Here is an 86,053-nt window from a genome sequence, read left to right on the forward strand (position 1 = left end):
CTGGGGCGTCAAAGGTGCGTTAGCGTGAGTCATGGAGGCCTCCGGTACAGATGTGAACGTGCACACCCACATCATGCCGGAGGCCTCCTCCTCACCCCCGACGTTCACAACCTCCCGAGGAAGTACACCTAGTCGTCCTTCCTCGGGAGGTTGTAAGCAGGGTGGGTGGTGGGTGAGGGCCTGCGGTGGGGTGAGGGCTGATCGTGGGCTGCGCCGCGGTTGGACCTCACTTCGCGACAAAGGCGACATTTCGCGAAAAGAGCGACACCTACAGGTGTCGTCCAAGTCGCGAAGTATCGTTCAAGTCGCGAAGTGTCGCCTCACGTGCAGCCCCACCGCCCTCCAGGCGCACTCCACTGGCCTCTGCCCCGCGCGGGGCACCACCGCCGGCCCATGACCCTCCCGGCGGAGCGCGCACCGGCTTACCGCGCTCGACGAGGGGAGTCTCCCGACCACACCCACACCGACAGCCCCGCCCACAGGACATGAGAGGCGATTGGGCGCGCCCCCGGGCCGCCGCCCAGCAACCCAGGACAGCGACCCAGGGCAGGGGGCCGGGCCGGCGACCTGAGGGTCTGGCGCGCCGGGAAGGCATGGACGGCCCTCCAAGCACAGTGGCGGCTAAGGACGCCTCTCCGCATTCCCCTGGGCGACTGCGGGCGGGAGAAGACGCCTGCTCACATGGTCACGACTGCGTCGACCCGGTGGGGCGGCAACAGCGTGCTGCCGTCCATGGGGCTCTGATCCGGCGCTGAACACTGTCACAGATGCGTCAAGGCTCTATCACAGATGCATCAAGGCTGCCACACTGACTTTGTGCTTGACCTGAGAACGGCAGGGCCTGAGCGCGGAGGCCAGGGCGGGCTCCTGCCTGTTGAGTAAGAACCTCTTTCGGCCTCCACGAGTGAAAGGCCACCCATGAATCCCGTATCCCGACACATATCCCGACCCATGCCCCGGCACATATCCCGACGCGCCGCCCTCGCCGGTGCCGGTATCGGGGCGGCGGGGCTGCTGGTTCCGACGCACGCCATGGCGGACGGCGTCGCCCATCGGCTCGTGCGCACGATCAACCCGGGCGAGACGATCGAGGAGACCATCGAGGACTGCCTGGCCGACCAGAGCGCCGACGCCTCGTGGCTCTACGACTACACCCAGGCGCCTGGCGCCCTGTACATCTCCACGGCGGTCCGCCAGGAGGGCAGGACCTGCTACCGGGCCCTGGTGCACAACGAGAGGGAGAGGATCCGCCTGCGCCTGGAGCGCTGCGAGCCCGCGGGCACCACGGTCATCGCCGAGGGTCCCTCCGTGCCGGTGTCCTCCTATCCGGGTGCGCAGGTCTGGATCCTGCGCACCACTATCACGGGGAGCACCTTCGAGGCGGTGCTCGCCGGCGTGCCCGGCATGCACCTGTCCGTCACTGACAGCGCCATCACCCAGGGCTCGCGGGTGACCCAGACCTTCTACCTCTCCAGGAAGGCGGCATCCCCCACCGCTGTGATCGACACCGATCTGGAGGTGACCTCGAGCGCCCCGGCGGGGACGGACACCTTCTCCATGCTCCTGTACGAGGACAGCTTCGATGCGGGCACCGACTTCGATACGAGGTACTGGGGCGAGCACTACCCGGATTGGAACCCCGGGTATGTCCAGTACGACTGGGGCGTCATCACCCATGACACCCACGACGTCAGGGATGGCGTGGGCCGGATCCTGTGGCGCAAGCGCGAGGTGCCGATCACCAAGTGGCCGAACAAGCACGACAAGGAGGCCGGCCGGAGCACTGTGCGCGACGTGGACACCGCCAGCATCGTCACCCGCGGCAAGCTGGACTTCACCTATGGCCGGGTGGAGGTCAGGGCGCGCTTCCCCCAGTCGCATGAGGGACTGTGGGCAGGGATCTGGATGCGGCCCGTCGGTGGTGGTGATGGGGAGATCGATATCGCCGAGTCCTGGGGCGGTGGCGCGAGCACCGGCAAGGTTAGTGCGGACGTGCACTACACCTATGACAGGAATGTGCCGAACCGGCACCGGCCCGTCGTCGTGGAGCCCAGGCCCGACCTCACCGAGCTCCATGTCTTCGCCATGGAGAAGACCCCGGAGCGCATCTCCTTCTTCTTCGACGGCCGCATGTACCACGAGGTCAGGAGCGATGAGCGCCCCGAGCTGTGGGCCAAGGCCTTCGGGCCGGACAAGCCCTACTACCTGCGGCTGTGCTCGCAGGCCGGGGACACCCCGGAGACCAGGATCGATACGACGACGTTCACGGAGGCCGCCATGGAGATCGACTACATCGGCGTGTGGCAGATGGACTCCTAGCGGCGCCGCCCGGTCCGGGTGCGCGGGCACTGCAGGTGCTGTGCCGGGTTTGCCCCCTGTGAACCCGCATGTCGGGCGCGGCGGCGTGGGACAGTGGAGCCTGCACCGCCGTGCTGAGATGTGCCTGGAGGTGGCTCTCGTGCCCAGTACTGTTCTGATCCACTTCGATGCGCCCTCGCCGGTGGAGGCCACTCCTCGACGGCTCCATGCCGCGTGGGGCAGGGTCTTCGACCTGCCCGAGGGGGTCTCGCCGGAGCGGGCGGCCGGGGTTCCGGCGCTGGCGGGGCGCCCGCCGCATGAGCTCGCCGGCACCAAGCCGTACTGCTTGGGGGCGATGACGGCGCGGCCCGGCTATTTCGGCGTGGAGCTGCGGTTCCTCGATGATCGGCTGCTGGATACCCTGGACGGGTGGCTGGCCTGGGGCGGGGTGCTGGCGGTCGGCGATGGCGGGGGTGGGCAGCCCCCGCTCATCCCGGTGGAGGCCCAGGTCCTGGAGCAGGCCTCGTGGGAGGAACTGTTGGATGACGACGGCGCGTGCGCCTGGGAGGTGCGCCTGCTCTCCCCCACGGTGTTCACCTCCCGGGGGCGTCACCTGGATTCGATCTCCCCCGCCTCCTTGGCCACGAGCCTGGGAGCCCGATGGAGGCAGTGGGATGCGGCGACGGCGCCGCGGCTGCCCGGGAGGGAGGAGCTGCGTCAGGTGCTGGCCGTTGAGGATCGCACCTACGCGGTGAGGACGGGCCTGGGCATGCCGCGGGCCGATAGCCGCGGCCGGTTGTCCTCGCGGCGCATCACTGCGCGCGAGGGCGATTTGCGGATCACCGCTGTGGCGGGCAGGCGTGCGACCCGTGTGTTCTCCCAGCTCATGTCCCTGGCGCGCTTCACCAATGTCGGCTCCCACACCTCCTTCGGGATGGGGGTGCTGGATGTTGAGGCGGTGGAGGGTCGGGACTGGTGAGGGGGTGGGGCCTGGAGGCCGTGGGCGCTGGGCCGCCCCGGCCCTTGGCCTACTCCTTCTTCTGGGTCGGTGGCTCCTGGGGGTCGTCCTCGTGCGGGGTCGCCTGGGGCGGGGGCGGGATGCGCTTGGGCTCGGCCCTGGAGGGCATCTCGGGTTCTTTGGCGGGGCTCAGGCCTCGTGGGGGCCGGCCGATCCTGACGTGGAAGAACTTGGCGAGGCCGAGCCCGATGCCCACAGCTCCGACAATCACCCCGTTAAGGGACAACCACCACAACCAGTGGCGGCCCCATAGCCCCGTGCCGGGATCCCAGTTGATCCAGATCTCCAGGAGGACGGACAGGGGGATGCCGATGAACGCCAGGACTCCCAGCGCCCACTCCATCATCCGCGAGGATTCCTGCTGCTCACGCTCGATGGCCTGGCGCTGACGCTCGATATCTTGGCGCTCCAGGTCCACGCGGTGCTCTTCGCGCTCGATGAGCGTCTGGATGCTCTCGCGCAGAAGGCGTGCCTGCTCGACGACCTGAGCGACTGCCTCATCCAGCTTTGTCACATCATGCATCCACGTAAGAATGCGATCTGCGCGAGTATGACCGGAGACATCCGTCCACCATTCCGAGACGAGGAAGGTCACAGCGTCACTATCGAGCCGAACGGATGTATCAATGAGGCCATCGAGATCGTCGAGAAGTACCCTAGTTCCACCGTGACGGCCAATGTGCGCCGAGACTTCTTTAGCGGTCTCGGCAATCTTCTTCGACAGCGCGCGTATCCGCAGGCGGTCCAGGACGACCAAGAAGTACACGTCCAGGTCAGTGGATAAGGATCTCAGCATACCCTCACACAGAAAATCGTCGTTCTGGCGTGCCATATAGGCGACTCCGGTCTCCCCTACGGTGATCGCCTGGCTCTGGGAGAGAAGATGAGTGCGTCTGATAGCCTCCGCGTAGGCCTCTTCACCGAGTTCCAGCCCTGTTGGGGAGGGGAGTTCGCTCCACTGCCACCCCGAGACCGCCGCTAATGATTGACTGACCCTGCAATCATGGCAATCATGATCGTCTGGAGTTGCAATGCTATGGGGGCAGGACAGTAGGACGTTCGCCACTTCCATGGATATTGGAGCGCCTTGCCGTTCCACCAGAGAAGTGACGTCCTTTTCATCTTCGGGCAGCCACGAGGTTGTAAACGAAAGCGGGACCCATGTGACGGTGAACAGTGGTGGAGCGATCCAACGCTCTCTCCCCTGTCGATCGGAGGCCAGGATGACAGGATGATCTGCACAAACCTTGGGATCTGCGAGCATCCGAGTAAGAAAATCACCGAGACGTTCCAATGACCGGAGTTTCACTGCGGCCTCATAGTAGCGCTCGTAAATTACATTGGGGACGGCGGCATGCGTTGCAAGGATCACCGTGCAGGAGTTATCTTCCTCAGCCACCCGAAGAACCTCAAGTGCTCCGATCTCCAGCACAGCCCCATAGCCATCCTCAGCATCATATGTGAACAGCCTCTTAAGGGCGAGAGATCGCCGATTCCCCGCATCGAGGATGCGCTGCGAAACTTCAGGATGAAAGTATCCTGCTCGCCAGCGGTGCCATGCGGTGATCATGTGCCCGCGACGACCTCGGGCCCGGAGGTTGACTGCACCTTCCTTCCAGCAGGTGTCCTGCCCGAAAGTAGCTTCCCAGCCGTCTGGAACCTCCGCCTCCCATAGGAAGGTGACGCGCATCTGACCACTATCGCGAAGATGGATGAATCCGGTTCCCAGCTCCTCATCATTAGTCTTTCTGAAAGAAATTCTCATCACCCTCTACTTCTCCGCTACTAACCCAAGCGTCCACTCCATCCTGCAAGGATTTAAATCTACTCATCCAATCGGAGTCAATTAAAACGGGAGTGTCAGAGGAGCAATCTTGTGTCTGCAAATCTTGCGCGTCCATTTTGATGCGATCGATGACCTTTCGAAGAAGATCTGGGTAGGACATGTCTTCGCGCTCCACTTGCGCATCATCGAAGCCCCTGTCCATGGACTTGTCAATCGTACCGCTGCCGTGAAGGATGACTAGGTTATTGCGGATCATGTAGAGTAACCGCTGGAGATCGCTGAGAGTGAGATTGTCCACCGCGCACCGCGAATCTGCTTCCCGACGTTTGCGGATCTCCTTATCCTCGAGGATGGTCGCCGATTTTGCAAGCAGGCTAATTGTTTTTCTGTCGCTTTTTTTCTTGCATCTGGTGATTTCCGCGGCTGCCACCATGAGCCTGATGCGTGTCTCCCAGTCGTCCTGTGCGTCCGTCCATAGATCGACGATGGTCTCGAGCACTCCGAGCACGACGCCAGCATGCTTATCGAGATTATCCGCTGTGACGGCATTGGCGTACTCCTGGCGCAACGTGTCGCAGCCTTGCGCGAGAACGGTCATCTTATAATCGCCGGCACTGAGAACCCTAACAGCACTGAGGAGATTGAGACTGCGTAGACTTGCTGCTGCTGCGTTTCTGAGAGCTTTCTCGATACCTGTGTGCATGGCGATCCGGTGAAACTGAGAGGTGGAGTCATCCACGTCATTATCCGAGTCGATAAAGGTCTGCAGGAACAATGGAGCGGCGTGTATAGCGCACCATTGTTGGGCTTCTTGAAGAGCCCCGAGGACGACACCCTTCGAGCCCGTCCCAACGATGACCACAGCGGAGGGCTGCAGTTGGGCGAGGACGAGTGCCGTCTCAGTCCGGGCTGCCTGGAGGATCGCAGCCTGTCCCGCATCCTCCCCTCCAGCGGGTCGGTACTCCACTGCTTGAATTGCCGGCCTGTCGCCCTCGAAAAGCCTCCATCGTTTGTCACGCACCGCATTTATGGCAATGTCCCTCTCTCGTCGAGCACCGTTGCGGGAGTCCGGATGGCTGGAGTGGAGCAAGCGCAGGACGATGGGCAGAGGCGGTTCATCGGTGAGCATGCCAGCGGGCACGGCCTGGAGCAGTTCCTGCTGGGGAGGCTGCAAGAGGACGCGTTCGGCGATGGGCTTTTTTTTACTATGTCCACCCAGGCCGCAGGCGTAGAGGTAGAGGATGGGGCGCTCCGCAGGCCAGGACATCCAGGGTGGAGCACCGGCGGCCAGTTCGGGAATGGAGCGGGCTTCTTCAAGAGCTGCCAGGGTGGGCACTGCTGCGTCATGGACGGCTGAGTTTCCGATGGTGTTGAGTGCGGCCCGTGTGAGAAGCCAGGATCCTGCAGAGGAGGTCGGCGAGCCGTCCTTGATCTGCTGCTCGATTTTCCCGATTGCTTCACCGAGTGTCGGAGTTCTGCCGTTACTGCTGGGCATGAACACTGAGGACCAGGGCTCGGCTCGGCTCCTGTTCTCCTGTTCGAGGAGCATCTCGTAGTGTGCCTGCACCCAGGCGCGCACGGCGAGCCCAGCACTGTTGTCGGCACGCATGAGCCATAGGCAAGCAAGTTTCCTCAGAGAGCCTTCGTCAATTGCATCACTGAGCCTTTCTGCTATACCAGCATAGTCTCGGATCTCCTCAGTGACGAGTTCATCTTTTCCCTTCCCTTCAGCCCAGACGGTGGCATCGTGGAGGAGTCCGAGGGAGCAGAGCCACTTGAACTCCGCATTATCAGAAAGCTGATGCTGCTTCACTTGCGTCGCAGTCGACTTACCCCGTTCGGGAGTAAGCATGAGCCTCCATGGGAGACCGGATTGATCAGCTGCCCCGAGCGCAGCGACCATCATGGTGGTGGATCCTGACATTGCATTGACGATAACACCATCAGTCAGTCCCTTCTCTTTTTCTTTCGCCAGAATCCCAGAGAACTTGTCGAGCATATCACGCTCATTCAGGCCACCGTTCATCATATCAGTATTGACGACAATTTTATATCGATGCCTAATGGAAGAACGTACTGAGGGGCGGCTGAGGATCTCATGGAGGACCCGAGCCAGAGGCGCAGTCTGCATTTTCCCTTCCATACTCGCGAGGAGGAGGATGTGAACAGGCCTCTCTGCTTTCGGGCAAGTCGCTCCTGTTTCACTCTCCTCCTTAAGCGCTTCGCAAATCTGCGCCAATGGAGTGGTGGTGAAGCGATCGTTGGAATGCCCATCGCCATAATCCAGGCGAAAGAGCGCTTGGACCAGCAAATCGATCTTCGTCTCATCACCGTCGATTTGATCAAGCATCTTCTTCAGGGCTTCGGTCCGCTGTTCTCTGAGTTGATCCCTCTGCCCCTCATTGATATTTAAAATATTCAGACCGAGATCGGCATCTCCGACAGTGTGAATGAGAAGTGCCATGATATTCCTCTCCGATGGGATCGACAAGCAATGAAATAACTACCACGCTACAGGTCATAACTCAATAGAATCTAGAAACACTATAGTCAGAGGGTTATTCACAGAGGCAGAGTTTGCTTACGTTTGCCCAGTTCAGAGGCAACTTGCTTCGGCCCGTGAATAACCTTCTCAGTCTCCACAGCGGCTTAAAATACGTCATCAATCAAGAACTAACTGTCACCTTCTTCCGGCAACGAATCCTCATCAGGAGGCCAGCTGGTCAGTCCTTCCGGATCCCTACCGAGGAAGTTATCCTCCGAAAGATTGTTTCCCTGTTCGAACTTTGATCCACCAAAGAAAGCCCATCCATGAAAATAGGCGCCACGGAAATCGACCTCATTAAAGGTCACATCCTTGAACAACGCTTTCTCCTTGAAATGAACCTCCTCAAAGGTAAGGAAATGCTTGAATGTGGATCTCCTAAAAAGAACTTCTTTGAAGGTTACGTCCTTAAAAAGGGTACGCCCGTCGAAAATGACCCCTAAGAATGCCGCTTTCGCGACTTCAATATTCTCAAAATAGGCATCCAGGAAAGTGGTCTTGGACCCACTACTAAAGGTCAGTTCATTAACGTAGATATCCTTGAAGGTTGATTCCAGGAACTTAGTGTCATCAAAAGAAGTACGTGCTCCGAAGTCTACATCGCAGAATTCAGCTTCACGGAATATGGCGCCATGAAAATTGACATTTTCCCGGGAGTTCGAGCCTCCAAATTTAATAGATATGAATTTCAGCCTTCTGAACTCTCCGTTCGCAAAGTTAACGCCCTCCAGGAATTGAGATCCACTGAGATCGATGTCAGCAAACCTAGACCCATGAAAATCAACTTCTCCGTTGAAAACTGTCAAACGGAAGTCGACAGAACCACCAAAGCAGAGATTACTGAAATCAACTCGCTCAGTTATCACCGCCCCGCGAAGATTGATCGCACAGTCGCACCAGAGTTGCTCATCCTCAAGTTTCTGGATGACAGCATCACATCTATCGCTCTTCTCACGTTCCTTACGCATATGCCGGGAAATCACATTCAGGACGATATCCTCGAGTGCCGAATCGTTATTCACATACGACCCAGTATTAGCGTCCCAAGATCCTCGTTCTGTTCGCAGGTATCCGCACAGGAGATCGACTACACGCTGGCGATAGTTACCGCGGTGAGTATCAGCCACTTCAGTCAGTGCGTAGACTCCGGCAATTCTCACCTGAGGAGATTCGCTCCCTAGTTGCTGCACCGCACGAAGAATTTTTTCTTCGATTCGCTCCAGCTTGATATCCTCTTCAGAGGATTCAATACTATCTCTCTCCCTGTACTTGATGACAAGATAGACAGTTCCGCCTAATCCACCCACTGCAGTGAGAGATAACTTGACGCGATCCGCATGCTCCTGGCTCACACCTAAATGACGCCAGTTCGCCCACAACCTGCTCCATCCGCTACTCTCCGCTTCAGCCCATAAAGCGCCCAGAACAGTGAAGCAAACTAGCCCTATCGCTAATACAAGCAGAATATGCCGCAGGAGCGATTCTGTAGACCACCGAAATACACGACCAGAGGCGAGCTTAACCTCAGAAATAATATCACTTCTAAGTAGGCAAATTTTTTTAATATTTTTTAACATAAGGATCCCCTTTTCGATGATGAAGGATTATTCAAGGAACGAAACAAAGGTCGTCGACCTGGATAAATGCAAGCGATCATTATCATTATATCTGTAAACAACGCTCACTATAGAGGCGGGACAGTTGATGCTAAGTCAGCCAGTGAAGGTGACATTCAAAGGGACTTGATGCATGGCCAGTCCGCGGGCGCCGATGGGCCGTCCTTCCTCATCGCGGATGAGCTCGTGAGGCCAGGCGAGGTCACGACGCTCAGGGCAGTGCTCAGCCACCACGCGACTGGTCACGTAGAGAACACCCGGCTGAGGGTCAGGCAGCGGTGGGTCAAGACCGAGGAGTCGCTCACCATGGGCCACCGTCAACTCCACACCAGACTCCCCCGGCTCCCCGTCACTTGTCGCAAGGATGCGCGTCGTTTCGCCGCCACCCAGGATGAGCCGAGGCACCACCGCGGCCGGCGGGAGAACAACCCTGTCATCGCCCTCGCCCCACAGCACCACCTCGTGCGGACTGAGGTTGATCAACGTATGCATGTCGCGCTTCATGCCCGCTCCTATGTCAACGACGCCTGTAGTTGTTCTGACGGCAGCCATGGCCCCGGTCCTGCTGCGAGACACGGATACTGATAGGCCTCGGTTCATCCTCCATCAGCGGATGCGGTGAGACCCCGGCACCGTCTCGAGGATGTCCATCATGAGTCATGTTGTTCTCCTTGTTCTCCTCCAGCCACATGTGGCGGACGGGAACGGAGTCGGTATAGCCATAGGCGGCACGCTGCATGGCTTTCACCCAAGGGATCTTGTCCAGATAACTAACGACGCGCTCAGACAGGACGGGGAAAGCATCGGCGCTCGGCACAGCACCGAGGCATCCCTCGAGATCCTCATACTGCCGGGCGATCTCCTGGCCGGTCGTCGCTCTCACGCCGCCATCAGCGATCTCGACCTTGACCACGCCCAGGCCCAGGGGCTTGCCCAAGCCCATCCGCAGGTACCCGGCCTGCCCCGGCTCCCGATCGGCGGCCGGAACGAGATTCTCAGGGTTGAGCAGCCACAGGAGGGCGGCGAGCTCCTCCCCCAGAAGGTCCGTGAACTGCACGGTGCAGGACATGACGCTGCCTGTCATGATCCAACTCGCAGCCCGCAGCCTCACGGAGTCCTTCGGTTTGTCCACCCCTGAAGGGACATGAACGTCCGTCGCCTCCCCGGGGAAGCCAGGTCGATCCAGGAGCATGCGGTGCACCGGGTACGCGGCGGTACCCAGCAACTGCCTCCTGCTGTAGTAGGAGGACCTGGGAAGCGCCTGCCGATCAGGCCCAGTAGGCGTCGCGCCCCCGTGATCAGTGAGGAACCGCCTGGCGGAGGTAGTCTTCGGGCTCAGGAGCGGTGCGAGCAACTGCGGCTTCTCACTGACCTCCACACCACTGGTGTCCACGGGGCCGAAGGTGAGGCGGCCCCTGAGAGCGACATCCCCTCCAACGGCACCCTTCGGCGGATCAGGCACCACGTAGCCGAACAGTCGTTCAGCGGCGCTGGCCTGCTCCCGGGAAGCGGCAGGCAGGACCTTCTGCTCCTCAGCAAGATCGTAAGGGGAGACACTGTAGGCACGGCGGCCGATCATCGTCGGAACGACCTCGCACACGGTCGGCGTGTGCCGCAAGTGCACAATAGCGCCGTCCTCATAGTCACTATCCGCAAGCCTCGCGTAGGCCAGATCCCCAGGCTTGAGGCCGGGATGCCCGGCTTTCCCGCCCTCCTGTGCCACAACGGTCACCCGATTAGGCGTGCTCCGTTTTCCTCCACGCTTTTCCTCCTCCTTGCGCTGGTCCCTGTAGCCGTTGGCGATGACCCTATAGCCCTCCGCGACGTCACGCGGGATGACCACCGGGACCGGTGGATTGACGTCCACGCTGAAGAAGAAGCGCTCGTCATGCTTCTTGGGGAAGAGCCTGCGTGGATTCTCCTCGTCCCGAGCGGTCCGGTAGACATAACCGGTGACATCGCGATAGCGATCGAGAACAGTCACATCGGATTTGATTCTGAAAGCTTCTTCCAGTTGTCCGCCGGCAGGAGCGATGTGAGTGACCTGCCAGTAGGTGTAGCGCCTGCTCCGATGGAGGCAGAGCTCCAGGTCGCAGGTGAGCTTCTTTCCGTGGGCCGTCATGGCCCTGAGGCGCCGAACGCCTCCTTTAAGCTTCAGGTCTGCATGCCCCGAGTCTTCCGCCTGGAGCGCGGCTGCGCGCATGATCGGCAGTCTCCTCCCCTGCACATACCGATGCCATTCCTCCTCGCCGAGGAGGAGTTCCGCGTCGAGATCACCATCATCCCGTTCACCGGTGACCCGGATCGGCACCAGGCGCAGTGCCTCCGCTGCGTCCGCACGGTAGGTGAGGCGGTCTCCGTGGCCCTCGAAGACCCGGAAGCGGGAGGCCGTCAGCGTCTCGTAGGCACGAGAGAGCATGCCCTTGATCATGGTGGGAGGGACCACCACGCTCCCGTCCTCGCCACGGGGGAGGCTCACAGTCGATGGCTCATCTCGGCCGTTCTCAGGCTCTTTCTGCTCCCCGAAGACCAGAGGCGTCATCGCCGTCAGGCGCAGGTCGATACTGCCCGACCAGCGCTCGGGATGAAGGTGATCATGGCCGGCCCCTGAATGGTCGGTGAAGAGCGCTGCCGGCAGCCGACCTTGATCGGCGTCCCGGCCGGCACTTGTGCGCAGCACCGGGATACGGTTGACCGCGGAGTGGAACTCTGCCATCTCAACCCCACCTTCCTGTGAAGAGCTCGTCGGCGAAGACTGTGTTGCTGTAGGCGGGCTCCTCGATGAAGACCTCCAGGCAGGTCATCACCCCCGGGTCGCGCCCGCTCCTCTGGGACGACTGGTGCTGGAGGTACTCATTCCTGCGGTACCAGCAGGGCTCCGCCCCCTCCTCCATGGCGCTGCTCACCCGGGTCATCGCGCTGCCCGCCCCATTGAGCCACCGCAGCTCATGAGCGAGCACACCCCGCCCCCGGTGCCCCTCGGGCTGCCACAGCCGCAACTCGTAGACCGTGCTGCGATCCACTGGCCCGCCATCGGTCGAGAGGAGCTGGTCGGCCGTGGCCCGGCGCAGCGCGATGGAGCCCTGGGTGGTCTCGGCCAGCCCCACCCAGTGATCATCCGCAGCGAGCCGCCCCAGGGCCTCATCCAGGGTGTCGGCCTCCCAGTGCTCGCGGTGCCAGGAGCCCCGCTTCAGCAGCGGCAGGTCCTTGGCCAGGCTCTCCATGAGCCTGCCCGCGCGACCGTGGTCCTCCTGCGGGGGAGGAACGATTGAGTCTTCCTGTGTCATCAGCACTGCTCCTCGCCTTGTACGGCGTCCTGCGTCTCCTGGAGGTAGTCGGTCCAGGTGGCGCCCTCCTCCATGTCGTCATTGAGGCCCCTGAGACGGGCCAGCAGCTCCTGGGCGACCCTCCTGCCGGTCTCGGCATCTCCATCACGGCCGGGGGAGCCGAGGCGCCACGTGCCATGCAGCAGCCCGTCGTCGCCTTCGACTCTCATGGCGGTGACGCGCACCGCTCCCAGCCCTCGGGTTCCCCGGCTTCCCAGGGGCAGGGCGCCGGTGGAGAGCTCGGCCAGGGCCAGTCCCAGGAGGCACAGGGCCGCCCGACGCCGATTGGGCACCTGGCTGTTGTGGCGCTCCTTGGCTGCGCGGACACGGTCATCGTCCTCATCGCAGACCGGCTGGATGCGGCTGATCCTGTCGAGGTCGATCTCCAGGACCAGGTCATTCCAGCCGGCGTCGGGGATGAGCTCTTTGAACAGCGCGCCGTCCTTGACTCCGCCGGTCCAGCGGTCCCCGGCGTTGTGGGTGCGCTCCCTGAGCTCGGCCTGGCCCCGGGCGAGGGTCTCCAGGACGCGCACGGCGCCGCGCCGCTCGGTGCTGCCGAACAGGTACCTCACGAGGGCGGGGTCCTGGGCGAGCTGCTTGTGGACCTCTGTGGTGGACCAGTCGTGCGGTGTGCCCGGCGCGGGCTCCCCTGCCAGGAGGATGGTGCGGGCGATGCGGCTGGCCCTGCTGCGCAGCGCCCCGCGCACGCTGGAGCCGGGCAGGACGAGCGGGCTCGTCTCATCGGTCTGACAGCCCTTCTTCGAGCGCGTCCTCAGGGGCCGGGTGGGCACGGGCTGCTTGCCGCCCGGGTCATCGTCGCTTCCCCGCTCCTTCTCATCGCGCGGCTCGGCCACGAGGATGCCGGTGGGGCTGTCCCAGGTGATGGAGACCCTCAGGCGGGTATCGTCCGGAAGGTCAGTGGCGATAGGCACATTGATGGTGGTGGGCTTGGGGCTGAGCAGTTGCCGCAGCCCCTCCGGGCTGTCCAGGTGGTGGCGTACGACGGCGATCGTGCTGGTGCTCTGCGCCTCCTCCAGGACGACCCGGCCCCAACCGGCGTTGCCGCGACCGCCCAGACTCACCCTCCCGGCCTTGAGCAGGGCGACGATCTGGCCCAGGAGGGTTTCGAAGTCCTCCCGCGGGCCGTCTCCCTTGATGGAGCCGACCTGCCCGCTGAGATGCAGCGTCAGCTCCTGGCCCTCCGGCACGATCTCGTGGACGAACAGCGCGGTATCGCCAGCGCTGCCCCAGTAGCGGTCGACGGCGATGCCGGTGCGCTCGACCCTCGCCGCATCACTGAGGTCGATGGGGTGGGTGATGAGGGCGCTGGCCTGCTCCTGGCCGCCCCACAGGGCGCACATGGCATCTGCGGCATTGTGCCCGTAGGTCTGCCGCCTCTGTCCGTAGGCCCGCATCCATGCGGCGCGCAGGGCGCCCTTGATGGAGCGGCCGGGCAGGATGGGCCGGTTGGAGGCGTCGCGCACGAAGAGCCGGGGCTCGGCGTGGCGCTTCTCGCCGTCCTCATCACGTGGGCGCTCCCGTCGCTCGGCGGAGCGGTCCACCTGGTACTCGGCGCCGCCGCTGTGCAGCGGCGAGACGGTTCTCAGCGCCAGATTGAGCTCGTAGCGAGTCAGGCTCATCGTCCCTGCCCTTCCCCGATGAAGTCGTTGTGCCTGAGGGTCCGCGCAGTGAAGATCCCGTCGTTTCTCTTCTCCAGCAGGGGGTGGTCGACGACGATGCGCCCGTATCCCTGCTCGCGCAGCTGGCCCAGGCCGTCGCGGGCGAGTGCCGCCAGGTGCTTGCGCAGCTCCTGCGCCTGCCCGGGATTCTTGGGGCGGATGCGCAGGGTGGAGCCGGCCTGGATGGCGATGCGGCTGGCCCGCGGCTGCTGGCCGGCGGCGGACCAGCCGTCGACTCGCCGGTAGCGCAGACCGGCCGCGTACTGGACGTTGGTGTCCCCGCCGGCGTGGTCGGGCACGAGCCTGACCTCGATGCCGCCGCCCAGGGCTGCCAGGAGGGCGCCGACGCCGCCGGCGGGTCCCAGGCCCGGTGAGCGCAGGAGGAGGTCGGAGGTGCACCAGACTGTGACGGTTCCTGCGCCGTCATCGTCCTGGGCTCCTTCATTCGCCGGGGCAGTGGCCCCGGCCTCCGAGTCAGCCCCCAGGGCCTCCAGGTCGCCCAACTGGCAGGTGGTCTGCCCATAGGTGCCGGACAGTCGCCGCGAGCCCAGGCGGGCGGGGCCGCTGAGGATCTCGGGCAGCCGGTCGGCCACGATGTCGGCCAGCTCCTGGGACAGGCTCACCTCGGCCTGGAGCCGTATCCCGGCTGGCAGGGCGCGCACCATGAACAGCTGACCGTTGCTGGCGGCGCCGGTGGCGGTGCTGATCGCGGTGGACTGCCGGCCGATGAGTACCGGAGTGCCGATGCTGGCGGCGATCTGGTCCTGCATGGCGCCGTCGGTGGGGAAGATGTAGCCGGAGCGCAGGGGCGTGTGGACGACCCCGGGTTCAGCGGATATCAGCCGGTTCCATACCTCGATGACCCCCTCCCCCATGTCCTCCTTTGTCTTCACCTTGGGCTGGGAGAGCACCAGGGGCACGGGCAGTCCCCGCACGCCGCCCACGACGGGGGTGGCGTCGCTGACGCGCAGGTGCCCGTTGACGACGGCGTCGCGCACCGACTGGTCGCTGGGATAGGCGCGGCGCAGCTGGGCGTGGATCCAGGGCAGCAGGACGGTCCCGCGCAGGAAGTCCAGGGAGCGCACCTCGTTGGAGTAGGGGACCTCGTAGGACACCAGGGGCGCCTCCAGGTCGATGGTGAGGGTGGCCCGTCTGGCCATCTCGGGGGCCGTGGCGCTGCGGCGGGTCAGGGTGGCGGGCGCGGGGCGGGAGCGGGTGGGGATGCTGGGGTGGGTGCTGGGTGCCTCGAGCTGCTGGCGGCACCACTGCCGGTCCAGCTCCTGGTCGCCGTCGATAAGCACCGCCCGGCATTGGCCGTCCCCGCTGGTGCGGTCCGAGCCGACGGCGGTGACGAGCTGGGCGGCGATGGCCAGCAGGAGGCGGGCGTCATGGCGGGTCTTCTCGTTCCACACGGGCGTGGCGGGGTCCATGCCCTCATCGAGCAGGGTCACGGTGCTCTCGCCTTGGCCGCATCCCGCCCGCTCGAAAAGGCGCAGGAAGTCCTCCTTGGCGGCCCCGGTCTCCTCATCGATGCTCACCCCGATGACCGAGTGCGTGGGGGCGAGCGCCTCGCCGTCCTCGCCCGTGACCTGGGTGATGGTGATAGTGGCGTCGCTGAGGGCGATGAGTCGGGACTGGTCGACCGTACGCGGGCCTGCATCCCGTGGGGGCCTGGTGGGAGTGGGAGGCTTGGTGGATTGGGCCTCGTCAGTGGGGTGGTCAGGGCTGGTGAGGCGGTCGTGGCTGGTGGGGCGGGGCTGGTCGCCGGTGCCGAACAGTGCGAGGGCGAGTTGGCGCCAGTGGCCGTTGGGCTGGGCGCCGTCGAGTGCATGGGCGGCGTTGAGGGCCTGCTCGCGCAGGATCCCGGTGATGACGGTGCCGCGGATGATGGGACGGCCGCCACTCCGGGCCTCCCTCTCGATGACGGCGTCCACTCCCCCGGCGATGCCGGTGCCGGTCTCCACGCCCCAGTCGGAGGTCAGGGTGAGGCGGAGGGTGAGTGTTGGGCTCTGCGCAGGCATCACTGGTCCTCCTAGCTGGTGGCGGGGGCGCTCGCAGTAGCGACGCCGGTGGCGGGGGCGCTCGCGGCAGGGATGGAGGCGGCCTGCTCCAGGTAGGAGGTCGGCAGCAGGTCGGCGAGCTCGAGCAGGTCAAAGACGTAGCGGGGGTCTTCGATGGCATCAATGAGCCCGTCGCCCAGGACTCGGCGCGCATCCTCCCACTCGGTTTTGATGGTGGTCTCCAGTTCCTCCGCCTTACTCGTGTCACCCTGTGCTGCGGCCAGGGCCATGTCGGACAGGAGGCCGCGGATGCGGGCGGCGCGGGTGCGGGGGAAGGCGGGGGAATCCTCGCTGATGAGGCCCCGGAAGTGGCGTGTCAGGGCGCATATCTGAGCCCAGGTCTCGCCGTGCAGCGGGGGCTGTTGGGACTGCTGGTCGCCGTCCTCCGTCGATGGGGCGGACGTGGGAGCCTCGGGGACCTCGTTGAGGCGGTAGGGGCGGGCGGTGAAAGTCTCATAGTCCTTGATGAGCTCCTCCGCGTCGACGATGGTGGAGTCGAATAGGACGTGGTAGGTGAGGGTGGAGCACTCCCGGCCCTTTTTCTTGCCGATGCCCTTGGCCTTCTTGACGAGTTTCTCGGACAGGTCGTAGGCGAGGTGGAAGGGGAAGGGCCTCGGGACGATGGCGGCGCCGGCGGCGGCCGTCATGGGCCCGGTTGCAGCCTCGTCCTCGGGCTGCTCGGCGCCGTCCTGGCTGGCGCTGCTCGTATGGGGCCCCAGGTAGCGAAGGACGGGATCCTGGCTGGTGGCGCTCTCGTAGGCCCGCAGGTAGGTCTCCATGAAGGGCAGGGCACAACGGCCCTCGGTCAGGACGGTGAGGTCGTCCCCGCCCAGGAGAATGGGCACGACGGGGATGACTCGTCGTGATGCTCGGTGCTCGGTGCGCCAGATCTGGGCGACCGCGGCCCAAGCGGTGAAGAAGGAGTGCTTGACGGCGTGGTCGAGCCGGCTGTTGACGTCCAGGGTGAAGCGCCGCAGGGAGTCGGGGTCGTCCTTGTCGCAGCCGATCGTGTCCTTGAAGATCTCGTGCGGAATGAGGTCGGCGTGCTTCTGGAGCTCGCGCATGATGGCGCCGACACCGTTGCCGTCGATGTGGACGACGGCGATCTTGGACAGGTCTCCGATGGATGGTTGAAACTCGCCCTCGTGATCAGCGTCCTCAGGGTCCTCCATACCGGACTCTTCCGCGGCCTGTTCCCGGATCTTGTGCGCCAGCTCCTCCTCCTGGGTCTCGCGGTCGGCGTCGAAGGCGCGCTCAAGGGAGTAGAGGCTGTCGGCCAGAAGCTTGATGGCGTCGCCCCCCAGGGCTTGGCGCATGATCTCGTCGGATGCGGCCTGGGCGACGAGCTGCCTGCGCGCCCGCACCGCGCAGGCGCGCTTGACCTGGCTGGCCAGGGAGTAGCGGGTGTCGCCCGGAGGTGTGGTCCAAAGGATCCTGCGCGTGCGGGCGGCGGGAAGGACGGAGTCGTGGCCGCGCTGGAGGAAGGGCGCCTGGGGGAAGCGGGCCTCGGCCGGCGGGCGGCTGAGGGCGTAGCGGCCGGATACGACATGGATGCCGGAGAGGTCGGCCTCGGTGATGGCGGGAGGGCCGTCGACCTCGGTGCTGAGCTCGCTGAAGACCCCGGTGACGTCCATGCCGGGGGCCAGGGCCAGGACGCGGCGGGTGACCGCTCCGATGAGCCTCCTGGCCGAGTCCTCGTCGGGGACGGTGAGGATGATCTTGCCGGAGGAGACGGAGACCTCGGTGGCCTCGATGCCCTCCTGCTGGGCGAGGGCCAGCGTCCAGGGGGCCAGCATGGTGAGCAGGTAGGAGCCGCCGACGTTCTCCCGCTGCCGGGGCGAGGAGAAGACGTAGCGCTGGTTTCCGTTGGTCTCGAGCATGACCAGGTGCATGGGGTCTTGTCCTCTCCTTGCCTGAACCTGTGCGCATCCTGTCACGGAAGCAAGTTCCGCGTGACAGTTTGCCGGACCGGAAGTGTGCCGCACCTACGACCATGGGCCCCCATCGGCAGCCGCTCACGCTGTTACCCCACTCAATCCGCGAGATTCCGTCCCTAGCGCGAGGCCTGACATTTTACTGAAAATAACCTGAATGTTTGCGTAATTTCTGTCGATGGAGTTCGGAATTCCGGATGCGTTCCTTGCTGCGCCGGGAACGGGACCCGGTGCAGCACGTCATCGCCTCAGCTGGGTGCCAGCCCCTTGTTTGACAGGTCATTCTGCTCCGGTCGCTGCGGGAATGTCGTGACAAGGCGGAGCACCTGGAGGTCCGCCCTCGGCGGCCCGCGCGTCCTGTTGCACATCTTCAGCGGCCCTGGCCGGGCCGTCGGTCGGAAGATCCGCGGAATCATGCGGATCCTCCTGCCGACCCGCCCTTGAAGATGTGCAGCATCCGAGTCGATCGGAACTCTCGCCCCTTCCCGACTCCCGCACCACCCGCTACGCCCCCGAGCACCCTCGGACACGAGATGCCTTCTGACCATTTGCTCCGGCTTGAGCTTCTCTGGCGGGCTGTCTCAATGCACCTTATGGCGCGAGGTGCCTTCTGACCACGGAAGGACAAGCCAATGAGCAACCCCATCGATGGTCTCAATGCACCTTATGGCGCGAGGCGCCTTCTGACGACAACCTGGGGCTGACGTCCCAGGAATGGCAGAGTCTCAATGCACCTTATGGCGCGAGGTGCCTTCTGACTCGGGAGCTCATTGACGCTTGCGTCAATACCGCCCTGTCTCAATGCACCTTATGGCGCGAGGTGCCTTCTGACATCGAGCCATCGATGTGCACGAGCGAGGGGTACCCGTCTCAATGCACCTTATGGCGCGAGGTGCCTTCTGACCCACCCCTCGAACCACCCCCTGTGACCAGCAGTGATGCGAGGCGCAGCGCAGGCGACCCGTCGGCACCCTCCAGACCGCCCCGGCACAGACACCTTTGTACCACATCCGCGCAGGTCAGCGCCACAGCGCCAGCGACGCCCCTCCAGCGCCCCCGTCACCCGGAATCCAACGAGACCATGCGGAAAAGTCCCCCTCCCCCACCAACATCAGACATCCGATATCCAGGACTAAAGTCCCGTTCTGCATGTGTGGGTGCCTTCCCGGCGCCCGCCCCGCCGTCCTCGCACGCTCAGAACAGACCCCGGTACAGCCCTCCATCATCCTGACTCGGCGGTGTGCCGAGTACTTGGATGCGATCGTGGCAGGGACGGCACAAGCGGTAGATGTGCACAACGTCGTCGGTGCTCTCAATGATCTCCTCGATCTCTTCAATGAGACCCTCCAGCTCGGAGTGCTCCATACTGATCTGGAAGACGGACTCCTGGATCCTGTAGCCCCAGGCCTGGAGCGCCCCGGCGAGCCTGCTGCGGCGCGAGTTCGAGGCGATGTCGTAGGCCACGACAACACTCACCGCCATGATGTGCCCGTCCACTCGTAGTCGGGGTTGAACAGGGCACTGGCCAGGCGCTGGGCCTGATGGTGGATGTGCCGCCTCCATGTCCCGGAGAAGCCCGGCAGGGCCCCACCGGTGGTGCGCTGGAGGGCGGCCTCATACCCGTCGACCAGCACCTTGCGCCCCTCGGAGGTCAGCCACACCCCATCCGGGTGCTCCTGGGCGACGGTGTCGGGAGCCGGGCCGCCGTGCTCGGCGCGCAGCCGCTTGGTGCGCAGCAGTCCCAGGACGGCGCGGTCCACGAGCAGGGGCCGGAACTCCTCCATGAGGTCCAGGGCCAGGCTGGGCCGGCGGTCGGTGGAGGCATGCAGGATTCCAAGGGAGGGCTCCAGGCCCGCGGCGTAGAGCGCCGCCGTGCACTCCCCGAGCAGGAGGGCGTAGCCGTAGGACAGGGCCGCATTGGCCACATCCCGAGGAGGGCGCCGGGAGCGGCCGGGGAATGACACCTCCTGGGGCACCAGGCCTCCCAGAGCGGCGAAGTACGCCGCGGATGCGGCCCCTTCCAGGCCCATGAGCTCATCGAGGCTCTGGGCCCTGGGGACCTCCTGCAGGCCCTCCCGGATCGCGTCGAGGGTGTCGGTGAGGCTCTCCTCGTGGGCCCGCCGCGCGGTGCGCTGGAGCAGGCGCAGCTGGTTGCGCATCTTGGAGGCGACGATGATCCGGGCCAGCGGCATCCTCCTGGTCTCGTCCCTGGCCGCATCGCATTGGGCGATGAGGCGCTGGGCGGCCAGGTCGGACCTCTTGCCTGAGAGCTGCCCGAGGTAGGTGCCGCGCCGGGACAGGAGCACCACGTCGACGTCGTTGAACAGCGCCCAGGACCGGGCCCCGGCGGACAGGCCCACGGCTCCGGTCAGCACGATCCTGCGCACCGCGTTGCGCGGGATGGACAGGTACGGGATCGAGCGCTCCGAGTCCACCACCAGCCGATCCCGCGTCACGCTCACCCGGGCCCCGTCACGGCCGACGTAGACGACCCGATCGGGGTTGGCGTCGTGGTCGATGTCGTGGTGGGGGTCGTGCACCGGGTAGGTGGACCCGAGGTCCTCCCCCAGGTAGCAGAAGCCCTCGTCGAATCCTGTGAGCATGGTCTTGTCCTTGTTAAGTGTGAAGCCGTGGGCCGCCGCGTGGCTGGTGAGCAGGTCGCGTGCCTCCAGGAGCCTGGCCCGGGTGTCGGCGCAGACGACGATGTCGTCGGCGAAGCGCACGTACCCGATTCCTGTGCGCGTCATGGCCTCGTCGACGGCGGTGAAGGCGAGATTGGCGAGCATGGGCGACAGGGCCGAGCCCTGCGCGACCCCTCCGGGGCGGATCGTGCTCGCCCGCCAGGTGCGGCGCGGAACGACCAGGAGCGCGACGAGTGCGAGCAGTCGCCGGCTGGGGAGCAGATTCCCCAGGATGTTGAGCACGGAGTCGAGGCGCACGTGCGGGAAGAAGTCCTCCACGTCGGTGCGCAGGACGTGGACCATTCCCAGGTCGCGCAGGCCGGTGAGGTGGTCGATGGCGTCATCGACGCCCAGGCCGAGCCTGTAGCCGTAGGAGCAGGGGGACATGGCCTGGTCCACCCGGTGCCCCAGGGCATCGACCAGGGCCCGCTCCACAATGCGGTCCCGCACCGAGGGGATGTCCAGGGTGCGGTAATCGCCCTCCTCCTTCTTGGGCAGGCGCACCTGGGCCAGGGGCGCCGGCCGGAAGGTGCCGTCCCGCAGGGATCGGGAGAGCTCGGCCAGCACCTCATCGAGGTGACCCGCGATCTGCTCGGTCTGATGGCGCAGCTCGCCATCACGGGCATCGCGGGCCAGGACGACACGCCAGGACCTCTTCAGGCTCTCGATGGAGGTAGCGCTCATGAAGAGCTCGTCCTGCTCCGAGTGGCGCGGAACGGAGTCGACGACGCGGGACGCCTGGAACTCCGACAGGGACACACCGAGGTACTGGCCCGAGATCCGCAATTGCGGGCTGAGGGCTTCCTTGGCCAGGCTCTCGGCACTGTCGGAGCGCACCCGGCGCGAATGACGCCGACGTGGCGGCGACTTCATGACGATCTCTCCCTTCTTCGCAAGAGGCCGCAATGGGCACGACGCACTAGTTCCTGATCTCAATGACACGCTGAAGGAGGACGGCATTCGGCCCCCTCAATACGCCTGATGGCGCGGGGCGCCTTCTGACGGCAGAGAAGACGCGCGTGGAGGCACAGGCGCAAGCGTCTCAATGCACCTGATGGCGCGAGGTGCCTTCTGACAGGGGGCAGGAAGGAGCCGATCATGGCTCAGCAGGTGTCTCAATGCACCTTATGGCGCGAGGTGCCTTCTGACGGTGGTGTTCACCACGGCCACGCCGCGTCGGTGGTCTCAATGCACCTTATGGCGCAGGGCGCCTTCTGACCCAAGGAGAACGCCATCATCATGGAGCCCGGTGATGTCTCAATGCACCTTATGGCGCAGGGTGCCTTCTGACACTCCGGAGACTACACCGGCACCTTCGCCGGAGCCGTCTCAATACACCTTATGGCGCAGGGTGCCTTCTGACCTCCAGAAAGCTATTGAAACGAGATTGAGGTCAGAGTCTCAATGCACCTTATGGCGCAGGGTGCCTTCTGACCCGGGCGTTGTGAGGCACATGCTGCAGGCATTCTTGTCTCAATGCACCTTATGGCACAGGGTGCCTTCTGACCTTGCAATTGATCTGGGGGACATCACGTCCCTCGTTGTCTCAATGCACCTTATGGCGCAGGGTGCCTTCTGACTGGAAATTTCGAGGAGCTGCACGTTGCCGTGCAGTCTCAATGCACCTTATGGCGCAGGGTGCCTTCTGACCCACCCCTCGAACCACCCCCTGTGACCAGCAGTGATACGAGGCGCAGCGCAGGCGACCCGTCGGCACCCTCCAGACCGCCCCGGCACAAACCCCTTTGCACCACATCCACGCAGGTCAGCACCACAGCGCCAGCGACACCCCTCCAGAGCCCCCGTCACCCGGAATCCAACGAGACCATGCGGAAAAGTCCCCCTCCCCCACCAACATCAGACATCCGATATCCAGGACCATAGCCCCACTCCGCGCTCTTCTTCCCCGCCCGGCGCATCCAGTCCCGCGCCTCTACGCATCCGGCGCCCATCCCCCGCCGCAACGCCGTCGTTGCCCGGGACGACCGGTGCGCGAAGCCGGTCCGCCCGGGGTGGCCCAAGACTCGCTGGGCCAGCCGCATTCCGCTTGCTGACGCGCATCCCGCTGGGCCAGAACAGCGCCAGCGACCCAGCAGGATACGGGATACCCCGCAGAAGGCGGGTGACCGAGCGGAAGGCGGATGACCCAGCGAAACACCGGTCCCCGGCCCGCCCCGCTGCTCCTACCTGGGCAGTTCCTGGGATACTTCTCGTGTCGCCCACAGAGACCCACCACCCGCCGTTAGCATCGTCGTATGTACGTCCCCCGGCACCTAGAGCTCTCCGAGGCCTACACCACCACCCTGCTCAAAGAGGTGCGGGCGGGCAACCTCGTCACCTTCCACGCCCAGGGCCCCGCCGCCACCCTGGTGCCGTTCTACCTCGACGAGGAGCGGGGCGTGCTCGTCACCCGCCTCGTGCGCGACAACCCCCAGGTCACCGAGCACTCCATCGGGCCGGCCCTGGTCATCCTCGATGAGGCCGACGCCTACATCTCCCCCCAGTGGTACGTCACCAACGAGGTCGCCCCCTCCGTCCCCACCTGGGACTACATCACCGTCCACGTCCGCGGCGCCATGCGCATCGACACCAGCCTGGAGGGCGCCATCCGCGCCGTGCGCGAGCTGACCCTGCGCACCGAGCCCGCCGCCGTGCTCGACGCCGTGGACGAGCCCCGGCTCACCGCCATGGCCCGCACCATCGTGGCCGTCGAGATCTCCCTGGACCACGTCGAGGGCAAGGCCCAGATGAGCCAGGACCGCCACCCCGACGACGTGCGCAGCCTCATCTCCGCCCTGGAGGACCGGGGCGAGACCACCCTGGTCAAGTACCTTCGCGAGGTCAGCCTGCCCTACGCCGAGCAGAGGCTGGCCACCATCGCCCGCCTGCACGAGACCCGCAACGGCCGCGCCGAGGAGCAGGCCTACCGGGTGGCCCGGCTCCACTGAGGCCACTGGGCCCCCACTGGGGCCAGGCGCGTCCCGCCCACCGCCGGGGGCGGCACCGGGACCGCCACCCCGCCCTGCACCGGGGCCACCGGCGCCGCAGGTGCGACGAGGAGGGTGCGCCGCCCGGCCAGATCGCAGCGGCGGAGCACCACCGCGCACACCACCACCAGCGCGCCGCCGACCGCCGTGAGCACCGCACTGGCGGCCGTGGTCCCCACCAGCGCGCCCCGCACGCCGTCATCGTCCTCCCCCAGGGCCATGAGCGCGAAGCCGAGCAGCAGGAACGGCGGGATGCCGCAGACGCAGGAGGCCAGGAGCGCCAGCAGCCCGGGCCGGGGATCCGCCACCGCCACAGGATCATCGATCGCCGGGATCGCGCTGAGCCGCCCCAGCCCCACCGCCGCCAGGGCGATCGCCGCGAGCACCACCACCAGCACCGGCAGGGACAGGATCAGGGCCAGGAGGAGCAGGTCCGTGGCCGCAGCGCTCAGGCCCCCACCCGCATCCAGCCGGGAGGCCTGGGCCACCAGGCCGCAGGCCCCATGACCCGCCCCCACCGCCGAGCACCACAGGGAGCCCGCCAGGCACCTGGCGGTCGACCGGCGCCGATACCACCAGTAGTGCGGCACCGCCCACGGCGGCATGCCCACCGGGTGGGGGCAGGCCCCCGGGTAGCCGATCGCATGAGCGCCCTGCGCTCCCCAAGCCCCTTGGGCGTACCTGCTCATGGGCTGACAGTAGGCAGCAAGCCCCCTGGACGCGATCGGCACTCCTCCCCACCGGCCGCAGCCCTGCGCCGCCGCCCCCGCGCCGCAGGCCGCATCCCGCTGCGGCCTGCCCGGCAGCGGGGCCCCGGCGGCTACCGCAGCGTCTCCGCCAGGTCCCCGATCCTGCCCAGCAGGCCCCCCAGGTAGCGGGGGGACTCATCGGTGGACAGCATGCGGCTGAGCGTCATCGCCTCATCGACGGCCACCGGCGGGTCGATCTCATCGTTGTAGATGATCTCCCATGCGGCCGTGCGGGCGATCGCCCGATCCACCGCCGGCATGCGCCCCAGGGTCCAGCCCTGCCCGTAGGTCTCGATGGCCTCATCGACCTCCTCCAGGCGCTCGGCGAGGCCGGCGAGGATCTCGCGGGTGTAGGCGGGCGCCTGCGTGTGGTTCGCGGAGGTCACGGCACGCTCAGCGGCGAAATCCGCCAGGCGCTCCCCGCGCCCCGGGGCCCCGGGGCGGAGCATGCCGCGCTGGTCGGCCTCGAAGAGGATCTCGATGGCCCGGCGCCGGGCCTTGGTGCGGGCGGTGACGGGGTGCTTGTCACCGCGGCCGGGCGCAGCGCCGCCCTCCTCGGACTGGGCCTGCGCGCCCATCAGTCGGTGACGCGGGAGATGTAGGTGCCGGCGCGGGTGTCGACCTTGACCCGGTCGCCGGTGTTGAGGAACAGCGGCACCTGGATCTCCGCGCCGGTCTCCAGCGTGGCCGGCTTGGTGCCCGCCGAGGAGCGGTCGCCCTGGAGGCCCGGCTCGGTGTGGGAGACCGTCAGCACCACGGAGGCCGGCATCTCCACGAAGAGCACCGTGTCCTCGTGGAAGGCCACCACCACGTCCTGGCTCTCCAGCATGAAGGTGGCCGCATCGCCCACGGTGGCCGAGGGCACGTAGGTCTGCTCATAGGACTTCACGTCCATGAACACGAAGTCGTCGCCGTCCTTGTACAGGTACTGCATGTCGCGGCGGTCCACCGTGGCGGTCTCGACCTTGAGGCCGGCGTTGAAGGTCTTGTCCACGGTCTTGCCCGACAGGACGTTCTTCAGCTTGGTGCGCACGAAGGCTGGGCCCTTGCCCGGCTTGACGTGCTGGAACTCCACCACCTGCCACAACTGGCCCTCCAGGTTGAGAACCAGTCCATTCTTCAGATCATTGGTCGTCGCCACGTGCACAATCCTCACTGTCGCTGCCGTCTTAGAACAGGGACGATCCTACCGCGCCCCGCCAGGCGCTCCGCAGGCCCCCCATGTCACGCGGATCACTGGAGCACCGCCCCGGCCTGCCCCGCGGGCGCTCAGGCCGGCCGGGTCACGACGGCGCGCCCAGGTGCCCCAGCACGTGCCGGGCGGCCTCATCAGGGCTGGTGCTGCTGGTGTCGATAACCGCCTCGGCCAGGGCGCGGCAGGCCTCCTCGCGCCGGCGGAGCATGCCGATGAACTGGTGGTGGACGGGCCCCAGGGCCACCGAGCGCGGCGCGTTGAGGCCGTTGCGGGCCGCCAGCACCCGGCCCTGCGCGCCCAGGGCCACCACCCGTCCGCCCCGCGCGGCGAAGGTCTCCAGGGCGCGGCGGGCCTGCGGCTCATCCACCCAGCCCGATCCCAGCGCCAGCACGGCCCCACCACCAGGGGCGCCTCGGGCCCCCTCATCACCGGCCACGACAGCCCGCTCCAGCGCCTCGACCAGGGCCGCCGCCTCGGCGCGCCGGTAGGCCCGCTCCCCGACGGCGACCAGGGCGTGCTCGGCCCCCACCCGCAGGGAGGCGGCCGTCAGCGCCGCCAGGTCCACGACCGCGGCATCGACCACGGCGCCCACCGGCGCACCAGCCGCCTCATCAACTGCCTCATCGACTGCCCCGGCCGCGCCCTCGTCGCCCGCCTCGCGGGCCGGGGCCTGCCGCCCCCGCAGGCGCGCCACCGCGGCGGCCACGCTGCGGCACCCCGCCCCCGGCGGGCCGATGAGCGCCAGGGGCGCCGGGGCGGGCGGGCCCGGGACCGGCACCTCCGCCCCCACTACTGCCCGCCCTCCTCGGCGGTGACCGCCTGGTGGGCCTGCTCCAGCACCACCTCTGCGGGCGCCGCGGTGCGCACGGGCACGCCGACGCCGTCGAGCAGCACCAGGCGCAGTGCCCCGGCGCGCACCTTCTTGTCGCTGAGCATCACCGCGCGCATCTCCTCCCAGCGGCCCCGGGCCCGGGGGATGGCCACCGGCAGGCCGACGGCGCTGAGGGCGCGGCGGTGCAGGGCCACCGTCTCGGCGTCGATCCTGCCGCAGCGGTGGGCGACCTCGGCGGCGAAGACGCAGCCCACGGCCACCGCCTCCCCGTGGCGCCACTGGTAATCGGTGGTCCGCTCGATGGCGTGGGCGTAGGTGTGCCCGTAGTTGAGGATCTCCCGCAGGCCCGACTCGGTGAGGTCCTCGCCCACGACCTCGGCCTTGACCGCCACGGCGCGGGCCACCAGCTCGGCCAGCACCGGGCTGTCCCAGGCCGGGGGCCGGGAGTCCTCCCCGCGCTCCAGGACGAGGTCGAGGATGGCGGGGTCGGCGATGAAGCCGCACTTGATGACCTCGGCCAGGCCCGCGCGCAGCTCGCGGTCATCGAGCGTGGCCAGGCAGTCCAGGTCGGCCAGGACCGCAGCCGGGGGGTGGAAGGCCCCCACGAGGTTCTTGCCCGCCGCGGTGTTGATGCCGGTCTTGCCCCCCACGGCGGCATCGACCATGGCCAGCAGGGTCGTGGGCACCTGGATGATGGGGACCCCGCGCAGCCAGGTGGCGGCCGCGAAGCCCGCCAGATCGGTGCTCGCCCCTCCGCCCAGGCCCACCACCAGCCCGTCGCGCCCCAGGCGCATGGCGCCCAGCTCGCCCCACACGCGGTCGAGCACCCCGGTGGTCTTGGTGCGCTCCCCGCCGGGCACCTCGATGCGCCCGGTCCTCAGCCCGGCCCGGGCCAGCCGGGCCCCGTAGGCGGAGGCCAGCTCCCCCGCCCCCTCATCGCAGATGAGCGCGACCCCGCCCCGGCCCGCGCCGGGGGCACTGGCGATGGCCTCGACGAGCCGGTCCTCCAGGCCGTGGCCGATGAGCACCCGGTAGGGCCGCATGCCGCCCACGCCGATGCTCCGCGGTCCCACGGCCCCCTCCGGCCGGCCGACGGGGCGTGCCCCAGGATCCCGGTCGGCGGTGGCGCCCGCCTCCCGCCCCGCCGCCGGCGCCTGCGGCTCCGGGGCAGCGGCCGCCTGGGAGGGCAGGTCGAGGGCGGCCAGGGCCCGGGCGGTCTGCGGGGCCTCCACGCCCAGGGCCACGAGGATGAGCGCGGCCACCTGCTGGGGGCTCAGCCCATCGGTGGGCACGCTCATCGTGGCGACCTCGGCGTACAGGGGCGTGCGCCGGGCGTCCAGGGCCTCCATCCTGGCCAGGACGGCGTCGGCCCGGTAGGCGGCGCCCTCGCGGGCGGCGCGGGCCTCATCGGAGTCCGCGCCCGGGCCGATGAGGGGGCGCCCGCTGCCATCGCCCACATGCGCCGCGGCCGTGCGGGGGCTGGCCACCAGGTGGATGACCGTGCGCCCCTCCAGCATGCGGCGGTTGTCGGCCCGCAGCACCCCGCCCCCGCCCAGGGCGATGACGCCCTGGGCCGCCGCCGGGGAGTCGAGCACCGCGTGCAGCGCCCGGTGCTCCCGCTCCCGGAAGCCCTCCTCGCCCTCGGCGGCGAAGATCTCGGGGATCGTCATCCGGGCCCGACGGCGGATCTCCGCATCGGTGTCCGTCACCTGTACCCCCAGCGCCTGGGCCAGCAGCCGGGCCACCGTGGTCTTGCCCGCGCCGGGCAGGCCCACGAGCACCAGTGGCAGGCGGTCCTGGGGCAGGATGACCTGGGGGATGTGCGAATGGGTCATGATCAGTCTCCTCACCGCGCTTGAGTGGTCACCGGCATCGAGCAGCCGCTAGGCCCACCGGGTGCGCTCGGCGACCCGGTCCAGGTAGGCCCCGAGGTTGCGGCGGGCCTCGCCCACCGAGTCCCCGCCGGTCTTGTCCATGAGCGCCTCGGCCAGCACCAGGGCCACCATCGCCTGGGCGATGAGCGCGCCGGGCACCACGGCGCTGGTGTCGGAGCGCTGGTGCAGGGCCGTGGCGCCCTCCCCGGTGGCCAGGTCCACGGTGCGCAGGGCCCGCGGCACGGTGGAGATGGGCTTGAAGGCGGCCCTCACCCGCAGGGGCGCGCCGTTGGACATGCCCCCCTCGATCCCGCCGGCGCGGTTGGTGGCCCGCTGGGCGCGGCCCTCCTCCAGGGCCACGATCTCGTCATGGGCCCGGGAGCCGGGGCGGGCCGCCTCGGCGAAGCCGTCGCCGATCTCCACGCCCTTGACGGCCTGGATGCCCATGAGCGCGCCCGCCAGGCGGGCGTCCAGGCGGCGGTCGGCGGCCACATGCGTGCCCAGGCCCACCGGCACCCCCTCGGCGATGACCTCCACGACCCCGCCCAGGGTGTCGCCCGCCTTGCGCGTGGCATCGATGTGCTCGACCATGGCGGCGCTGGTGGCGGCATCGATGCAGCGCACCGGGTCGGCATCCAGCCGGGCGGTGTCCCGGGCCGAGGGCGGCGCGGCGCCCTCGGGCAGGGCCACCCCGCCGATGCGCACCACGTGGCTGACCAGGCGGATGCCGGCCACCTGGTCGAGCAGGGCCTGCGCCACCGCGCCCAGGGCCACGCGCGCCGCCGTCTCCCGGGCCGAGGCGCGCTCCAGCACCCCGCGGGCATCGGGCAGGTCGTACTTGAGCACGCCGGGCAGGTCGGCGTGACCGGGGCGGGGCCGGGTCAGGGGCCGGTTGCGCGCGATCTCCCGCTCGTCCCCGGTGCCCGCGTCGATGAGCAGGGCCTGCGGCGGCACGGGGTCGGGGCTCATGACGGTGGACCACTTGGGCCACTCCGAGTTGCCGATGAGCAGGCTGATGGGGCTGCCCAGGGTGCGCCCATGGCGGATGCCGCCCAGGATGCTCAGCTCATCGCGCTCGAAGGCCTGGCGGGCCCCCCGCCCGTGGCCCAGGCGGCGCTGGGCCAGCGCCGCCCCGATCTCCTCGCTCGTGATCTCCACTCCCGCGGGCACGCCGTCGATCATGGCGGTCAGCGCCTGGCCGTGGGACTCGCCGGCGGTCATCCATCGAAGCATGACGCCGATCATCCCATATGACGGGCGGATCTCCTGCTCAGCGCGCCTCCAGGGCCCGGGCCAGTGCCGCGCGCATCGGGGCCACCCGGGGCGCGCGGCCGGTCATGAGGCGGACCTGGGCCACCGCCTGGTGCAGCAGCATGAGCCAGCCCGGGGCCACCAGCCCACCGGCCGCCTGCCAGGCCGCCGCCAGCGCCGAGGGCCAGGGGTCGTAGGCCACGTCCAGGAGCACCGGGCCCCCGGCTCCCGGGGCGGCGCCCCCCTCGCCCCGGGCGGGGCTGAGCCGCGGGGCCAGGTGAGGGGCCAGGGTGTCGGCGGCCCCGGCGGGCAGGGTGGAGACCACGATCCGGGACTGCGCCGCCCGCCGGGCGATGGCGGCGTCGCTGGCCTCATCGCCGGGGGTCCAGGCCAGGGCCTCGATCTCGATGCCCATCCGGTGCGCGGCGCTCAGGGCCCGGCCCGGCCCCGCGTGGCGGCGCGCCGCCACGGCGATCGGCCCGGCGCCGAGCTCGGTGAGGGCCGCCAGCGCCGAGCAGGCCGTGGCCCCCGAGCCCAGCACCAGCGCGCCGCCACCAGCCGCCTGCGGACCTGCCTGAGGCAGGACCTCGAGCGCGCCCCGGGGCCCGCCCTCATGGAGGCCCGGGGGCACGGCGTCCCGCCGGGTCTCGCGAATGGCCTCGACGATGCCGGCCACATCGGTGTTGAAGCCCGCCAGCAGGGCCGGCCCCTCCCCCGCGCGCTGGGCGACGACGGTGTTGACCGCCCCCACGGTCCGGGCCAGCGGGTCGATCGCGTCCAGCAGGGCCAGCAGCGACTGCTTATGCGGCATGGTCACGCTCAGGCCCGCCCAGATCGCCCGGCCCGGGCCGGGGCCGACAGGGGCGGCGAGCTCATCGAGCAGGGCGGGCAGCCGGGGCGGGGCCACCTCGATCGCCTCATAGGACCAGTGCTCCAGGCCCAGGTCCGCGTAGGCGGCCCGGTGCAGCGCCGGGGACAGGGAGTGGGCCACCGGGGCCCCGATGACGGCGGCGCGCCATCCTCGCGGGCCCTGCGCGCGCGCGCCGCTCCCCGGCCCGGCGCCCGGCTCCCCGGCTGCGCCCGAGGACCTCACTGCGGCGGCCTGATGCATGGGCTCTGCTCCTGCGCTGTCATGCCATTCGGTGCTGCCGGGCGCGTCCTAGCCCTCCTGGGGCATCGGGGTGCCCTGGCAGACCTCCTTGTTCTTCTCGCAGTAGTCGCGCAGGCGGGCCGTGTTGGCCTCCTGCTCGGCATGCGTGGTGGCGAAGAGCGTCTCACCGGTGGACAGGTCCACGGTCACGAAGTAGAGCCAGTCGCCCTCCGGGGGCTTGATGACGGCCTTGATGACCTCCTCGCTGGGGCTGCCGATCGGGGTGGGGGGAAGCCCGGCGTGCTTGTAGGTGTTGTAGGCGTTGGAGTCGTCGGCGGTCTCCTCCGCGCTGGGGATGCCCCCCACCCGGCCCAGGCCGTACAGGACCGTGGAGTCCATCTGGAGCAGGCCCTGGGTCTCGCCGTCGGTGTCCTTCAGCCGGTTCTCGATGACCCGGGCCACCTGGCCGTAGTACTTGGGCAGGGAGACCTCGCGCTCGACGATGGAGGCCTTGATGAGGACCTGCTGGTAGTCCTTCTCCGCCACCCCCAGGGCCTTGAGGCGCGAGGTGGTCACGGAGACCATCCGGGCCACCACCTCGGTGGCGGTGGCGTCCTCGGCGATGTCGTAGGTGGAGGAGGCCAGCCAGCCCTCCACATTGCCCCCGGCCGCCTCGGGCAGGCCGATGGCGGCGGTGTCGGCGTAGGCGGCATCGACCTCCTCGGCGGTGAAGCCGCCCACGGTCATGAGCCGCTCCTTGACCTGGTTCTTGGTGAAGCCCTCGGGCACGGTCAGGGCGTGCTCGGACTTCGAGGTGGGGTCCAGCAGCGCGGCCACCGCATTGGCCGCGGACATGCGGGTCTTGAGCGTGTAGGTGCCCGCCTGGATGTTCCCGGAGTTCGCGTTGGCCTTGTAGGCCTCGACGAAGGCGCCGGCGGTGGCCACGACATCGGCGTCCTGGAGCAGCTCGCCGATGATCTGCCCGGAGGCGCCCTCGGGGATGGTCACCACCACCTCCTCCTCACCGGTGCCCTGGTAGTCCTGGACGCCGCTGGCGCTGGAGGAGGAGTCGCGCACATAGGTCACGGCCTTGTACCCCACGACGCCCACGGCGGCCAGCACGACGACGAGCACGATCGAGGTCAGCCAGTGGCGGCGGCGCTTGCGCCGGCGGCGCTCGACCTTCTCCAGTCGCCGCTGGCGGCGGCCCTTGACCCTGCCGCCGGCGTCCGCAGCGTCCTCGCGCTGGATGCCGAGCTCGGCGAAGAAATCGTCGTGGCTCACGCTCTGCCTCTCTTGCTCAGGTGGACGCGCTCCCCGGCAGGCGCACCGGTGCTGCGCTCGGCCGCAAGGGCCTGCTCCAGTATGACAACAGCAGCGGCCTGATCGACGACGCTGCGGAAGCTCCTCTCCCGCAGCCCCGCCTCATGCAGGCCCCTGTGGGCCGAGACCGTGCTCAGGCGCTCGTCGACCAGGCGCACCGGCACCGGTGCGATGATCCCGGCGAGATCCTGCGCCCAGCGCCGGGAGTCCCTCGTCGAGGAGGAGCTCCCGCCGCTCATGCTCCTGGGCAGGCCCACGATGACCTCCAGGGCCCCGTGCTGCGCCACAAGGTCTGCTGCCTCATCAAGGTCAGCACCATAGCGGTCCCTCCTGAGTGTCTCCACGGGAAACGCTAGGATCGCGTCCTGATCGCAACGTGCCACACCGATGCGCGCCTTGCCCACATCGAAGGCCAGGCGCACCCCCGGGCGCATCCCCCCGGCGCTCGCATCCATGGGGCGGCTCAGCCCCGCAGGCCCTCTGCCACGGCGCGCAGCGCCTCGGGAAGCGCCTCGGGGCTCTGCCCGCCGCCCTGGGCCATGTCGTCCTTGCCGCCACCGCCGCCGCCGAGCGCCTTGGCGGCCACCCGCACCAGGGCGCCGGCCTTGATGCCCGCCTCCCGGGCGGGGGCGTTGGTGGCGACGACGATGACGGGCCGGGCGCCGACGACGCCGCCCACCGCCACCACCACGGGCTCGGCCTGGCCCATGCGCTCGCGCACATCGGCCACCAGGGGCCGCAGGGCATCGGCCGAGGACAGCTCGCCCAGGGACAGGGCCGCCAGGCGGACATCGCCCACGAGGGTGGCGGCCTCGATGATCTCGGTGGCCCGGGCCGCCGTGGCCGCCTGCTCGGCGGCCTGGACCTTCTTCTCGGCCTCCTTCAGGCGCCCCAGGAGGGACTCGATGCGCTCGGGCAGCTCCTCGGGCCGGGCGCCCACGAGGGCGGAGAGCTGGGAGACCAGGGCGTGCTCGCGCGCCTGGAAGCCGTAGGCACCCTGGCCCACCAGGGCGTCGATGCGCCGCACGCCCGAGCCGATGGAGGACTCCCCCAGCACGGTGATGCGGCCGATGCGGCCGGTGGTGGGCACATGCGTGCCGGCGCACAGCTCCTTGGACCAGTCCCCGCCGATGGAGACCACCCGGACCTCCCTGCCGTACTTCTCCCCGAACAGCGCCATGGCGCCGGCGGCCCGCGCGGCGTCGATATCCATGACCTCGTCGGTGACCGGCAGGTCCTCGGCCAGGCGCGTGTTGACCTCCTCCTCGATGCCGGCCAGCTGGTCCGGGGCCAGGGCCGAGCCGTGGCGGAAGTCGAAGCGCAGGCGGGAGGGGGAGTTCTCGCTGCCCGCCTGGGTGGCGTTGGACGAGACGATCTCGTGCAGGGCCTGGTGGACCATGTGGGTGGAGGTGTGGGCCCGGGCGATGGCCAGGCGCCGCTCGGTGTCGATCCGGGCGAAGGCCCTCTCCCCCACGGTGACGCCGCCCTCGATGAGCCTGCCGCGGTGGACGGTCAGGCCCTTGAGGGGGGCCTGGACGTCGTCGACCTCGATGACCCCGCCGTCGGCCAGGCGGATGGTGCCCTGGTCGGCGAGCTGGCCGCCCATCTCGGCGTAGAAGGGGGTGCGGTCCAGGACCACCTCCACCTGGGCGGGGGCGGTGGCCGTGGGCCGGGGCGCGCCGTCGACCAGGACCGCCGCCACGGAGGCCTCGGCCGAGTCCTCCGTGTAGCCCAGGAAGAGCGAGCCGCCCTCCATCTGGCGCTGGAGGTCCTGGAAGACGCGCAGATCGGCGTGCCCGGTCTTCTTGGCGCGCGCATCGGCGCGGGCGCGCTCCCGCTGCTCGGCCATGAGCTCGCGGAAGGCGGCCTCATCGACGGCCACGCCCTGCTCGGAGGCCATCTCCAGGGTCAGGTCGATGGGGAAGCCGTAGGTGTCGTGCAGCTCGAAGGCGCTGCGCCCGGTGACCACCGGGGCGGCGCCGCCGGCCTCCTTCTTGGCCCTGGCCACGGCCGTGTCCAGGATGGTGGTGCCCGCGGCCAGGGTGCGGCGGAAGGCCTCCTCCTCGCCGAAGGCGACATCGGAGATCGTCGCCCAGTTCTCCTCCAGCTCGGGGTAGGAGGCCTTCATGGCGTCCTTGGAGGCGGTCATGAGGGTGGGCAGGGTGGCCTCGTCCACGCCCAGCAGGCGCATGGAGCGCACGGCGCGGCGGATGAGCCGGCGCAGCACGTAGCCGCGCCCGTCATTGCCGGGGCGCACGCCGTCGCCGATGAGCATGAGGGAGGAGCGCACGTGGTCGGCCACGATGCGCATGCGCACGTCGTCCATGTAGGCCTCCGAGCCGGGGCCCGCCTGCGCCCCCCGCCCGTAGGTCCTGCCCGACAGCTCCTGGGCGGCGCCGATGACGGGGAAGACCTCGTCGATCTCATACATGTTGGGCTTGTCCTGCATGAGGAAGGCCAGGCGCTCCAGCCCCGCGCCGGTGTCGATGGCGGTGGGCTCCAGCCGGCCGACGAGCTCGAAGTCGTGGCCCTGGCCCTCGCCGCGCAGGAACTCGTCGAAGACGAGGTTCCAGATCTCCAGGAAGCGGTCGCCCCGGGTGTCGGCCGCCGGCCCGCCCTCGGGGCCGTAGGCCGGGCCCCGGTCGTAGTGGATCTCGCAGCAGGCGCCGGCCGGGCCCGGCTGCCCGGTGGACCAGGAGATCTCGGCGAAGGGCAGCTGCTGGATGCGCTCGGCGGGCACGCCGATGACGCGGGTCCAGTAGTCCAGGGAGGCCTCGTCCTCCTCCCAGATCGTCATCCACAGCCGGTCGCCGTCGAGCCCGTAGCCGCCCTCCCGGGTGGGGGAGGTCAGCAGCTCCCAGGCCAGGGAGATGGCCCCCTCCTTGAAGTAGTCGCCGAAGGAGAAGTTGCCGTTCATCTGGAAGAACGTGCCGTGGCGCGTGGTGAAGCCGACATTGTCGATGTCATTGGTGCGGATGCACTTCTGCACCGAGGCCGCCCGGGGCCAGGGCGCCGGCTCGGTGCCCAGGATGTAGGGGATGAAGGGGACCATCCCGGCCACGGTGAACAGGATGGAGGGGTCCGGGGAGATCAGGGGCACCGAGGGCCGGATCTCGTGGTCCTTCCGGGCGAAGTAGTCCAGCCAGCGGCTGCGGATCTCAGAGGTGCGCATCGGGGTCCTCATCCTGGTTCGTGGGTGGCATGCCCGCGGCGGCGGGCGGTGGTGCTCAGCGGGCGGGCCCGGGTCGAGGACGCCCGGGACGGGGCGGCGCCGTCGGGCCGCGTCCGGGCCCCTGGTACCGGTGGTACCGCAGCGTACTGCGCGATACACCGGGCGCCCCGAACCGACGAGCGGTCCGGGGCGCCCCGGCGTGCACCGCGGGGGGTGGGGTCAGCGCGAGTAGTACTCGACGACCATCTGCACATCGCAGGTGACCGGGACCTCGTCGCGCTTGGGGCGGCGCACCAGGGTGGCCGAGAGCTTCTCGAGCTCGACGCCCAGGTAGTCCGGCACGGGGGGCAGCACGTCGCGGTGGGCGCCGGCAGCGGCGATCTGGAAGGGCACCATCACCTGGGAGCGGGGGCGGACCTGGATGGTCTGGCCGGGCTTGACGCGGAAGGAGGGGCGGTCCACGACCCTGCCGTCGACCATGATGTGGCGGTGGACGACGGCCTGGCGGGCCTGGGCGATGGTGCGGGCGAAGCCGGAGCGCAGGACCAGGGCGTCCAGGCGCATCTCCAGCAGCTCGACGAGGGACTCACCGGTCAGGCCCTTCTCGCGGCGGGCCTCCTCGAAGACGCGCTGCAGCTGGGCCTCGCGGATGCCGTACTGGGCGCGCAGGCGCTGCTTCTCCTTGAGTCGGACGGCGTAGTCGGACTCGGTGCGGCGGCGGGCCCGGCCGTGCTCGCCGGGGCCGTAGGGGCGGCGCTCGAAGTAGCGCACGGCCTTCGGCGTCAGCGGGATGCCCAGGGCGCGGGACAGGCGCACCTGGCGGCGGGAGCGGGAGGAGCTCATATGACTTCTTCCTGTCGGAGTGGTGATCGCGCGCCGCCGGCGGGTGCCTGCGGCGCGGGGTCAGCCGCTGCGGGCCATGACCCCAGGAGGCCCACCGGGCCCGAGGGGCGCGGGTGGGCAACTCCAGAACTTTAGCCCGACCCCGCTGCGGGCCGCACCTCCCATGCCCCGGCTGTGAGGCGATCCTCATCACGCCCCGGCCCCGGGGAGGGCCGGCCGCGCGGGGCCCTCAGGACCGTCGACGGCGCAGCACCGAGACCACGGCGACCAGGAGGAAGGCGGTGAACAGCCACCGCGCCGCCACCGGGCTCAGGCAGGCGGCCAGCATCGTCCCCACCGGAGAGGCCGCCGCCGAGGCCGCCCCCGCCAGCAGGCCGACGCGCAGGTCAGCGCTGCCCCGGCGCAGGTTGCCGGCCGTGCCGGACACGGCGGTGGGCACCATGGCCGCCAGGGAGGTGCCGCGCGCCAGCAGGTCGCCCGCGCCCAGGACCACCTCCAGCCCGGGGACGACCACCACTCCCCCGCCCACGCCCACCAGGCCCGCCAGCAGGCCGGCGACCAGGCCGATGCCCACCAGGGCGGCGCACCGGGGGGCGTCCAGGGCCAGCTCGCCGGCGCGCACCGGGGCCGAGAGCCTCTGGCCCACGATGACCAGGGCGACGAATCCCACGAAGATCCATCTCAGCGCCCGGGTGGGCAGCCGGTGCAGCAGGCGCACCCCGATCTGGGTGCCCGCCAGGGAGCCGGCCACGAGCAGGGCGGCGGCGCTGAGCGAGACCTCGCCGCGCAGCCCGTAGCTGATGGCGCCCACCAGCGCCGCCGGCATGATGGACACCAGGGAGGTGGCGGCGGCCCGGCGCTGATCCATCCCCAGGACCGCCACCAGCGCGGGGACCAGCAGGATGCCGCCGCCCACCCCGAACAGCCCGGAGAGCAGGCCCGCGCAGGCCCCGATGAGCAGGGGCGCCAGGGTCCGGCCGGGGCCCCGGGGGGCACCGCCGTGCGGTTCGTCGTCGTGCACGCCGGGAGCCTACCGCTGGGAGCGCAGGATGGTGCGCACGCTGGCCAGGCGCTGGGCCAGGCGGTCCTCGAAGCCGTTGGCGGTGGGGTGGTAGTACTCGGTGCCCTCCAGGTCCTGGGGCAGGTAGGCCTGGGCCACCACCGAGTGGGGGTGGTCGTGGGGGTAGAGGTAGCCCTGGCCGTGGCCCAGCGCCTCGGCGCCCCGGTAGTGGGCGTCGCGCAGATGGGCGGGCACGGCCCGGCCCTTGCCGGCCCTGACATCGGCCAGGGCGCGGTTGAGGGCGACGGTCACCGCATTGGACTTGGGCGCGGTGGCCACGGCCAGGGCCGCCTGGCCCAGGATGAGGCCGGACTCGGGCATGCCCACCATGGCCACCGCCTGCTGGGCGGCCACCGCCGTGGACAGGACGCTGGGATCGGCCAGTCCCACGTCCTCCGAGGCCTGGATGACGATGCGCCGGGCGATGAAGCGGGGGTCCTCCCCCGCGGCGATCATGCGGGCCAGGTAGTGCATGGTGGCATCGGGGTCCGAGCCGCGCATGGACTTGATGAAGGCGCTGATGACGTCGTAGTGCTGGTCGCCCTGGCGGTCGTAGCGCACAGCGGCCGTATCGACGGCCCGCTCCACCTCCTCCAGGCCGATGGTCGCATCGCCGTCGGCGCTGCCCGGGCCCCGGGCCCCGGCCAGGACGGCGCCGGCGGCCGCCTCCAGCACCGTCAGGGCCTTGCGCGCGTCGGAGCCGGCCATGCGCACCACCTGCTCGCGGGCCTCGTCGGTGATGGCCACCCTGCCCGCCAGGCCCCGCTCGTGGTTGAGGGCCCGGTCGACCAGGGCGGCGATGTCGTGCGCCTCCAGCGGGCGCAGGGTCAGCAGCAGGGAGCGCGACAGCAGCGGGGAGACCACCGAGAAGGAGGGGTTCTCCGTGGTGGCGGCGATGAGGGTGACCCACCGGTTCTCCACGCTGGGCAGCAGGGCGTCCTGCTGGGAGCGGGAGAAGCGGTGGACCTCATCGACGAACAGCACCGTCTCCCGGCCCGAGCCGGCCAGCTGGCGCCGCGCCTCCTGGACCACCGCCCGCACGTCCTTGACCCCGGCGGTGACCGCCGAGAGCTCGACGAAGCGTCGGCCCGAGCCCCGGGCCACCAGGTAGGCCAGGGTGGTCTTGCCCGTGCCCGGCGGCCCCCACAGGATCACCGAGGACACCCCCGCGCCGCCCATGGCCCCGGGCCCGGGCTCCACCAGGCGCCTCAGCGGGGAGCCCGGCCCCAGCAGGTGCTCCTGTCCGGCCAGCTCCTCCAGGGAGCGCGGCCGCATGCGCACGGCCAGGGGCGCGCGCGCATCCTCGGGCAGGCCGGCCTCATCGGTACCGGCAGACTCGAAAAGGTCCATGCCCGGACCCTATCGCCCCGCGGGCGGGGGCGGCCGCCGTCCGCGCACCGCGCCGACCGCCGCTCGCCACCGCGCCCCGGCCCGCGGGCATCCGCCCGTGGTGCACCGGCATCCGCCGGCCGGATGAGACAATCGCCCCATGCTCTCCTGGTTAGCCCACCGCGTGGTCAAGGACGCCTGGCTCGTCATCCTCACCTGGGGGCTGGTCGCGGTCGCGCTGGCGGCCGCGGCGCTGAGCGGCCTGGGCGGGCCGAGCCTCCTCAGCCGCCTGGAGGCCCCCTCCTCCAGCCTGCCGGGCACCCAGAGCGCCGTGGGCCAGGAGGTTCTGGACTCCCTAGCGGGCGACGCCGTGGCCGTCACCCTCCTGGTCTCCGACGTCGACCTGAGCAGCACGCAGCGCCAGGAGGCGATCGCCTCGGCCCTGGCGCCCGCCCACGCCGACCTGGCCCAGCTGGCGGGGGCCTCCAATGTCCTGGACCCCTTCGTGGTTCCCGGGATGCTCTCCTCCCCCGCCGCCCGCTCCCTGGCCTCCAAGGATCTCGACAGCTTCATCATCGTGGTCACCGTCAACCCCAATGGCACGAATGTGGCCGACCCCCAGGACCACGGCTACACCAGGGAGCTCAACGCCCTGGTGGACAGGGTCGCCTCCCGCCTGGAGCGGGTCCCCGGGGAGCTGGGCGAGGCGGGGCCCAAGGCCACCGGCATCGTCTCCCACCAGCGGCTCATCGACCGGGCCATCAGCGCTCAGGCGGGGCGCGACCTGCTCACCGCCGAGATGATCGTCCTGCCCCTGGCCCTGCTGGCCATGATCCTCATCCTGCGCAGCCTCATCGCGGCCCTGGCGCCCCTCCTGACGGCGCTGGCCTCCATCGCGGTCAGCCTCGGCGCCCTCCTCGGCCTGAGCCTGGTCATGGGGATCGAGCCCCTGGCCGTGGCCATCGCCGTCCTCATGGCCACGGCCCTGCCCCTGGCCCACGGCCTGATCCTGACGCTGCGCTACCGCGCGGAGCTGGGCCGCGCCGACGGGGAGCTCTCCCTGGAGGACAGCCGTGAGCGACGACGGCGCACGGGCCGGCGCGACCTGCTCGTCACCACCTGCATGACCACCGCGATGCGCACGGCGGGCCGCACCGTCATGCTCAGCACCCTGGCGGTGGGCATCGGCCTGGCTGGCCTGGCCCTCCTGGAGGGCGGGGTCCTGCAGGCCATCGCCCTGGCCTGCACCATCACCATCCTGGTGAGCGCCGCGGTCACCCTGACGCTGGTGCCCGCCCTCCTGGTGCTCCCGGGCCGCCGCCTGGCGGGGCCCTCGCCGCTGGCGCGCCTGCCCCTGCCGGGGCGGCGGGGCCGGGGCGCCGGGGCCCGGCGCCACCCATGGGCGGTGGTCGTGGGCTGCCTGCTCCTGCTCATGGCGCTGGCCCTGCCGCTGCGCCAGCTGCACGTGGTCACGCCCTCCGCCGAGCACCTTCCCTCCGGCTCGGCCCAGTACGACCACTGGCGGGTCCTCCAGGAGGACTACCCGGCCGCGGCGGGCCAGGACGCCACGCTTATCCTGGCGGGCACCGGCACGAGGGTCACCGACTTCATCAACAAGCAGGTGGCCGCGGTGCCGGGGGTCGAGGCCATCCTGAGCCCCTCGACGGCCGGGGACTACACCGTGGTCTACCTCGACCTCAGGGGCGAGCCCTCCTCCGCCTCGGCCGAGGCGGCGGTGGCGGGCATCCGCGCCCTGCCCGCCCCCGTGGACAACTGGGTGACGGGCCAGGCGGCCAGCCAGCTCGATGCGCGCGAGGCCATCATGGCCGGGCTTCCCCGGGCGCTGGGAGCCGTGGCCGTGTTCACCGTCATGCTGCTGCTCCTGCTCACCGGCTCCCTGCTCATGCCGCTGCGGGCCCTGCTGGTGTCCCTCCTGTCCCTGGCCTCGTCCTTCGGGCTGCTGGCCTGGCTCATCCAGCACGGCCACGCCTCGGCCCTGGTGGGGCTGCGGCCCGGCGGCGGCCTGGAGGCGGCGGTCGTGGCCGCTGCGGCCTGCCTGGGCCTGGGGCTGTCCTTGAGCAACGAGGTCATCGTGCTGACCCGCATCGGCGAGTACCGCGAGTCCGGCTTCGACCATGCGACATCCACGGAGCGGGGGCTGCGGCCCGCCAACCGCACCATCGCCCTCATCGCCGTGCCCATGGTGGTGGTCTTCGCGGGCCTGGAGGCCGGCGGCCTGCCGGCGCTCAAGGAGCTCGGGCTGGCGCTGACCATCGTCCTCGTCCTGGACGCCCTGGTCGTGCGCGCGCTGCTGGTGCCGGCGGTCATGGGGCTCCTGGGCAGCTGGAACTGGTGGTCGCCGGGCTGGCTGGAGTCCCTGCGCGGCCCCGCCCCGACCCGCCCGGCCCAGGAGTAGTCGCGCTCCCCCGGAGATCGCGGGCGCTGCGGGGAGCATCATGGGGCTAAAGCCCCGCGTCGCCCGGCGGGGAGGGCGTCACTCAGCGAGGTGGGCGGGACCCGCGGGTGGGGTGCTACAGCAGGGAGACGTCCCCCGCGCCCTCACGCAGCACCTCGGGCACGTCGTCGGTCAGGTCCACCACCGTGGTGGAGCGGGCCTGGCCCACCGGCCCCTCGATGACCACATCGAGCAGGTGGCCCAGGGAGTCCTGGATCTGCCAGCCATCGGTCTCCGGCTCGGTGCTGCCGGGGCGGATGAGGGTGGAGGACAGCAGCGGCTCGCCGAACTGGGCGACCAGGGCCTGGGTGATGGCGTGGTCGGGGATGCGCACGCCCAGGGTGTGCTTCTTGGGGTTGAGGGTCATGCGCGGCACCTCCTTGGTGCCCTTGAGGATGAAGGTCCACGGCCCCGGGGTCAGGCGCTTGATGAGCCGGAAGGCGTTGTTGCCCACGATGGCCAGGGGCCCGGCCTGGGCGAAGTCGGCGCAGATGAAGGTGAAGTTGTGCTTGGCGTCCAACTGGCGGATGGTGCGGATCCGGTCCAGGCCGTCCTTGTTGCCCGGGGCGCAGGCCAGGGCGTATCCCGAATCGGTCGGGTAGGCCACCAGGCCTCCGTCCTTGAGGGTGTCCACGACCTTGGCCACCAGGCGGGTCTGCGGGTTGTCGGGGTGCAGCTCGATGTAGCGCGACATGACTCCATGCTACATCCGGTGACCGCACTCACAATCGCTGGGGCCTGCGTCGCGGCGCGGGCATCGGCGCCGGCGGCGACGGGCGCCCGATCAGCCCCGACCGGCAGGCGGCTGAAGCGCCAGATCGAGCATCTCGTGGGCGTTGTCAGAGAAGACGGCGGTGGCGCCCCAGTTGAACAGCTCATTGGCCCGGCCCCGGGAGTTGACCGTCCACACGCCCACCCCGTAGCCGGCATCGCGCGCCGCCTGGACCATCTCGCGGGTCAGGCCCGCATCCTCCAGGTGGATGTGCGCCGCCCCGGTGAGCTCCATGGTCGAGCGCCAGTCCCCGTGGGGGCCCGGCCGGCCGTAGAGGCAGGCCACCGCCACCTGCGGGGCGCGCTGCTTGAACAGGTGGAGCAGGAGGTGGTTGAAGGAGGAGACCAGCACCCGGGCGCCTGGGCCCAGTCCCCCCAGTGCGGCGGCCACGCGGTCCACCAGCATCAGGCTGCGCCGCCCGCCCGCCTCATTGGACTTCAGCTCCAGGTTGAGGCCCAGGCCCGTCGCGGCCACCACCTCCAGGAGCTCGGGGAGCGTGGGCAAGGGCTCGCCGGCGAACTCCGGGGAGAACCAGAAACCGGCGTCGATCCCCGCCAGATCCGCGGCCACGAGATCGTCGTAGCGGCCGGAGCGGTTGGTGGTGCGGTCCAGGGTGGAGTCGTGCAGGACGATGACCGTGCCGTCCGACAGGACATCGACGTCGACCTCGACCCAGGCGACCCCGTGCTCCGCGGCTGATCGCACCGCCGCCAGGGTGTTCTCCGGCGCCAGGGCGCTCAGGCCCCGATGCGCGTAGACACGGCGCCGCTCCTCTGCTGCCTGCACTCTGCCTCCTGCTGTCATGGGACTGCCGCGGGCACCGCCCCGGCGCCATGGGGCGCCATGCCAGCCGGGGCCGTCGCATGGACGCGTCGGGATGCCGGGCGCCCACCCTACCGGGCGGCCGGCCCAGGAGGACACGACGCATCAAGGCGCTTGCATATCAAGGAGCGCTGATATAAGGTCGCTTTTATGCAAGAGGACGACAGGCCCATCACCGGGCCGTTGAACGACGACTCACCAGTCGTGCAGCTGTTCAAGGCCCTTGCGCATCCGATGAGGGCGAGCATCATCCACCGCCTGACCGAGTCCCCCGCTGACGTCTCCGAGCTCGTCGAGCTGCTCGGGGCCTCCCAGCCACTGGTCTCCCACCACCTGCGGGTGCTGCGCGAGGCCCACCTGGTGGAGGCCCTCAGGGACGGGCGCCGGAACAGCTACTCCCTCATCGACGACCACGTCGCGTCGATCTTCCTCGACGCGCTCGGACATATGAAGGAGCACGACCATGACTGCCACCACTGAGCACCGCCCCGCCGAGGCCCACAGCCACACCCACGGCCCCGACTGCGGCCACCTCGCCGTCATCCACGGCGACCACGTCGACTACATCCACGACGGCCACGCCCACCGCGAGGACAACGGCCACTACGACGAGTGCACCGCCTGCTCCTGCCCGGACTGCTCCGACGTCTGCGCCGTGTGCGACTGCGCCGACTGCTCCTGCCCCACCTGCAACCACAGCACCTGCTCCTGCGAGCACTGCGAGGACTCCTGCTCCTCCTGCTCCTGCGAGGACTGCTCCTGCCCCACCTGCACGCACGCGGCCTGAGCCCCGCCTCCGGCAGACCCATCTGATCGCCCGTCCCGCTGGCACCAGCGGGACGGGCGATCAGGGCATCAGGCGGGCTCGGCGTCGACGCCGGCCTCCTTGCGCTGCTCGGGCGTGATGGGGGCCGGGGCGTCGGTCAGCGGGTCGAAGCCGCCGCCGGACTTGGGGAAGGCGATGACGTCGCGGATGGAGTCGGCCCCGGTCAGCAGGGAGACGATGCGGTCCCAGCCGAAGGCGATGCCGCCGTGCGGCGGGGCCCCGAAGGTGAAGGCCTCCAGCAGGAAGCCGAACTTCTCCTGCGCCTCGGCCCGGCTGATGCCCATGACCTTGAAGACCCGCTCCTGGACGTCGGCGCGGTGGATGCGGATCGAGCCGCCACCGATCTCGTTGCCGTTGCACACGATGTCGTAGGCGTAGGCCAGGGCGCTGCCCGGATCGGTGTCGAAGGTCTCCAGGCACTCGGGCTTGGGCGAGGTGAAGGCGTGGTGCACCGCCGTCCAGGCCGAGGCGCCCAGGGCCACATCACCCTCGGCCCTGGCCTCGGCCGAGGCCTTGAACAGGGGGGCGTCCACCACCCACACGAAGGACCACTGGTCCTCATCGATGAGCCCGCAGCGCCTGCCGATCTCCAGGCGGGCGGCCCCCAGCAGGGCGCGGGCGGCCTCCACGCCTCCGGCGGCGAAGAAGATGCAGTCCCCCGGCTGGGCGCCCGCGGCCCGGGCCAGGCCCGCGCGCTCGGCCTCGGAGATGTTCTTGGCCACCGGCCCGCCCAGCTCGCCGTCCTCGCCGACGGTCACGTAGGCCAGGCCCTTGGCACCGCGCTGCTTGGCCCACTCCTGCCAGGCGTCGAAGGTGCGCCGCGACTGCGAGGCGCCCCCGGGCATGACCACAGCACCCACATGGGGGTTCTGGAAGACCCGGAAGGAGGTGCCCGCGAAGTAGTCGGTGAGGTCGACCAGCTCCAGGCCGAAGCGCAGGTCGGGCTTATCCGTGCCGTACTTCTCCATGGCCTCGGCGTAGGTCATCCGCGGGATCGGGGTGGGCAGCTCGTAGTCGATGAGCGCCCAGACCTCGCGCAGCACGTCCTCGGCCACAGCGATGACGTCGTCCTGCTCGACAAAGCTCATCTCCACGTCCAGCTGGGTGAACTCCGGCTGGCGGTCGGCCCGGAAGTCCTCATCGCGGTAGCAGCGGGCGATCTGGTAGTAGCGCTCCATCCCCGCCACCATGAGCAGCTGCTTGAACAGCTGGGGGCTCTGGGGAAGGGCGTACCAGGAGCCGGGGGCCAGGCGCGCGGGCACCAGGAAGTCGCGGGCGCCCTCCGGGGTGGAGCGGGTCAGGGTGGGGGTCTCGATCTCCACGAAGTCGTGGGACTCCAGGACTCGGCGCGCCGCCGCGGAGACCTGGGAGCGCAGGCGGATGGCCCGCTGCATGGGCGAACGGCGCAGGTCCAGGTAGCGGTGCTTGAGGCGGGCCTCCTCCCCCACCTGGCCGGCGTCCTCGGCGTGGTCGGAGACCTGGAAGGGAAGCGGGGCGGCCGGGTTGAGGATCTCCACCTCATCGGCCACGACCTCGATCTCCCCGGTGGGCAGGCCGGGATTGGCGTTGCCCTCCGGGCGGGCAGTGACCTGGCCGGTGACCCTCAGGACGTACTCGGCGCGCAGGTCGTGGGCGACCTCCTCGCGGATGACCACCTGGGCGATGCCCGAGGCGTCCCGCAGATCGATGAAGGCCACGCCCCCGTGATCGCGGCGCCGGTCCACCCATCCCGTCAGGGTGACGGTGGTGCCGATGTCCTGTGAGCGCAGGGAGCCTGCTGTGCGGGTTCGCAGCACGGTGCTGGATTCCTTCCGTGTGGGGCACTGTCCCGGTGCCCGTCGGGGCGCACCGCGAGACGGGCGGGCGCCGCCGGCAGTCTAGCCCGGGCCCTGCGGCGCCCCGCTCAGGCGTGCAGCCCGCGCTGCGGCAGCGCGCCCTGGCTGCGCCTGAGCTGGGCCAGGCGGCGGCGGTTGATCACCACGACGACGGACAGCAGCACCAGCAGCGCGCTGAGCGCCAGGATGGAGCGGCCGATGGCGGGGAAGGCCTCGGCGGCGGCGCTGCGCTGCAGGGCGGCGGGCGCATCGGGGCGCGTGCCGGCCGCCGGGCCCGCCGCGGCCTCGGCCATGGGCGGTGGGGTGGGATCCGGCTGCGGGGTGGGAGGGGGAACGGACTCGGCCCCACCGATGACGGTCACGCCGGCGACGGTGAAGTAGGGGCTCTTGTTGGTGTAGTCGGCGGTGCGCACCGTGGAGGTGGCCACGTCCTGTCCCGCCGAGACGCGGAAGCGCAGCCAGTGGGCGCCCAGGCCCACGTAGTCCGGGAGCTCGAAGGAGCCCGAGGCGGTGCCGTCCTCATCGATGCTGATCGTGGCCACCACACCGGCCGCCTCCGGGGAGGCGGCCAGGGCGCCGTCGTCGATGAGGATCTGGACCGTGGCGCCCCGCGGGAAGCCCGAGACGGTGTACATGAGGGTGCCTCCCACGGCCACGGTGGAGGGGCTGACGGTCGAGGCGGTGCCGCTGGTGGAGGGCCCCGTGGAGGTGTCGGCCCGGGCGGGGGCCGCCTGCGAGGGCAGGACGAGCAGGGGGACCAGGGCCATGAGGCACACGAGTGCCAGATCGCGCCCACGGCGGGACCCGCGGATCACCGAGGCGATCATCCTCGGCAGTACTGCCCGCATGCACGTCCTTCCCTGCTCACGCATCTTCTCGTCCCTGGTCCTCATCCTCATGCGCCGACGGCCCGCTGCACCGGCCGCCGCAATCGCGCCGCCGTCAGCCCCGCAGCGCGGCCACCCCCGAGCGGGCCGCCACCAGGAAGCTCGCGGCCCCCAGCGCCAGCAGCCCTCCGGCCCCGATGAGCAGCCAGTCGTCCGGCCCGATGTACCCGGGCCCCTCGGCGGCGTGCGCGCCGGGCAGGACGCGCGCCCGCCTGGTGTCACCGGCCCTGGAGGAGGCCTCGGCGATCTCCAGCCGGGCCCAGCCCAGCAGGACGTTGTCGCGATCGGCCACCACGAGCTCATAGCTGCCCGAGTCGAGTGCGGAGATGTCGATGGCCACCGAGTTGGTCGAGTCGACCTGCACCCAGCCCGGGCTGCGGGCTCCGGGGAAGACGAAGACCGAGACCCACTCCCCCTGCGAGATCGCCGAGGAGGGGAGGATGAGCGTGACCAGGTTCCCCTGGCGGGCGCCGGACAGGGAGCCCGCATTGTCGGCGCTCAGCTCCGAGGCGCTGGAGACCGGCGCGCGCGGGGTCCCGGCGGGCCGCTGCTGGGGATCGTCACCGGCCGGGGGCTGGGACTGCCCCTGCTGCTGCGCCTCCCCGGCCTCGGCGCCGGGGCCCCCGAGGCCGGGCTCCAGGGGCTGCGGGGACTGCTCGGGATCGGGGCCCGGGGGGAGCGTGGGGGCGGCTGCGGGCGGGGCGATGTCCTCGCTGTCCTTGCTCAGCGCCGAGGAGTGGTCCGGGGGCCGGACCGCCCCGGGGGGCGGGTCGTCCTGGGGCGCGGGGGGATCGTCCGAGGGCGCGGGCTCCGGAGCCGCGGACGGCTCCGGGCCCGGCTCCGCATCGGTCCCGGTGGTCGGTTCAGGGGCCGGCCCGGTCGTGGGCCCATCCGTCGGCCCGGCCGTGGGCTCTGGGCTGGGCTCGTCCGTGGGCCCACCCGTCGGCCCGGCCGTGGGCTCTGGGCTGGGCTCGTCCGTGGGCCCGGTCGTGGGCCGGGGACTCGGCTCCGGCGACGGCGAGGCGGAGGGCATCACCGTCGGCTCGGGGCCGGGAGCCGACGTCGGCTCAACGGTGGGAGCCGTGGTCGGCGCGGCCGTGGGCTCGCCTGTGGGGCCGGCCGTGGGCGGCACGGTCGGCTCGGGGCCGGGCGGCTCCGGCGTGGGCGGGGTCGTGGGCCCGGCCGTGGGCCCGCCTGTGGGCGGGGCGGTCGGCTCGGTGGTCGGAGCCGGGCCCGGCTCGGGGGAGGCGGACGGCGTCGGCTCCGGGTCGGGAGCGGGTGACGGCGTCGGCTCCGGCTCGGGCGAAGGGGACGGGCCCGGCTCCGAGACGGTGAAGACGCCCGTGGTCACGACGTCCTCATCGCTGGTGAGGGTCAGGCTGAAGGTCCCCGTGCCGGGGATGTCGGCGCCGTGGTTGAAAGCACGGGCCTCCTCCAGGAGCTGGTCGAAGGGCAGATAGCCGATGGCACTGCCGGCGCCCTCACCGCTGGGGACGAGGAGGAGGACATGGCCGGTCTCGTACCTCTTGACCTCATCGGGCCCATGGAGATTGACCGTGATCCCAGGGTCGGGCAGCGCCGCGCCGGGAGCGCTGCACCAGCCGGTCGCCGCGAAGGACAGGGCCTGGCCCGAGGTGTAGGCGGGCACTGCGCCGTGGGCCGGCCCGCCTCCGGGGAGGTTGATGACGGCGGCCGGGACGCAGGCGGCCTCCCCTGGCTCGGCGGGCCCGGCGGGCGCGCCCTCCACGGGCCCGGCGCCCGGGGCCCCCGAGGCCGGCGCGGTGGCGACCGCCCCGGGCGCCGCCTCAGCGCCGGTCGCGGCACTGCCAGCGGCCGGGGCCATCAGGAGGGCGCTGAGCGCAGCGGGCACGACCAGCGCGGCGCCGGCTCGCTTCCGCAGAGCGCCGGCCGCGCTCGATCGCTGTGAGAGTCGCATCGGGTCGTACCGTTCGTGGGCGGTTCAAAGGACGCTCCTGGACGCCCCAAAGGCATCACCTGAGCACTGACAAAATAGGTAGAATGAATGGGCGCACTGATATGCCCGGGCTGTTGCAGGGGCACGATCCGAAATCCCCCGTCCCCGAGGCCCCTCGCGCCCCATCACGGGCCCATGATATCGCCACCGATGTCGCGATTCGATGACGGTGGCGCCGTGGAGGCGCCATCAGGCCGATGGCGGGCCGCCCTTTCCTCGCGGCGCCTGGCGGGCCGTTGATCCCGGGCCCGCGGTCTTCGGCCGGGAATCCCCGGAAATCCCATGGGACTCATCGTTCAAAGAAGCGCGTTCGTTATTCAGGTCTCTGTTCAGTCACAATGGATGCGCCGCTGCCGTCGGGGTGCCGCCCGGGCCGGGAAGCGGGACCGGGGAGGGCCCCGGAGGCCCACCGGGGGCCACCAGGGGCGGAGCATTGCCCCGGATGTGGTAACCGACCTCACCTGTGACCTGGCCCCGCACCACTGCCGTGCCGATCGGACCTGCCGTAGAGTCGTCGCCGGAGCGATCCGCGTCTGCTGACCCCGTTCGGGCCTCGCGGCACCACAGGTGCCCGGCGAGCATCCCGTGAGTCTGTGCGTCAAGTCCGTCAGTCACCGTTGTCCAGCACCGGTGCAGGGCGAGTGTGGTGGGCCAGGTGCGGCAAGAGCGGAGGGCACACGCCCTCCCCCACACTCCTTAGAGCAGTCCCCGCTGTCGCGGGGGCAGAGACGGGAAAAACATGAGCACCAGCAACGAGCCCTTGAGCCTTGACGCCCTCTTCGCCGCGGAGACCTCCCACGGCGGGGACGAGGTCGCCCCTCCGCCCACCGCCGAGGCCGGCGCGGTCGCCTCGCCGGATTCGCCCGGCTCGCCCCAGGACTTCGCCACTCCCCCCTCCTCGGAGACCCCCGGCGATCCCGAGGACGTCGAGCATGAGGACGAGGAGGACGACGTCGAGCGCGACCTGCCCGAGGCCGACCCCGAGGGCCCCGAGAGCACGGAGCAGGAGGACGACGGCGCCGAGATGGATGAGGAGGAGGTCGACGGGCACGCCCCCTTCATCGAGGACGAGCCGGCCGGCTCCGAGGCGGAGCCCGGTGCCGGGCCGGGCGCCGGCGCCGAGGGCGGCGGGGAGCCGTCGGCGGATGCCGGCACCACCTTCGCCGACCTCGGCCTGCCCGCGGACCTGCTGCGCGCGGTGACCGACATGGGCTACCTCACGCCCACCGCCATCCAGAAGGAGGCCATCCCGGTGCTCCTGGCCGGCCGGGACGTCGTGGGGGTGGCCCAGACCGGCACCGGCAAGACCGCCGCCTTCGGCCTGCCCCTGCTCGACGCCGTCGACGCCCGCGATCCCGAGGTCCAGGCCCTGGTCCTGGCCCCCACCCGCGAGCTGGCCCTGCAGAGCGCCGAGGCGATCGCCGACATGGCCTCGCGCTCACGCGGCCTGGACGTCGTGGCCGTCTACGGCGGCGCCCCCTACGGCCCCCAGATCGGCGCGCTCAGGAGCGGCGCCCAGGTCGTGGTGGGCACGCCCGGCCGGGTCATCGATCTCATCGACAAGGGCGTCCTGGCCCTGGACCGGGTGCGCTACTTCGTCCTGGACGAGGCCGACGAGATGCTGCGCATGGGCTTCGCCGACGACGTGGAGACCATCGCGCAGTCCCTGCCCTCGGAGCGCCGCACCGCCCTGTTCTCGGCCACCATGCCCCCCGCCATCCAGGCGGTGGCGCGCCAGCACCTCCACGAGCCGGTCCAGGTCGAGGTCTCGCGCCCCTCCTCCACCGTGGCCACGGTCCGCCAGACCTACGCCGTGGTGCCCTTCCGCCACAAGATCGGAGCGGTCTCCCGCGTCCTGGCCGTCACCGACGCCCAGGCCGCCATCGTCTTCGTGCGCACCAAGTCCACGGCGGAGGATGTGGCCATCGAGCTGGCCGGGCGCGGCATCCAGGCCGCCGCCATCTCCGGGGACGTGCCCCAGCGCGAGCGCGAGCGCCTCGTCGAGCGCCTGCGCGCCGGCACCCTGGACGTCCTGGTGGCCACCGATGTGGCCGCGCGGGGCCTGGATGTGGACCGCATCGGCCTGGTGGTCAACTTCGACGTGCCCCGGGAGGCCGAGGCCTACGTCCACCGCATCGGGCGCACCGGCAGGGCCGGGCGCAGTGGCGAGGCCGTCACCTTCCTGACCCCCAAGGAGAAGAGCAAGCTCCGCCAGATCGAGCGCCTCACCGGCACCCGCCTGGAGGAGATCACCCTGCCCTCCCCCGCCGATGTCTCCGAGCACCGCGCCGCCAAGCTGCTCAGCCGCGCCGCCGCCCGCCACGAGCGCGGGCGCCTGGGCATGTACCTGCCCCTGGTGCGGGCCACCGCGGCCGACCTGGGCATCGAGGCCGAGGAGCTCGCGGCCACGCTCCTGGCCCTGGCCGTGGGCGACGAGGGCCCCCAGCGCCGTCAGGACGCCGAGCAGCGCCAGCGCCCCCGCCGCGAGGAGAACCTGGACTCCGAGGGCGCCTTCGTCTCGGCCTCCTTCGAGGGCAGCCGTCAGGACCGGGGCCGCGGCCAGCGCCCCGACGGCAAGCGCGGGGCCTCGCGCGGCGGGCGCCGCGAGCACGAGGGCCCCGGCACCGTCTACCGGGTCGAGGTCGGCCACCGCGACCGCGTCCAGCCCGGGGCGATCGTGGGCGCGCTGGCCAATGAGGGCGGCATCAGCGGCTCGGACATCGGCAAGATCGACATCCTGCAGTCCTTCTCCCTGGTCACCATCCACGCCGATCTGACCCCCGACCAGCTCGACATGATGGGCCGGGCCACCTTCGGCGGCCGTGAGCTGCGCATCCGCCCCGACCAGGGGCCCGGGCACGGCTGGTCCGGCCCCCAGGACCGCGGCGAGCGCCGCGGGGGCCCCCGTCGCGACGGCGATCGCGGCTTCGAGGGCCGTGGTGGCCGTCGCTGGGAGGACCGCGGCGGGCGCTGGGACCGCGGCGAGCGCGGTGAGCGCGGCGGGCGCTGGGAGGACCGGGGCGATCGCGGCGGGCGCTGGGACCGCGGCGAGCGCGCGGAGCGGGGCGAGCGCGGCGGCCGCGGCTTCGACGAGCGGGGCTTCGAGGGCCGTGGCGGGCGCCGCTGGGAGGACCGGCGCGATCGGGGCGGCCGTGGTGGCCACGATGGCCGGGGCGGACGCGACTTCCGCGATGGCTACCGCTCGGGACGCGATGATCGCGGCTCGGGCCGCTTCGGCGGCAACCGCGGTGGCGGCCACCGCGGCAACCGCGACGCCCGCTGAGCCCGGGCCCCGCCGCCGGCGCCGTCCTGGAGGACCGCGCCGGCGGCGGGAATATCCCAGGTGGCGCCGCTGTTGGCACCCTGTGGTATCGCAGGAGACAGCGGAAAGGCACTCGTGATTCTGGACCCCCACATCGCCGGCCTCACTCCCGCCATCTACCTGTGCGCCGTCGTCGTCCTCGGATTCGCCGCCACCCTGCTGCGGCTGCCGCCCCTGGTGGGCTTCCTGGCCGCCGGCTTCCTCCTGGACGCCTCCCACGTGCCCTCCCTGGACTTCGTCCATGTCCTGGGCGAGCTGGGCGTGGCCGTCCTGCTGTTCATGATCGGGCTCAAGGTCGACCTGCGCATCCTGGCGCGCCGCGAGGTCGTGGGCACCGCCCTGGGCGCGATGGTGGCCCTGAGCGCGATGGGCAGCGCGCTCATCGCGGGGCTGCTCCTCCTGGGCCTCAGGGTCGGGCCCATCACCCCCGCTGGCGTCCTCATCCTCGGATTCGCCCTGTCCTTCTCCTCCACGGTCATCGTCGTCAAGCTCCTGGAGGAGCGCGACGACCTCAGCTCGCTCTACGGGCGCATCGCCGTCGGGGTGCTCGTCCTGCAGGACATCGCCGCGGTGCTGTACATGACCGTGGTCTCCGGTGAGATGCCCTCGCCCTGGGCGGTGGTGCTGGTGGGGCTCTGGCCGGCGCGACGAGTGCTGGGCAGGGTCCTGGACCGCATCGACCATCGCGAGATGCGCACCCTGTTCGGCATCTCCATGGCCCTGCTGCCGGGCTACCTGCTCTTCTCCCTGCTGGGGATCGACGGCGACCTGGGCGCCCTGGTGGTCGGAGTGCTGTTCGCCTCCCACCCGGCGGCCAAGGAGCTCTCCAGCGCGCTGTTCACCATCAAGGAGCTGCTCCTCATCGGCTTCTTCCTGTCCATCGGCCTGGGCGGCATCCCCGGCGCGGGGGCCTTCCTCCTGGCGGGGGTGCTCCTGCTGCTCCTGCCCCTGCGCGCGGTCATCTACACCGGCCTGGTGCGCGTGTTCGGGATGCGGCGGCGCACCTCGGTGCTCACGGGCATCTCCCTGACCGCATACTCGGAGTTCGCGCTCATCGTGGTGGCCGTGGCCGCCGAGCACGCCCTGGTGGGCCGGGAGTGGACGGCCGCGATCAGCCTGGCGCTGGCCATGTCCTTCATCGCCTCCTCCGTGGTCAACCGCCACCCGGCCCGCCTGGTCCAGCGGATGACCGACCGGCTCCCCTCCCGCCTGGACTCCCAGCTCCACCCCGAGGAGCAGCCCCTGGACCTCACCGGCGTGCGCACCGTCATCTTCGGCATGGGCAGGGTGGGGCGGGCCACCTACCAGCGCCTCATCGACGACGGCGAGCAGGGCGTCCTGGGCATCGACTCCGACACCACCAAGGTCGAGGAGCTCTCCCGGCGCGGGTGGCGCGTCATCGAGGCCGACGCCACCGACCAGTCCTTCTGGGACAAGCTGGATGCGGTCCACGCCACCAAGGCGGTCCTGGCCATGCCCGAGCCCGGGGCGAACCTCCACGTCCTGGACTGGCTGGAGCGCTCGAAGTTCGATGGGCAGGTCCTGGCCATCTCCCAGTTCGACGACGAGGCCCAGGCCATGCGCGAGCGGGGCGTGGACGCGGTGGTCAACATCTTCGACTCCGTGGGCACGGCCCTGGCCGAGTTCATCGAGTCCCTGCCCCGCGGCGTGCCCACGCAGGAGGCGTGAGGCGGCGGGGCGGGCCCGCCGGCCGGCAGGGCCGCCTCAGACGAGGCGGTCCAGGAGGCCGGCCAGCTCGCTCCAGGCGGCGAGCTCCTGCCCCAGGGGCGCCACCAGCCGCTCCTCGATGACCCCGCCGATCCGCCGGCCCAGGCGCCGCCGGGCCCTCCTGGAGCGCCGGGCCGCCGCCACCCGGGCGATGCCGCCGCAGATGATGGCCACCAGCAGGCCCAGGCCGATCCCCACCACCAGCAGGATAACGGGCCAGGGCACATGCCCCCACCGGGGCGGGTCGGCGGCGATGAGCAGGTAGCGGTCCATGAGGTGGAGGGCCACCAGCCACAGGCCGCCCGCCACGGCGGTGAGGAGGGCCAGCCACTGCAGGGCGTTGGCGGCAGCCCACCACCGGGGGCGGGACTGCTCCAGGTCGGTGGCCATCACGGCCGCGTCCAGCTGCGGGGCCAGGGCCTGGGCACGCGCATCGCTGCGGGCCACGGCCTCGCCCGCCCACCGGGCGGGCAGGCCCGCGCAGGCCCGCTGGGCATAGGCGTGGGCGGCCATGCGCAGGGCCCCGGCCGCCGCGGGAGGCGCCTGGGGAAGGGAGCTGGCCGGCAGGGGCGCGCCCTCGGCGCCGCCGGCGCCGGAGGCCCGCCCCGCCGCCGCCTGCTGACCCGCGCGGCCCAGGTGGAGGACCCCCAGGGGGTCCCGGCGCAGCCGCTCCACCCAGCGCACCGGCGGCCATCCCACGGCGATGCGCGCCCGGTGCCGGTAGGCGCCGCCCACGGCGTCGGCCACAAGATCGGCCCCCGCCGCCCTGGCCGCGGCCTCCTCCAGCTCGGCGGCCTGCGGGAGGGCCGCCGAGGACTCCGGGCGGGCGCCGGCCGCACCACCGGTGCCGTGGTCGCCCGCAGCCGGGCCGAGCGCGGTGCGCAGGCCGCGGGCGGCGGTGCGGATATCCGCGCTCAGGCGCCGGGCCGCGGCCAGGCGGGCCCGGGCGAGGGAGGCGATGGAGCCGGCCAGCTCGGCGATGCCGCTGCCCGTGCGGGCGCTCAGGGCGATGATGGGGACACCGCCCAGGCCCTGCCGCTCCAGGAGCCGGGCGAGGTCCTCCATGACGGCGGTGCGGGCCTGCTCGTCGAGTCGGTCCACCTGGTTGAGCGCGACGATGGTGACCTCGGCGTGGGCCGCCATGGGCGCCAGGAAGTCGTGGTGGACCACGCCGTCGGCGTACTTCTCCGGGTCGAGCACCCACACCAGGAGGTCGACCCTGCCGGCCAGGCGCTGCGCGATGGCGCGGTGCGCGGGCTCATCGGAGTCGATATCCGGCAGGTCGAGCAGGATGGTCCCAGCGCCCAGGGCCGGGGCTCCCGGGGCACCGCCCTGCGCGGGGCCGGGCTGCTGGACCCGCTGGCCGATCTCCAGCCAGTCCAGCAGGGCCGGGACTCCCGGGGCCACCGGCCCGGGACCGATGAGCGCCAGGGGCTGGGAGGTGGTGGGGCGGGTGACGGCCACGCGGGCCAGCTCACTGCCGGCCAGGGCGTTGAAGACACTCGACTTGCCCGATCCGGTGGCCCCCAGCAGGGCCACCACGGTGGCCTGGGGCGCCAGGCGGCGGCGATGGCCGGCCCGCATGATGACCTCGCGGGCCGGGGCCAGGTGGTCCTGTGGCAGGCCCAGGCCCGCCGCCAGCTCCACGGCTCGCTCCAGGGCGCCCAGGCCGTCATCCAGGTCCGCGTCGGCGGCGGCCGCTGCCGATGCCCGATCCGGGTCAGGCGTGCGTGAGATGGGCATCAGGGCTCCTCCCCCGCCCCGCCCCGGCCCAGGGCCTGCGCGGTGGCGTGACGAGCCGCCGCCATGGCCTGGCGCAGGTCCTCGGCCTGCGGCCGGGGACGGCGCAGCATGCCGGTCAGGGCCTGGCTGCGGGCCTGGAGCAGGGCGGCGACACGGGCATTGAGATCATCGCGGGCGCGGCGGGTCATCGTGCGCATGGCCTGGTCCCCGAAGACCGCCTCCAGGAGGCGCTGGGCCAGGACGGCGGTGCCGCCCGCGATGCCGATCTCCCCACCGGTGAGCCCCCCGGTGTGCGCGAAGACCAGGATCATCAGCAGCACGCCCGCGCCGTTGACCCCCAGGGAGAGCAGGCGCGCGGTCAGGCGCTTGTCCGCCGCCTCGGCACGGATGAGGCCCAGGACCTCCTGCTGCCACTGGCGCACCAGTGCGGCGGCCTCATCCTCCAGCGGTCCCTGGTGGGCCAGGGCGCCCAGGGCGGCCTCCAGCTGCTCCCCGGCGGTGCCCGAGCGCCTCCAGGCCCGCTCGGTCTCCAGGGCGGCGCGCTGGGCCTCGGCGGTGATGAGCCCCACCAGGGAGGACTCGATGGCCTCCTCCACCCGGGCCGCCGGAGTGGGCCGGCCCCGCAGGGCGGCGGTGAGCCGGTCGCGCAGGCGGCCCACGTGGGCCTCCAGGGAGCGCAGCAGGTCCCCGGTCCCCACGAACTCCTGCCAGCGGGCCAGCACCTCCCCGCGCAGCATGGAGCCGTCGGCGGTGGCCTCCACCACCCGCGCCAGAGCACCCTCGTGCTCCTCCTGCGCCAGCCGGGACAGGCGCTCGTACTCCGCCTCCTGCATCTCCACCTCGACCACGAGGGACTGGCACTGGGCCAGGGCCGCCGCCAGGGCCCCGGCCAGGGTGCGCCGGGCGATGCGGCGGCGGGCATCGGCGTCGGCCGCCAGAGCCCCCAGCCACTGCTGGAGGGGCGCGATGACGTGGGCGGGCAGCAGGCCCCGCTCATCCATGGCGGTCTCGACGATGGTGAACACCGGGGAGTCGGCCAGACCCGCCTCATCCAGCCGGCGGCGCAGGTCGGCCTCCACCGGCTGCTGGGCCCCGGGGGGCACCCGGTCCAGGACGACGGCGGTGGTCACCCGCCGGGCCGAGGCGGCCCGCAGGTGCTCCCAGGGCACGGCGTCGGCGTAGCGGGAGGCGGTGGTCACGAAGATCCACAGGTCGGCGCTGGCCAGCAGGCCCGCCGCCAGCTCCCGGTTGTCCTCGACCACCGAGTCGATATCCGGGGCGTCGAGCAGCGCCAGGCCGTGGGGCAGCACCGAGCAGGCCCGCAGCTCGAGCTCGCGGGGGGTCTGGGCGGTCGGAGGACTGGCGGGGGCGTCCTCGGGCACGCGCACGCGGGCCAGGGAGCCCAGGACCCGGTCGTCATCGAACCAGGGGGCGTCCTCGGGGGCGTGCAGCAGCAGGGGGCGCCGCGTGGTGGGCCGGATCGCGGAGCTGAGGCTGACATGCCGGCCCACGAGGGAGGAGACCAGCGTGGACTTGCCCGCGCCGGTGGACCCTCCCACCACGGCCAGGAGGGGCGCCTCCAGGCTGACCAGGCGGGGCAGGATGTAGTCCCCCAGCTGGTCGCGCACCAGGCCGCTGCGGGAGACGGCGGCCTGGGCCCCGGGCAGGGCGTAGGGCAGCTCCAGGCCCGCGAGCCGGTCGCGCAGGCCGGTCACGGCGCTCTGCGCAGGGGCGAGTCCCCCGGCCTCCTGCGCCTGCCGCGGACCGGGCCCGGGCTCGTGGGCGGGGCCGATCATCGCGGCCCGTCCGCCGCCGGTGCAGGTTCAGCGGTGGGCGCAGTGCCTGCTGGCGTGCCGGCCGGGACGCCGGCAGGCAGGACCCGGGGGGCGGCATCGTGCTGGGACGGCTGCCAGGTCGAGGCGCTGGCCTCCACCTGCTCCCCGCTGCGGATGTCCTTGACGGAGTCGGGGCCCTCCTGGCCGGGGAACCACACGTAGGGGATGGAGCGCTTGGCGGCGAACCTGATCTGCTTGCCGTACTTGGCCGCCGTGGGGGCGACGTCGGCGCTGATGCCGCGGGAGCGCAGCGCATCGGCCACGGCATCGGAGGCGCCGCGGTGCTCCTCATCGGCAACGGCCACGAGCACGCAGGTGGGCACCGGCCGGCTGACCTCCAGCAGGCCCGCGCTGATGACCCGGGACAGCAGGCGCGACAGCCCGATGGAGATGCCCACGCCGGGGAAGGTGCGCTTGCCATTGGTGGCCAGGGAGTCGTAGCGGCCCCCGGAGCACACCGAGCCCAGGTCCTCGTGGCCGGCCATGAAGGACTCGTAGACGGTGCCGGTGTAGTAGTCCAGCCCGCGGGCGATCCGCAGATCGGCCACCAGGGCGCCGGGGCGGCGCGCAGCGGCCGCGGCCAGCAGGTCGGAGAGCTCCTCCAGGCCCTCGGCGAGCAGGGCGCTGGGCTCGGCGCCGCCCAGGGCGCTGCGCACGGCCCGGGCCACCTCCCGGGCGTCGGTGCCGCTGATCCCGGCCAGGTCCAGGGCGCGCTCGGCCTGCTCGGGGGTGGCGCCCACCGAGGAGACGAGCTCGCGGCGCACGCCCTCGGCCCCGATCCTGTCGAGCTTGTCCACCACCCGCAGCACCTCGATGAGCTGGTCGCGGCCCAGGCCTATGGACTGGTAGAAGCCCTGGGCGACCTTGCGGTTGGACACATGGATGGTCACCTCGGGGATGGGCAGGGCCGCTAGCGCCTCGTGCATGATGAGGGGGATCTCGACGTCGTAGTGCAGGGGCAGGGCGCCGTCGCCCACGATGTCGATGTCGGCCTGGATGAACTCGCGGAAGCGGCCCTCCTGGGGGCGCTCACCGCGCCAGACCTTCTGGATCTGGTAGCGCTTGAAGGGGAAGGTGAGGGTGCCCGCGTTGTCCACGACGTACCTGGCGAAGGGGACGGTCAGGTCGAAGTGCAGTCCCAGCTGCTTGGCGGGGTCCGCCGTCCCCTCCTGCCCGTCCTGCTCGGCGGGGTCGGCCTGCAGGCGGGTCAGGAGGTAGACCTCCTTGGAGGTCTCGCCCTTGCGGGTCAGCTCGCTCAGGGGCTCCACGGCGCGGGTCTCGATGCCGCTGAAGCCGTGCAGCTCGAAGGTGCGGCGCAGGGCGTCCACGAAGGACTGCTCCACCAGGCGCCCCGCGGGGAGCCACTCGGGGAAGCCGGAGAGGGAGGATTGCGCGAGTCGTGCCTGTGCCGGTTCCTGTGCCATGGACGGCATTGTGTCATGTCATGGCGGCGGGCCGGGCCCGGCCTCAGGCCTTGAGGTCGCCCCCGCGGACCTTGGCCTCGGCCAGGTAGGGGTTGGCGTGGTGCTCGTGGGCCATGGTCGTGGCGGCGCCGTGGCCCGGCAGCAGCACCGTCTGCGGGGCCAGGGCGGTGGCCAGGAAGCGCAGGGTCCCCAGCATCTGGACCTGGTCGCCTCCGGGCAGGTCGGTGCGGCCCACCGCCCCCTTGAAGATGACGTCGCCGTCGAGGGCCACGAGGTAGTCGCGGGGCTCATCGAGGGTGGAGGGGTCTGCCTCCATGACCTCGGGGACCTCGGCCTCGTGGAGCAGGGCGCTCTCGGCCAGGGAGGCGTTGAGCAGGAACAGGCTGGAGCCCTCGGAGTGCCCGGGCGCGGCCACGGCCTGCAGGGCGATTCCCGGGACGAGCTCGACGGCCCGGGAGAAGCCCTCGGCGGGGAAGTCCCGGATGTCCCGGGGGGCCCGCCAGGCGGTGCCCGCCAGATCGGCGAAGCCCAGGCCCTGGACGCTGATGCCGGTGGTCGCGCCGGGGTCCTCCAGGCGGTAGCGGTCGGGGGCGGGGATGTGGACGGGGACGTCGACGGCGTCGTCGGCGCGCAGCATGCCCCCGGCGTGGGCGGCCTCGATGAGCTGCTGGCAGTCCCACACGTGGTCGGCATGCCCGTGGGTGAGCAGGATGGCGCCCAGGGTCAGGCGGTGGGAGCGCAGCAGTGCCAGGATGCCGGGCACCGCGCCCGCCCCGGGGTCGACCACGAGGGCCGCGGTGCCCGGGCCGGGCGCGAGCACGTAGCAGTTGGCGGCGAAGACGGGGGCGATCGTGCGCTCGATGATCATGCCGCCCAGACTACGTGCCCGTGGCCTCCGGGCGGAGGCGCCGGCGCTCGACGCAGCGGATGGGGCAGCGGGGTGCTCCGTGACACATCCGTGATGCGGTAGGTCGTGGCGATCGGACAAGGATGAGGCGGTAGATTCTCCTTTCCGAACAAGGCAGGGAGAAGAGGCATGAGCATCTGGGGCATCCGCAACACCACGATTCCGCACGGCGAGCTGCTGGGCGACGGCAGCACGGGCTTCGTCTCCGTGGGCTTCGATCCGACCCCCGACCTGCAGACCTGCGAGGCCTCCCCCGAGGCCTTCGCCGAGGCCGTCGCCCAGGCCTATCCGCGGGCCGGGTCCGCCGTGGTCACCGATCGGGCCGACCAGCTCTACTGCTTCGTGCACGCCATGGCGCCCGGCGACGTCGTCATCGCCCCCGACCCCGCCACCCGCACCCTGAGCTTCGGCCGGGTGGCGGGCCCCTACTACTACGAGTCCGAGGCCCCCGAGCACCGCCACCGGGTGGCGGTGCGATGGCGGCGCACGGGAGTGGCCCGCTCCGTCTTCTCCCGCGACCTGCGCGACGAGATCGACTCGCGCTCCACCTTCTTCCAGGTCACCAGGAGCGCCCCGGAGATCGAGGCCTTCCTGTCCGCCCCCACCCAGGAGGCCTTCGCCGCCCATCGCCGCGAGGCCCAGGGGCCCGGCGCCGACCAGGGAGCGGACTCCTCCTGGGACGCTCAGGAGGCGCGGGAGCCCTTCCCCGACGCCGAGCGCATCGAGCAGCGCACCCTCGATGTCATCGCCGATCGGCTCGTGCACGGCATCAGCCGCTCGGAGTTCACCGCCCTCGTGGCCGACCTGCTCCAGGCCATGGGGTACCACACCCGCCCCTGCTACCGCCCGGGCGAGGCGGCGGTGGACCTCCTGGCCCACCGCGACGCCCTGGGGCTGGAGGGGCCCGCGACCAAGGTCCGCTGCCTGCACACCGACATCCCCGCCGGCCGCCCCGAGGCCCAGGCACTCCTGGGGGCCATGAGCGCGGGCGAGCGCGGGCTCCTGGTGGCCCTGGGCTCCTGGACGGCTCAGGCGGCGGCGCTGGAGGCCGAGAGCCCGGGCCTGCGGCTCCTGGGCGGCGCCGAGGTCACCGGCCTGTTCGCCGCCCACTACGACCGGCTGCCCCCCAGGTGGCACGCCCTGGTGCCGCTGCGCCCGGTCCTGGCCCTGGAGGCCGACGACGCCGAGGCCCAGGGCGCTCAGTAGGGCGTCGCTCGGCGGATTGGGCGTCGCTTCGCGGAATGGACGCACCTTGCAGGTGTCGCCTCTTCCGCGAAGTGACGCCCTTGTCGCGAAGTGTCGCCCGACCTGCCCCAGCCGGTGGCCGCCGGCCCCCTGCGGGCGCGAGCGGGCATGCGGCGGGGCCGCCCCCTGCCGTGGCACATCCTCACGCCCGCGCCGGCTCGGTCATCGGCGTGATTCCAACGAAGCGCCTCAGCCGCGCCCCCTGCCGGGCCCCGAAGATGTGCAACGCCCGGCCGCGGGAGGCGCCTGTGCCGATGAGACCCGGATCGAGGCCTGACTGGCGGGTCGCGAGCACGTAGACTCCGGGGCACTGCCGCCCTCCGGCGGCACGTACACCACCCGGTGATACCGGGCGCGCACGGAAGTGGAGCAGGAGATGCTCCCAACCCCGTCACAACATGAAGGAGCACCCCGTGACCGAGCAGAACCAGCCCAGCAGCGAGCTGAACCCCACTGCCGCGTCCACCGCGCAGGCGCAGGACCCCGCCATCGACGATGCCACCAGCAACAGCGGGACCAGCGCCCCCCTCACCGCCTCCCCGGCCGAGCCCCCGGCTGAGGCGCAGGCGGCCGCCCCGGCCACCGAGGCCGGGCCCCAGGATCCCGAGTCCCCCGAGCCCCCGGCCGACCGCGCCCAGGAGGCCTCAGCACCGACTGCTGCCGATGAGCCCGCCCAGGACGATGCCCCCGGTGCGCCGGGGCCCTCCCAGGGCACGGCCCGGGCCGAGGAGTCCCCGACGGCCGAGCCCGCGCCGGAGCAGGACTCCCCGGAGGGCCCGGGCGCCTCCGCCGCCCCGGGCGAGGCGGGAGCGCCCGCGCCGGCCGCCGCCAGCACCACTGCGACCGCCCCCGAGACCCCCGTCGACCCCCAGGAGGCCATGGACGCCGCCAAGTGGGGCCGCGTGGACGGCGAGGGCAGGGTCTTCGTGCAGGACGGCGGCGCCGAGCGCGAGGTCGGCCAGTTCCCCGATGCCCCCGTGGCCGAGGCCATGGCCTTCTACGTGCGCCGGTACCTGGACCTCAAGGCCACCATCGACCTGTTCGCCACCCGCCTGCCCCACCTGAGCGTGCGCGAGATCGACTCCACCCTGAAGTCCATCGAGGAGTCCCTGGCCCAGCCCGCGGCCGTGGGCGACCTGGAGGGGCTGCGCGCCCGCTTCGCCGCCCTGCGCACAGTGGCCGCCGAGCGTCGCGCCGCCGTGGCCGCCGAGCGTGCCGCCGCCAAGGAGCAGGCGCTCAAGGACCGCACGGCGATCGTGGAGCGGGCCGAGGCCATCGCGGCCCAGGACCCCGCCCGCACCCAGTGGAAGAACTCCGGTGCCGAGCTGCGCGAGCTGCTGGAGACCTGGAAGGAGGCCCAGCGCCGCGGGCCGCGCCTGGACCGCGGCTCCGAGGACGGCCTGTGGAAGCGCTTCTCCCACGCCCGCACCACCTTCGACCGCCACCGCCGCCAGTTCTTCAGCGAGCTGGACGCCAAGCAGTCCAAGGTCAAGGCCGCCAAGGAGGCGCTCATCAAGCGGGCCGAGGAGATCCAGCACTCCACCGACTGGGCCGGGACCTCCGCGAAGTACCGCGACCTCATGGCGGAGTGGAAGAGGGCCGGGCGCGCCTCCCGCAAGGAGGACGACGCCCTGTGGGCCCGATTCCGCGCCGCCCAGCAGGTCTTCTTCGACGCGCGCCGCGCCAAGGATGAGGCCGTCGACGCCGAGTTCGCCGAGAACCTCAAGGTCAAGGAGGCCCTGGTGGCCAAGGCCGAGGCGCTCCTGCCGATCAAGGACGTCAAGGCCGCCAAGAAGGCCCTGCGCCCCATCCAGGACGCCTGGGAGGAGGCCGGCCGTGTGCCCCGCTCGGCCATGCGCCGCATCGAGGGGCGCATGCGCGCCGTCGAGGACGCCATCCGCGAGGCCGAGAACGCCGAGTGGCGCCGCACCGACCCCGAGACCAAGGCCCGGGCCGAGGGGCTGGCGGGCCAGCTGGAGGACGCCATCGCCTCCCTGGAGAAGGACCTGCAGGAGGCTCAGGCCTCAGGCGATGCCAAGAAGGTCGCCGAGGCCGAGGCCGCCCTGACGGCGCGGCGCGCCTGGCTCGACCAGGTTCGCCGCTCGGCCAAGGCCTGACCGGCCCCAGGCACCGGGAAGCCCGTGCCGCTCTCGTGCCCCAGCCCTCGATCTCGTACCTCCGACCCACGAGATCGAGGGCTGGGGCACGAGATCGAGGGGGCCGCGGCTCAGCCCCACCGGGCGGCCGCGGGGTCGACCCCCTGGGCGGCCGCGTTGGCATCGATGACCTCCTTGAGCCAGGAGGCCAGCCCCTCGGCGCGCCGGTCGTAGTGCCTGGCGAAGCGCTCGTCGGCCACATAGCCGCGGGCGATGATCACCTGCTTGGCCACGGTGACATCGAACCAGCGGTTGAGCTCGGCACGGTGGCGCTCGGCCAGCTCATTGGCCTGCGCGCTTCCCGGGGCGGCGCCCTGGATGAAGGCCTCGGCCAGATCGGCCTCCAGGCTCTCGGTGGCCTCATGGGCCTCCATCCAGTCGGCCTTGGACATGAGCGCCTGACGGCGGGCCGACTCGGCCCAGTCCTCGGCGTCCCCCCAGCGCTGCTCGGCCTCCTCGGCGTAGGCCGGATCCCAGTCGGCTCCCCAGATCTCCGCCTGCTCCTGGACGGTCAGCCCGTCCTTGCTGTCCTGGCGCTCCATCATCGTCTCCATCATGGTGTTCACGGCGCGGACCATCCGCGCCAGCCGTGCGATGCGCTCCTCAAGCAGCTCGCGCTGGCGCGCCAGGTGCGCCCAGGCGTCGGCCCGCGGGTCGTCGAGGACCTGCCTGACACGGGCCAGGGGCATCCCGGTGGCCCGGTAGACCAGTGCCTGCTAGGCCCGGGCCACATCGGCCTCCGAGTAGAGGCGGTAGCCCGACAGGCTGCGCCCCGAGGGCCTGACCAGCCCGATGGCGTCCCAGTGGTGCAGGGTGCGAACGCTGATCCCCAGCAGGCCGGCCGCCGCGCCCACGGTCATGCCGGCGCCGCCGTTGCGCGCGATGCCGCTGCGGGCGGTCCCGCGGCGGTGGTCGTCGTCCTCCATGAGCAGAGCATCTCCCACCCCTCCACCCTGGCGCCTGACGCTGCGTGAGGGTCAAGGCGGGCGGCCTCCGGGCAGGTTATCCACAGACCCTCGGCTCGCGCTGCGCCCCCGTGCCGCCGGGCTGCACCATGGGGCATGGCCTCCTCCCCCGCGCCCCCGCCGGCTCGCCCATCCCCCCACTCGCCTGACAGCCCCCCGATGCGCAGCGGCAGGCGCGGCTCCCGGAGCCTGCGCGTCCCCGCCCGCGCGGCCCTGGCCCACCTGGAGCCCCGGCCCCTTAGCCCCATCCTGGAGGCGGCCCAGGAGGATGAGCTGAGCCTCCTGCGCTGCCCCGGACTCGATGAGCAGATCCTCGTGCCCGTCCTGGGCCGCCCCTGCCCCATCGACACGCTGCGCACCCCGGCCGGGCGCGTGGCAGCGCTGGCCCCCTTCCTGCTCACCGACTGCGTCCTGCTGGGCGCCAACGCCCTGTGGGTGCATGCCGGCGGCCCGCCTCCCCGCAGCCTGGTGGTCTGCGTGGATGAGAAGGACCGGTCCCGGTGGAAGGGGCACCGGATCCACCGCGCCCACCTGCCGCGCATGGATATCGTCGCGGTGGGGGGCCAGCGCTGCGCCACCCTGGCACGGGCCGCCGTCGACGTGGCGCGCACCGCCCCCGCCTGCGAGGCCGTCGCGGCGATCCTGACGGCCCGGGGCGCGGGCGTCAGCCGGGTCGCCCTGTTCCTGGCGCTGTCCCACTGCCGGGGCGGCGCCGCCGCGGGCCGCCCGCGCGCCGCCGGGATCATCGAGTCCCTCATGCCCTCCCAGAGGGGGTCAGCCGTTGACGCGCCTCGTTGAGGACAGGGTCCGGCGGGCGTCGAAGACGCCGTCGATGCGACGCAGGGCGGCCAGCATGTGGTCCAGGTGACCGGCCTCGGCCAGCTCGACGACGAAGCGGCCCTTGGCCACCCGGTCCCTGCTGGTGGCGATGTTGGCGCTGACGAGGTTGACATGCGCATCGGCCAGGGCCCGGGTGATGTCGGCCAGGAGCCCGCCGCGGTCCAGGGCCTCCACCTCCAGCTGGACCAGGTAGGCGGAGTGGGCCTGCTGGGCCCAGCTGACGCCCACGATCCGCTCGGGCTCGCGCTCGAGCTGCTCGACGTTCTGGCAGTCGGCGCGGTGCACCGAGATGCCCGAGCCGCGGGTGATGAAGCCGACGATCGGGTCCCCGGGCATCGGGGTGCAGCAGCGCGCGAGCTTGACGTAGACGTCCCCCTCATCCATCCCGGCCACGACCACCCCGGCATCGGCCGTGCGGGGGCGGCGGTGTCCCGCCGCCCGGCTGGGCAGCACCCCCTCGGCCAGGGTCTCCTCGGCGCCGGCCTCCCCGCCCATGGCCGAGACCAGGGTGTCGACGACGTGCTGGGCGGAGATGTGCCCCTCGCCCACCGCGGCGTAGAGGCCCTCGATGTCCACCTTGTCCAGGGTCTTGGCCACGTCCATGAGCGAGTCGTGGTTCATCAGCCGCTGGATGGGCAGGTTCTGCTTGCGCATGGCCCGGGCGATCGCGCCCTTGCCCTCCTCGATGGCCTCCTCGCGCCTCTCCTTGGAGAACCAGGAGCGGATCTTGTTGCGGGCCCGGGTCGAGCCCACGAAGCTCAGCCAGTCCCTGGAGGGACCCGCATTGACGGCCTTGGAGGTGAAGACCTCCACGGTGTCGCCGTTCTCCAGGCGCGTGTCCAGGGGGACCAGGCGGCCGTTGACCCGGGCGCCCACGGTGCGGTGGCCGACCTCGGTGTGGACCGAGTAGGCGAAGTCCACGGGCGTGGCCCCCGAGGGCAGGGAGCGCACGTCCCCCTTGGGGGTGAAGACGTAGACCTGGGTGCCGGCCATCTCGTAGCGCAGCGCCTCGAGGAACTCGGCGGGGTCCTGGGTCTCCTTCTGCCAGTCCAGGAGCTGGCGCAGCCAGCCCATCTCGCCCTGGTCGCCCTCCCCGGGCGGGCCGTTCCTGGGGCTGGGGCCCGAGGCGTTGGGGTTCTCCTTGTACTTCCAGTGGGCCGCCACGCCGTACTCCGCCATGCGGTGCATCTCGTGGGTGCGGATCTGGATCTCCACGGGGTTGCCGCCCGGGCCCACCACCGTGGTGTGCAGGGACTGGTAGAGGTTGAACTTGGGCACCGCGATGTAGTCCTTGAAGCGGCCGCTCATCGGCGTCCAGCGCGAGTGCAGCGCCCCCAGGACGGCGTAGCAGTCCTGGATGGAGTCCACGATCACCCGCACCGCCACCAGGTCGTAGATGTCGTCGAAGTCCTTGCCCCGCACGATCATCTTCTGGTAGATCGAGTAGTAGTGCTTGGGCCGCCCGGTGACCACGCCCTTGATCCTGTTGACCCGCAGGTCCTCCTCGATCTGGAGGCGCACCTGGCGCAGGTACTCCTCGCGGGCCGGGGCCCGCTCGGCCACCATGTGCTCGATCTCCTCGTAGACCCCCGGGTACAGGGCCCTGAAGGAGCGGTCCTCCAGCTCCCACTTGATGGTGTTCATGCCCAGGCGGTGCGCCAGGGGGGCATAGATCTCCAGGGTCTCCTTGGCCTTGCGGGCCGCGCTCTCGGCCGAGACGTACTTCCAGGTGCGGGCGTTGTGGAGGCGGTCGCCCAGCTTGATGACCAGCACCCGGATGTCCCGGGACATGGCGATGATCATCTTGCGCACCGTCTCGGCCTGGGCGGCGTCCCCGTACTGGAGCTTGTCGAGCTTGGTGACCCCGTCCACCAGCAGGGCGATCTCGTCGCCGAAGTCGGCGCGCAGGCGCTCCAGGCTGTAGTCGGTGTCCTCCACCGTGTCGTGCAGGACCGCTGCCGCCAGGGTCTGGGGGGTCATCCCCAGCTCGGCCAGGATGGTGGCCACCGCCACGGGGTGGGTGATGTAGGGCTCCCCCGACTTGCGGCGCTGACCGGCGTGCGCCTTGTCGGCCACCTCGTAGGCGCGCACGATGAGGCTGGTATCGGCCTTGGGGTGGTTGGCGCGCACCGCGCGCAGGAGCGGCTCGATGGCCGCCGGGGTGGCGTGGCCGCGGGCGCCGAACCAGGCCAGACGGCTGCGCACGCGGGAGCCGGGAACAACACTGTCTCCCGCCGCGACCGGTTCGCTCTTGATATCCGTCATTGCCGCATCATATCCGAGCCCGGGCGCGGCGTGCGCATCATACCGGCAACATGACGACGGCACCGCGCCCGCCCATCGGCCAGCGTTTCAGGTTCTCAGAAGATCCGGAGGCCGGCAAAGCTGGTGGGTGAGGGTGGTTGAACTCGTTTGACAGGAGGTATGTCGCTGGGAAGGGGACGCGGTCCCCGCAGGGACGATGAGTGGTGTCTCGTCAACCCAGTCCCAGGGGAGCCCGCGCCGATGTTGTCTTCCGCCACGACCGCTCTATCACGCCAGCCCCTGACCCAGGCCCTGCAAGAGGTGATCGATCCCAGGGACCGGCGCGATGTGCGCCACGACCTTCCCACGATCCTGTCCCTGACCGTCACCGGGGTGCCGGCCGGCAGGGCGCAGCCTGATGCGATAAGGGAGCACGCCACCGACCTGAGCACCGACGAACTGGAGGCCCTGGGCCCACCCCGAGGGCAGGTCCCCTTCCAGCTCCAGCAAGGCAGAAGCGTGCCGTCAATGATGTGCAGGCCCGCGCGGGGGACATCCTCGGCGGTGGCCAGCACCATCCCCAGAACCCTGGCGATGATCCGGTTGACCACAGCGATCGCTCGTGAGATCGTAGGCTGGGACACGCCCATGACATCGGCGATCGCCTCCTGAGAAGCATTGGTGCGCAGGTACATCAAAGTCGCCCGCACCGCCCCCATGGAGCCCAGGATCCTTGGCGCCAGGGCTATCTCATCATCACCCACCACCAACCCCACCAGACGACTCAACTGCATCCCTTTCCAACCCTATGATACCCTATGCCCATGACCGCCCGTTCCTGAAAGGTCTCCGTTTACAATCTGATTCTCTCAGATCAACGAGCCGTCCCAGTTAACACGCCGAGCCAATCATGCCCACACACGCCCCAGAATAACCTTCAAGATCTCACAACGCTCCGCAGGCCTTAAGTTCCTCAGCGATCTGACGCTGCCGCTTGCGAGTTTCAACCCGCTCCTCATCCACACTTACGCTCTCATCTCCTTCAGCTTCAGATCACACCCCTTACACAAACCATCTGACACCTTCCCTGGATAGGATCAATCGTATGAACGACAGCCCGACTTTGATCAGCGAGCGCTCCGACCCGGCTATCCAGAGGATAGCAGACATCTCAAAGCCGCAGTTCAAGCCCGGCGCGGTCATGTTCCTCGAAGACGAAATCCCCATTCGCGAGGCCATCCTCGGCGGCGCAAGACTCGTGGAGGTCTACGCCGACGAAGCCCATGTACCCACTGCGCTCGTCGAACTGTGCAAGGACAGGAGGATCCCCTTCCGAGCCATCGCCTCCTCCCTGGTCTCGCAAATCTTCAAGGCGCGCCGCCGCCCAGACGTAATGGCCGTCGCGCACACGCCGCAGCGCCACCAGCTGGGTGATATCAATCTTCGCGACGGTGACGTCGTCGTGCTCGACGGGGTCCGTATCGTCGGCAACATCGGTGCGATCGTGCGGTCAGCGTTCGCGCTCGGCGCGTCAGGCGTCGTGCTGTGCGGCTCTGAACTGGAGTCCGTGATGGACCGCCGCCTGGTGCGCGCTAGTCGCGGCTACGTCTTCTCGCTTCCGGTGGTGCTGGCTACCGAGAGCGAACTGATTTCCTGGGCAGAGCAGAACCACTGCCGCCTGATCGGAATGACTGCCGGCGGTCAGGTACGAATCGATGAGCTGATGGGCCGCGACGAGCCCATGGGCCTCGTCTTCGGCAGCGAGTTGCGCGGCCTCTCACACGAGATGGCGCAAGCGATCAGCCTGACCGCGTCGATCCCCATGATGCCTGGCGCTGAATCACTCAACGTGTCCGTCGCAGCTGGCATCGTCATGTTCCTCCGCGGACTCGAGCGGTAGCGCTCAGGCCGAGGGTGCGGATCTGCTCGGAAGCCGCCACCCACGAAACGCCTTGCTACGTTCGGCTCGAGTACTGCGGATTCCTTGGCCGAATCGAGTCCCCCGTGGGTGAAAACGAGCGCTGGGGCCGCACGCCACCCCATTTCAGGGAGTTGATCATCTTCTCTCTTTCAGGTCAGGATCGTGTGCCCGCAGGGGGTTCCGGCTGGGCCTCGAGTGCTCGGGCCAGCAGGAGCGCGACCACGATCTCTTGATCCGGCCGCAACCCCAGACGGTTGTTGTTGGTGTGGATGTAGTTAGACAGGACAGAACCGAACGCGGCCCCATCGAGCACGGTATCGAGCCGCGTCTGGTCAGTTCCAGCCGCCTGACCAAAAGCCCTCGTCGCGATGGCGAATGCCTCCCCCACACCGGGCGATAGTTCCGCCGAACGCGCCAGGAGCGTCATCACGGATTCTCCGATTGATTTCCAGACCGGCTTCAACCGCGCTTCATCGAACCATGGCGCGTATCCCATCCAAAAATCAGCGTAGCGCCGCAAGAAGGGAACCAACTCACCGCCGTCCAGCCCCGTGCCAGCCAGCCCTTCCGCCGTGAGCCCCAATCCTGCGCCGAGCGGATCGAAGGGCCCGCCCTCCGCCGCAGCGAGTAGATCCAACACCGCGCAAGTCCCGCTGCAGAACAGGTCTTCGGCGATAGCGACGCCGCCAGCCCCACCATATTTGGCATATTCGGGAGCGTAGGGGTGGGGTTCCACCGTGCCCGGTGGGCGTGACGCGGCGACGGCCTCCTTCTCCAACCGAGCCAATTGCTCCTGAGCCTCAACCTGGTGGGCGTACTCGCTCTTATCCTGCTGCGAGAGAGCGGGTATAAGGTCGGCCAGTTGCGACAAAACCTCGGCCGCCTCAACGGCCTCTAACCTGAAGCGGACTCGGACGTGAGGTCCGCCCTGCCAATAGCGCAGGAAAAAGAAGTCGTGGGCCTCGATCCGGGATCGCTGCTGTGCCCGGAGCGCCGTCAAAAAGTCATTGGCCCGCGAGTGAGGCAGGTAGGCGTGCCAGCAATGCCAGGACCGCTTCGGATCAGTCACGCGAGTTCACCTCCACAAAGAACTCCTCGGCAGTGGCTCCCAGCAGCGGGCTGTCGTAGTCGGCAATGTCGGGGAGACATTCACGGACAAACAGAACCGTGTCTGGCCGGGACATCGCCGTCCGCGCAAGGCTGCGCAACAGCATCGGGTTGCGGAAGTCCACAAACATCGGCTTATGCGCAGCGGCCTTGCGCATATGGGTGACCCGATCGAGTGACCTGGCCAGTAGCGGGTTGCGACCGCCGAGCAGGTCATATTCGGCAACCGTCTGGCACAGCACGAAGGCGTGCGACGGCCAGCCTTTGGCCTGACGCCACTCATCGAAAGCGAGGATCGCCGCCAGGCTGCCCTTAGTGAGCTCCTCCAGGTGGGGACACTCGGAGGCTGGCAGGGTCCAGGACCTGCGGTCGATGACCACGCCGTCGACAGTCAGCCGCCGGGTCTCGACCGAGACAGTGCCGGGCGGCCCGCCCACCAGATCCGCAGCCACGCGCCACGGGTAGAGGATCGTGGGGCTGAGGGCCTCGATCATCTTATACAGTGGCGGTGACCATAGCGGGATGAGGAAGTTCATCGGCATGAGATCGACTGGCGCTCCGGTCTCCCGGTGAACGACGCAGACCGTCTGGTGTTCATCGTCGGGAACTGCGACGAGGTCCTTGAGCAGCAGACGGTTGGCGGTCGCAGGAACCACGCCGCCCGGGTAGTCGATGACCGCTCCGGCGAGCTGGGGATGAATGTTGAAGTTCAGGCCGAACACAGCGTTGACGTCGGTCTGATGCGGGAACTGTGCAGCAAGGTGATTACGCACCGCTGTCTCGAGGCTCCAACTGTTGTCTTCGGCGGCGCCCAGGTCACCGCAGAAGCGGCTGAAGAAGGCCCCAAACCCGGTGTTGACCCCGTTCACTATCAGTCCCGTTCCGGAGGGGGAAGAGGCGTCGAGGGTCATCTGGAGGCGGAACGTGATGGATTCCGGCCGGGCCGCGTGCGGGACCAAGCCCACCGCTTCCTTCAGGTCGGCCGCACTGAAGGTCCATCCGTCGTCGTCGACCTGCATAGCGTCGACAAGCGCCGACTTGAAGGAGCGTCGCTCCGCTAGGAACACTTCGGCTTCCTCGCAGGAGCGGCCAGCCAGCACATCGTCTTGCTCGGCAGTGGGCAGCGCAACGAACTTCTCGAACAGGTCGGTGAGGCTCATTGTGCCCCCGATCGAGCGCGAAAACGCGTAGAGACCGATTCGTTTCAACTGGCCGTAGTCCATGATGGCCGCCAGGTCACCGAGCGCATCCAAAGTCGGCAGATGGGATTCGACGACGACACGGTCCCACGAAGAGGGCGTCGTCGATGCCACCACGTCCTCGTAGACCGGGGCCTTGAGGCTCTCGGCCGGCGGCCCGTCAATCGCAAGCCGCTCGGTCAGCCTACCCACCTGATCACGGATCTGGGCCAGCATCTCGGCACGACGCTCCAGCGAGGACTCGGCGTAGTGCGCTTCCATCTCGACCAAGCTCGTGAGCGGGGCGGCGACGAGGGCAGCCCGGTCGCTCGGGTCCTTCGCCACGCCTGCGACCAGCGCCTTCAAGTAGCAGGGGTCCTGCTCGGGCGTCGCCGCCCGCATGAATAGCAGTCCGGATGCCACCAACGCGTTAAGGACGGTCGTCGCTTTCTTGCGGTCCTCGATCTTAGTCGCAAGGAGAGCGACGCACTCCGCCGCCGAGGCCGGTCCTGTCCGGAGAAGATCGACCAGGTCACGCAACACTCCGTCGTTCTTAAGCCGAACGACGGCATACCCACAGTAGCCCCTGGCGCCCAGCTCGCGGCTGTTGGCGACATAACGTAACAGTTCGTCGGTCACTTCTAGTGTCGAGTTGAGGCTGACGTGGGCGATCTCCGACTCGAGATCGGCGAACGTGCTAAGGCCGAACAGCCAGTTCACCAGCACGCGATTGGCCCGCACGACGCTTTGCTCGTCGCGGTCGCCAGCCGCGTCGCTTCGGACAGAATCGGCAGGAAAGGCGGAGACGGTAACGAAGCGACCAAACGGGCTGGGCTTGAGCGCTGCCCGGTAGAAGAAGTTCGTCATCGACGCCTCTACCGAGCGGGCCTTCGCGGGTTTCCAGGCGGCGCCACAGTCGACCTTCACATAGCGCTCGATAGAGGCGTAGAGATCCTCGCCCGACAACTGGACAGCACCGGCGATCGAGTCGTGATAGAAGAGGTCGGCCGCTGCGCGACGCCACTGCGCAACCCAGTCGTCGTAGCGACTGGGAAGGCTTTCCTCGAGAACCGCAGCCTGCTCCGCCGCGTCGAGCCAGGGCGCGATGCTGGCGCGGACCTCGTCGGGGACGTCGTCTCGCTTCAGCGCATGACGCACCCGCGTCAGCCGGCCGTTGTGGATGTCTCGGCGCAGCGCGACGAGCCACCCCCGCTGTTCTCCCGTTGCCTGGATCAGCGGAAGGAGAGCATCGACGGTCGCCTCCGCCACCTGGGCCGCGTGCGCACCGGCGGCCTGGGCACGATGAACGTCTGCCCAGAACGAGTCAGCCGACAGTGTCCTGAGCCGATCGACGCCCAACCGGCAGATGCGACCGGTAACGTAGGGACTGATGCTCAGATGCATGGTGAATCTTCCTTGCTGTGGTGTGTGGTGCAGGGATGACGAGGCTGGTCATGGGAACGGGTGCGGCGGAGCGGAGGTGAACTCGCTCGGCGCAACCTGGGCCGGGAACGGGAGCGTCGCTTCGGTGAGCCGCGGCAAGCTGTGGACACGCCCCAGCTCGTAGCCGAACGTGATGGGAAGCATGCCCGGCACGATGACGCGGGCAGCGGCGAGTCCTTTCCAGGCGAGTTCGCCGGTGGTCACGTTCGCAGCGAAGGCCTCGAGACCAGCGCTCGCCAACTGTTCGGTGATCCCTGCAACGGCGTCGACGAGACTGGGTTTCCAGATATCGCGTTCAGCGACCTGATCGTAGGGGACCGCGCCGCCGCTTCCATCGGTGAGGAAGGCGAACCAGGAGGCCGACGAGCGTCGGCTGCCGAGCATGCAGTGGTCCATCATGGTGTCGACGAGCGAGAGATCATCGACCATGCGATCGACACGCTCGGCTTCCTGCGGATAGGTGACCTTGACCGCGGAGAAGATCGCGGCAGCCTCGCGCACGCTCGACGACACAGCCGATGCCAGCGTCAGCCCGCTCCCGGCCGACAGCACCTGTTGAGGACCGTCCTCATCAATCGAGCGGGCGAGGGCGATCACCGTCGGTACTCCCGTGTCCAACGTGCACCAGTAGACCTCGAATACGGCGCGCAGGAAGAGCTCAGCTCGGGCGATGAGCTGTTGCAACGACCGGGGCGCGCCGTGGCCCAGATCGATCCGAGGCAGCGCGAGCCGGCGGTACCAAGCGAGCAGGAACGAGTCCCGCTCGACCACCTCCAGGAGACCGTTCAGCACGGCGTCGCCGATCGAGGCTCCCAATGCGAAACCGCTCGAGGTATCGGCGAACAGCGCGCGGTCGCGAGAGGCCCGCCAAGCCCAATAGAGCGCCCGTTCCGGCAGGAACCGACGGCTGCCGTCGATGAGCGAGCGGACCGGCACCCACTGGATCGCCTCGTCCGGCTGAAGCATCTGGAAGCGATCGCCACGACGCTCGTATACTTCCGGACGCAGGTAGCCCAGGGTTGCAGGGTCGATCGCGGCGGCGCCGAGGGAGGCCAGGGTCGCCGTGACCTGGCTCTGCGGATGACTGTGGTAGAGCCCCGCGTAACGTTCCAGTGCCTCCAAAACGGCGACGTCGTTGGCAGAAGCGACAGATTCGGTGCGCCCGACGCCGGGTTCCAGGCTCCCGTCGAACAGCGGCACTCCCACTTGGGCAGCCGTGACGGGACCGTCCAGTTCGAGCAGGGGGTGCTTGAACACTGTGTGAGCACCTACGAACGCACGCTGCAGGCCCTGCGGCAATACCCCCGTGAGATGTGAGGAGCCGGGAGCCAGCGTCTCGTCGCACGCGATCTCCACGTCGTCTGTCGGCGCACCGTGGGGGCCGCAGGCCTGGCAGCGCGTCCGAACCGGCAAGGAACGCTGGACGAGTGTGGCGTCGGTTACGTCGACGACGGCAAGGTTCTCGGCGTCAGGCTCCGCGAGGAGCGCAATCGCCTCCAGCAGCACAGCCCAGCCGCCTGGGCTCACCGCCGCCTCGATCATAGCGGTAGCCTCATCGGCCGCCGTCGTCGCCGGTCCCACGTAGTTAGGTGCCTCCTGGGACAGAAGAAATCCACTCAGACAGGCAACGCAAGGACCGCCCTGGGGTGTGATTCGCAATACGTAGAGCTTCTGTCCGGCGCGGATCACAGCGAGGGTGTCACCGTCCGGCCACGTCGGTGAGATCTCGGCGATCCGCGCGGGATCGCCCACCACCAACCCGCAGCTGCCCACCGCAGCGCGCAGCGGCTCGATCGTCGTGGTCGTCATCGTTCCTCCTGCTGGCGTGCAACGAAGTAGAGGCGACTGAGAGGGCCTTGACCCGAGAGCTGGAGTTGCACCAGGCCCGGCGGCAGTAAGAGCGACGCCAGCACATCGCCCCAGGTGGCCGCGTCGGGCAAGACGGCAAAACTGGGGGACGCTGCGACGACAAGGTCTCCAGCCACCAGCGCCTCGGCTTCGACGGCGGTGGCGCCAGCACGTCGGACGCGGGTGCCGTCGGGCGATGTCCAAGTGGCCATATGCATGCCGGACGGGGCAACGGCCAGGCTCAGGTGAGTCCTTTCACCGGGACGACCACTCGCGGTGAGCTCCTGCCACAGGAAGCGTGCGGCACGCGAGCAACTGGTGGCCTCCGTCAAATCGTTGGCCGGTACGGGCGCGAGAAATCGTTCTGGGGTGTCGAGGGCGGCACGCTGCACGGCGCGATAGCATGCCTCGGGCAGTGACCATCCGGCCGACACGTCACTCAGACCGGTTGCCGCCGAGACTGCTACCTCGACACCAGCGAGGGCCGCCTGGTAGTACGCCTCGCGAGTAGAGATGGCAGCGCGACGCACCTCAACGAACTCTGAATCGAGCGCCGGAAGGAGATTTATCCGGGCCACCGCCTGGCCTAGCGGAAACTGCGGGAGATCCAAGCCGCCTGCTTCCAAGAAGAGTCCGCCCCAGCCGCCGATAAGGTCCTCAAAGATCGACAGGATCGTGTTGTTTGCCTCGAGCAATGCCGCGCCGTCGGACTGGTCGGCGACCATGGACCGCACGCGCTCCTCGGCACCTGCGACGTCGGCCGGGTCCAGGGGGTGGCTCTCGAAGCCAGCCAACCGAGGCAGGCACGGCACCCGGTTAGTCACGAGTTCGGTGTCGCTCTGCCACAAAGCGGCTGGCGACCAGCCGTCCTCGGGTGCGGTCACCGCGGCCGACTTCACGATCCATGCCGCGACGGCCCTCGCAAACAGTCGCAGGGAGCGTTGCCGGCGAGGGCTCGTGTCCGTGGTGGCTTCGTCTCGCTCCTGCCACCAGCGCAGCAGCGCGGCCGTTTCAGAGTCTGGCACGTGGGCGGCCCAGAGCCGGCGGTCTCGGGCGCTCACGGCGACCACGCGCCGGTGGTCGTCCACCGTTGGCCAACCGGCGTCGGCGTCGAGCAACACGACGTCCATCGGGCGGAGACCGAGCTCCAATACGTCTTGGGAGGCGGAAAGCTCGATGATAGTCGAGACCCCTCCCAGTTCGGTGAAGAGGGCATCGGCCAATGCCTGGCATATGGGGCGCTCGCCGAGGACCACGAAACGCGTCGCCGCCAGGCGCGCCAGCCAGTCGGTCGTGCCCGACTTGTCGGCGGTCTCAGCCAGCACCGAAAGGACGGCTGCGGGTAGTTGCTGCTGCGGGGCAGCTTCTCCTGCCGGGAGCAGGCAGCCAGCGCCGACGAGTCGCGAGACGATACTGGTGATGATGGCCTCGGGCGCCCCTTGGACCAGCCCCGCCAGCTCGCGCCCGGTGCGCTGACCATCGGCGGAGTCGACCAGCAATTGGATGAGGCCGCGCAGCCCGGCCCGTCCCTTGAGATCGAAGGCACCGTACGCGCCTCGGACCCGGATGCCGCCAGCGACGTCGATGATCTGAACATGTAGCGAGCGGATCAGGCGCTGATCCGCTCCCGCGAACCCATCCGTCACATCGGTTCCTTTCCGAAGACACACGCGACCAGCGGCGCCGACGAAACACCGTCCAGGCCGAGGGACCAGCGCAGCGCGGGCGCGATCACGCCACCGAGGATGCCCGTCCCGATCCTTGCGGCGGCGCACCGCAGCTCGAAGCGATAGAGAAGCCCGCCAGCAACCTGGAGCGTCGCGAAGTAGCCGCTTTCGCCATGTTGCCGGAAGATCGCAGGCAGGTCGGCGACCAGGACGATTATGCCGCTCCCCGTCGCCGCGGCCGGCTGGACCGTCAGCAGGCGCGGGTCGGTCGGCTTCCGCAGCGGGCACGGTTCACCGTCGGGCAGCCAACGCGCCGCGACGACCCGCTCCCCCGATGGATCGAAGTGAAGCACCACAGCCCGCAGCAGTGGCGAGCCCGGACCCACGCTCGCGACGTCAGCGAAGCTCTCCACGAGCAGGGGCTCAACGAGATCCTGCGGCACTCGCTCGGGCGCAAAGGAGCCGACGGAGTGTCGTCCGGGCAACTGGTCGACTAGCCGCTGCGACGTCGGATCTGGCCGGTTGCGTCCTGAGGCGGCGTCAACTGCGAGGACGGCCGCGATCCGCTCACCGGAGCCGTCCAGGGCGAGTTTCTCCCGCAGCATCTGGTGAAGCGGTGGCGTCACTGATGCGTCGGAGAGGCGGACCCCGAGCGCCGAACCGACGGTGGTCGCCGCCGCCCGCGCGCAGCCAACATCGAGGAAAGACAATTTCAGCGCACGATCGCCGTACTTCGGCTCCAGCACCCCGCTGTAGGACGTCAGGACCAGCAGGTCGGGGCCATCGTGCTCGACGTCGGAGAGTTTGGCCAGCCGGTGCTTTTCCGGCACGTAGGCGTAGACGCCCGACGGTCGTACTCCAGCCGCTCCCGCGATCACGTAGCCGCGAGGCGAACCAATGTTGGCCGCCGATGGAGCCCACCGTTTGGGCAGGCCGTATTCGTTGACGGCATCGTGGAGACCGACGGTGGCACGCAGCACCGCAGCCAGCAGTGCGTCGGGCTGCTCAGCCACCCCGGGACCCAGGTCTGGCCCCGGCACAACGTCGGGAAGCGGGAAGGAGTCGCAGTGGTTCCAGCGGGGCATCTGCGACTGAAGGCGCAGGAACTCGGGTCGGTAGTGGTCATCGATCCTGGCGCTCGGCAAGAAGCGCGCGGGGGCGACGGCGACGCTCGCCTCGTAGCGCACCGAGAACGGGATCTGTTCCAACGGCTCGGACGCCGCGGAGCAGTGGGGGCAGCCCGGCTGTGACCACGTGCTCGTGTTGCGCGTTGCGAGCGAGTCCGCCGCGACCTGCACGCCCTGCTGCGGCCACACCGTGGTATCGCTCGCGCTGAGCAGGGCGATCGTCTGCCGCACGATGATCCCGAGCGCGAGTTCCTGCAACCACAGCGTGACACTCGGCCCGCCCATGTCGGCCGCAGTCGCGGCTGCGCACACGGGGCACGGGCTTTCGCCCATGTACAAAAGCGGGCTCAAGGCGACACCCCGATCGCCGATCGCGAGCAGCGCGACCGATCGGCCGTCCCACCACAGTTCCAGTGCGAGTGAGACGGTATCATCGCTCCACAGAACCAAGGCCAACGCCTCCGGATCGGTGTCGTCGGCGACGACGCCCGCATCGGCCAACGCTGTCCGCAGCTCGACGGCGATTGGTCCGTCACCGTGCACGTTCACTCCGCGCGAGCCCAGGCGCTGCAGGGCCTCCTGCGTGCTGCCGACGGATTGAACCACTCCCCCGCTCCAGGACAACGACGCCCACAGCGGCTCATCACTCGGCTGATCCACGGGGCACGGGCCGGGCAGCAGCTCGACGGCGCCAACGGCCCACAGGCGGTCGTAGAACTGAGCGACGACCGTCGAACGCAGGCCCGTCGCTTCGGCCACCTGCGTCGCGGTAGTGCTGCCGTCGGCCGCTTCGAGCAGCGCCCTGACGACAGGAGCCATCGCCTCCGTGCCAAGTGTGTGCTGGCCGCTCGAGGTGCGCACCTGCATGCGACCGTGCGCCAGCTCCCAAGTGACGCCGCTGCGGACCTGTGGCATCTGCACCTCAGGATCGCGCTGGCGCGACCTCAACACGTTCATGTCCTGGCCCATCATCGGCTCCCACACAGGTCACGAAGGTCTTCGAGCGCGCCCTCACGCGCGTCTCGATGCGTGGTCTCGCAGCGTTCACAGCCATCGACTGGGACCACCTGCACCGCGCACGGAGTCACCTCGTCGCGCCGCTTGCGCAGGACCATGGCGTCAGGTCCATCACCCGCGAGCCCCGCCAACGTGCGCAGCAGCAACGCCGACGCGACCGCGAGATCGGCGACGGTGAATCCAGCCGACGATCCGACGCCCACGGGGGCGGCGAAACTCGGGTCTAGACTATGTTGCCGCTCACGACGGACCGTGCACTCGACGCACACCCGGCTCCCCGCCCCGACCGTCGGACCGCACAGAATGCCGTCGCGGCCCAGATGGACGGCCAGGAGCGGCTTTCCGTGAGCGAGGGACACATCCTCCCATTCGCGCCAGCGTCCGAGGTCGACGCCGGTGCCCGCCAGCACGATAGCATCGACACCAGACACATCTTCTCGGTCTGACTTCACGGGCAGGCCGGAGCGACGAGCGATCCGGGCCAGCAAGGCGTCGGCGAACGGACTCTGGTCAGATACCACGAACAACCTGGAATCGGTCATAAACTGGCTTCCTTTCCTCACGCGAACGGCTGCGGCAACGGATTGAGTTCGCTCGGCTGGCGCGCTGCAAACCCCATCCGTGCGGGCACCTCATAGAGCCGGGGGCAGACCGTCGACCGCTCCCCCGGGACGAACGACACGGGGATCGCTTGAGGTACGACGACCTTGACGACTCGAAATCCGATTCCCCAGCCCTCGTCGGGCGTGACGTCCACGGCGACCGCATCCATACCCTTGCTCTTCAGCATGGCCAGTAGATGAGATAGTGGATCGACGGACAACCCGGTCGGGATCGACGTCGGCGACTGGGTCGGCGCCTGGGAGCGCAGCAGGAAATCGAACTCACGGCGCATAGAGCGCCGTCCCAGCCACCGAGCCCCGCCGGTCACGCTGACATGGCCGAGTGGCGGTTCCTCGTGGAGCGGGCCAGCCGATCGGAGTGCGATTCGGAGTGACAGCAACTCACGCTCAACCTTGTGCAGGGCGCTTTCCCACGTGAGTGCGCTCGACGCGGCGACGATCTGAGCGAGCGACTCGTCGGTCTCGCTCAGCTGGACTGCATAGACGGTGGGGATGCCTAGGTCGGTCGTCGCGTCGAAGCAGCGGGTGACCCGGCCGCCCGGGGTGATCGCAGGAGCAAATTCCGAATGGATCTCGGACAGGGGAAACTGGTGAAGCCACGTGAGAGCAATCGACTCCCGCTCCGACACCTCGAGGATCGCCCCGATCACCGCCTGACGCAGGTCGCTGTGCGCGGCGGTCCCGGTCGTCGCCGCGAACGTGAACCGCTCCGAGCCCGAGATGGGCTGCATATGCATGTAGACCGCCGCTGCAGGAACCAGTTGTTCACGCCCGTTGGTCAATGAGAAGCCGCGCACCCACCGGATCGGAAGGGTGGGGTCATACGGCCGCAGCCCCGAACCGGAACGAGCCATCTCCTCCGGCGACGACGTACTCCACCGCGACGGCGATAGCACGTCTTCCGACGGGAGTCCGCTCTCGGGCGCGACCACGAGCCGTTCTGAATTCCACGTGCACAGCGCGTAGCGCTCCAGCGCCTCAGTGACAGCCAGGAGCCGGGCGACGCGGACATCCTCATGGACACCGACACCGTTGATATTGCCCCGGTCGTCCTGGTGCTGCCATTCCCCATCGCCGGTCACCGCCTGCGACACCGAGCCCATGTTCGCTACACACACGTGGTACGGGGTGCCACGGGTGTCTTCTCCCGTCAGCTCCACAACGTCGGACACCAGCCCCAGCTCGGACACCAGCCGCGAGGCCGGTGCCAAACTGGCGAGTTTGTCAGCGAAGCCTTCCATGACAGCAGTCACCATGACGGTGGGACCGGGCGAGCGAAAGTGGTCGCGAAGAGATGGTGCCGCGCGATGCAGTCGGCGTCGAAGATGCCTCGTGCGGAGGCGGTGTTGAAGCCCGCGAATACGGTCCCGCCCAGTCCGATGGCGACACAGTGCAAGTAGAAGTCGTAGACCAGTGCGCTGGCCCGCGTCATCAGCAGCCGGTAGCCGTGATCGCCCCAGGCATGCTGTGCCCGGACGAGGTCGCCGCACACGCTCAGGACGCCAGTGCCGGTTGCAAACTCACGCTGGATGCCCAGATACGTGTCGGGCGGGGCGTCGGGTAGGCCCCCGATTTTCCCGATCGAATCGGCGGTGACGGAATACAGGCCCGGTTCGACGTCCCGGCTCTTGAGCAGCACGAAGACGGATTCGGTGGGAGCAGAGGCGTCGTCTTTCCATATCTCTCGCTCGGCCTGCATCGCGGCGCGGCAGAAGTCGAGTAACGGCAGCACATCAAGGGGCTCTTGCTCGTAGACCAGTGACGAGCGGCGCTGGCCCAGACACTGTCCCAGCGACACCCCTTCGGCGAGCGGATCGTCGTTCCCGGTCGGCGCGAGCAGGGTCGGTGCCGCTACGCGCAACGGAGTGACGGTCGTCGTGATGGGCTGGTCGGTCGCCTTGCGGAGCGACGTGATCAGCTCATCCATGTAGGTGAAGTCGGACCTCATGCGCGTTCCCTTCTGAGTGCGAGTGCCGAGCAGACCATCTCTCGTGTACCAGGCAGTCCAACCTCGTTGCGAATGGCCTCTTCGGGCCAGTTCAGGAGCGGCGTCCAGCCCAGGCCGAGAGCGGACAGCACGTGCCCGGCCGTCACCAGTGCGCAAGCCGCGTCCTGCAGGACGACGCGGAGGGCAAACGCACCGTACTTGCGCGCCACCTTGTCGACATCGCCGATCAGGTACAGCGCGACGGAGGGCTGCTCGCGTCCTGCTGGGCCAAGGTCACCGATGCGGATCAGCGCGTGGGTCAAATTGTCGTAAACGTACCAACCGTCATCGAGGTTCGCGACGTCATGGACGCTCGCATAGGCGGTGACGGCACCGATGTTGCCGCCCATAGCTGTCCAGCGCTTGGTCTTGCCTTGACCGGTCAGCGGTTCCTGAAGTCCCACGGCTCCTTGAAGCAGGCAGGCGAGGGCATCGACGTCGATCGCACCATCCCCGATCGCCGGCCCGCGGCATGCCTCGGCCTGGAGATCACCGGGCGAGACCTCCGGGAGCGGGATCCGTTCCGCGTCGGGCCAGGACTTGAACTGCGCCTGCAGATCGATGTTCTTCTGCTGGTAGTGGGCCTGGTGCCCCTTGACGGCCAGAAATTCCCTCGGCGGAGCCGCGACCGCGGCCTCGTACTGTGCCGCGAGATAGCAGGATCCGTCGACCTCCTGATCGGCCACCGAGCACCAGCGGCATCCTGGGCGGGTGACGGCCGGCAGGAAACGCGTCTGAAAGGAGGCCAAATCGATCCGTGTACGATCGAGAGGAAGGGCAGAACTGCCGATTCCCGCGCCGATCGCCATCACCTCACGCGCAATCACGCCCGCCGCGACGCCAGCCTCAACGCCGCTGGCAGCGGGGTTGACGGCATCATGGTTGATGGCGCAGCGCAGGCAGGCACTGAAGTTCCGGTCGATGAGCGGTCCGACACTTAGGACGGAACCCTGCAGCAGCACCGGAAGAAGGCGAGTAGAACTCGCCCACGCCGCATTGGCAGTCATAAGTAACTGAGGGTCTTCAGGGTCGGCGCAGACGTGGACGACGAGATCGGAAGACTGGACGCGCAGTTGATCAGGCGGGCAGACATCGACGCCATCTGCCGCGAGGAGCCGGGCGACGTCGTCCGCGAGCGTCCCGCCCTGCAACGCGATCCGCACCGACTGCAACCGGTCCAACGACCTGGTCCAGTGGGCCTCGTTAGCCGTGGCGTCGGCCATGCGAGAGAGATAATTGGAGAGGGCGTCGGGGGCCGTCGACCCCGTGTCATGTTCGGCGTCCTCAATCACGCCAGACGTCCACAGCAGGGCGAGCGCACTGTAGGCCTGCTCCTGCATGAGCCCGAGCTCGGCCGCGATCTCCTCGTGGGAATGAGCGCCATCGAGCAGGTCGATCATCAGTGGAAGCTGGTTCTTGGCGAAATCACCGCGGAACTTCCGGGTGACCAGCGCTCCGTCCACGACGGCTCCCTCGCTGACAGGCCTCACCTGAATGCCGCGTCGAACCAGGGGCCGCACTGGGACAATGATCTGCAGGTCGTTGCGGTTGACCGAGCCGAATGCGCTGGCAAGCATCTCTGTCATCAGTTCTCCTCCGGGTGGTCCGAGACGGACTGCTGTCCGCAGATCGGGCAGTTGTCTTCGCGCAGGAGAGCAACGGGACGGAAGACTCCAAACTGGAAGTCGTAATCAACGCACCGGCCAACGAATGTACCGAGATCAGCAAACATCTGCCGAGCAAACCCAGCGGCCATGGCGACGTGCGCTTGGGCGTAGCCCTCCGGGATCGCGCCGGCATCCCATGCGGTGGCATCGGGCTCGCTTCGACGCATGGTCTTGGTGGTCAGGCATCCGTAGCACGCTCGCTCGTGAGTGTCCGTCGGTCCGATTCTGAGATGCGAGGCGAACAGTTCGATGTGGCCGAACGGTCTCGACGCTTCACGAAGCCATCGGCACAACTCCATCCGCTGTTGATGATAGGTCTGCGGAGCCACCAGCACGACGACGCTCGCCGAAGCGATGGATTGCGGGAGCGTCGCGTCGGACGTTAGTTCGATAATACGTGCGGCAGGAAGATCGGTCATGGCGTTAGCCGTGGCCGCACCAAAGTCCCCAGCGTAGATCAGCATCGCGTGAGGATCTGGATGTCCCACGAGATCTGTTGCATTCATCGATTCATTTCCCCTGTTTGATCATGTTAATGGCATGAGTCTCGACACTCACGCCAGAGCGGCAGCGACTCCGGTAGGCGGTCGAGGCAGTCGGCCTCTCGACTAGCGATCGCTATTTCTCGTACCCGGTCCAATGCCTCCACGAGTGTCATCCCCGTGACGTCTTGGGTGGCACGCGAGACCGCATAGCACAGGAAGTACCGCTCTTGGATGGAGAGCCCGATATCAAAACTCGCCTGATAGGCCGCGCTCGACAGCAGCCGGAAGGCCTGGAAATCTGCGGTCTGGTGCAGGAAGTACCGCAGCGCGTCGCGATACTCGTCGGTGGAGGCAAAGCGCCGCGAAGGCAGGGCCGGCTCCGATCCAGGCGCGTCGAGGCCCTCAAATCCAGCGGTCGAAACCCTGATATCGCCGACGGCGAACTCCCGTCGAACCATGGGGAGATGAGCCGTTTCCAGCGCGAACCAGCCCTGATGCGAGACCAACCCGGACAACGCGTCCATGACCAAGCCCCTGATAACGTCGCTGATTGGTTCGTAGACCGTCTTGAACGAAGCAAGCACCCGGTCTTGATCAGCAACTGCCGCCAGGAGACCTTGAAGGTGAGATTGCAAGCTGAAGAGCCGCAACTCGACGGCGCGTTTCCGAGAGAGCAAAGAGCGCTCCAGAAGCTCGCTGCTCTCCGCTGCAGCCGACGCGTGGGCCACCAAGAGCCCAGCGTGTATGGCGTAGCGTTCCTCGTAACTGGCGCCAACTATGTCGCGGACAAGATTCAGGAGCACCGGTCGGGCGTCGCTGAATAGCCGATCGACACGCGTTCCAAACGCGGATCCGGTGAAGCCAGCGCTCTGAAGAATCCCCTGTGGTTGATGACTCACCGCGCCTGATTGGAGCCCTCTGGCTTCAAGTTCCTGAACCACCTGGGTCGTGATCGAGTCGCTCGGGGGCTCCAAGCAGCAGATCCAACTCACGTGGCCAGCCACGTCGGCACCCGATTGGCGGCTGACGAACCAGGCAGACTGGTCCCCCAGTGCGGCATCTGCGGATTCCCAGACCCCCAGGAGAGCAGCACGTTGCTGCGGAGCCGAATCCGGCAGCCGCACCTCCAGCGCCCACTTCATGAACATCAACACCTTCAGACAAAGATGGGGTCGTGCCCAGATCGATCTCAGGCACGACCCCATCTGATGTGCCACTAGGAGCAGGTCGAGCTGCAGGAACTGCAGGCACAACCGCTGGTCGTGGTGGAAGCGGCCATCACCTGGGAAGGCAGTTCGCCACCATCAACGGCATCCTCGATGAGATCAGAGATCTCGATCGCCGCGAAGTCGATGACATTGTTCATGTATTTCACCTCCTCGAAGAAACCGATACGTCAAGAAACAACCTTAACTGGCTACGGAATCCCCGCCCGGAGAAGGAGTCGCATCCCACCTCCCCGCCAGTTCGGCAATTAGAGTGTAATCCTGGCGTAATTTGACGTCAAGGACTTCCCTTTGGAGGAATTCAAGAAGGATCTACGAGATGACTTGCACAATATCTGTAAACCGGGTGTCCTCGAGGGGCTATGGCGATCATCGTACAAGATCGTTTGAGGTCTTTTCGTGTTTGAGGACATGATATGCGGCGCCTTTCGGGCTGTTTGGGGGGTAGTGAGCGCCTCGTCATGGTAGGTGGGAGTCAAGGCCTTTCGATGATGGGAACTGCGTACACACTCCAGCTGAGAGAGCTCGACGTGCCTAAGACTACTCATCGGCCCTGACCAGATGGCCTTCCTGGCCTGGATGCTTTGAGGGCGACCGCGGTAGGCCTGCTCCTGACCCAGGGGGTTGGCAAAGTTGATGGGTGAGGGTGACTGAGTGGGTTTGAAGGTCTTTGAGGGGTTTTGGTGCGTCGGCGGGACGGGGGTGACCTGTTTCTGTGTTAATGTCCGCTTCGGGTAGGTGGATCAGACTGGCGTGGCTGTCCCAGGCTCCTGTCAGGGGAGGGCCGCGCCGATAGGCGTTGCGGGCTCTGATCAACGGGATGCGCTGGAGGGTGGGGTGTGGGAGCGCATCAAGGCTAGGCCGGTCACTATGGCCGACGCCGCAGGCCGGCTCGACTGCCAGGTGTCGGTGGACACACGCGGTCTGGCGTGCCCACATGCACTCCGCCGGCGCCAGCCGTGACAGTCGCACGATGGTGGACAGCGAGGCGAATGAATCGCCCCGGGTTTGATGGAGGCGGTGATGACACGGAAGGATCACTGTTATGGGACGTAAGAAGTATCCCGATGAGCTGCGGGAGCGGGCCACGAGGATGACGTTGGAGGCGCTGGCCGACCCTGGACGGGCCAAGGGTGCTGTGCGCAGGATCGCCGAGGAGCTGGGAGTCCACCCCGAGGCTCTGCGCACCTGGGTCAAGAAGGCCCAGGTCGATGGTGGTGCGAGGCCGGGAACCACTACCGATGAGGCGGCCCGGATCAAGGAGCTGGAGAAGGAAGTCCGAGAGCTGCGTCGGGCCAATGAGATCCTGCGCAAGGCGAGTGCCTATTTCGCCCAGGCGGAGCTCGACCGCCGGTAGAGGTCATCGACTCCTTCATCGACGACAACCGACAGGACCTCGGGGTCGAGCCGATCTGCAAGGTGCTGACTGGCGCCGGAGTCAAGACCGCCCCGAGTGCCTATTACGCTCGCCGTAGCCGGCCTCCTAGTGCCAGGAGTATGCGCGATGAGACTCTCTGGAGTGAGGTGCTGGGTGTTTCTTGGACAGTGGTGGAAAAGAAGTCGTATCTAGGAAGTGAGGTAGGATCTGCTTATGGTGACGCGCAGGGTCAGTGACGAGTTCAAGGAGACAGTGGTTCTTGAGGTGATCGAGAAGGACCGGACCATCGCGGAGGTCGCGAGGTCTTACGACCTGGTTCCCCAAACGGTGGGGAACTGAGTCAGGAAGTGGAGGGTGGACCACCCCGAGCACACCGAGTCCGGCTCCAGCGCAGACCAGGCCGCGGAGAACAGGAGGCTGCGAGCCGAGCTGCGCGAGGCCAGGATGGAGATCGACTTCTTGAAAAAAGCGACGGCCTTCTTCGCCAGACAGTCACGGTAGCGGCGCGCTACGCATTCATCCACCGCGAAGAATGCCATTACCCCATCGCCATGATGTGCCGCGCTTTGAAGGTCTCCAGATCCGGCTACTACGCCTGGCTCAGCCGGGAGCCCTCGAAATCCGGCTCTTCGTGTTTGAGGGTGTGGTAGGTGGGGCTTATCGGCGCTTTTAGGTGGTTGCGAGGTGGTCCTTGAGTCGTCCGGCGTGGATGAGGCTGCGGGTGGTGTAGTTGGTGAGGTTGCGGAATCC

The 86,053-nt window shown here is 69.4% G+C and carries 61 protein-coding genes, 2 pseudogenes and 1 other annotated feature; of the genes and pseudogenes, 16 read left to right on the forward strand and 47 right to left on the reverse strand.

Annotated elements, in window-relative coordinates; genetic code table 11:
- Nucleotides 1–951 precede the first annotated feature (951 nt).
- Both J5X07_RS07770 and cas6 read left to right on the forward strand, forming a co-directional pair.
- Nucleotides 952–2,319, forward strand: a complete 1,368-nt coding sequence (locus J5X07_RS07770; RefSeq protein WP_208479298.1) for a glycoside hydrolase family 16 protein — start codon at nt 952–954, stop codon at nt 2,317–2,319.
- A 139-nt stretch (nt 2,320–2,458) separates the two neighbouring features.
- Nucleotides 2,459–3,277 carry a CRISPR system precrRNA processing endoribonuclease RAMP protein Cas6 gene (gene cas6 / locus J5X07_RS07775; protein ID WP_208479300.1) on the forward strand — a complete coding sequence of 273 codons (819 nt, stop codon included), beginning with the start codon at nt 2,459–2,461 and terminating at the stop codon, nt 3,275–3,277.
- A 49-nt stretch (nt 3,278–3,326) separates the two neighbouring features.
- Here the strand turns inward: cas6 and J5X07_RS07780 are convergent, their stop codons facing one another.
- The 11 genes from J5X07_RS07780 to cas1 all read right to left on the reverse strand — a co-directional run bounded on the left by J5X07_RS07780 (nt 3,327) and on the right by cas1 (nt 21,780).
- Nucleotides 3,327–5,081 (reverse strand): hypothetical protein, encoded by a 1,755-nt coding sequence (locus J5X07_RS07780; RefSeq protein ID WP_208479302.1) that lies wholly within the window; start codon nt 5,079–5,081, stop codon nt 3,327–3,329.
- Nucleotides 5,056–7,566 (reverse strand): hypothetical protein, encoded by a 2,511-nt coding sequence (locus J5X07_RS07785; RefSeq protein ID WP_208479303.1) that lies wholly within the window; start codon nt 7,564–7,566, stop codon nt 5,056–5,058. Before J5X07_RS07785 ends, J5X07_RS07780 begins: the two co-directional genes overlap by 26 nt.
- A 209-nt stretch (nt 7,567–7,775) precedes the next feature.
- The gene (locus J5X07_RS07790) at nt 7,776–9,224 is read right to left on the reverse strand and encodes a pentapeptide repeat-containing protein (protein WP_208479305.1); all 1,449 of its coding nucleotides are present in this window, start codon (nt 9,222–9,224) and stop codon (nt 7,776–7,778) included.
- Between the two features lie 135 nt (nt 9,225–9,359).
- Nucleotides 9,360–9,767: a hypothetical protein gene (locus tag J5X07_RS07795; RefSeq protein ID WP_208479307.1), complete on the reverse strand. Its 408-nt coding sequence runs from the start codon at nt 9,765–9,767 to the stop codon at nt 9,360–9,362.
- Between the two features lie 13 nt (nt 9,768–9,780).
- On the reverse strand, nt 9,781–11,979 hold the full coding sequence (locus tag J5X07_RS07800) for a TIGR03986 family type III CRISPR-associated RAMP protein (protein ID WP_208479308.1): 2,199 nt from the start codon (nt 11,977–11,979) through the stop codon (nt 9,781–9,783).
- A 1-nt stretch (nt 11,980) separates the two neighbouring features.
- The gene (locus J5X07_RS07805) at nt 11,981–12,550 is read right to left on the reverse strand and encodes a hypothetical protein (RefSeq protein WP_208479310.1); all 570 of its coding nucleotides are present in this window, start codon (nt 12,548–12,550) and stop codon (nt 11,981–11,983) included.
- Nucleotides 12,550–14,229: an RAMP superfamily CRISPR-associated protein gene (locus J5X07_RS07810; protein WP_208479312.1), complete on the reverse strand. Its 1,680-nt coding sequence runs from the start codon at nt 14,227–14,229 to the stop codon at nt 12,550–12,552. The genes J5X07_RS07805 and J5X07_RS07810 overlap by 1 nt, the downstream gene beginning before the upstream one ends.
- Entirely contained in the window at nt 14,226–16,289 is a 2,064-nt protein-coding gene (locus J5X07_RS07815) for a CRISPR-associated protein Cmr3 (protein WP_208479314.1), read from the reverse strand. The genes J5X07_RS07810 and J5X07_RS07815 overlap by 4 nt, the downstream gene beginning before the upstream one ends.
- An 11-nt stretch (nt 16,290–16,300) precedes the next feature.
- Nucleotides 16,301–18,220, reverse strand: a complete 1,920-nt coding sequence (locus J5X07_RS07820) for a hypothetical protein (RefSeq protein WP_208479316.1) — start codon at nt 18,218–18,220, stop codon at nt 16,301–16,303.
- Between the two features lie 1,236 nt (nt 18,221–19,456).
- Nucleotides 19,457–19,744 (reverse strand): CRISPR-associated endonuclease Cas2, encoded by a 288-nt coding sequence (gene cas2, locus J5X07_RS07825; protein ID WP_124934386.1) that lies wholly within the window; start codon nt 19,742–19,744, stop codon nt 19,457–19,459.
- Nucleotides 19,735–21,780: a CRISPR-associated endonuclease Cas1 gene (cas1, locus tag J5X07_RS07830; protein ID WP_208479317.1), complete on the reverse strand. Its 2,046-nt coding sequence runs from the start codon at nt 21,778–21,780 to the stop codon at nt 19,735–19,737. The genes cas2 and cas1 overlap by 10 nt, the downstream gene beginning before the upstream one ends.
- Before the next feature lie 1,418 nt (nt 21,781–23,198).
- Here cas1 and J5X07_RS07835 point away from each other — a divergent pair.
- Nucleotides 23,199–23,891, forward strand: coding sequence for an FMN-binding negative transcriptional regulator (locus J5X07_RS07835; protein ID WP_124934083.1), 693 nt, complete (start codon nt 23,199–23,201; stop codon nt 23,889–23,891).
- Here J5X07_RS07835 and J5X07_RS07840 read toward each other — a convergent pair.
- From J5X07_RS07840 to J5X07_RS07900, 13 genes are all read right to left on the reverse strand, one after another.
- Nucleotides 23,867–24,619: a hypothetical protein gene (locus tag J5X07_RS07840; protein ID WP_208479319.1), complete on the reverse strand. Its 753-nt coding sequence runs from the start codon at nt 24,617–24,619 to the stop codon at nt 23,867–23,869. The two genes, J5X07_RS07835 and J5X07_RS07840, sit on opposite strands and share 25 nt — an antisense overlap.
- A gap of 131 nt (nt 24,620–24,750) precedes the next feature.
- Complete coding sequence (nusB, locus tag J5X07_RS07845) at nt 24,751–25,257, reverse strand: transcription antitermination factor NusB (protein ID WP_208479321.1); 507 nt, start codon at nt 25,255–25,257, stop codon at nt 24,751–24,753.
- On the reverse strand, nt 25,257–25,820 hold the full coding sequence (efp, locus tag J5X07_RS07850) for an elongation factor P (RefSeq protein ID WP_124934080.1): 564 nt from the start codon (nt 25,818–25,820) through the stop codon (nt 25,257–25,259). The genes nusB and efp overlap by 1 nt, the downstream gene beginning before the upstream one ends.
- 142 nt (nt 25,821–25,962) lie before the next feature.
- The gene (locus tag J5X07_RS07855) at nt 25,963–26,664 is read right to left on the reverse strand and encodes a shikimate kinase (protein ID WP_243896601.1); all 702 of its coding nucleotides are present in this window, start codon (nt 26,662–26,664) and stop codon (nt 25,963–25,965) included.
- On the reverse strand, nt 26,664–28,541 hold the full coding sequence (gene aroB, locus J5X07_RS07860; protein ID WP_208479323.1) for a 3-dehydroquinate synthase: 1,878 nt from the start codon (nt 28,539–28,541) through the stop codon (nt 26,664–26,666). Before aroB ends, J5X07_RS07855 begins: the two co-directional genes overlap by 1 nt.
- A gap of 48 nt (nt 28,542–28,589) precedes the next feature.
- Nucleotides 28,590–29,813 (reverse strand): chorismate synthase, encoded by a 1,224-nt coding sequence (gene aroC / locus J5X07_RS07865; protein ID WP_185732051.1) that lies wholly within the window; start codon nt 29,811–29,813, stop codon nt 28,590–28,592.
- A gap of 37 nt (nt 29,814–29,850) precedes the next feature.
- Complete coding sequence (locus tag J5X07_RS07870; RefSeq protein WP_208479325.1) at nt 29,851–30,942, reverse strand: shikimate dehydrogenase; 1,092 nt, start codon at nt 30,940–30,942, stop codon at nt 29,851–29,853.
- Between the two features lie 48 nt (nt 30,943–30,990).
- Nucleotides 30,991–32,205, reverse strand: coding sequence for an endolytic transglycosylase MltG (gene mltG / locus J5X07_RS07875; RefSeq protein ID WP_124934076.1), 1,215 nt, complete (start codon nt 32,203–32,205; stop codon nt 30,991–30,993).
- Nucleotides 32,202–32,678: a Holliday junction resolvase RuvX gene (gene ruvX, locus J5X07_RS07880; RefSeq protein WP_124934088.1), complete on the reverse strand. Its 477-nt coding sequence runs from the start codon at nt 32,676–32,678 to the stop codon at nt 32,202–32,204. Before ruvX ends, mltG begins: the two co-directional genes overlap by 4 nt.
- A 29-nt stretch (nt 32,679–32,707) precedes the next feature.
- A complete protein-coding gene (alaS, locus tag J5X07_RS07885) occupies nt 32,708–35,416 on the reverse strand; it encodes an alanine--tRNA ligase (protein ID WP_208479327.1) in 2,709 nt (902 codons plus the stop codon).
- 219 nt (nt 35,417–35,635) lie between these two features.
- Nucleotides 35,636–36,259, reverse strand: coding sequence for a 30S ribosomal protein S4 (rpsD, locus tag J5X07_RS07890; protein WP_124934074.1), 624 nt, complete (start codon nt 36,257–36,259; stop codon nt 35,636–35,638).
- A 229-nt stretch (nt 36,260–36,488) separates the two neighbouring features.
- On the reverse strand, nt 36,489–37,280 hold the full coding sequence (locus J5X07_RS13410; protein ID WP_208479329.1) for a sulfite exporter TauE/SafE family protein: 792 nt from the start codon (nt 37,278–37,280) through the stop codon (nt 36,489–36,491).
- Nucleotides 37,281–37,289: 9 nt separating this feature from the next.
- Nucleotides 37,290–38,669 carry a replication-associated recombination protein A gene (locus J5X07_RS07900; RefSeq protein WP_208479330.1) on the reverse strand — a complete coding sequence of 460 codons (1,380 nt, stop codon included), beginning with the start codon at nt 38,667–38,669 and terminating at the stop codon, nt 37,290–37,292.
- Nucleotides 38,670–38,808: 139 nt separating this feature from the next.
- On the opposite strand from J5X07_RS07900, the gene J5X07_RS07905 reads away from it, so the two are divergent.
- Nucleotides 38,809–41,064, forward strand: a complete 2,256-nt coding sequence (locus J5X07_RS07905; protein WP_208479332.1) for an MMPL family transporter — start codon at nt 38,809–38,811, stop codon at nt 41,062–41,064.
- A 115-nt stretch (nt 41,065–41,179) separates the two neighbouring features.
- Here J5X07_RS07905 and J5X07_RS07910 read toward each other — a convergent pair whose 3' ends face one another.
- Nucleotides 41,180–41,797, reverse strand: a complete 618-nt coding sequence (locus J5X07_RS07910; protein ID WP_124934070.1) for an L-threonylcarbamoyladenylate synthase — start codon at nt 41,795–41,797, stop codon at nt 41,180–41,182.
- 90 nt (nt 41,798–41,887) lie between these two features.
- Nucleotides 41,888–42,679: a glycerophosphodiester phosphodiesterase family protein gene (locus tag J5X07_RS07915; protein WP_124934069.1), complete on the reverse strand. Its 792-nt coding sequence runs from the start codon at nt 42,677–42,679 to the stop codon at nt 41,888–41,890.
- Between the two features lie 168 nt (nt 42,680–42,847).
- Here J5X07_RS07915 and J5X07_RS07920 point away from each other — a divergent pair, with 168 nt between their 5' ends.
- Both J5X07_RS07920 and J5X07_RS07925 read left to right on the forward strand, forming a co-directional pair.
- The gene (locus tag J5X07_RS07920) at nt 42,848–43,177 is read left to right on the forward strand and encodes an ArsR/SmtB family transcription factor (RefSeq protein ID WP_124934068.1); all 330 of its coding nucleotides are present in this window, start codon (nt 42,848–42,850) and stop codon (nt 43,175–43,177) included.
- On the forward strand, nt 43,161–43,484 hold the full coding sequence (locus J5X07_RS07925) for a hypothetical protein (protein WP_124934067.1): 324 nt from the start codon (nt 43,161–43,163) through the stop codon (nt 43,482–43,484). Before J5X07_RS07920 ends, J5X07_RS07925 begins: the two co-directional genes overlap by 17 nt.
- Nucleotides 43,485–43,552: 68 nt before the next feature.
- On the opposite strand, the gene aspS is transcribed toward J5X07_RS07925, so the two are convergent.
- From aspS to J5X07_RS12995, 3 genes are all read right to left on the reverse strand, one after another.
- Complete coding sequence (aspS, locus tag J5X07_RS07930) at nt 43,553–45,319, reverse strand: aspartate--tRNA ligase (protein ID WP_124934066.1); 1,767 nt, start codon at nt 45,317–45,319, stop codon at nt 43,553–43,555.
- 107 nt (nt 45,320–45,426) lie between these two features.
- On the reverse strand, nt 45,427–46,206 hold the full coding sequence (locus J5X07_RS07935; RefSeq protein ID WP_243896603.1) for a DNA-directed RNA polymerase II: 780 nt from the start codon (nt 46,204–46,206) through the stop codon (nt 45,427–45,429).
- Nucleotides 46,207–46,300: 94 nt separating this feature from the next.
- Nucleotides 46,301–48,088 (reverse strand): hypothetical protein, encoded by a 1,788-nt coding sequence (locus J5X07_RS12995; protein ID WP_243896604.1) that lies wholly within the window; start codon nt 48,086–48,088, stop codon nt 46,301–46,303.
- A gap of 871 nt (nt 48,089–48,959) precedes the next feature.
- On the opposite strand from J5X07_RS12995, the gene J5X07_RS07945 reads away from it, so the two are divergent.
- Together J5X07_RS07945 and J5X07_RS07950 are read left to right on the forward strand one after the other, a co-directional pair.
- Entirely contained in the window at nt 48,960–51,503 is a 2,544-nt protein-coding gene (locus J5X07_RS07945; protein ID WP_208479334.1) for a DEAD/DEAH box helicase, read from the forward strand.
- A gap of 114 nt (nt 51,504–51,617) precedes the next feature.
- On the forward strand, nt 51,618–53,231 hold the full coding sequence (locus J5X07_RS07950; RefSeq protein WP_341769434.1) for a cation:proton antiporter domain-containing protein: 1,614 nt from the start codon (nt 51,618–51,620) through the stop codon (nt 53,229–53,231).
- A gap of 36 nt (nt 53,232–53,267) precedes the next feature.
- On the opposite strand, the gene J5X07_RS07955 is transcribed toward J5X07_RS07950, so the two are convergent.
- The 4 genes from J5X07_RS07955 to J5X07_RS07970 are packed head-to-tail and all read right to left on the reverse strand — an operon-like array spanning nt 53,268 to nt 59,140.
- Nucleotides 53,268–55,013 (reverse strand): GTPase, encoded by a 1,746-nt coding sequence (locus tag J5X07_RS07955; protein WP_208479336.1) that lies wholly within the window; start codon nt 55,011–55,013, stop codon nt 53,268–53,270.
- Complete coding sequence (locus J5X07_RS07960; RefSeq protein ID WP_124934063.1) at nt 55,013–56,809, reverse strand: dynamin family protein; 1,797 nt, start codon at nt 56,807–56,809, stop codon at nt 55,013–55,015. The genes J5X07_RS07955 and J5X07_RS07960 overlap by 1 nt, the downstream gene beginning before the upstream one ends.
- On the reverse strand, nt 56,806–58,281 hold the full coding sequence (hisS, locus tag J5X07_RS07965; RefSeq protein WP_208479337.1) for a histidine--tRNA ligase: 1,476 nt from the start codon (nt 58,279–58,281) through the stop codon (nt 56,806–56,808). Before hisS ends, J5X07_RS07960 begins: the two co-directional genes overlap by 4 nt.
- A 34-nt stretch (nt 58,282–58,315) precedes the next feature.
- Nucleotides 58,316–59,140, reverse strand: coding sequence for an MBL fold metallo-hydrolase (locus J5X07_RS07970; RefSeq protein WP_208479339.1), 825 nt, complete (start codon nt 59,138–59,140; stop codon nt 58,316–58,318).
- Nucleotides 59,141–59,308: 168 nt separating this feature from the next.
- Here J5X07_RS07970 and J5X07_RS13270 point away from each other — a divergent pair, with 168 nt between their 5' ends.
- Nucleotides 59,309–60,385: a restriction endonuclease gene (locus tag J5X07_RS13270; RefSeq protein WP_208479341.1), complete on the forward strand. Its 1,077-nt coding sequence runs from the start codon at nt 59,309–59,311 to the stop codon at nt 60,383–60,385.
- Nucleotides 60,386–60,822: 437 nt separating this feature from the next.
- Nucleotides 60,823–62,541, forward strand: coding sequence for a DUF349 domain-containing protein (locus J5X07_RS07980; RefSeq protein WP_208479343.1), 1,719 nt, complete (start codon nt 60,823–60,825; stop codon nt 62,539–62,541).
- A gap of 110 nt (nt 62,542–62,651) precedes the next feature.
- Here J5X07_RS07980 and J5X07_RS07985 read toward each other — a convergent pair.
- Nucleotides 62,652–63,440 (reverse strand): annotated as a pseudogene (locus J5X07_RS07985) (MerR family transcriptional regulator).
- A 264-nt stretch (nt 63,441–63,704) separates the two neighbouring features.
- Between J5X07_RS07985 and J5X07_RS07990 the strand changes: the two are divergent.
- Nucleotides 63,705–64,343, forward strand: a complete 639-nt coding sequence (locus tag J5X07_RS07990; RefSeq protein ID WP_124934058.1) for a hypothetical protein — start codon at nt 63,705–63,707, stop codon at nt 64,341–64,343.
- On the opposite strand, the gene J5X07_RS07995 is transcribed toward J5X07_RS07990, so the two are convergent.
- Complete coding sequence (locus J5X07_RS07995) at nt 64,320–66,650, reverse strand: RelA/SpoT family protein (protein WP_124934057.1); 2,331 nt, start codon at nt 66,648–66,650, stop codon at nt 64,320–64,322. The two genes, J5X07_RS07990 and J5X07_RS07995, sit on opposite strands and share 24 nt — an antisense overlap.
- A 240-nt stretch (nt 66,651–66,890) precedes the next feature.
- Here J5X07_RS07995 and J5X07_RS08000 point away from each other — a divergent pair, with 240 nt between their 5' ends.
- Both J5X07_RS08000 and J5X07_RS08005 read left to right on the forward strand, forming a co-directional pair.
- Nucleotides 66,891–67,301, forward strand: a complete 411-nt coding sequence (locus J5X07_RS08000) for a transposase family protein (RefSeq protein WP_185732049.1) — start codon at nt 66,891–66,893, stop codon at nt 67,299–67,301.
- A gap of 433 nt (nt 67,302–67,734) precedes the next feature.
- On the forward strand, nt 67,735–68,529 hold the full coding sequence (locus tag J5X07_RS08005) for a TrmH family RNA methyltransferase (RefSeq protein WP_124934055.1): 795 nt from the start codon (nt 67,735–67,737) through the stop codon (nt 68,527–68,529).
- A gap of 175 nt (nt 68,530–68,704) precedes the next feature.
- On the opposite strand, the gene J5X07_RS08010 is transcribed toward J5X07_RS08005, so the two are convergent.
- From J5X07_RS08010 to J5X07_RS08065, 12 genes are all read right to left on the reverse strand, one after another.
- Complete coding sequence (locus J5X07_RS08010) at nt 68,705–69,619, reverse strand: lantibiotic dehydratase C-terminal domain-containing protein (protein ID WP_124934054.1); 915 nt, start codon at nt 69,617–69,619, stop codon at nt 68,705–68,707.
- Nucleotides 69,612–72,239: a lantibiotic dehydratase gene (locus J5X07_RS08015; protein ID WP_124934053.1), complete on the reverse strand. Its 2,628-nt coding sequence runs from the start codon at nt 72,237–72,239 to the stop codon at nt 69,612–69,614. The genes J5X07_RS08010 and J5X07_RS08015 overlap by 8 nt, the downstream gene beginning before the upstream one ends.
- A 48-nt stretch (nt 72,240–72,287) precedes the next feature.
- The gene (locus J5X07_RS08020) at nt 72,288–74,087 is read right to left on the reverse strand and encodes a YcaO-like family protein (protein ID WP_124934052.1); all 1,800 of its coding nucleotides are present in this window, start codon (nt 74,085–74,087) and stop codon (nt 72,288–72,290) included.
- Entirely contained in the window at nt 74,084–75,772 is a 1,689-nt protein-coding gene (locus J5X07_RS08025; RefSeq protein ID WP_124934051.1) for a hypothetical protein, read from the reverse strand. The genes J5X07_RS08020 and J5X07_RS08025 overlap by 4 nt, the downstream gene beginning before the upstream one ends.
- Nucleotides 75,769–77,889 carry a nitroreductase family protein gene (locus J5X07_RS08030; RefSeq protein WP_208479345.1) on the reverse strand — a complete coding sequence of 707 codons (2,121 nt, stop codon included), beginning with the start codon at nt 77,887–77,889 and terminating at the stop codon, nt 75,769–75,771. Before J5X07_RS08030 ends, J5X07_RS08025 begins: the two co-directional genes overlap by 4 nt.
- Complete coding sequence (locus J5X07_RS08035) at nt 77,889–78,479, reverse strand: hypothetical protein (RefSeq protein WP_124934049.1); 591 nt, start codon at nt 78,477–78,479, stop codon at nt 77,889–77,891. The genes J5X07_RS08030 and J5X07_RS08035 overlap by 1 nt, the downstream gene beginning before the upstream one ends.
- Before the next feature lie 17 nt (nt 78,480–78,496).
- Nucleotides 78,497–79,801 (reverse strand): YcaO-like family protein, encoded by a 1,305-nt coding sequence (locus tag J5X07_RS08040; protein ID WP_185732048.1) that lies wholly within the window; start codon nt 79,799–79,801, stop codon nt 78,497–78,499.
- A gap of 8 nt (nt 79,802–79,809) precedes the next feature.
- Nucleotides 79,810–80,508: a nitroreductase family protein gene (locus J5X07_RS08045; protein ID WP_124934047.1), complete on the reverse strand. Its 699-nt coding sequence runs from the start codon at nt 80,506–80,508 to the stop codon at nt 79,810–79,812.
- The gene (locus J5X07_RS08050; RefSeq protein WP_124934046.1) at nt 80,505–82,133 is read right to left on the reverse strand and encodes a nitroreductase family protein; all 1,629 of its coding nucleotides are present in this window, start codon (nt 82,131–82,133) and stop codon (nt 80,505–80,507) included. Before J5X07_RS08050 ends, J5X07_RS08045 begins: the two co-directional genes overlap by 4 nt.
- Nucleotides 82,133–82,678, reverse strand: a complete 546-nt coding sequence (locus tag J5X07_RS08055; RefSeq protein WP_124934045.1) for a hypothetical protein — start codon at nt 82,676–82,678, stop codon at nt 82,133–82,135. Before J5X07_RS08055 ends, J5X07_RS08050 begins: the two co-directional genes overlap by 1 nt.
- Before the next feature lie 68 nt (nt 82,679–82,746).
- On the reverse strand, nt 82,747–83,847 hold the full coding sequence (locus tag J5X07_RS08060; protein WP_124934044.1) for a hypothetical protein: 1,101 nt from the start codon (nt 83,845–83,847) through the stop codon (nt 82,747–82,749).
- A 68-nt stretch (nt 83,848–83,915) separates the two neighbouring features.
- Nucleotides 83,916–84,065 (reverse strand): thiocillin/thiostrepton family thiazolyl peptide, encoded by a 150-nt coding sequence (locus J5X07_RS08065; protein ID WP_124934043.1) that lies wholly within the window; start codon nt 84,063–84,065, stop codon nt 83,916–83,918.
- A 953-nt stretch (nt 84,066–85,018) separates the two neighbouring features.
- Here J5X07_RS08065 and J5X07_RS08070 point away from each other — a divergent pair.
- From J5X07_RS08070 to J5X07_RS08080, 3 genes and pseudogenes are all read left to right on the forward strand, one after another.
- Nucleotides 85,019–85,348, forward strand: a pseudogene (locus J5X07_RS08070) (transposase); the annotation flags it as partial.
- Nucleotides 85,246–85,377, forward strand: a sequence feature (AL1L pseudoknot). (Overlaps the previous pseudogene by 103 nt.)
- A 139-nt stretch (nt 85,378–85,516) precedes the next feature.
- Nucleotides 85,517–85,642 (forward strand): transposase, encoded by a 126-nt coding sequence (locus tag J5X07_RS13485; protein ID WP_208479347.1) that lies wholly within the window; start codon nt 85,517–85,519, stop codon nt 85,640–85,642.
- 15 nt (nt 85,643–85,657) lie between these two features.
- Nucleotides 85,658–85,804 carry a transposase gene (locus J5X07_RS08080; RefSeq protein ID WP_185732134.1) on the forward strand — a complete coding sequence of 49 codons (147 nt, stop codon included), beginning with the start codon at nt 85,658–85,660 and terminating at the stop codon, nt 85,802–85,804.
- The last annotated feature ends 249 nt before the right edge of the window (nt 85,805–86,053 follow it).

The organism is Actinomyces bowdenii (genome assembly GCF_017592395.1).
GTDB lineage: Bacteria > Actinomycetota > Actinomycetes > Actinomycetales > Actinomycetaceae > Actinomyces > Actinomyces bowdenii.

What these genes read in the sequence shown, in the direction of transcription:
- J5X07_RS07820 (WP_208479316.1), bottom strand. Translation starts at nt 18,220, where the DNA reads ATGCACCTGGTCATGCTCGAGACCAACGGAAACCAGCGCTACGTCTTC.
- J5X07_RS12995 (WP_243896604.1), bottom strand. Translation starts at nt 48,088, where the DNA reads ATGGCCCCGGCCGCTGGCAGTGCCGCGACCGGCGCTGAGGCGGCGCCC.
- J5X07_RS13270 (WP_208479341.1), top strand. Translation starts at nt 59,309, where the DNA reads ATGAGCATCTGGGGCATCCGCAACACCACGATTCCGCACGGCGAGCTG.
- J5X07_RS08050 (WP_124934046.1), bottom strand. Translation starts at nt 82,133, where the DNA reads ATGACAGAGATGCTTGCCAGCGCATTCGGCTCGGTCAACCGCAACGAC.
- J5X07_RS07900 (WP_208479330.1), bottom strand. Translation starts at nt 38,669, where the DNA reads ATGGACCTTTTCGAGTCTGCCGGTACCGATGAGGCCGGCCTGCCCGAG.
- J5X07_RS07955 (WP_208479336.1), bottom strand. Translation starts at nt 55,013, where the DNA reads ATGCCCATCTCACGCACGCCTGACCCGGATCGGGCATCGGCAGCGGCC.
- alaS (WP_208479327.1), bottom strand. Translation starts at nt 35,416, where the DNA reads ATGCGCACCTCTGAGATCCGCAGCCGCTGGCTGGACTACTTCGCCCGG.
- J5X07_RS07970 (WP_208479339.1), bottom strand. Translation starts at nt 59,140, where the DNA reads ATGATCATCGAGCGCACGATCGCCCCCGTCTTCGCCGCCAACTGCTAC.
- J5X07_RS08020 (WP_124934052.1), bottom strand. Translation starts at nt 74,087, where the DNA reads ATGACGACCACGACGATCGAGCCGCTGCGCGCTGCGGTGGGCAGCTGC.
- J5X07_RS07915 (WP_124934069.1), bottom strand. Translation starts at nt 42,679, where the DNA reads ATGACAGCAGGAGGCAGAGTGCAGGCAGCAGAGGAGCGGCGCCGTGTC.
- J5X07_RS07980 (WP_208479343.1), top strand. Translation starts at nt 60,823, where the DNA reads ATGAAGGAGCACCCCGTGACCGAGCAGAACCAGCCCAGCAGCGAGCTG.
- cas2 (WP_124934386.1), bottom strand. Translation starts at nt 19,744, where the DNA reads ATGGCGGTGAGTGTTGTCGTGGCCTACGACATCGCCTCGAACTCGCGC.
- hisS (WP_208479337.1), bottom strand. Translation starts at nt 58,281, where the DNA reads ATGCCGTCCATGGCACAGGAACCGGCACAGGCACGACTCGCGCAATCC.
- J5X07_RS08030 (WP_208479345.1), bottom strand. Translation starts at nt 77,889, where the DNA reads ATGGGCCAGGACATGAACGTGTTGAGGTCGCGCCAGCGCGATCCTGAG.
- J5X07_RS07840 (WP_208479319.1), bottom strand. Translation starts at nt 24,619, where the DNA reads ATGAGCAGGTACGCCCAAGGGGCTTGGGGAGCGCAGGGCGCTCATGCG.
- J5X07_RS08000 (WP_185732049.1), top strand. Translation starts at nt 66,891, where the DNA reads ATGTTGTCTTCCGCCACGACCGCTCTATCACGCCAGCCCCTGACCCAG.
- J5X07_RS07770 (WP_208479298.1), top strand. Translation starts at nt 952, where the DNA reads ATGCCCCGGCACATATCCCGACGCGCCGCCCTCGCCGGTGCCGGTATC.
- J5X07_RS07910 (WP_124934070.1), bottom strand. Translation starts at nt 41,797, where the DNA reads ATGTCGCGCTACATCGAGCTGCACCCCGACAACCCGCAGACCCGCCTG.
- nusB (WP_208479321.1), bottom strand. Translation starts at nt 25,257, where the DNA reads ATGGGCGCGCAGGCCCAGTCCGAGGAGGGCGGCGCTGCGCCCGGCCGC.
- J5X07_RS07810 (WP_208479312.1), bottom strand. Translation starts at nt 14,229, where the DNA reads ATGAGCCTGACTCGCTACGAGCTCAATCTGGCGCTGAGAACCGTCTCG.
- J5X07_RS07870 (WP_208479325.1), bottom strand. Translation starts at nt 30,942, where the DNA reads ATGCATCAGGCCGCCGCAGTGAGGTCCTCGGGCGCAGCCGGGGAGCCG.
- J5X07_RS07920 (WP_124934068.1), top strand. Translation starts at nt 42,848, where the DNA reads ATGCAAGAGGACGACAGGCCCATCACCGGGCCGTTGAACGACGACTCA.
- rpsD (WP_124934074.1), bottom strand. Translation starts at nt 36,259, where the DNA reads ATGAGCTCCTCCCGCTCCCGCCGCCAGGTGCGCCTGTCCCGCGCCCTG.
- J5X07_RS07925 (WP_124934067.1), top strand. Translation starts at nt 43,161, where the DNA reads ATGACTGCCACCACTGAGCACCGCCCCGCCGAGGCCCACAGCCACACC.
- J5X07_RS07800 (WP_208479308.1), bottom strand. Translation starts at nt 11,979, where the DNA reads ATGGCAGAGTTCCACTCCGCGGTCAACCGTATCCCGGTGCTGCGCACA.
- J5X07_RS07935 (WP_243896603.1), bottom strand. Translation starts at nt 46,206, where the DNA reads ATGCGGGCAGTACTGCCGAGGATGATCGCCTCGGTGATCCGCGGGTCC.
- ruvX (WP_124934088.1), bottom strand. Translation starts at nt 32,678, where the DNA reads ATGCGCCCGGGGGTGCGCCTGGCCTTCGATGTGGGCAAGGCGCGCATC.
- J5X07_RS08035 (WP_124934049.1), bottom strand. Translation starts at nt 78,479, where the DNA reads ATGACCGATTCCAGGTTGTTCGTGGTATCTGACCAGAGTCCGTTCGCC.
- J5X07_RS07815 (WP_208479314.1), bottom strand. Translation starts at nt 16,289, where the DNA reads ATGCCTGCGCAGAGCCCAACACTCACCCTCCGCCTCACCCTGACCTCC.
- J5X07_RS07785 (WP_208479303.1), bottom strand. Translation starts at nt 7,566, where the DNA reads ATGGCACTTCTCATTCACACTGTCGGAGATGCCGATCTCGGTCTGAAT.
- aroB (WP_208479323.1), bottom strand. Translation starts at nt 28,541, where the DNA reads ATGACCCATTCGCACATCCCCCAGGTCATCCTGCCCCAGGACCGCCTG.
- J5X07_RS07945 (WP_208479334.1), top strand. Translation starts at nt 48,960, where the DNA reads ATGAGCACCAGCAACGAGCCCTTGAGCCTTGACGCCCTCTTCGCCGCG.
- J5X07_RS08015 (WP_124934053.1), bottom strand. Translation starts at nt 72,239, where the DNA reads ATGCATCTGAGCATCAGTCCCTACGTTACCGGTCGCATCTGCCGGTTG.
- J5X07_RS07995 (WP_124934057.1), bottom strand. Translation starts at nt 66,650, where the DNA reads ATGACGGATATCAAGAGCGAACCGGTCGCGGCGGGAGACAGTGTTGTT.
- J5X07_RS08065 (WP_124934043.1), bottom strand. Translation starts at nt 84,065, where the DNA reads ATGAACAATGTCATCGACTTCGCGGCGATCGAGATCTCTGATCTCATC.
- J5X07_RS07795 (WP_208479307.1), bottom strand. Translation starts at nt 9,767, where the DNA reads ATGAAGCGCGACATGCATACGTTGATCAACCTCAGTCCGCACGAGGTG.
- aroC (WP_185732051.1), bottom strand. Translation starts at nt 29,813, where the DNA reads ATGCTTCGATGGATGACCGCCGGCGAGTCCCACGGCCAGGCGCTGACC.
- J5X07_RS08045 (WP_124934047.1), bottom strand. Translation starts at nt 80,508, where the DNA reads ATGAGGTCCGACTTCACCTACATGGATGAGCTGATCACGTCGCTCCGC.
- J5X07_RS07805 (WP_208479310.1), bottom strand. Translation starts at nt 12,550, where the DNA reads ATGACACAGGAAGACTCAATCGTTCCTCCCCCGCAGGAGGACCACGGT.
- J5X07_RS07960 (WP_124934063.1), bottom strand. Translation starts at nt 56,809, where the DNA reads ATGATCGGCCCCGCCCACGAGCCCGGGCCCGGTCCGCGGCAGGCGCAG.
- J5X07_RS13485 (WP_208479347.1), top strand. Translation starts at nt 85,517, where the DNA reads ATGGTGACGCGCAGGGTCAGTGACGAGTTCAAGGAGACAGTGGTTCTT.
- J5X07_RS07790 (WP_208479305.1), bottom strand. Translation starts at nt 9,224, where the DNA reads ATGTTAAAAAATATTAAAAAAATTTGCCTACTTAGAAGTGATATTATT.
- J5X07_RS08055 (WP_124934045.1), bottom strand. Translation starts at nt 82,678, where the DNA reads ATGCTGATCTACGCTGGGGACTTTGGTGCGGCCACGGCTAACGCCATG.
- J5X07_RS08060 (WP_124934044.1), bottom strand. Translation starts at nt 83,847, where the DNA reads ATGTTCATGAAGTGGGCGCTGGAGGTGCGGCTGCCGGATTCGGCTCCG.
- J5X07_RS08005 (WP_124934055.1), top strand. Translation starts at nt 67,735, where the DNA reads ATGAACGACAGCCCGACTTTGATCAGCGAGCGCTCCGACCCGGCTATC.
- J5X07_RS07780 (WP_208479302.1), bottom strand. Translation starts at nt 5,081, where the DNA reads ATGAGAATTTCTTTCAGAAAGACTAATGATGAGGAGCTGGGAACCGGA.
- J5X07_RS07905 (WP_208479332.1), top strand. Translation starts at nt 38,809, where the DNA reads ATGCTCTCCTGGTTAGCCCACCGCGTGGTCAAGGACGCCTGGCTCGTC.
- J5X07_RS08040 (WP_185732048.1), bottom strand. Translation starts at nt 79,801, where the DNA reads ATGGAAGGCTTCGCTGACAAACTCGCCAGTTTGGCACCGGCCTCGCGG.
- J5X07_RS07835 (WP_124934083.1), top strand. Translation starts at nt 23,199, where the DNA reads ATGTACGTCCCCCGGCACCTAGAGCTCTCCGAGGCCTACACCACCACC.
- J5X07_RS07990 (WP_124934058.1), top strand. Translation starts at nt 63,705, where the DNA reads ATGCGCAGCGGCAGGCGCGGCTCCCGGAGCCTGCGCGTCCCCGCCCGC.